This window comes from Patulibacter americanus DSM 16676 (genome assembly GCF_000420025.1).
Classification (GTDB): Bacteria; Actinomycetota; Thermoleophilia; order Solirubrobacterales; family Solirubrobacteraceae; genus Patulibacter; species Patulibacter americanus.
Genome location: NZ_ATUD01000001.1, coordinates 619180 through 733019 on the forward strand (window position 1 = coordinate 619180; position 113840 = coordinate 733019).

Annotated in this window: 99 protein-coding genes and 1 riboswitch (2 of these 100 only partly in view); of the genes, 44 read left to right on the plus strand and 55 right to left on the minus strand. The window is 73.9% G+C overall.

What is annotated here, in order from left to right:
* On the minus strand, positions 1-390 hold the beginning of the coding sequence (locus F593_RS22045) for an EamA family transporter (protein WP_022927285.1). 612 nt of this gene lie to the left of the window's left edge; the window shows 390 of its 1002 coding nt (coding positions 1-390); it begins with the start codon at positions 388-390; its stop codon lies off the left edge, out of view.
* 38 nt (positions 391-428) lie between these two features.
* Here F593_RS22045 and F593_RS0103030 point away from each other — a divergent pair, with 38 nt between their 5' ends.
* Complete coding sequence (locus tag F593_RS0103030) at positions 429-971, plus strand: CGNR zinc finger domain-containing protein (RefSeq protein WP_028721371.1); 543 nt, start codon at positions 429-431, stop codon at positions 969-971.
* A gap of 56 nt (positions 972-1027) precedes the next feature.
* On the plus strand, positions 1028-1507 hold the full coding sequence (locus F593_RS22050; protein ID WP_022927287.1) for a cupin domain-containing protein: 480 nt from the start codon (positions 1028-1030) through the stop codon (positions 1505-1507).
* Positions 1508-1579: 72 nt separating this feature from the next.
* Here F593_RS22050 and F593_RS22055 read toward each other — a convergent pair whose 3' ends face one another.
* The 4 genes from F593_RS22055 to F593_RS0103050 form a co-directional block, all read right to left on the minus strand.
* Positions 1580-2965 carry an aminotransferase class V-fold PLP-dependent enzyme gene (locus F593_RS22055; protein ID WP_033205743.1) on the minus strand — a complete coding sequence of 462 codons (1386 nt, stop codon included), beginning with the start codon at positions 2963-2965 and terminating at the stop codon, positions 1580-1582.
* A gap of 33 nt (positions 2966-2998) precedes the next feature.
* Positions 2999-3119: riboswitch (SAM riboswitch) on the minus strand.
* A 71-nt stretch (positions 3120-3190) separates the two neighbouring features.
* Positions 3191-3619: a hypothetical protein gene (locus F593_RS29690; protein ID WP_157251508.1), complete on the minus strand. Its 429-nt coding sequence runs from the start codon at positions 3617-3619 to the stop codon at positions 3191-3193.
* Between the two features lie 445 nt (positions 3620-4064).
* On the minus strand, positions 4065-7223 hold the full coding sequence (locus F593_RS0103045) for a M14 family zinc carboxypeptidase (protein ID WP_022927289.1): 3159 nt from the start codon (positions 7221-7223) through the stop codon (positions 4065-4067).
* The gene (locus F593_RS0103050) at positions 7223-9571 is read right to left on the minus strand and encodes an Ig-like domain-containing protein (RefSeq protein ID WP_157251510.1); all 2349 of its coding nucleotides are present in this window, start codon (positions 9569-9571) and stop codon (positions 7223-7225) included. The genes F593_RS0103045 and F593_RS0103050 overlap by 1 nt, the downstream gene beginning before the upstream one ends.
* A 437-nt stretch (positions 9572-10008) precedes the next feature.
* On the opposite strand from F593_RS0103050, the gene F593_RS0103055 reads away from it, so the two are divergent.
* From F593_RS0103055 to F593_RS22060, 4 genes are all read left to right on the plus strand, one after another.
* Positions 10009-11145, plus strand: a complete 1137-nt coding sequence (locus F593_RS0103055) for a hypothetical protein (RefSeq protein ID WP_022927291.1) — start codon at positions 10009-10011, stop codon at positions 11143-11145.
* Between the two features lie 292 nt (positions 11146-11437).
* Positions 11438-12901, plus strand: a complete 1464-nt coding sequence (gene zwf / locus F593_RS0103065) for a glucose-6-phosphate dehydrogenase (protein WP_022927293.1) — start codon at positions 11438-11440, stop codon at positions 12899-12901.
* On the plus strand, positions 12898-14838 hold the full coding sequence (locus F593_RS0103070; RefSeq protein ID WP_022927294.1) for a glycoside hydrolase family 15 protein: 1941 nt from the start codon (positions 12898-12900) through the stop codon (positions 14836-14838). The genes zwf and F593_RS0103070 overlap by 4 nt, the downstream gene beginning before the upstream one ends.
* Before the next feature lie 88 nt (positions 14839-14926).
* The gene (locus F593_RS22060) at positions 14927-16375 is read left to right on the plus strand and encodes a pyridoxal phosphate-dependent decarboxylase family protein (RefSeq protein ID WP_022927295.1); all 1449 of its coding nucleotides are present in this window, start codon (positions 14927-14929) and stop codon (positions 16373-16375) included.
* 87 nt (positions 16376-16462) lie between these two features.
* Here the strand turns inward: F593_RS22060 and F593_RS22065 are convergent, their stop codons facing one another.
* From F593_RS22065 to F593_RS0103090, 3 genes are all read right to left on the minus strand, one after another.
* Positions 16463-18727: a RecQ family ATP-dependent DNA helicase gene (locus F593_RS22065; RefSeq protein ID WP_022927296.1), complete on the minus strand. Its 2265-nt coding sequence runs from the start codon at positions 18725-18727 to the stop codon at positions 16463-16465.
* 154 nt (positions 18728-18881) lie between these two features.
* The gene (locus F593_RS22075; RefSeq protein WP_022927297.1) at positions 18882-21125 is read right to left on the minus strand and encodes a heavy metal translocating P-type ATPase; all 2244 of its coding nucleotides are present in this window, start codon (positions 21123-21125) and stop codon (positions 18882-18884) included.
* Positions 21122-21484, minus strand: a complete 363-nt coding sequence (locus F593_RS0103090) for an ArsR/SmtB family transcription factor (RefSeq protein WP_022927298.1) — start codon at positions 21482-21484, stop codon at positions 21122-21124. The genes F593_RS22075 and F593_RS0103090 overlap by 4 nt, the downstream gene beginning before the upstream one ends.
* Before the next feature lie 76 nt (positions 21485-21560).
* Here F593_RS0103090 and F593_RS0103095 point away from each other — a divergent pair, with 76 nt between their 5' ends.
* Positions 21561-22562, plus strand: a complete 1002-nt coding sequence (locus tag F593_RS0103095; RefSeq protein ID WP_022927299.1) for a CobW family GTP-binding protein — start codon at positions 21561-21563, stop codon at positions 22560-22562.
* Complete coding sequence (locus F593_RS22080; protein ID WP_022927300.1) at positions 22559-23560, plus strand: WD40 repeat domain-containing protein; 1002 nt, start codon at positions 22559-22561, stop codon at positions 23558-23560. The genes F593_RS0103095 and F593_RS22080 overlap by 4 nt, the downstream gene beginning before the upstream one ends.
* Positions 23561-23628: 68 nt before the next feature.
* On the opposite strand, the gene F593_RS0103105 is transcribed toward F593_RS22080, so the two are convergent.
* A complete protein-coding gene (locus F593_RS0103105; protein WP_022927301.1) occupies positions 23629-24588 on the minus strand; it encodes an SDR family NAD(P)-dependent oxidoreductase in 960 nt (319 codons plus the stop codon).
* A 46-nt stretch (positions 24589-24634) separates the two neighbouring features.
* On the opposite strand from F593_RS0103105, the gene F593_RS0103110 reads away from it, so the two are divergent.
* Positions 24635-25204: a TetR/AcrR family transcriptional regulator gene (locus tag F593_RS0103110; RefSeq protein ID WP_022927302.1), complete on the plus strand. Its 570-nt coding sequence runs from the start codon at positions 24635-24637 to the stop codon at positions 25202-25204.
* 17 nt (positions 25205-25221) lie between these two features.
* Here the strand turns inward: F593_RS0103110 and F593_RS0103115 are convergent, their stop codons facing one another.
* Positions 25222-26088 carry a formate/nitrite transporter family protein gene (locus F593_RS0103115; RefSeq protein WP_022927303.1) on the minus strand — a complete coding sequence of 289 codons (867 nt, stop codon included), beginning with the start codon at positions 26086-26088 and terminating at the stop codon, positions 25222-25224.
* 186 nt (positions 26089-26274) lie between these two features.
* Between F593_RS0103115 and F593_RS0103120 the strand changes: the two genes are divergently transcribed.
* Positions 26275-27258 (plus strand): aldo/keto reductase, encoded by a 984-nt coding sequence (locus F593_RS0103120; protein ID WP_022927304.1) that lies wholly within the window; start codon positions 26275-26277, stop codon positions 27256-27258.
* Positions 27259-27304: 46 nt separating this feature from the next.
* On the opposite strand, the gene F593_RS0103125 is transcribed toward F593_RS0103120, so the two are convergent.
* From F593_RS0103125 to F593_RS0103145, 5 genes are all read right to left on the minus strand, one after another.
* On the minus strand, positions 27305-27622 hold the full coding sequence (locus tag F593_RS0103125; protein WP_022927305.1) for a UBP-type zinc finger domain-containing protein: 318 nt from the start codon (positions 27620-27622) through the stop codon (positions 27305-27307).
* A 37-nt stretch (positions 27623-27659) separates the two neighbouring features.
* Entirely contained in the window at positions 27660-29324 is a 1665-nt protein-coding gene (locus tag F593_RS22085) for a sensor histidine kinase (RefSeq protein WP_022927306.1), read from the minus strand.
* A gap of 3 nt (positions 29325-29327) precedes the next feature.
* Complete coding sequence (locus F593_RS0103135; RefSeq protein ID WP_022927307.1) at positions 29328-31019, minus strand: NAD(P)/FAD-dependent oxidoreductase; 1692 nt, start codon at positions 31017-31019, stop codon at positions 29328-29330.
* Between the two features lie 145 nt (positions 31020-31164).
* Entirely contained in the window at positions 31165-31965 is an 801-nt protein-coding gene (locus F593_RS0103140; RefSeq protein WP_028721374.1) for an FAD-binding oxidoreductase, read from the minus strand.
* A 92-nt stretch (positions 31966-32057) separates the two neighbouring features.
* Positions 32058-32660: a sulfite oxidase-like oxidoreductase gene (locus F593_RS0103145; protein ID WP_022927309.1), complete on the minus strand. Its 603-nt coding sequence runs from the start codon at positions 32658-32660 to the stop codon at positions 32058-32060.
* Between the two features lie 152 nt (positions 32661-32812).
* On the opposite strand from F593_RS0103145, the gene nhaA reads away from it, so the two are divergent.
* A complete protein-coding gene (nhaA, locus tag F593_RS22090) occupies positions 32813-34747 on the plus strand; it encodes a Na+/H+ antiporter NhaA (RefSeq protein WP_022927310.1) in 1935 nt (644 codons plus the stop codon).
* Positions 34748-34816: 69 nt separating this feature from the next.
* Here nhaA and F593_RS0103155 read toward each other — a convergent pair whose 3' ends face one another.
* A complete protein-coding gene (locus F593_RS0103155; RefSeq protein WP_022927311.1) occupies positions 34817-35971 on the minus strand; it encodes an iron-containing alcohol dehydrogenase in 1155 nt (384 codons plus the stop codon).
* 122 nt (positions 35972-36093) lie between these two features.
* On the opposite strand from F593_RS0103155, the gene F593_RS0103160 reads away from it, so the two are divergent.
* Positions 36094-38496, plus strand: a complete 2403-nt coding sequence (locus tag F593_RS0103160) for a galactose oxidase early set domain-containing protein (RefSeq protein WP_157251512.1) — start codon at positions 36094-36096, stop codon at positions 38494-38496.
* An 81-nt stretch (positions 38497-38577) separates the two neighbouring features.
* On the opposite strand, the gene F593_RS0103165 is transcribed toward F593_RS0103160, so the two are convergent.
* Entirely contained in the window at positions 38578-39603 is a 1026-nt protein-coding gene (locus tag F593_RS0103165) for an MBL fold metallo-hydrolase (protein WP_022927313.1), read from the minus strand.
* A 213-nt stretch (positions 39604-39816) separates the two neighbouring features.
* Between F593_RS0103165 and F593_RS0103170 the strand changes: the two genes are divergently transcribed.
* On the plus strand, positions 39817-40020 hold the full coding sequence (locus tag F593_RS0103170; RefSeq protein WP_022927314.1) for a cold-shock protein: 204 nt from the start codon (positions 39817-39819) through the stop codon (positions 40018-40020).
* A gap of 159 nt (positions 40021-40179) precedes the next feature.
* Positions 40180-41103 carry an alpha/beta fold hydrolase gene (locus tag F593_RS0103175; RefSeq protein WP_022927315.1) on the plus strand — a complete coding sequence of 308 codons (924 nt, stop codon included), beginning with the start codon at positions 40180-40182 and terminating at the stop codon, positions 41101-41103.
* Between the two features lie 31 nt (positions 41104-41134).
* Here F593_RS0103175 and F593_RS30735 read toward each other — a convergent pair whose 3' ends face one another.
* Together F593_RS30735 and F593_RS22100 are read right to left on the minus strand one after the other, a co-directional pair.
* Entirely contained in the window at positions 41135-42373 is a 1239-nt protein-coding gene (locus F593_RS30735) for a response regulator transcription factor (protein ID WP_033205263.1), read from the minus strand.
* A 27-nt stretch (positions 42374-42400) separates the two neighbouring features.
* Complete coding sequence (locus tag F593_RS22100; RefSeq protein ID WP_033205266.1) at positions 42401-44239, minus strand: ATP-binding protein; 1839 nt, start codon at positions 44237-44239, stop codon at positions 42401-42403.
* Between the two features lie 441 nt (positions 44240-44680).
* On the opposite strand from F593_RS22100, the gene F593_RS0103185 reads away from it, so the two are divergent.
* From F593_RS0103185 to F593_RS0103200, 4 genes are read left to right on the plus strand one after another with little or no spacing between them, the layout of a single operon-like run.
* Positions 44681-45883, plus strand: a complete 1203-nt coding sequence (locus tag F593_RS0103185) for an ABC transporter ATP-binding protein (RefSeq protein WP_022927316.1) — start codon at positions 44681-44683, stop codon at positions 45881-45883.
* A complete protein-coding gene (locus tag F593_RS0103190) occupies positions 45880-47247 on the plus strand; it encodes an ABC transporter substrate-binding protein (protein ID WP_022927317.1) in 1368 nt (455 codons plus the stop codon). The genes F593_RS0103185 and F593_RS0103190 overlap by 4 nt, the downstream gene beginning before the upstream one ends.
* A 9-nt stretch (positions 47248-47256) precedes the next feature.
* The gene (locus F593_RS0103195) at positions 47257-48234 is read left to right on the plus strand and encodes a carbohydrate ABC transporter permease (RefSeq protein ID WP_022927318.1); all 978 of its coding nucleotides are present in this window, start codon (positions 47257-47259) and stop codon (positions 48232-48234) included.
* Positions 48231-49127 (plus strand): carbohydrate ABC transporter permease, encoded by an 897-nt coding sequence (locus F593_RS0103200; protein WP_022927319.1) that lies wholly within the window; start codon positions 48231-48233, stop codon positions 49125-49127. Before F593_RS0103195 ends, F593_RS0103200 begins: the two co-directional genes overlap by 4 nt.
* Positions 49128-49218: 91 nt before the next feature.
* On the opposite strand, the gene F593_RS0103205 is transcribed toward F593_RS0103200, so the two are convergent.
* A complete protein-coding gene (locus tag F593_RS0103205) occupies positions 49219-50511 on the minus strand; it encodes a M28 family peptidase (protein ID WP_022927320.1) in 1293 nt (430 codons plus the stop codon).
* Positions 50508-50924, minus strand: a complete 417-nt coding sequence (locus F593_RS0103210; protein WP_028721378.1) for an acyl-CoA thioesterase — start codon at positions 50922-50924, stop codon at positions 50508-50510. The genes F593_RS0103205 and F593_RS0103210 overlap by 4 nt, the downstream gene beginning before the upstream one ends.
* Before the next feature lie 130 nt (positions 50925-51054).
* Between F593_RS0103210 and F593_RS0103215 the strand changes: the two genes are divergently transcribed.
* The gene (locus F593_RS0103215; RefSeq protein WP_022927322.1) at positions 51055-52608 is read left to right on the plus strand and encodes an LCP family protein; all 1554 of its coding nucleotides are present in this window, start codon (positions 51055-51057) and stop codon (positions 52606-52608) included.
* A 33-nt stretch (positions 52609-52641) separates the two neighbouring features.
* Here the strand turns inward: F593_RS0103215 and F593_RS0103220 are convergent, their stop codons facing one another.
* From F593_RS0103220 to F593_RS0103250, 7 genes are all read right to left on the minus strand, one after another.
* Positions 52642-54060: an NAD(P)/FAD-dependent oxidoreductase gene (locus F593_RS0103220; RefSeq protein WP_033205269.1), complete on the minus strand. Its 1419-nt coding sequence runs from the start codon at positions 54058-54060 to the stop codon at positions 52642-52644.
* The gene (locus F593_RS22105; protein WP_022927324.1) at positions 54060-55196 is read right to left on the minus strand and encodes an ABC transporter ATP-binding protein; all 1137 of its coding nucleotides are present in this window, start codon (positions 55194-55196) and stop codon (positions 54060-54062) included. The genes F593_RS0103220 and F593_RS22105 overlap by 1 nt, the downstream gene beginning before the upstream one ends.
* Positions 55186-56043 carry an ABC transporter permease gene (locus F593_RS0103230; protein ID WP_022927325.1) on the minus strand — a complete coding sequence of 286 codons (858 nt, stop codon included), beginning with the start codon at positions 56041-56043 and terminating at the stop codon, positions 55186-55188. Before F593_RS0103230 ends, F593_RS22105 begins: the two co-directional genes overlap by 11 nt.
* A complete protein-coding gene (locus F593_RS0103235; RefSeq protein WP_022927326.1) occupies positions 56040-56930 on the minus strand; it encodes an ABC transporter permease in 891 nt (296 codons plus the stop codon). The genes F593_RS0103230 and F593_RS0103235 overlap by 4 nt, the downstream gene beginning before the upstream one ends.
* 15 nt (positions 56931-56945) lie before the next feature.
* Positions 56946-58070: an ABC transporter substrate-binding protein gene (locus F593_RS0103240; protein WP_022927327.1), complete on the minus strand. Its 1125-nt coding sequence runs from the start codon at positions 58068-58070 to the stop codon at positions 56946-56948.
* A 22-nt stretch (positions 58071-58092) separates the two neighbouring features.
* Entirely contained in the window at positions 58093-58725 is a 633-nt protein-coding gene (locus F593_RS22110) for a cupin domain-containing protein (protein WP_157251516.1), read from the minus strand.
* A 138-nt stretch (positions 58726-58863) separates the two neighbouring features.
* Positions 58864-59823 (minus strand): pyridoxal-phosphate dependent enzyme, encoded by a 960-nt coding sequence (locus tag F593_RS0103250; RefSeq protein WP_022927329.1) that lies wholly within the window; start codon positions 59821-59823, stop codon positions 58864-58866.
* Between the two features lie 140 nt (positions 59824-59963).
* Between F593_RS0103250 and F593_RS22115 the strand changes: the two genes are divergently transcribed.
* Positions 59964-60968, plus strand: coding sequence for a D-alanyl-D-alanine carboxypeptidase family protein (locus F593_RS22115; protein ID WP_169449143.1), 1005 nt, complete (start codon positions 59964-59966; stop codon positions 60966-60968).
* A 48-nt stretch (positions 60969-61016) separates the two neighbouring features.
* Here F593_RS22115 and F593_RS0103260 read toward each other — a convergent pair whose 3' ends face one another.
* The gene (locus tag F593_RS0103260) at positions 61017-61610 is read right to left on the minus strand and encodes a cysteine hydrolase family protein (protein ID WP_022927331.1); all 594 of its coding nucleotides are present in this window, start codon (positions 61608-61610) and stop codon (positions 61017-61019) included.
* A 143-nt stretch (positions 61611-61753) separates the two neighbouring features.
* Here F593_RS0103260 and F593_RS22120 point away from each other — a divergent pair, with 143 nt between their 5' ends.
* A complete protein-coding gene (locus F593_RS22120; RefSeq protein WP_245540766.1) occupies positions 61754-62392 on the plus strand; it encodes an MFS transporter in 639 nt (212 codons plus the stop codon).
* Positions 62393-62485: 93 nt separating this feature from the next.
* Positions 62486-62722 carry a hypothetical protein gene (locus F593_RS0103275; RefSeq protein ID WP_028721384.1) on the plus strand — a complete coding sequence of 79 codons (237 nt, stop codon included), beginning with the start codon at positions 62486-62488 and terminating at the stop codon, positions 62720-62722.
* A gap of 486 nt (positions 62723-63208) precedes the next feature.
* Here the strand turns inward: F593_RS0103275 and F593_RS27720 are convergent, their stop codons facing one another.
* Both F593_RS27720 and F593_RS0103285 read right to left on the minus strand, forming a co-directional pair.
* Positions 63209-64666, minus strand: a complete 1458-nt coding sequence (locus F593_RS27720) for a PLL family lectin (protein WP_157251521.1) — start codon at positions 64664-64666, stop codon at positions 63209-63211.
* Between the two features lie 207 nt (positions 64667-64873).
* Positions 64874-65089 carry a hypothetical protein gene (locus F593_RS0103285; RefSeq protein ID WP_022927333.1) on the minus strand — a complete coding sequence of 72 codons (216 nt, stop codon included), beginning with the start codon at positions 65087-65089 and terminating at the stop codon, positions 64874-64876.
* A gap of 1024 nt (positions 65090-66113) precedes the next feature.
* On the opposite strand from F593_RS0103285, the gene F593_RS0103295 reads away from it, so the two are divergent.
* The 5 genes from F593_RS0103295 (at position 66114) to F593_RS0103320 (ending at position 72417) form a co-directional block, all read left to right on the plus strand.
* On the plus strand, positions 66114-70094 hold the full coding sequence (locus F593_RS0103295; protein ID WP_245540774.1) for a DNRLRE domain-containing protein: 3981 nt from the start codon (positions 66114-66116) through the stop codon (positions 70092-70094).
* Positions 70095-70646: 552 nt separating this feature from the next.
* Positions 70647-70850, plus strand: a complete 204-nt coding sequence (locus F593_RS0103300) for a hypothetical protein (protein ID WP_022927336.1) — start codon at positions 70647-70649, stop codon at positions 70848-70850.
* 946 nt (positions 70851-71796) lie between these two features.
* Positions 71797-71970 carry a hypothetical protein gene (locus F593_RS29700; protein ID WP_022927338.1) on the plus strand — a complete coding sequence of 58 codons (174 nt, stop codon included), beginning with the start codon at positions 71797-71799 and terminating at the stop codon, positions 71968-71970.
* On the plus strand, positions 71967-72164 hold the full coding sequence (locus F593_RS0103315) for a hypothetical protein (RefSeq protein ID WP_022927339.1): 198 nt from the start codon (positions 71967-71969) through the stop codon (positions 72162-72164). Before F593_RS29700 ends, F593_RS0103315 begins: the two co-directional genes overlap by 4 nt.
* Before the next feature lie 49 nt (positions 72165-72213).
* Entirely contained in the window at positions 72214-72417 is a 204-nt protein-coding gene (locus tag F593_RS0103320) for a hypothetical protein (protein ID WP_157251523.1), read from the plus strand.
* 304 nt (positions 72418-72721) lie between these two features.
* Here F593_RS0103320 and F593_RS0103325 read toward each other — a convergent pair whose 3' ends face one another.
* The 4 genes from F593_RS0103325 to F593_RS22135 are packed head-to-tail and all read right to left on the minus strand — an operon-like array spanning position 72722 to position 77376.
* A complete protein-coding gene (locus F593_RS0103325) occupies positions 72722-73726 on the minus strand; it encodes an NAD-dependent epimerase/dehydratase family protein (protein ID WP_245540767.1) in 1005 nt (334 codons plus the stop codon).
* Positions 73719-74687, minus strand: coding sequence for an SDR family oxidoreductase (locus F593_RS22130; RefSeq protein ID WP_022927342.1), 969 nt, complete (start codon positions 74685-74687; stop codon positions 73719-73721). The genes F593_RS0103325 and F593_RS22130 overlap by 8 nt, the downstream gene beginning before the upstream one ends.
* A complete protein-coding gene (locus tag F593_RS27375) occupies positions 74684-76213 on the minus strand; it encodes an NAD(P)-binding domain-containing protein (RefSeq protein WP_022927343.1) in 1530 nt (509 codons plus the stop codon). Before F593_RS27375 ends, F593_RS22130 begins: the two co-directional genes overlap by 4 nt.
* Positions 76210-77376 carry a saccharopine dehydrogenase family protein gene (locus F593_RS22135; protein WP_033205779.1) on the minus strand — a complete coding sequence of 389 codons (1167 nt, stop codon included), beginning with the start codon at positions 77374-77376 and terminating at the stop codon, positions 76210-76212. Before F593_RS22135 ends, F593_RS27375 begins: the two co-directional genes overlap by 4 nt.
* Positions 77377-77670: 294 nt before the next feature.
* Between F593_RS22135 and F593_RS22140 the strand changes: the two genes are divergently transcribed.
* On the plus strand, positions 77671-79029 hold the full coding sequence (locus tag F593_RS22140; RefSeq protein ID WP_022927345.1) for a uracil-xanthine permease family protein: 1359 nt from the start codon (positions 77671-77673) through the stop codon (positions 79027-79029).
* 144 nt (positions 79030-79173) lie between these two features.
* On the opposite strand, the gene F593_RS0103350 is transcribed toward F593_RS22140, so the two are convergent.
* The 5 genes from F593_RS0103350 to F593_RS22145 form a co-directional block, all read right to left on the minus strand.
* Positions 79174-80523, minus strand: a complete 1350-nt coding sequence (locus F593_RS0103350; RefSeq protein WP_022927346.1) for a hypothetical protein — start codon at positions 80521-80523, stop codon at positions 79174-79176.
* 26 nt (positions 80524-80549) lie between these two features.
* Entirely contained in the window at positions 80550-81803 is a 1254-nt protein-coding gene (locus F593_RS0103355; RefSeq protein ID WP_022927347.1) for a hypothetical protein, read from the minus strand.
* Positions 81800-82360 (minus strand): RNA polymerase sigma factor, encoded by a 561-nt coding sequence (locus tag F593_RS0103360; protein ID WP_022927348.1) that lies wholly within the window; start codon positions 82358-82360, stop codon positions 81800-81802. The genes F593_RS0103355 and F593_RS0103360 overlap by 4 nt, the downstream gene beginning before the upstream one ends.
* Positions 82361-82428: 68 nt before the next feature.
* Entirely contained in the window at positions 82429-82677 is a 249-nt protein-coding gene (locus F593_RS30215; RefSeq protein ID WP_022927349.1) for a hypothetical protein, read from the minus strand.
* A gap of 233 nt (positions 82678-82910) precedes the next feature.
* Positions 82911-84560, minus strand: a complete 1650-nt coding sequence (locus F593_RS22145) for a YncE family protein (protein WP_211216143.1) — start codon at positions 84558-84560, stop codon at positions 82911-82913.
* Positions 84561-84832: 272 nt separating this feature from the next.
* Here F593_RS22145 and F593_RS22150 point away from each other — a divergent pair, with 272 nt between their 5' ends.
* Together F593_RS22150 and F593_RS0103380 are read left to right on the plus strand one after the other, a co-directional pair.
* A complete protein-coding gene (locus F593_RS22150; RefSeq protein WP_022927351.1) occupies positions 84833-85927 on the plus strand; it encodes a fatty acid desaturase in 1095 nt (364 codons plus the stop codon).
* Positions 85928-86112: 185 nt separating this feature from the next.
* The gene (locus tag F593_RS0103380) at positions 86113-86766 is read left to right on the plus strand and encodes a hypothetical protein (protein WP_022927352.1); all 654 of its coding nucleotides are present in this window, start codon (positions 86113-86115) and stop codon (positions 86764-86766) included.
* A 67-nt stretch (positions 86767-86833) separates the two neighbouring features.
* On the opposite strand, the gene F593_RS0103385 is transcribed toward F593_RS0103380, so the two are convergent.
* The 3 genes from F593_RS0103385 to F593_RS0103395 are packed head-to-tail and all read right to left on the minus strand — an operon-like array spanning position 86834 to position 89777.
* Positions 86834-87436 (minus strand): response regulator transcription factor, encoded by a 603-nt coding sequence (locus tag F593_RS0103385; RefSeq protein WP_022927353.1) that lies wholly within the window; start codon positions 87434-87436, stop codon positions 86834-86836.
* The gene (locus tag F593_RS22155) at positions 87433-88599 is read right to left on the minus strand and encodes a sensor histidine kinase (RefSeq protein ID WP_022927354.1); all 1167 of its coding nucleotides are present in this window, start codon (positions 88597-88599) and stop codon (positions 87433-87435) included. Before F593_RS22155 ends, F593_RS0103385 begins: the two co-directional genes overlap by 4 nt.
* 32 nt (positions 88600-88631) lie before the next feature.
* Complete coding sequence (locus F593_RS0103395) at positions 88632-89777, minus strand: SDR family oxidoreductase (protein ID WP_084629425.1); 1146 nt, start codon at positions 89775-89777, stop codon at positions 88632-88634.
* A gap of 96 nt (positions 89778-89873) precedes the next feature.
* Between F593_RS0103395 and F593_RS0103400 the strand changes: the two genes are divergently transcribed.
* The 3 genes from F593_RS0103400 to F593_RS0103410 all read left to right on the plus strand — a co-directional run bounded on the left by F593_RS0103400 (position 89874) and on the right by F593_RS0103410 (position 91460).
* Positions 89874-90209 carry an ArsR/SmtB family transcription factor gene (locus F593_RS0103400; protein WP_033205277.1) on the plus strand — a complete coding sequence of 112 codons (336 nt, stop codon included), beginning with the start codon at positions 89874-89876 and terminating at the stop codon, positions 90207-90209.
* Between the two features lie 145 nt (positions 90210-90354).
* Positions 90355-90861: a hypothetical protein gene (locus F593_RS0103405; RefSeq protein ID WP_022927357.1), complete on the plus strand. Its 507-nt coding sequence runs from the start codon at positions 90355-90357 to the stop codon at positions 90859-90861.
* Positions 90858-91460 (plus strand): hypothetical protein, encoded by a 603-nt coding sequence (locus F593_RS0103410; RefSeq protein WP_022927358.1) that lies wholly within the window; start codon positions 90858-90860, stop codon positions 91458-91460. The genes F593_RS0103405 and F593_RS0103410 overlap by 4 nt, the downstream gene beginning before the upstream one ends.
* A 44-nt stretch (positions 91461-91504) precedes the next feature.
* Here the strand turns inward: F593_RS0103410 and polX are convergent, their stop codons facing one another.
* From polX to F593_RS0103430, 4 genes are read right to left on the minus strand one after another with little or no spacing between them, the layout of a single operon-like run.
* Positions 91505-93256 carry a DNA polymerase/3'-5' exonuclease PolX gene (polX, locus tag F593_RS0103415; protein WP_022927359.1) on the minus strand — a complete coding sequence of 584 codons (1752 nt, stop codon included), beginning with the start codon at positions 93254-93256 and terminating at the stop codon, positions 91505-91507.
* 34 nt (positions 93257-93290) lie between these two features.
* Positions 93291-94277, minus strand: coding sequence for an iron-siderophore ABC transporter substrate-binding protein (locus tag F593_RS0103420; RefSeq protein ID WP_022927360.1), 987 nt, complete (start codon positions 94275-94277; stop codon positions 93291-93293).
* A 57-nt stretch (positions 94278-94334) separates the two neighbouring features.
* Positions 94335-95513 (minus strand): oxygenase MpaB family protein, encoded by a 1179-nt coding sequence (locus F593_RS22160; protein WP_022927361.1) that lies wholly within the window; start codon positions 95511-95513, stop codon positions 94335-94337.
* Between the two features lie 60 nt (positions 95514-95573).
* Positions 95574-96458 (minus strand): aldo/keto reductase, encoded by an 885-nt coding sequence (locus F593_RS0103430; protein WP_022927362.1) that lies wholly within the window; start codon positions 96456-96458, stop codon positions 95574-95576.
* A gap of 102 nt (positions 96459-96560) precedes the next feature.
* Between F593_RS0103430 and F593_RS0103435 the strand changes: the two genes are divergently transcribed.
* Positions 96561-97448, plus strand: coding sequence for a helix-turn-helix transcriptional regulator (locus F593_RS0103435; RefSeq protein WP_022927363.1), 888 nt, complete (start codon positions 96561-96563; stop codon positions 97446-97448).
* Positions 97449-97452: 4 nt separating this feature from the next.
* On the plus strand, positions 97453-98100 hold the full coding sequence (locus tag F593_RS0103440) for a TetR/AcrR family transcriptional regulator (RefSeq protein WP_022927364.1): 648 nt from the start codon (positions 97453-97455) through the stop codon (positions 98098-98100).
* 19 nt (positions 98101-98119) lie between these two features.
* Here the strand turns inward: F593_RS0103440 and F593_RS30220 are convergent, their stop codons facing one another.
* Positions 98120-98497: a Na-translocating system protein MpsC family protein gene (locus F593_RS30220; protein ID WP_022927365.1), complete on the minus strand. Its 378-nt coding sequence runs from the start codon at positions 98495-98497 to the stop codon at positions 98120-98122.
* 395 nt (positions 98498-98892) lie between these two features.
* Between F593_RS30220 and F593_RS0103450 the strand changes: the two genes are divergently transcribed.
* The 6 genes from F593_RS0103450 (at position 98893) to F593_RS22175 (ending at position 105696) form a co-directional block, all read left to right on the plus strand.
* On the plus strand, positions 98893-99870 hold the full coding sequence (locus F593_RS0103450) for a metal ABC transporter substrate-binding protein (protein WP_084629306.1): 978 nt from the start codon (positions 98893-98895) through the stop codon (positions 99868-99870).
* Positions 99867-100709 (plus strand): metal ABC transporter ATP-binding protein, encoded by an 843-nt coding sequence (locus tag F593_RS22165; protein ID WP_022927367.1) that lies wholly within the window; start codon positions 99867-99869, stop codon positions 100707-100709. The genes F593_RS0103450 and F593_RS22165 overlap by 4 nt, the downstream gene beginning before the upstream one ends.
* Positions 100706-101593: a metal ABC transporter permease gene (locus tag F593_RS22170; RefSeq protein WP_022927368.1), complete on the plus strand. Its 888-nt coding sequence runs from the start codon at positions 100706-100708 to the stop codon at positions 101591-101593. Before F593_RS22165 ends, F593_RS22170 begins: the two co-directional genes overlap by 4 nt.
* 264 nt (positions 101594-101857) lie before the next feature.
* Positions 101858-104347, plus strand: coding sequence for a choice-of-anchor A family protein (locus F593_RS0103465; protein ID WP_022927369.1), 2490 nt, complete (start codon positions 101858-101860; stop codon positions 104345-104347).
* A 99-nt stretch (positions 104348-104446) separates the two neighbouring features.
* The gene (locus F593_RS0103470) at positions 104447-105028 is read left to right on the plus strand and encodes an NADPH-dependent FMN reductase (RefSeq protein ID WP_022927370.1); all 582 of its coding nucleotides are present in this window, start codon (positions 104447-104449) and stop codon (positions 105026-105028) included.
* A complete protein-coding gene (locus F593_RS22175) occupies positions 105025-105696 on the plus strand; it encodes a 4'-phosphopantetheinyl transferase family protein (protein ID WP_169449144.1) in 672 nt (223 codons plus the stop codon). The genes F593_RS0103470 and F593_RS22175 overlap by 4 nt, the downstream gene beginning before the upstream one ends.
* 268 nt (positions 105697-105964) lie before the next feature.
* On the opposite strand, the gene F593_RS0103480 is transcribed toward F593_RS22175, so the two are convergent.
* The 5 genes from F593_RS0103480 to F593_RS30225 all read right to left on the minus strand — a co-directional run bounded on the left by F593_RS0103480 (position 105965) and on the right by F593_RS30225 (position 110608).
* A complete protein-coding gene (locus F593_RS0103480; RefSeq protein ID WP_157251527.1) occupies positions 105965-106492 on the minus strand; it encodes a hypothetical protein in 528 nt (175 codons plus the stop codon).
* Positions 106489-107781: a DUF7405 family protein gene (locus F593_RS22180; protein ID WP_022927373.1), complete on the minus strand. Its 1293-nt coding sequence runs from the start codon at positions 107779-107781 to the stop codon at positions 106489-106491. The genes F593_RS0103480 and F593_RS22180 overlap by 4 nt, the downstream gene beginning before the upstream one ends.
* Positions 107778-108449: an iron transporter gene (locus tag F593_RS0103490; protein WP_022927374.1), complete on the minus strand. Its 672-nt coding sequence runs from the start codon at positions 108447-108449 to the stop codon at positions 107778-107780. The genes F593_RS22180 and F593_RS0103490 overlap by 4 nt, the downstream gene beginning before the upstream one ends.
* Positions 108446-109933 carry a PepSY-associated TM helix domain-containing protein gene (locus F593_RS0103495; RefSeq protein WP_022927375.1) on the minus strand — a complete coding sequence of 496 codons (1488 nt, stop codon included), beginning with the start codon at positions 109931-109933 and terminating at the stop codon, positions 108446-108448. Before F593_RS0103495 ends, F593_RS0103490 begins: the two co-directional genes overlap by 4 nt.
* 354 nt (positions 109934-110287) lie before the next feature.
* Complete coding sequence (locus F593_RS30225; protein WP_022927376.1) at positions 110288-110608, minus strand: hypothetical protein; 321 nt, start codon at positions 110606-110608, stop codon at positions 110288-110290.
* 49 nt (positions 110609-110657) lie between these two features.
* On the opposite strand from F593_RS30225, the gene F593_RS0103505 reads away from it, so the two are divergent.
* Positions 110658-111821 carry a MalY/PatB family protein gene (locus F593_RS0103505; RefSeq protein ID WP_022927377.1) on the plus strand — a complete coding sequence of 388 codons (1164 nt, stop codon included), beginning with the start codon at positions 110658-110660 and terminating at the stop codon, positions 111819-111821.
* A gap of 7 nt (positions 111822-111828) precedes the next feature.
* On the opposite strand, the gene F593_RS0103510 is transcribed toward F593_RS0103505, so the two are convergent.
* Positions 111829-112317 carry an Lrp/AsnC family transcriptional regulator gene (locus F593_RS0103510; RefSeq protein WP_022927378.1) on the minus strand — a complete coding sequence of 163 codons (489 nt, stop codon included), beginning with the start codon at positions 112315-112317 and terminating at the stop codon, positions 111829-111831.
* Positions 112318-112431: 114 nt separating this feature from the next.
* On the opposite strand from F593_RS0103510, the gene F593_RS0103515 reads away from it, so the two are divergent.
* Entirely contained in the window at positions 112432-113052 is a 621-nt protein-coding gene (locus tag F593_RS0103515; RefSeq protein WP_022927379.1) for a LysE family translocator, read from the plus strand.
* 108 nt (positions 113053-113160) lie between these two features.
* Positions 113161-113505 (plus strand): hypothetical protein, encoded by a 345-nt coding sequence (locus tag F593_RS0103520; protein WP_022927380.1) that lies wholly within the window; start codon positions 113161-113163, stop codon positions 113503-113505.
* A 69-nt stretch (positions 113506-113574) separates the two neighbouring features.
* Here the strand turns inward: F593_RS0103520 and F593_RS22185 are convergent, their stop codons facing one another.
* Positions 113575-113840, minus strand: partial view of an isochorismatase family protein gene (locus tag F593_RS22185; protein ID WP_051160385.1) — the final stretch only. 418 nt of this gene lie beyond the right edge of the window; only the last 266 of its 684 coding nucleotides appear in the window; the start codon falls outside the window, past its right edge; it ends in the stop codon at positions 113575-113577.

Here is a 113840-nt window from a genome sequence, read left to right on the forward strand (position 1 = left end):
TCGCTCGCCGTGGCGCAGCCAGAGCCACGCGACCACCGCGGCCGGGGCGGTGTACTCGATGAGCAGGGCCGGACCGACGTCCATGCGCGCCACCGCGGAGAAGTAGGCGAACTGCGCGCCGGCCACGGCGAACGTGCCGTAGGCGAGGACGAGCGGCACGTTGGCGCGTAGCGCCCCCCACCGCCCACGCAGCGAACGCAGGGCGAACGGCGCGACGACCAGCGCGGCCAGTCCGATGCGCACGAGGACGACCGCCCCCGGGCTCCAGCCGGTGTCGAGCAGGCCGCGCGCCAGCGGTCCGGAGAGGCCGAAGGAGGCCGCCGAGACGACGGCCAGCGCCAGCCCCGTGAGCTGCGGGCGCACGCCCGTGTCATTCGCCATCCCCGTCATGGCCGATGACAGTAGACCGCGGGTTGTAAGGTGTCAACGTGACTTTGACCCATGACACCGTCTGCGGGCTGCGGGCGGCGGTCGCGCTCGTCAACAGCGCCGAGGAGCCCCAGACGCTCCGCACGGTGGAGGAGCTGGACGACTGGTACGCGGACCAGGGCTACACCGGCCGCCGCGACGGGGACCAGGCCGAGCTGCAGGCGCTCCACGCCCTGCGGCCCGTGCTCCGCGAGCTGCTGACGAGCGACCGCGACCGGGCGGCCGAGCTCGTCAACGGCCTGCTGGCCGAGGCGCGCGCGGTCCCCCAGCTCCGCCGCCACGACGGTCTGGACTGGCACATCCACGCCGTGCCGGCCGACGCGCCCTTGGACCGCCGCGTGGCCGTCGAGACGGCGATGGCCGTGATCGACCTGATCCGCGCGGACGAGCTCTCCCGTCTGTCCGTCTGCGCGGACGAGCGCTGCGAGGGCCTCGTCCTCGACCTCTCCCGCAACCGCTCGCGCCGGTACTGCTCGACGACGTGCGCGAACCGCAACGCCGTGGCGGCGTACCGCGCGCGGCGGAGCGGCGACGCCTCCTGACGCCGCGGGCCGGCGCGGCGCAGGGAGCGGTCCGGCCCGCCCGCCATGCTGCGGCCATGCGCCGCGTGAATCTGTCCGCCCCTCCGCTCGAGACTGATGCCGAGGACCCCGAGGGCTTTCGGGCCGCGATGTTCCGCTTCGGCGGGCAGCTCGGGGCGGAGCGCACCGGGATGACGCTCTACGAGCTGCCGCCGGGCCAGGCCGTGTGCCCGTACCACTACGAGTACGGCGAGGAGGAATGGGTGCTCGTACTCGACGGCCACCCCTCGGTCCGCACGCCCGAGGGCACGGAGCGCCTGGACCCGATGGACGTCGTCTTCTTCCCCACGGGCCCGGAGGGCGCGCACCAGGTGCGCAACGACTCCGACGCGCCCGCCCGGGTGCTGATGGTCTCGGAGCTCGTCACGCCGAGCGCGACCGCCTACCCGGACAGCGGCAAGGTGGGCATCAACCCCGGGGTCCCGGGGGAGGGCGTGATGGTGCACCGCTCCGCGTCCGTGGACTACTACGACGGCGAGCCTGGGGTCGACGCCTAGCCCGGCGACCGCGCCAGGACGCGGCACGCTCCCGCGCGGCCGTGGGCCCTGGGCGGCCCGCCCGCCCGCCGCTCAGCCCGCGCCGCAGGGCGTCGGCTTCGCCGCGCCGCCCAGGTCCAGCCCGGCCCACGCGGCCAGGTCACGTGTGTCGTGCTCGGGGACCCACCCGCTCTGCGACGCGCAGTAGGCGTGGTCCGGTCCGCGCTCCACGAGCTGCCGCAGCGCGGCGACGAGGCGGTCGGCGTCCTCGAGGCGCGAGCCGACGCCGAAGCTCGCGCGCAGCGCGCCCTCGGGGCGACCGAAGGCGGCCAGCAGGGGGTGCGCGCAGAAGCGGCCGTCGCGCACGCCGATGCCGTGCTCGGCGGAGAGGTAGGCACCGACGTGGCCGGGCGCGTAGCCGTCGACCGCGAAGGCGACCACGCCGATCGCGTCGTCGGCGTCGTCCCAGATCGAAAGGGGGTGGACGCCCGGCAGGTCGGCGATGCCGTCGAGGACCCGCTGACGCAGCGCGCGCTCGTGGGCGTGGCGCAGGTCGCTCCCGTCCTCGTCGGCCAGCGCGGCGAGCGCCTCGAACGCCGCGGCGATCGCGACGGCGCCGGCGAGGTTGGGCGTCCCGGCCTCGTGACGCGCCGGACCCGTCGCCCAGTCGACGGAGTCCGTCGTGACCTCGCGGACCGCGCCGCCCCCGGCGAGGTACGGCGGCGCGGCGTCGAGCCAGTCGCGGCGGCCGACGAGCACGCCGCTGCCGTAGGGCGCGTAGAGCTTGTGGCCCGACAGCGCGACGTAGTCGACGCCGAGGGCGGACAGCGCGATCGCCCGGTGCGGGGCGAGCTGCGCCGCGTCGACGAACAGCCGGGCGCCGTGGCGGTGCGCGAGGTCCGCGGCGCGCTGCAGCGGCAGGGTCTCCCCCGTCACGTTCGACGTGCCCGTGAGCGCCAGGAGCGCGGTCGGCCGGGCGGCCAGGGCGTCCTCGAGGCGCGAGAACGTCTCCTCGATCGTCGCGGCGTGCGCGACGCAGCGGTGGCCGCCCGCGGTGCGCTGCCACGGCAGCAGGTTGGCGTGGTGCTCGACGTCGAGCGTGACGACGTCGCCCGCCCCGGCGGGCACGGCGGAGGCCAGCAGGTTCGTCGCGTCCGTCGTGTTGCGGGTGAAGACGACGAGGTCGTCGGCGCGGGCGCCGACGGCACGAGCGACGCTCGCGCGGGCGGCCTCGTAGAGCGCGCTGGCGACCTGGGAGGGGACGCCCGCGCCGCGGTGCACGCTGCCCGCGAGCGGCAGCACGTGGTTCACGCGCTCGGCGACGGAGGCCAGCGCGGGCGCGGTGGCGGCGTAGTCGAGGTTGGCGTAGCGGACGCGGCGGCCGTCCAGCAGCGGCACGTGCAGGTCGCCGCCGAGGACGGCCAGCAGGGGCGCCTGCGCGCAGGAGGCGTCGCGGACGGGGGTCTCGATGGTGCTCATGGGGTCTCCGTTGTTCGGGACCCGCATGGGGCAGGTCCGCGCTTGCAGGCGCGACCCACCGTGGGCCGCGCGGCCTGGTCTTCACCCGGGGCACCCCACCGCGGAGGAGGGTTGCCGGCCAGCGAGCCGGGGCTTGTCGCTGGCGCTCTTGACCGTCACCCACCCTATCGGCAGCGGGCGCGAGAAATCAATCCTGATCGGCGATCCGGCTATTGGCTGGACCACTCACTCGAAAGGTGAGCGCTCCGCGAGTGAACCGACGTACGCGTCGCGGCGCTCCACCGTTCGGCCGGGGTCGCGGCGCCGGAGCGCCCGCGTGAAGAGCCATCGCCGGATCAAGATGGCGGCGGGTTTCGCCACCTGGTGGGGCTTTGTGGACTTGATCTCCCATGTTCCTCGGAGCTCGTACTCGCCCGCACCCAAAGCGGCCAGCAGGAGCGATGGCTGAGATGCCTTGGCCTGACCCCAGCGACCTTCTGCATTCGCGCCCGTCTTCCAGCCGGTTCGACGCATCGTCTTCTCGAAAGCGGAGAAGACAACCTCAGGATCGGCGGCCGTTTCGATCCATAGCGATTGCGTCGCTCGTCTGCCGGCCGTGTTCCGCAGCACGAGAACGCCTACGAGAAGAGCGGCGATTGCGATCGCGCCCGGCACGAGCCACCATGGCCGACCCCCGGGGATGGATGCAGATACGCGTACCCGCCCCTTCGACGTCCGGACAACATGAGTGTGGCGCCCCTCGCCGAGTCGGGCCTCCGCCGTCCGATACCACCGGCGCGCCACCCGCAACGCCCGCTTGCACGTGACGGTGCCGCTGGTGGCGACGACGAGCCGAACTCCCCCGATCTGCACCGTTGGGCACCTCCGACCCTTCGCCTCGGATGGTGTTGGGTGGACCCCCCAAGCCAGGCCGAGGATGAACAACAGGGCAATCGCACACAGACGCACGTCCATACCGTACAAGGCGTCCGTGCCGAGCCCCCGGATGAGCGCAGTTCCACCCTCGAAACGGGACCAACCGACGGTACGCCGCGCGCCCTCGGCCCCTCGCCAGCAATCCGTCGTCTCGGTCCCTCGCCGAGACGACGGATACCGTTCCCTAGAGCTGCCCGACCTTGAGCTTCACCCCCTGCTTCTTCACCTGGCGCATGAGCCGGTCGACCCAGTCGTGGCGGTCGTGGAAGTCGTCACCGCGCGCGTTCTTGATCGTGAACGTGACGAGCTTGTTCTTCTTGCCCGTCTGCTTGTAGGAGACCTTGGAGCGGAGGCTCTTGGGGAGCTTCGCCGCCTTCACGGCCTTCTTCAGCTTCGCGAGGTACTTCGGCGCGACGACGAGCTGGAAGTCGCGCGTCACGTCGTGCTGCTTCTTGCCACGGGACTGCTTCGGCTTCGGCAGTGCCGACTTCGGCACGTTCGGGGCCGCGGCCTGGACCGCCTGCTGCGTGACCGCGGCGGGCGCATCCTGCACCTCGGCCGCCGTGACCCGGCCGGCCGTCGCCGGCTCGGCCGGGAGCTCGGCCAGCGCCGACGGCGGGTAGAGCGCCGCGTTCAGCGCGAGCCGCTCGTCCTGGTCCTTCCAGGCCCGGAAGAACGGGTTGAACCCGAACACCGTGGAGTGGCCGGAGCCCAGCGTCGAGCTGACGACGGCGGGACGGCCGTCGAGCAGGCCTGGGCCCGTCGCGTTCACGGAGAGGCCGTACTTCTGGCCCTTCAGCGAGGCGTCGGAGTTGAGGTCGGTCGCGTAGGACACGGCCGCCTTCGACGCCGGGATGGTGCCGCCACTCGGCGTGGTGCCGCCGCCCGCGAGGGTCGCCGGGTCGAACAGCGGATCGCTGCTGGAGGAGCGGTAGATCCACCCGCCCTGGTCGAAGCCCCACGCCACCGGGTCGGTGGTGTCGAACGTGGCGTCGTACGTCGAGCCCGGCGTGCGCATCGTCGACGGGAGCGGGTTCGTGGCCAGCGACGTCAGGCCGGCGTTGCGCCCCGTGGTCGCCCCCGCCGCGCCGTAGCCGACGTAGTTGCCGCCGTCCGCGACGAACTGGCTGATGGCCTCGGCCGCGGGGCCGGAGATCGTCTGGCCCGCGTTGATGACCGCGGTGAAGCCCTGCGAGCGCAGCGCGCCGGCGGCGATCTCCGTCGACTTGATCGGGACGACCGTCGTCGCCGGCAGGTCGTCCTTCACCCGCAGGGTGAACAGCGCCTCGCAGAACGCCGACGAGCCCGCCTGGTTCGTCGTGGCGCAGTGCCCGTCGAGCGACGGGTTGCCGGTGTTGCCCCGGTAGAGCGGGTTCGGCGGGATGTCGGCGCCGCCGGTGTAGAGCCCGATCTTCGGGGCCGTCAACGGCTTGGACGCCACCGGGCGGTACGCGAGCGCCTGGACCGGGGTCTGCCGCTTCTTCGCCAGCGCGTTCAGGTCGACGCCCTTCGCCTGCAGCGACGCACCGTCGACGAGCGCCGCGCCCGTCTCGTAGTGCGTGCCGCCCGCGTCGAACGCGGAGGTGCCGCGCGAGACCGCGACGCCCTTGTCGAGCAGGTCGACGGTCAGCGCGAGCGCCTTGGCCGAGTCCGCGTCGAAGGCGTAGACCTTCGCGCCCGCCGCCGGGGCGCCGCCGAAGTCGGGCGTGCCGACCTGCGTCATGTCCGTCGGGACGGACGCCTGGTCCACGAGGAACCCGGAGCCCGCGAGACCGCGCTGCATGCCGTAGGACCAGGTCACGATGTCGTAGTAGAAGGGGTACGGGATGAACGGGTTCTCGCCCATCACGGCCTGGATCCAGTGCTTCATGCCCTGGGCCATCGGGATGTAGAGCGTGCCCGCCGGCAGGGTCGCGCTCCCTGCGTCCTTGCCGTACTCCTTGACGCCGCTGAGCGCCGTGTCCTTGTTGAGCCGGAAGACCTTGACGCCGACCTGCTGCATCTCGGTCAGGAGCTTCGCCACGTCACCGGCGTGCTCGCCGGGACGGAAGAAGTAGCCGCAGACGCGCTTGTCGGCCGGGATCGGCGTCAGCTCGTCGTGCAGCGGCGAGACGAGCTTGTTCGGCTGCAGCTCGCAGTTCTGGCCCTGTCGGACCGCGTCCTGCCACTGCTGCACCCACGCGCGGGTCGTGGAGATCTTGTCGTTGGCGATCGTGTTGATCGTCGTGTCGATCGCGAGGTAGTGGTCGTAGACCTGCTTGGAGTAGACCTCGGCGTTTCCCTTCTCGTAGGTCATGCCGGCCGCGCCCATGATCAGGGAGGGGACGGTGTCGCCGTACTCCGGCGAGAACATGTCGTACTGGCTGTAGTTCGCGTAGAGCGTCGAGGTGTCGTTGAACGCGCGCTGCAGCGACGGGCCGATCTTGTTCTGGATCGTGTCGAGCGAGAACTGCGAGATCTCGTGGTGGACCGGGTCCTCGTTCGGCGGGAAGAAGTACGACGAGCCGCCCTGCTGGTGGGCGTCGATGAAGTACAGCGCCGGGTACTCGTTCATCTTCGGGATGAACGCGCCGTTCTCGATGTAGTTCCGGGTGCCGAAGTCGCGGTTGGGGTCGAACGCGTAGGCCGTGGTGCGCGCGACCGCGTCGCGGCCGTCGGGGTTGCGGACGAGCTGGAGGAACAGGTCCATGTTCACCAGCCGCTTCACGTTGCCGCAGTCCGTGCGGGCCGCGAGCTCGTAGAGCTGGCGGGCGATGGACTCGCCGGCTGCGGACTCGTTGCCGTGCGGGGTGGCGGTGATCCAGCCGAAGGCCGGGCGCGTGATGGCGCCCTCGAGGCCCTCCTCCTCCGGGATGTCGCCCGCGCGCACGCCACGCCAGAAGGCTGCGTCTCCGCTGGGCCCGTCGAGGTTGCCGATGTTGATCGGCGTGCCGACGACGTAGAACGCGATGTCCTTGCCGAGCGAGCTCTTGCCGATCGGCTTCTTCACCACGCGCACCCGCGGGCTCGCCGCGGTCGCGCTCACGATGTAGTCCGCGTACTCGAGCAGGATGTCGCTCTTGTTGCGGCCGATGGGGTTGGCCGGGTCAGGCCCGACGCCGCCGGGGGTCGGGCCGCCGCCGGGCTGCCCGATCCCCTGGCCGAGCTTGCGCACGGCCTCCGGGTTGTGGTTGTCGGCGTAGTACTGGTCCCACGACTTGATGCCGGGGTCGTAGGTGACGCCGGCCGGGCAGCTCGGCGTCGTCTCGGCCGCAACGGACGTCGCGGGCAGCGCGGCCGCCCCCAGCACGGCGGTGGCGGCGAGCGCGAGGAGTCCCCGCGCGGCCTGGATGCGACGGGACATCAGGAGAACCTCCGGGAGCTGGATGCGGTCTTCAGCACGGCCGTGCCGCCGAAGCGGGCGCCGGCCGTGAACCGCTGCTTCGACCGCGAGGCGGTGACGGAGCGGGAGAACGTGCAGGCCTTCGAGACCTTGACCTGCTGGTTGAGGAGCGCCCGGCCGGAACGCTTGATGGTCACCGTGACGGTGCCACGGCAGCCCTGGGCCTTCGTGACGCCGGCCGGCAGCACGAGCGTGCCGCGGACCGTGCGCCGGACCTTGCCGCCCTTGACCGCCTTCCTCGCGACCGTGAGGCGGACCTTGGCCGCGAACTTCGCGACCGTGACCCTCGTGGACGCGACGGCCGTGGAGCCGTTCTGGTCGACGAGGGTCGCCGTGAGGGCCTGAGCGCCGACGTCGGCGCCGGTGGCCTTCACCGTGCAGACGAACGGTGCCTTCAGGTCGGCGCAGACGAGACGGTCGCCGAGGCGGACCTCGACGCGCCGCACGCCGGCGGGCGCATTGACGGCCAGGCGCACGGTGGCGGAGCCCTTGATCGTCACGGGCTTGGAGCTGAACGCGATCGTCGGCGCGACCGGAACCGGCGTGGTCGGGGGCGTCGGCGTGGTCGGGGTCGTCGGCGGCGCGCAGGCGACCGTCACGACGACCGCGTCGCTACGGGTGCTCTGGCCGAGCGAGTCGGTGGCGAGCGCCGAGAAGCTGCGCGTGCTGCCGCACTCGGCCGTGGCCGGGATCGCGACGGACTGCGCGTAGGCGGGCTTGGCGACGTCACCGAGGACGGTGCCGCCGTCGGAGAACCGCACGCGCTTGATGCCGAAGTCGTCCATGGCGGTGGCCGTCAGCTCGACGGTCCCGCCCGGGGCGACGGTCGACGAGCCGGCGGCGATCGTCACACCGGTCGGCGCCGCGTCGTCGATCGGCATGCCCGCGTCCGCGACGGCGAACTGGCCGCTGTCGGGATCGGACTGCACGCCGTTGCGGTACGGGAAGAAGTCGACGGCCGAGGAGGTCGTGCCCGCGCCGTCGGCGACGGCCGTGCCGTTGACCGGGTTCTCCGGCCAGATCGGGTTGTTCGTCGGCGAGACGAGCGGGCCCGGGTTGGCGTTGAGGTCGGACGGCGTCGCGATGCGCAGCCCCCACCAGTTGTTCTCGGCGCGGAAGACGTTGCCGACGCCCGTGTTGGCCGTCGTCCCGTCCGCGGCGACGTTGATCGCGCCGTAGGCGTTGTCGACGACGTTCGACCGGGTCAGCGACGTGTTGTACGTGCGCTCCAGGCCACTGGAGACCGGCGCCGTGGTCATGTACGCCCCGACGAGGCGGATGCCCGCACCGAGGGGGAGGTTCTGGTTGTTGGTGCCCGGCGTGGGCGATGCCCCGAGCGTCTCGCGCGTCGGGGCGCCGGTCCCGTTGACGAGGTTCTGCGAGATCTGGGAGTCCGCGATCTGGGCGCGGGCGCCGGCGGTCACGCGGATGCCGTCCTGACCGAACAGCGGCCCCGTCGTGACCGGCCCGACGACGGCGGCGGAGCAGTTGCCCGTGGCCGCGAAGTCGGCGCACTGCGTGCGGCCGACGACCTGCGAGGCGCTGATCTGGCCGCGGTTGATCGTGCCCGACGGCGTGAGCGGCGGGGCGTCGTTCGTCGCCCCGTCGATGAGGATGCCGTAGCGGTTGTACTTGTCGACGCGGGTGAGCTCGATCGCCAGGGTGCGCGTGCCGTCGCCCGGAGCGGTGCGCGCCGCCGAGGTCTGGACGATGCCCACGCCGGGCTGCGTGCCGCGGTAGCCGCCGGGCAGATCGAACGCCGACGCGCCCTCGGAGGTCACGGTGTTCGTCACGCGGCTGCGGGTGATGGAGCCCTTGCCGTCGAGGTAGACGATGCCGGCCTCGACCGCGACGGGCTTACGCTCCGGCGTGAAGCCGTCGACCGTGACGCCGCTGATGTCGACCGTGATCGGCCGGGTCGGCCCGCCGACGACCGCGACGATGTCGCCGACGCCGTTGCGCAGGTCGGGCGTGGCCTCCATGATCCGGCCGCCCACGGGCGACGAGGCCCTCGGCGAGATCGACACGAGGTCGGCCCCGGCGCCCTTCAGCGTCAGGCTCTTCGTGATCGTCAGCGCGTTCGTGCCGACCTGGCCCGTCCCCTCGGCGTAGGCGCCCGCGCAGACGGTGACCGTGTCGCCGGGGGCCGCGGCGTCGACCGCGGCCTGGATGGACGTGTAGGGGGCGGCGGGGCAGTCCGCGCCGTCGTCGTCGACCGCGAGCGTCGCCGCTCCCGCCGACGCCGTGAAGGCGAGGCTCCCCATGACCGCCACCAGTGCGACGCTGGGCCGCACGACGTGATTGCTCAAGGCGTGTTCCTGTCGAAGGACTTCGAGATGCCCGCACGAGCCGTGGCCCCCACGTCGGAGCCGCCGGGTCGCCCGGGGTGCTGCGGGTGCGTCGCGGGCAACGTGATCCGGCGCACAGCGAACCTAAACCGCAGATGAGCGCCCGTCCACCCCCCGGCCGTACAAGCCTTGCGGGTCCCCGAAGACCGTCTGTACAACCAGCCCTTCGGTGTACGCCGTCCGGGGCACCTGGGGGCGTCCCGCGTGCCCCGCGAGACGCCGCCGCGCGCGGGGGACCGCTCCCGGGTGCGACGGCCGGTGGACGGCCGCGGACCGCGTCCCCGACGCCGCCCGACCCGGGGGTTGTCGGGGCCCCGGGGCGGGAGTATCTTGGCCGGGGAACCCGCCCGGTCTGCGGCGTCCGCAGCGGCGCCGCCCTCTCCGCAAGGAGCCCCCGCATGACCCCGCCTTCACGGCCGACCCGCGCCCCCGGGTCGACGCCGCGCCCCCGTCCCCGCCGGTGGGGCCTGCCCGCCGCCCTGATCGTCGGCGTCGTCTGCGCGGCCCCGGCCCCGGCCGCCGCGGCACCGGCGGTGAAGGTGTCGATGACGCCGGTCGCGAAGCCCCTGTCGACGAGCCCCTCGAAGGCGACGGTCACGGTCCGCAACGCGACGAAGCGCCGGCTCACGGGCCTGACGCTGTCGGTGCGGCCCCCGAAGGGCGTGGTCGTGACCGTGGTCGGCGCCAAGCGCGGCACGACGACGCGCGCGATGAAGGCGCTGAAGGCCCGCGGGAGCGCGCGGGTCGCCGTGCGGCTGCGCCGGACGGCGACCGGCCCGACCGCCGGCCGGGTGACCGTAAAGGTCACCCGCAAGGGCAAGGCCGTGGGCACGGGCCGCCTCGCCTTCGGGCCGACGCCGAAGCCGACGCCCAAGCCCGTGCCCAAGCCGGCCCCGCCGCCCGCGCCGGCCCCGCCGCCGCTCACGGGGCGCCACTTCTGGACCGCGACCCTCGGTCCTGGCCTCACCACGGAGCGCCACAGCCTCTACTTCACTGGCCCCGACCTGGTGCACGTCGAGGCCACGGGGAGCGCCTGGCCCACGTGTACCCCGGCGGATCCGGCGTGCCGGGCCTACGCCTACGACCCCTCCGCGGGGAGGCTGGAGATCAACGGGATGCCCGCGACCCTCGAGGGTCGGGCGCTCGTGCTCGACGGCGTCACCCACCTCGAGCTCGGTGCCCCGCCAGCGGGCACGCGCTGGGACACGGAGGTCACCCACGCGAGCTCCACCGGCCTCTGCCCGTCGCTCTACTGCAACACCTACCGAGAAGACCTGACGTTCCGGCCCGACGGGACGTTCATCCGCGGCGCCGTCTCGTCCGGCACCGGCGGGGGTGGCGACTGGGCGGTGGTCCCGGACGACAGCAAGGGCACGTACGAGGTGCGTGCGGACCGCACTCTGCGCCTGGCGTTCGCCGACGGCACGGAGCGCATCGAGACCGTCGGGCAGTACATGAACGACGACGGCACCCTGCAGCCGGTCGGCGAGGGGCTGGTCCTCGGCGGCGACGGCTACTTCGACCTCCCGGACTGACGGCGTCGCGTCCGGGCCGCCCGGCCCGGACGCGACGCCCCCCTACGCCGGCAGCTCCGTCGGCAGGCCGAAGCGCGGGAACAGCGCCGGCGTGACGAGGCCCATGATCTCGACGATGCGGTCGCCGTCGAGCGTCAGGACCTGGAGCACCGAGCGCGCGCAGCGTCGCCTGCTGCCTGTGCTCCGGCCGCAGGCCGTCGAGCGCGCTCACGCCGCCACGCTCCCGGGAGCCCCGGCGGCCGTTCCCGGGCTCGCCGCTTCCCACACCCGCCGACCGGGCACAGGGGCACGCATGGCCCCCCAGGACCCGACCAGCCCGCCCGAGCGCCCGGAGGACCGCGTCATCGTGGTCTTCGGTGCCACGGGCGACCTCGCCAAGCGCAAGCTCTACCCCGGCTTCTTCCACCTGATGCTCGCGGGCCTGATGCCGGAGGACTTCCGCATCATCGGCTCCGGCCGCCACTCCCCCGGCTCGGACGACGAGTTCCGGGACAAGGTGAAGGAGGCGCTCCAGGAGTTCGGGCGCAAGGAGCTCGACGACGAGCACTGGGAGACGTTCTCCCAGCGCCTCTCCTTCGTCGTCTCCTCCGACGAGGACGGCGACGACCTGGCCGAGGCGGTGCGCCAGGCCGAGGACGAGATGAGCGCCGGCGGGCAGCGGCTGGTCTACCTCTCCGTCCCGCCGCAGGCGATGCAGCCGATGGTCGGCATGCTCGGGAAGACCGGGATCGCGGAGAACGCGGCCCTGGTCGTGGAGAAGCCGTTCGGCACCGACGTCGACACCGCGAAGGAGCTCAACGACGCGCTCCACGACGTCCTCGACGAGGAGCAGATCTTCCGCATCGACCACTTCCTCGGCAAGGAGGCGGCGCAGAACATCCTCGCGTTCCGGTTCGCCAACGGGTTGTTCGAGCCGATCTGGAACCGGGACCACATCGCCTACGTCCAGATCGACGTCCCGGAGGAGCTGACGATCGAGGGTCGCGCCGGCTTCTACGAGTCCACGGGCGCGTTCCGCGACATGATCGTCACCCACCTGCTGCAGCTGTTGGGCTTCGTGGCGCTCGAGCCGCCCGTCCGGCTCGAGGCCGACGCCCTGCACGCCGAGCGGGCGAAGCTCTTCGAGGCCGTCCGCCCCCTCGACCCGGAGCAGGTCGTCTTCGGCCAGTACGAGGGCTACCGCGACGAGGAGGACGTCGACGACGAGTCGAAGGTCGAGACGTTCGTGGCGCTCGAGGTCCACGTCGACACCTGGCGCTGGACCGGCGTCCCGTTCTACCTGCGCACCGGCAAGGCGATGGCGGCGACGGGCCGCAAGGTGACGATCGGGTTCCGCGAGCCGCCGCTGCGCATGTTCCCCCTGCACGACGACGGCGAGGGCTCGGCCGCCGAGCAGCGCCCGAACGAGATCGTCTTCGACCTCTCGGAGGACCCGAAGATCGCCATCGACCTGCTCGCGAAGGTCCCCGGCCCGGTGCTCGAGCTCGGCCGGGCGTCGCTGAACCTCGACATCGAGCAGGCGTTCGCGGGCGCGGACGGCCTCGAGGCGTACGAGCGGCTGCTCCACGACGTGATGCAGGGCGACCACACGCTGTTCACGCGCTCCGAGGAGATCGAGCGGCTGTGGGAGGTCTGCCAGCCGGTGCTCGAGGCGCCGCCCGAGGCCCAGCCGTACGCCCAGGGCACGTGGGGTCCCGACGCCGCGCTCGAGCTGCCCGGCCCGCGGGGCTGGCGTCTGCCGGAATCCGACGCGTGAGCCCGGCACCTGACGCCCCGGCCCGGGCCGAGGATCCGGCGAGCCACGAGGACCCCGTCCCGCACGAGGACCCCGACGGCCCCACCGCCCCGCCGCTGGAGATCGCCCAGCACGGGCTGATCGGCGACCTGCGCACCGCCGCGCTCGTCGGCACGGACGGCACGATCGACTGGTTCTGCGCGGGGCGGTTCGACGCGCCGAGCGTGTTCGGGGCGCTGCTGCACCCCGAGGACGGCGGGTCGTGGGCGCTCACGCCGACGTGCACGGTGTCGGGAACGAACCAGTTCTACTTCCCGGACTCCAACGTCCTGATCACCCGCTTCCTGACGGAGCACGGGGTCGTCGAGATCCAGGACTTCATGCCGCTGCACCGCTCGACGGGCGGCGGGGGATCGGCCGACGCGGACGACCTCGGGCACCGCGTCGAGCACCGCCAGCGGATCGTGCGGCGCGTCGTCTGCGTCCGCGGCTCGATGGACCTGGAGACCACGGTGGCGCCGCGCTTCGACTACGCGCGCGGCGAGCACGAGGTTCGCGAGGACGAGCACGGCGCGCGCTTCTGCGGCCCGGGGCTCGACCTCGCGCTGGGGTCGAGCGTGCCGCTGGAGCTCGGCGAGCGCGACGCCACCGGCACGTTCTCGCTGCAGGAGGGCGAGGAGGCGACGTTCGTCCTGCACGTCGTGCGGCCCGACGAGGAGTCCGACGCCCACCGTCCCGAGGGCGCGCAGCCCCTGTTCGCGCACACCGTGGACTACTGGCGCGACTGGCTCGCCAGCTCGACGTACACGGGGCGCTGGCGCGAGATGATCCACCGCTCGGCGCTGACGCTGAAGCTGCTGACCTACGAGCCGACGGGCGCGATCATCGCGGCCCCCACCACGAGCCTGCCCGAGGAGCTCGGCGGTGAGCGCAACTGGGACTACCGCTACGTGTGGATGCGCGACGCCGCGTTCACGATCTACGCGCTGATCCGCCTGGGGTTCACCGCGGAGGCCGACGCGTTCATGGGCTGGCTCACCGACCGCTTCCGCGCGTCGGACGAGGCCGACGACGACGCGGACTCCGGCCCGCTGCAGACGATGTACCGGATCGACGGCGACAAGGCGATGGCCGAGGAGTCCCTCGACCACCTCGCGGGCTACGCCGGCTCGCAGCCGGTCCGGATCGGCAACGGTGCGGCCACCCAGCTGCAGCTCGACGTCTACGGCGAGCTCATCGACTCCGTCTACCTGTTCGACAAGTACGGGACCCCCGTCTCGTGGGAGACGTGGCAGGACCTGACGCGCGTGGTCGAGTGGCTGTGCGAGCACTGGGACCAGCCCGACGAGGGCATCTGGGAGACCCGCGGCGGCCGTCAGGATCACGTGTTCTCCCGGCTCATGTGCTGGGTGGCGATCGAGCGGATGGTGCGGATGGCGCGCCGCCGCGGCCTGCCCGCCGACCTGACGCGCTGGACGTCGGTGCGCGACGACATCTACCGCCAGATCATGGAGCGCGGCTGGAGCGACGAGCGCGGGGCGTTCGTGCAGCACTACGCCGACGGGGTCCTCGACGCCTCGGTGCTGCTCATGCCGATGGTCAAGTTCTGCTCGCCGAAGGACCCGCGGTTCCTCTCGACGCTCGAGGCGATCGAGGAGCACCTCGTCTCGGACAGCCTCGTGCATCGCTACGACCCGGAGGCCTCGCCGGACGGCGCGCAGGGCGGCGAGGGCACGTTCTCGATCTGCTCCTTCTGGTACGTCGAGGCGCTCACGCGCGCCGGCCGCCTGGAGGACGCGCGCCTGGCGCTCGAGAAGATGTTCACGTACGCCAACCACCTCGGCCTGTACGCCGAGCAGATCAGCCTGACGGGCCAGCAGCTGGGCAACTTCCCCCAGGCGTTCACCCACTTCTCGCTGATCAGCGCGGCCTACAACCTGGACCGCGCGCTGGGGTAGGGCGGCGCCGCGGGGCCCGCCACGGGTGGCGCGCCGCGGCGCCGGCGCGGCCCCGACGACACGGTGCGGCGGCCCTAGGCTCGGGGGCATGCAGGGATCCCCCGACCTGAAGCCGCCCGCCCCCGTCCCGCCCGGCCACGTGCCGCCCGCCCTCGGGTTGAGCGGCGACGACGCCATCGCCCTCGGCCGGCTCTCGCAGGAGCTGGCGACGGCCTGGCGGGGGTTCCGGACCGCACGGCCCGACCAGCCGCCGATCGACGACGCGCTGCGGGGGCTGCTCGCCGAGGGGCTGCCGGCGCACGGCATGCCGCTGGCCACCGCGGTCGACGACGCGATGCACGTGCTGGACAGCAGCATCGCGCAGGCCCGCCCCCGGTACTTCGGGTTCGTCGGTGGGTCGGGGCTCGAGACCGGGGTGCTCGCCGACGCCCTCGTGTCGTCCTTCGACATCAACCTGGCGGCCTGGTCGGCGGCCGCGAGCGAGATCGAGCGGCAGACCGTCGCGTGGCTCGCGTCCTTCGTGGGGTTCCCCGCCGTCGACGGGCACTTCACCAGCGGCGGGACCGTCTCGAACCTGACCGCGCTCTCCGCCGCCCGCCAGCGGCTCCTGCCCGACGTGCGCACGTCGGGGCTCGCCGGCCGCCGGGTCGGCGTCTACTGCTCCGTCGAAACCCACGCCTCGGTGGTGCGTGCCGTCGAGCTGCTCGGGATCGGCAGCGACGCGGTGCGGGCGCTCCCCCTGCGGTCCGACCGCGGCGTCGACCCCGGGGCGGTGGCCGACGCGATCGACGCCGACCGGGCCGCGGGCGTTCTGCCGATGGCGGTCGTCGCCACCGCCGGCACGACGCTGACGGGCGCCGTCGACCCGCTCGACGCCCTCGCCGGCGTGTGCGCCGAGCGCGGGGTCTGGCTCCACGTGGACGGCGCGTACGGCGCGCCGGCCGCGGCGACCGCCACCGCGGCGCCGCTCTTCCGCGGGCTGGCACGGGCGGACTCGCTGTCGGTCGACGCCCACAAGTGGCTGTTCCTCCCCAAGGCGTGCGGCGCGGTGCTCGTGCGCGACCCGGACGTCCTGCGCGCCACCTTCGCCCACGACAAGTCGTACATGCTCGAGGAGGAGGAGCACCCCAACGCCGTGGACCGCACGCTGGAGTACTCCCGGCCGTTCCGGGCGCTGAAGCTGTGGCTCGCCCTGCGCGTGCACGGGGCCGACGCCTTCCGCGGGGCGATCGAGCGCAACCTCGCCCAGGCCCGCCTGCTGCACGGGCTCGTCGACGCCCACCCGCGGCTGCGCCCGCTCTGCGGTCCGCCCCCGCTCTCCGTCGTTCCGTTCCAGCACGTGCCGGACGACCCGACGACCGACATCGACGACCACAACGCGCGCATCGTGCGCCGCCTGCAGGAGGACGGCCGCGTCTGGGTCGCCTCGGCCGTGGTCGACGGCCGCACCGCCATCCGCCCGTGTTTCGTGAACTTCCGCACCACGGACGACGACGTGCGGGCGATCGTCGACGAGGTCTGCCGCGTCGCGGAGTGACGGGCGGGTGGCCGGGCGCGCGCGGCCCGTCTCACGTGGCCCGGCGCGCGTGGCTCCGCCCGGGTGCCAGCCGGCGTGCCTCGGCCCTCAGGCCCCGAGCAGCTCGAGCAGCGCGGGGCCGTGCTTCTCGACGAACGACGGCCCGATGCCCTTGATCGCCAACAGCTCGTCCGGGGTGGAGGGCTTGCGGCGGACGACCTCGCGGAGCGCCGCGTCGGTCGCGACGGTGTAGGCGGGCTTGCCGTCCGCGCGCTCGCGGCGCCACGCCTTCAGGGGCGCGAGCTCGTCGTCGGAGACGGGCGGGCCGTCCTCGACCGGGGCGGCACCCGAGCGGCGCGAGCGGCCCTTGACCTCGATGGGCGGCAGCCAGTCGATCGGGTCGTGCACGTCGCAGCAGCGGCCGAGGGGCGCGCCCTCCTCCGGGTCGCCGAAGTGGTCGAGCAGCTGGCGGCGGCGGCAGAGCTGGTTGTCGCCCGCCGCGTACTTCTCGATGGAGCGGTACGCCTGCCAGCGGCGGTCCGTCGCCGCCCGGCACATCTGGGCGACGCGCCCGTGGTCGAGCCGCCCCGGGAGCACGCGCACGCGCAGCCGGCCGCCCCCGCCCGGAGCCAGCGCCACGGCGCCGGCTCGCTCGGCGATGGCCAGGGCGATCCGGTCGTGGTCCTGCCCCGCGTCGGCCTCGACCTCGCCGTCCTGTCCCGCCTGCGCCTGCAGCCGGCCCACGAGGGCGCCTACCTGCTCCACGGTGACCTCGGCCTCGCGGATGAACCGCACCAGCCGTCCGAGGTCGGAGCGGGACGCAAGCAGCACCGCGCGGCTCAGCGCGCCGTCGCGGCCGGCGCGGCCGGCCTCCTGGTAGTAGGCCTCGAGCGAGCCGGGGAGCGCCCAGTGCCAGACGGAGCGCACGTCGGCCTTGTCGACGCCCATGCCGAACGCGTTCGTCGCCACGACGACGTCGGCGTCGCCGCGCATGAACGCGTCCTGGCGGCTCGCGCGCACGTCGGCGGACATGCCCGCGTGGTACCCGACGGCCGTGACGCCGGAGGCGACGAGGAGGTCCGTGACCTCCTCCGTGCTCTTGCGGGTGCCGCAGTAGACGACGGCGGGACGGTTCTCGGGGTCACCCAGGCCGGCGACGAGCGTGGCCCGCTTGCGGGCGACGGAGCCCTCGCCGTCGAAGGGCAGCACGTCGAAGGAGAGGTTGGGCCGGTCGAAACCGGAGCGCACGCGGGTGGCCTCGCGCAGCTCGAGGCGCGAGACGATCTCGTCGGCGACCTTCGGCGTCGCCGTCGCGGTGCAGGCCATGACCGGCGGGTGGCCGAGCTCGGCGATGACGGAGGAGAGCCGCAGGTAGTCCGGGCGGAAGTCGTGGCCCCACTCGCTCACGCAGTGCGCCTCGTCGACCACGAAGAGCGCGATCGCGCGGGTACGCAGCGCGGCGCGGAACGCGCCGGACGCGAACCGCTCCGGGGCCGCGAAGCAGACCTTCGCGGTGCCGTCCCGTATCTCGTCGAGCGCCTGACGGTTGCTCGCGCCGTCGCCCCCCGAAGCCAGCATGACCGCGGGATGGCCCAGGTCGGTGAGCCGCCCGCACTGGTCGCGCATGAGGGCGATGAGCGGCGAGACGACCACGGTCAGGTCGTCGCCCGCGAGCGCCGGCAGCTGGTAGCAGAGGCTCTTGCCGCCCCCCGTCGGCATGACGACCAGCGAGTCGCGCCCCTGCAGCGCCGCCTCGACGGCCTCGCGCTGGCCCGGGCGGAACGCCTCGAGACCGAGGAGGTGCAGCAGCGAGTCGGGATCGACGTCGTCGAGCGGCCGGCGCTCCGGGGCCGGCCCGGCCGGGGTCGCCGGGGCGTGCTCGGCCACCGGGTCGAACGTGCCGCCGCCCGACGGGCCGGCCCACTCCCCCGAGTCGCCGCCGTCGAAGCCCGAGCCAGAGGGATCGCCGGCGTCGCCCTCGAGCGACGCGAGGTAGGCGAGGTACTCGTCCTCCTCGCCCGGGGACGTCGTGCCGGCGTCGGGCGGGAACGCGTCGGCGACGGACGCGGACGGGGCGGCAGCGGCCGACGACGGTGCCGCCAGGGGCGGGGCCGGGGTCGCAGCCGGAGCCGGTGCCGGTGCGGCCGGGGCCGGGGCGTCGGCCGCCGCAGGCAGATCGAAGAGCGAGGGCCGGGCCGCGGCCTCGGCGGCCGCCACGCGCGCCGCCGCGAGCTTCGCCACCGGTGTCAGGGCCTCGCGCTCCTCGGGCAGGAGCGCCTTCCAGCCCGCCCGCACCGCGTCGAGCGCTGCTCGGGCTCCGGGGGCCCCGGGATCGGCGAGGACGGCGGCCAGCCGGAGGAGCGCGTCGTGCACCCCTGGAACGTAACCGGCCCGCCCGCGGGACCCGGCGCCGACGGCACAACGTCACGCCCCCGCGACGCGCTCGTCACCCTTCGACGCGGCCCCGGCACGCGTTCGGCGCGGGCCCGCGGGCACCGTTCCGCCCACGCAGGCCGGGGCCTCGGCCTCAGGCGGCGGTCACCGTGGGCCGCAGCGTCCCCACCCGCCGGGGCTCCTCGTCCGTCGTCGACCGCGGCCAGCGGGCGGCGCGCACGCCGTTGGCGATCACGAGCACCTCGGCGAGCTCGTGGATCGACACGACGGCGGCCAGGCCCAGGACCCCGGTCGCCGCGAGGGGCACGAGGATCACGAGGATCGCGCCCGAGAGCGCGAGGTTCTGGCGCATGATCCGGTTGGCCCGCCGGGCGTGCCCGATCGTGCGCGGGAGCGCGCGCAGGTCGTCGCCGAGGAGCGCGACGTCCGCGGTCTCGATCGCGACGTCGCTGCCCATGGCGCCCATCGCGATCCCGACGTCGGCGCTCGCCAGCGCCGGGGCGTCGTTGATGCCGTCGCCGACCATCGCGACCGTGCCGCGTCCCTCCCGGCGCAGCCGCTCGACGATCCGCGACTTGTCCTCGGGCCGCAGGTCCGCGTGGACGTCGGCGATGCCCGCGCCGTCGGCCATCGCGCGGGCCGTCCGGGCGTTGTCGCCGGTGAGCATCGCCACGCGCCGTACGCCGTGGGCTCCGAGCTGGGCGACCACCGCGGGCGACTCGTCGCGCAGCTCGTCACGGACGGCGATCGCCCCGACGACCTCCCCCGCGTGCTCGACGAGCACCACGGTCGCACCCCCCTCCTGGAGGGCCGCGACCTGCGGCGCCCAGGGCCCCGGGTCGACGAACCCGGGGCGTCCCAGCCGCACGGCCGCGCCCCGGACGGCGCCGACCAGCCCGTCGCCGGGGATCGCCTGCACGTCGTCGGCGGCCGCCGGGTCGGGCGACGCCGCCAGGATGGCCTGCGCCAGGGGGTGCTCGCTGCGGATCTCGAGCGCAGCGGCCAGCGACAGGACTTCGGCCCGGTCGTGGTGCTCGCCGTGGAGCACGTCGATCACGCAGGGCTCGTTGCGGGTGAGCGTGCCGGTCTTGTCGAGCGCGACCGTCCGGACGTCGCCGAGCGCCTCGAGCGCCGCACCCCCCTTGATGAGGACGCCCGCGCGGGTGGCGGCCCCGATCGCCGCGACGACGGTGACGGGGACGGCGATCGCGAACGCGCAGGGCGCCGCGGCCACGAGCACGACGAGCGCGCGTCCGATCCACTCCGCGGGGTCGCCGGAGACCGCGCTGCCCACGACGGCGATGAGGAACGCCACCACGAGGACCCCGGGCACCAGCGGCCGCGCCACGCGGGCCGCGAGCCGCTGCCCGGAGCCCTTGCGCTCCTGGGCCTGCTCGACGATCTGGACGATCCGGGCGAGGGAGTTGTCCTCCGCGGTCGCCGTCACCTCGACCTCGAGCGCGCCCCCGCCGTTGATCGCGCCGGCGAAGACCTCGTCGCCCGGCCCGAGCTCCACCGGCACCGACTCCCCGGTGATCGCCGCGAGGTCCAGCGCGGAGCGGCCACGGGCGATCGTCCCGTCCGTCGCCAGCCGCTCACCCGGGCGCACGACGAGCACGTCCCCGCGGCGCAGCTCGGCCGGCGCGACCTCGAACTCCAGGCCGCCACGCTGCACCCGGGCGCTGTCCGGGACGAGGTCCAGGAGCGCGCGGAGGCTGCGCTGCGTGCGCGTGACGGCGTAGCGCTCGAGCGCCTCGCTGATGGCGAAGAGGAACGCCAGCGTGGCCGCCTCGGCGACCTCGCCCAGCGCGATCGCCCCGGCGCCGGCGACCATCATCAGCGTCCCGACCGACAGCCGGCCGGCCAGGAGCCCCCGCAGTGCTCCCGGGACGAAGGTCGCCCCACCGGCGACGATGGCCACTCCCTGCAGGGCGAGCGACACGCCTCCCGGTGCCCCGAAGGCGCTCAGGAGCAGCGAGAGCGCCAACGCGACGCCCGCGACGGCGGCGAGCTGGATCTCGCGGACGTCGCGCAGCCGCGTCGAACCCTCGGGGTCGAGCGGCGGGATCTCGCACCCGCACGCGTCGTAGAGGACCGGACGCGAGGCCTTCGCGGCGCGGGCGCTGGGGACCTCGCGGGCGCCGGGGGCGCAGCACGTGTCGGGGACGGCCTGGGTCGGGGCGCAGCACACGTCGGCGACGGCGGGGGCGCAACACGCGGCGGCCGTGGCCGGGGTCGGCGCGCAGCACGCGTCGTCCGTGGCCGCCGCGCCGCAACCGCAGGCCGACGCCGAACCGGCCGGGCCGCAACCGCACCCGTCGGCTGGATCGATCGCGAGCGGCAGCTCGAACCGCGCGGACTCGCGCCCGGGGCTCATGCGGGCACCGCGACGTCCAGGGCGGTGAGGGCCGCGAGCAGGGACGTGCCGTCCGGCGTCAGGCGGTACATGACCATGCGGCCGTCGCGGCGGCTGGACACCAGACCCGCCGCGCGCAGCTTGCGGACGTGGTGGGAGACGGCCTTCTCCGGCCGCTCGACGACCCAGGAGAGGTCGCAGACGCAGAGCTCGGCGCCGTCGCGCAGCGCGAGCGCGATCACCAGGCGCGTCGGGTCGGCGAGCCCGGCCGCCCGCTCGGCACCGCGCTCGGCCACCTCGTCCGTCGGCCGCGCGCGGCGCAGCGCCTCGGCGCGCGGCAGGTCGAGGCAGAGGAGGTCGCACGCAGCGTCGTCGGCCATCCCGACAATCTAACGACCGTGCGGATGTTCGCAAGATGACGACGTTGGGACTCATTCCCGTATAGCCTCGGAGCCCATGACGACCCTTGAGCCCGAACTCGCGAAGGTCCCGGTGACGGTCCTCACCGGCTTCCTCGGCTCCGGCAAGACGACCCTGCTCAACCGGATCCTGACGGAGCAGCACGGTCTCAAGATCGCCGTGATCGAGAACGAGTACGGCGAGATCAGCATCGACCACGACCTCGTCGTCGAGACGGACGAGGAGGTCTTCGAGATGAACAACGGCTGCATCTGCTGCTCCGTCCGGGGCGACCTGATCCGGATCCTCGGGCAGATCCTGCGGCGCAAGCAGCGGTTCGACCACATCCTCATCGAGACGACCGGCCTCGCCGACCCGGGTCCGGTCATCCAGACGTTCTTCATGGACCAGGAGCTCGCCGGACAGCTCCAGCTCGACGGCGTCGTCACGGTCGTCGACGCCAAGCACGTCGGGCTGCACCTGGGCGAGGCACCCGAGGTGCAGGAGCAGATCGCGTTCGCCGACGTGATCGTCCTGAACAAGACCGACCTCGTCGACGAGGCCGACCTCGACGCCCTCGAGGGCCGCATCGGCGGGCTCAACGCCGTCGCGACGGTGCACCGCGCCCAGAACGCGGAGATCCCGATCGCGGAGGTCCTGGGCATCGGCGGCTACGACCTGCAGCGCCACGACGCCCTCGTCGACCGGCCGCTCGTGCCCGCGCCGACCGGCGAGCTCCCGATGGCCTCCCCCGCCCGCCACGACGACGCCGTCGGCTCCGTCGGGATCGCCACGGACGGCGAGCTCGACGCGGAGCGCTTCCACGAGTGGCTCTCGACCCTGCTGCAGGAGCAGGGGGAGGACATCTTCCGCTCGAAGGGCATCGTCAACCTGCAGGGCGAGGAGGACCCCTGGGTCTTCCAGGGCGTCCACATGCTCCTCAGCGGCGAGCACGGCCGGCCGTGGGGCGCCGCGCCGCCGACGAACCGCCTGGTGTTCATCGGCCGCAACCTCGACCGCGCGGGTCTCGAGGCCGGGTTCCGCACGTGCCTGGCGTGAGCGTGCAGCCCGACGAGGTGACGGTGCGCGCCGTCGCCTCCACCGACCTCGACGACTGGGTCGGCGCCGTGGCGTGGGATCCCACCGGGTCCGTCGTCGCGGGCGCGTGCGCGGACGGCCGGGTCGTGACCCTCGCCGCGGCCGACGGCGCCGTCCGCGAGGTCGGGCGGCACAGCGAGCCGGCCACGCACGTCGCGTGGTCGCCGGACGGCGTCCTCGCGTCGACCGGCCAGGACGGCGTGGTCCTCCTGGGCGACGCGGGACGGGTCGTGCTCGAGGGCCGGGGCTGGCCTCAGGCCCTCGCCTGGCGTCCCGACGGCCGGCGCCTGGCGGTCGCTCGCGGCCGCCAGGTGCACCTGCTCGACCAGGACGGCGCGACGGTCGGGACGTCGAAGCCGTTCCCGGCGACGGTCTCGTCGCTGGCGTGGAGCACCCGCGGCGGACGCCTGGCCGCCGGGACCTACGGGGGTGTCCGGATGCTGCAGGGCGACGGTCTGCGCACCGACCGCTGGCTGCGCTGGGAGGGCTCCGTCCTGGCGGTGGCCGTCAGCCCGGACGGCCGACGGCTGGCCCACGGCAACCAGGACGACTCCGTGCTCTTCTGGGACCTCGGCGGCCGCAACCAGCTCGAGATGCAGGGCTACGAGACGAAGGTGCAGGAGCTCTCGTGGCGCGCCGACGGCCGGCTCCTGGCCACGGGCGGTGGTCAGGCCGTCACGGTCTGGGACTTCGCCGGCCGCGGCCCGGCCGGATCGCGCCCGCTCGAGCTCGACCACCACGAGCAGCCCGTGAGCTGGGTGGGCTTCGCCCCGACCGGCGACCTGCTGGCCACCGTCGCCTTCGACGGCCGGCTGGTGCTGTGGCGCCCGCCGCACGACCGACCCGTGGCCGGGGTGGAGATCGAGGACGCCCTCACCTGCGGCGCGTGGTCGCCCGACGGCCGCCGGCTGGCGGTCGGCGGGACCGACGGCACGCTCGCGGTGGTCGAGCTGGCCTGACGGGCCGGGCGGCCCGGTGGGACGGGTGGACGCCCGTCCCCCGTGCAGTTCGGCCCCGACGCGCTGCGTCAGCCGGCGGCGCGGGCCTCGGCGAGCAGCTCCTCCGAGACGTCCCACAGGCGCCGGGCGTCGTCCGGGTCCAGCGCGTGGGGCATCACGCCGTGGACGCCGGCGATCCGCGCGACGACCGGGGCCTCGTTGCAGTCCTCGAAGTAGCGCCCGCCGACGCCCGCCACCAGCGGGGAGACCGCCAGGAAGACGGACGTCGCCGCGCCCTGCTCCGGGCTCTTCATGCGGAACATCCCGGCCTCCTCGGCGCCGCGCGCCTGCTCCTCGGCCGCGCGGCGCTTCTCCGGGCTCCAGTGGCGCTGGAGCGGCGTCCAGATCCCGCCCGGCATGAGCGCGTTGGCGGTGATGCCGTCGGCGGCCCACCGCCGCGTCGCCTCGACCGCGAAGAGGCTGTTGGCGGTCTTGGACTGGCCGTAGGCGAGGCCCGGGTCGTACGGGCGCCGCGCGAAGAAGAGGTCGTCGAAGACCACCGGAGACGACGCGTGACCGCTGGAGGAGACGGAGACGATGCGGGCGTCGCCGGCCTCCCTCAGCGCGTCGTGGAGGCCGACGGCGAGCGCGAAGTGGCCCATGTGGTTCGTGCCGAACTGGGTCTCCCAGCCCTGCTTCGTCGTCCCGTGGGGCGTGTCCATCACACCCGCGTTGTTCACGAGGATGTGGAGCGGCCCCGTCCATGCGGCGACGAACGCGTCGATCGTCGACAGGTCGGCGAGGTCGACCCGACCCACGGTGACGTCGTCCCGGCCGGTCGTCCGGGCGATGTCGGCCGCCGCGGCCTCCCCCGCCTCGAGGTTGCGGACGGCGATGGTCACCGCGGCCCCGGCGCACGCGAGGGCCCGGGCGGTCTCGATGCCGATGCCCGAGGCGCCGCCCGTGACGATCGCTCGCCGGCCGGCCAGGTCGACGCCCTGCACCACCTCGGCCGCGGTGGTCGTGTCGTCGTACGGGGTCTTGATCATGGGACCAGCCTAACAAACTAGATAGTTAGTCTCTAGTGTCGTCCGGGTGAGAGACGGGCAGCGCAGCAAGGAACGCCTCCTCGAGGCCGCGACGGCGGAGTTCGCCGCGCACGGGATCGCAGGCGCCCGCGTGGACCGGATCGCGGCGGCCGCCGGCGTCAACAAGGCGCAGATGTACGGCTGGTTCGGCTCGAAGGACGGGCTCTTCGACGCCGTCCTCGCCGGGCAGCTGCACCGCATCGTCGACATCGTCCCGTTCACCGCCGACGACCTGCCGGGCTACGCCGTGGCCCTGTACGACTCGTACCTGCGCGAGCCCGAGCTCGTGCGGCTGGCGAGCTGGTACCGGCTCGAGCGGGTCCCGTCGGGCACGCTGCTGGCCGCCCATCCGGGGCACGCCGACCCGAAGCACGAGGCGATCCGGGCCGCCCAGGCCGCGGGCCGCATCGTCGACGACATCCCCCCGGACGAGGTCTACGCGCTGGTCATCGCGATGGCCGGGACGTGGTCGCCGATCAGCGCGACGTTCGCCGCCACCGCGGGCGACGACCCCGCCGGCCACGAGCGCCGGCGCGCGGCGCTGCGCGGGGTCGTGCGGCGCGCGCTCGTGCCGTAGGAGACGGCGGCCGCCGCTCAGGCGCGGTCGCGGCTCGGCGAGGCCGGGGACGGCCCGCCCGCCTCGGCGCCCGCCTCGGGCTCGGCCTGCGCCGCCGGGTCGTGGCGGTCGCGACCGTAGAGGTACCAGTACGTCCCGGCCACGAAGACGGCGCCGCCGACGAGGTTGCCGAGCAGCGCGAAGACGAAGTTGTGCAGCGCGTCGCCCCAGCCGATGTCGGGCACGCCGGCGAAGATCGCGGCGGGGAGGAAGAACATGTTGGCCACGACGTGGTCGAAGCCCATGGCGACGAAGCCCATGATCGGGAAGAAGATCGCCAGGATCTTGCCCCCGACGTCCTCGGCGGCGAACGCCATCCAGATCGCCAGGCACACGAGCCAGTTGCAGCCCACGGCGCGCAGGAAGATCTGGGCCGAGTCCTCCGTCACCCCCTTGCCGGTGGCGATCGTCCCCAGCCTCGCCAGGGGGAGCTCCGCGGTGAGGATCCCCGTCTTCACGGAGAGGAAGTACGCGACGAAGATCGAGCCGAGGAAATTGCCGATCAGCACCATGCTGAAGTTCCGCGCCACCCCCGGCAGGCGGATCTTCCGCTCGTAGAGCGCGAGCGGGAGCAGCGCCATGTTGCCCGTGAGCAGCTCGGCGCCGGCGATCACGACGAGCACCAGGCCGAGGGTGAAGACGGTGCCGGTGAAGAACGTCGGCAGGGTGCCCCACGTCTGCGGGTCCAGGCCCGCCGAGACCGTGATCGCCAGGAGCCCGGCGAACGCGATGTAGGCGCCGCCGAGGAAGCCGGAGACGAGCGCCTTGTCCCACGGGAGCGCCGCCTTCTCCGTGCCGCGCGCGGCGGCGATCGCCGCGATCTCCTTCGGGGTCTTCGCCGCCATGGTCTCCGTGCGTACCCCGCCCATGGGGGCCGGAACCCCGGCGTCGCGTTGCTGGCGCCTCGCCGCCCGTGCCGCGGTGGCGCGCCGCGGCCCACCGTGCACCTGCACCGGCCCGGCACCCGCTGGCCGGCGCCGCCGGAGCGCCGCGACGCAAGGCCCCCAGGCCGACCGCGTACCGTGGGGCCCATGGAGAAGCGCACGCTGGGCCGCACGGGACGCGACGTCGGGGTGGTGGGCCTCGGGGCCTGGCAGCTCGGTGCGGACTGGGGCGACGTGGAGGAGTCCGACGCGATCGCCGTGCTCGAGACGGCGCTGGAGTCGGGCGTCACGTTCATCGACACCGCCGACGCGTACGGCGACGGCCGCTCCGAGCGGATCATCGGCCGGCTGCTGAAGGAGCACCCGGACGCCGGCGTCACGGTCGCGACGAAGATGGGCCGCCGCGTCGAGCAGGTCCCGGAGAACTACAGCCGCGAGAACTTCCGCGCCTGGACGGACCGCTCGCGCCGCAACCTCGGCGTCGACACGCTCGACCTCGTCCAGCTCCACTGCCCGCCCACCCCGGTCTACGAGCAGGACGACGTCTTCGACGCGCTCGACGGCCTGGTCGAGGACGGCCGCATCGCGGCCTACGGCGTGTCCGTCGAGACGGTCGCCGAGGCGCTGCGCGCGATCGAGCGGCCGAACGTCGCGACGGTGCAGATCATCGTGAACTGCTTCCGTCAGAAGCCGCTGGGGCAGGTGCTCCCGGCCGCGCGCAAGGCGGGCGTGGGCATCATCGCCCGTGTCCCCCTCGCCTCGGGGCTGCTCTCGGGCAAGTACGACGAGCACACGACCTTCGGCGAGGACGACCACCGCAACTACAACCGCACGGGAGGGGCGTTCGACGTCGGCGAGACGTTCGCCGGCGTGCCCTTCGAGGTCGGCCTGCAGGCCGTGGCCGAGCTGAAGGGCCTGCTGCGCCCGGACGAGGCGATGGCCGGCTTCGCGATCCGCTGGATCGTCGACCAGCCCGGCGTGAGCGTCGTCATCCCCGGCGCCCGCAACCCCGAGCAGGCACGCTCGAACGCCGCGGCGGCGACCGCACCCCCGCTCACGGACGAGCAGCTCGCCGGCGTGCGCGAGGTCTACGACCGCCTGGTGCGGCCGCACGTGCACGACCGCTGGTAGGGGGCGCGGCCGGACGCCGGTCGATCCCGACCGCGCGGCGGACCGGCTAGCCCCCGAGCGGGGAGCGCGGGATCCGCGTCTCGCCCGCCAGCCGGCCGATGCGCAGCCCGACCTGATCGACGAAGCACCAGGACCAGTCCTCGCCCGGCTCGATCGAGCGGATGATGGGGTGCTCCGTGGCGCGCCCGTGGGCGGTCGCGTGGCGCATCGGCGAGTCGTCGCAGCAGCCGACGTGCCCACACTCCAGGCACAGGCGCAGGTGCAGCCACGGGGTGCCCTCGCGCAGGCAGTCCTCGCAGCCGGCGACGGACTCGGGCAGGTGGTCGAGGTGGACGTGGTCCAGGTGGGTGCAGGCGGTGGACATGGGAGCTCCGGTTCTTGGGACAGGGGTGCGGGCCGGCTCAGTCGCCGTGGGGCAGGCTGAGCCGGACGACGAACGTGGTGCCCGTCGGTGGCTCGACGGAGGAGCGGACGGAGAGCGAGCCGCCGTGGCGGTCGGCGACGATCCGGCGGACGGTGGCCAGGCCGAGGCCGGTGCCCTCGCCGACCTCCTTCGTGGTGAAGAAGGCGTCGAAGATCCGGTCCCGGATCGCGGGCGGGATGCCCGGGCCGTCGTCCTCGATCTCGACCACGGCGCAGGAGTCCTCGCGGCGGGTGCGGACCGTGATCGTGCCGATCGACCCGCCGGCCTTCGCGGTCGAGGCGGCGACGGCGAGCGACGCCTTCAGCCCCTTCACGCCCTCGGCCTTCTCCTGCGCGTGCGCCTCGACCAGCGCCTGGATCGCGTTGTGCAGCAGGTTCGTCCAGACCTGGTTCATCTCCGATCCGTGGATCGTGAGGTGGGGCAGGGTGCGGTCGTAGTCGCGGACGACCGTGATGCCCTTGCCCTTGAGCTTGTGGGCGAGGACGGCGAGCGTCGTCTCGAGCCCCTCGTGGATGTCGACCTCGACGAGGTCACCCCGGTCGAGGTAGGCGTAGGACTTGACGGAGCCGACGAGGGACGACATCCGCCGCGTGGACTCCTGCAGCTCGGCCACCAGCCCGCGGGCCGACACGGACGCCGCGACCCAGCGCAGCGCCGCGTCCACGGCCGGGCCCGCCAGGTCGGCGACGCGGCGCACCCACGCCTCGTCGACGCCCGCGGAGGCCAGCTCCTCGGCCAGCGTCCACGCCTCGGCCACGCCCAGGTCGTCGAGCAGGTCCTGCAGCTCGTCGGCGGCGTCGGCGGCGTCGAGGCCCTGCAGCGCGGTGCGGCCCTCGGCCCGCTCGGTCGCCTCGCGGTGCAGCGCCACGAGGCCCGCGGCCTGCTCGCGCTCGACGCCGGAGTCGACGAACGCCGAGAACGTCGCCGTGATCGTGTCGAGCACGTCGGCGAGCTGCGCCGCGGTGCTCTGGGCGGCCGCCGCCGGATTGTTGAGCTCGTGGGCGAGCCCCGCGGCCATCGTGCCGAGCGAGGCCAGCCGCTCGCGGTCCTGCTCGATCTGGGTGATTCGCGCGGTCACCGGCATCACCTGCTGCATGACGCGCCGGTGGACCTCGGGGTGGCGGAACGCGAGCTTGAGGAACTTCTCGCCGTGGATCAGCGCGATCCGGCAGTCGCTGTCGGCGACCATCCGCACGCCGGAGGGCGCGTCGGAGAGCACGGCGATCGCGCCCATCCAGGTCGGCGCGCGGCTCCGGCCCACGGCCTCGGAGCGCTCGCCGTCGACGAGGAACGCCTGGGTGGTGCCGCGCAGCAGCAGCTGCACGCCGATCGGCACGCCCTCGGGCTCCGCGAGCCGCTCCCCGGCCGCGACGTGGCGGACCTTCGCCACCGCCAGGAACTCGCCGAGCTGCTCGTCGTCGAGGTCGTCGAAGAGGTCGATGCCGCGCAGCTCCTCGAGCGTCACCGGCGGCACCGGGCCGTTCGTGTCTCCCGGCATCGTCCACTTGGGCGCACTGGTGTCGGGCGCGGCGGGCTTGCCCGCGGGCACCGGGCCGTCACTCGCCCCGTCCGGCTCCGGAGGGGCGACCGGCTCGTCGGGGACCCGGATACGGCCCCCGTAGGCGGACATGCGCTCGACCATGGCTCAACCCTCCACGAGGTACTGGTGGACGAGGGACACCGACATGGAGCCCTCCCCGACGGCGCTCGCCACGCGCTTGATCGACCGCGCGCGGACGTCGCCGGCGACGAAGACGCCGGGCACGGTCGTCTCGAGCAGGTACGGATCGCGCGCCTGGGTCCAACCCGCGGTCTGCGCGTCGGCCCCGGCCAGGATGAATCCGCGCTCGTCGCGGGCGACCACCCCGTCGAGCCAGTCCGTCCGCGGCCGGGCCCCGATGAAGACGAAGCACGCGTCGACGTCCATCGTCTCCTGCGTGACGACCTTGCCGCCGGCGCCGTCGTCCCCCGTGACCTCGACGGTCATCGTCGACAGATGCCCGTCTGCCCCGGCGGCGGAGACGGCCACCGTGTTCGTCCGGACCTCGACGTTCGGCAGGTCCGCGAGCTGCTGGATGAGGTAGTGCGACATGGAGCGCTCCAGGTTCGGGCCGCGCACGAGCATCGTCACCTGGCGGGCGTACTCCGCGAAGTGCACGGCCGCCTGGCCCGCGGAGTTCGCGCCGCCGATGACCACGACGTGCTGGTCGGTGCAGGAACGCGCCTCGGTCAGCGCGGCGCCGTAGTACACGCCGGCGCCCGTGAGCTCCGGGAACCCCGGGCTCTCGAGCTGGCGGTACGAGACGCCGGAGGCGACGACGACGCAGGTGGCCGAGAGCGTGACGCCCGAGGCCAGCTCGACGAACCGCCCGGCGCCCTCGGCGCGCAGGCCGACGACGTCGGAGACGGTCAGCAGCTCGGCCCCGAGCCGGCGCGCCTGGTCCGTGCCGCGGCGCGCCAGATCGGAGCCCGAGAGCCCGGCGGGGAAGCCGAGGTAGTTCTCGATCCGGCTGGACTGCCCGGCCTGGCCGCCCGTGGCCTCGCGCTCGACCAGCACGGTCTTCAGCCCCTCGGACGCCCCGTAGACCGCGGCCGCGAGCCCGGCAGGACCGCCGCCGACGATCACGAGGTCGTAGTGGTCCTGGGTCGGGGTGCTCGACACGCCCAGGCGCTCGGCGAGCTCGAGGATCGTCGGGCGCTCGAGCACCGAGCCGTCCTCCATCAGCGCCACGGGCAGGCAGTCCGTCTCCACGCCGATCACGCCGAGCAGCTCACGCGCCTCGCCGTCGCGCTCCACGTCGAGCCAGCGCGCCGGCACGCGATTGCGGGCCAGGAAGTCGCGCAGGTCGTGCGAGTCCTTCGAGAAGCGGTGGCCGATGAGCCGCACGCCCCCCGCGTTCAGCGCGGCGCCGGACTCCCACGTCGTCAGGAGGTCCTCGACGACGGGGTAGAGCTGCTCCTCCGGCGGATCCCACGGCTTGAGCAGGTAGTAGTCCAGCGCGACGTCGTTGATCGCCGAGATCGCGGCCGAGGTGTCGGCGTAGGCCGTGAGCAGCACGCGCTTGGCGTCCGGGACGATCTTGCGCGCCTCGACGAGGTACTCCGTGCCCGACATGCCGGGCATCCGCTGGTCGGCCACGAGCAGCGCGACGGCGTCGCCGCGGGTGCGCAGCTGGGCGAGGATCTCGAGCGCCTCGGGGCCGGACCCGGCGCGCATGATCCGGTAGTGCTCGCCGAACCCGCGGCGCAGGTCGCGGGCGACGGCGGCCAGGACGGTGGGCTCGTCGTCGACGGCGAGGATGACGGGGCGGCGCTGGGGCGACTGCGGGGTGCTCATCGGACGGTGGTGCGTCTCTCGTGGGGGGGTGTGGGTGAGGCGGGGACGGCGGGGCGTCAGGGGCGGTCGCGCGTCAGGGACGGCGTCTCGGGGCGCTGGGGCCTGCGCCGGCCGTGGCGGCGCGGCGCGGGACGTCGAGGACGGGTCACGACGGCCCGAACCGCTCCGTGTGGATCCGGCCGGGGGCGTGGCCGCGCGCGACGAGCAGCGACGCCGCGGTCTCCACGAAGGGGGACGGTCCGCAGACGAAGATCCGCTCGGTCGAGCCGTTCCCCGCCGACAGGCCGTCGGCAGCCATGGCGGCCGCGGGGCCGGTGGCGTCGGCCGCGGGGGCCGGGCCGGCGAAGGCGTCGAGCATCGGGCCGTCCAGGCGCCGGGCGAAGCCCGTCCACTCCGGGGGCACCATGCGGGTGTACGTCCACGCGACCTGCAGCGACGCGGACCCGGGCGCGGCCGGATCGCCGCCGCTCAGGGCCAACAGCTCGCGGTGGAAGAGCGCCTCGCGGGGCGCCCGGACGGAGTGCAGGAGCCGTGCGGGGACGTCGGAGCCCTGCGCCGCGCGGTGGCGGAGCATCGCCATCAGGGGCACGACGCCGGAGCCGCCGGCCAGCAGCAGGAGCGGGCCACCGTCGTCCACGGACCACGTGAAGGGACCACCGATCGGGCCGCGCAGCTCGAGCTCGTCCCCGGGCAGCACGTCGTCGACGAGGAAGGGGGAGACCTCGCCGTCGTCGAGCCGGTCGACCGTGATCCGCAGCGCGGCATCCTCCGGCGCCGAGGCGATGGAGTACGAGCGCTGGGCCTGGTAGCCGTCCTCCGCCGTCAGGCGTACGTCGACGTGCTGGCCGGCGCGGTGGCCGGGCCAGCCCGGGACGTCGAGCACGATCGTCGTCGACCGCGGCGTCTCGCGGGACGTCTCGCGGACGGTGCCGATGCGCCAGTCCACGCTCGGGCGACGGCCGCCGGGGGCGACGGAGGGTGCGGGGGACCCGGTCGCCGCCGGGGCCGGCGGCGGAGTCCGGGGGTCGGAACCGGAGATCAGTCGCTCCAGTACCGCTGCTCGCGCCACGGGTCGCCGCGCCGGTGGTAGCCGTTCTGCTCCCAGAATCCCGGCTGCTCGTTCGGCGTGAACGTGAATCCGCGGACCCACTTGGCGCTCTTCCAGAAGTACAGGTGCGGCACGAGCAGCCGGGCGGGACCGCCGTGGCGAGCCTCGAGGGGCTCGCCGTCGAACGTGTGGACGACCCACGCCTTCCCGCCGGTCAGGTCGGCCAGGGGCAGGTTCGTCGTGTAGCCGCCGTAGGCGCGGATGGTGACCCACTCGGACCGCGGATCGACGTCCTTGAGCAGCTCGTCGACGGAGACGCCGGTCCAGCCCGTGTCGAGCTTGGTCCACGTCGTGACGCAGTGGATGTCGACCGTGAAGGTCTCCTGCGGGAGGGCCATCAGGTCCTCCCAGGTGAAGACCTGCTCGGCGCCGACGAGGCCGCCGACGTCGAACGTCCACGTCGCGGTGTCGACGGGCGGCGTCGGGCCGGCGGTGAGAACGGGGAAGCCTCGTTCGTGGTGCTGCCCGGGCGGGATCCGCGAGGGATCGACGTCGGGGCGGCGGCCACGGAAGCCACGGGTGATCGGGGGCACGGGTCAGGGCTCCTTGGTTGCGTCGCGGACTGTACGTCGTGGGGGCTGCGCGCGGCAACCGTCGAACGACGGTCCTCCCCCTCCCGGCCGGCCGGGATGGCGGTCGTCCGACCGTAGCGGAGCGGCCGGTCCGGCCCTCTAATCTCCGGCGCGTGCACGGCCTTCCCTTCGGCAACCGAGACGAGCGACCCGTCGCGAGGACCGCCTGGGCCCGCAACCTCGCCGCCCCGGTGCGGGCGTTCCTCAGCGCCGAGACGGGCGGCGCGGTCGTCCTCGTCGCCGCCGTGATCGCCGCGCTGCTGTGGGCCAACTCGCCGTGGCCGGCGTCCTACGAGGACGTGTGGCACACGGAGTTCGCGCTCACCCTCGGCGACCACGCGATCGCCACCGACCTGCGGGGCTGGGTCAACGAGGGGCTGATGACGCTCTTCTTCCTCGTGATCGGCCTGGAGGCCAAGCGGGAACTCGACCAGGGCGAGCTGCGGGAGCGCGCGCGGCTGACGGTGCCCGTGATGGCCGGCCTCGGGGGCATGGCCGTCACGGTCGGGGTCTACCTCGCCTTCAACGCCGGCGGGCCGGGCGCCGCGGGGTGGGGTGCGGCGATGTCGACCGACACCGCGCTGGCGCTGGGCTCGCTCGCGCTCGTCACGCCCGCCGCGGCGGTCCGCGTGCGGGTGTTCCTCCTGACGATGGTGGTCGTCGACGACCTCCTCGCCCTGGCGGTGATCGCCGTCTTCTACTCCGACGAGGTCAACGTCCTGGCGCTCGGCATCGCCGCCGCACTCTTCGGTGTCCTGCTCGCGCTGCGCTACGTGCGCCGGTTCCGCGCCCCGCTGGCCGTCGGCGTCGCCCTGGCGATGTGGCTGGCCATGTTCCGCTCGGGGGTGGACCCCGTCATCTCGGGCCTCCTCATCGGCCTGGTCACCAGCTCCTACCCGCCCAACCGCGACGACCTGGAGCGGGCGACGGAGCTCACGCGCTCCTTCCGCGAGCAGCCGACCCCCGAGCTCGCCACGGCCGCCCAGCGCAGCCTGGCGTCGGCGATCTCGCCGAACGACCGGCTCCAGCACAGCCTGCATCCGTGGACGACCTACGTGATCGTCCCGATCTTCGCGCTCGCCAACGCCGGGATCGTCCTGAACGGCGACGCGCTGGCGGCGGCGGCGGGCTCGTCCGTGACGCTGGGGATCCTCGTCGGCTACCTCGTGGGCAAGCCCGTCGGCATCGTCGGCGCCGCCTGGCTCGCGACCCGCAAGGTCTTCGGTGGCTCCCGGCCTGCGATCACCTGGCCCGTCCTGACGGGCGCGGGCGCCGCGTCCGGCGTCGGCTTCACCGTGTCGGTCCTCATCGCCAGCCGGGCCTTCGACGGCGCGCTCCTGGACCAGGCGAAGATCGGCATCCTCGCCTCCGCGCTCGTCTCCCCCGTGCTCGCGCTGCTCGTGTTCCAGATCACGAAGCGGCTGCCGGACAGCATGCGGGCCCGTCAGCTCGGCGCGGTGGCCGAGCAGCTCGTCGACCTGGCCGACGACGTCGACCCGGAGCGCGACCACGTGCGCGGCGACCCCGACGCGATCGTCACCGTCGTGGAGTACGCCGACTTCGAGTGCCCCTACTGCGGGCGCGCCGAGCCGACGATCCGCGAGCTCATGGCACGCGCCGGCGACGACCACCTGCGCTACGTCTTCCGGCACCTGCCGCTGGCCGACGTCCACCCGAACGCCCAGCTCGCCGCCGAGGCCTCCGAGGCGGCGGCCGAGCAGGGCCGGTTCTGGGAGATGCACGACCGGCTCTACGAGCACCAGGACGCCCTGAGTCCGAGGCAGCTCGTGGGCCACGCCCAGGCGGTCGGACTCGACGTCGAGCGCTTCACGGAGGACCTGCGTCAGCGCCGCTGGCTCTCCCGCATCCAGCGCGACGTGGACGGCGCGGACGAGAGCGGCGTCTCCGGCACCCCGACGTTCTTCATCAACGGTCGCCGCCACCACGGCGTCTACGACATCGACGCCCTGCGCGCGGCGGTGCGCACGGCGAAGCTCCGCGCCAAGTCGACGCGGCTGGCCGAGAGCGACCAGGCCGGGCGCGACTGAGACGGTCCGACCGAGGCGGTCGGCGACTAAGGCGGTCCCGCACGGCCGACCGCTCCGTGCGCCGCGGACCTACCAGGCCCGGCGGTAGAGCTCCTCGATCTCCTCCTGCGTCGGCACGACCGGGTTGCGGTCGGGGCTGCCGGAGTCCAGGGCGTCGGCGGCCATCTTCGGCAGCGCCGCGTCGAAGGTCTCCCGGTCCACGCCGCGGAGGTCGCGCAGGCGCGGCACCTCGAGCGCCGCGTTCAGGCGCTCGAGCGCGTCGAGCAGCGCCTGCCCGGCCGTCGCGGTGTCGTCGCCGTCCGTCGCGACGCCGAACGCCCGCGCCACCTCGGCGTAGCGCTCGGGCGCTCCGGGCAGCGAGAACGCGGTGACCGCGGGCAGCAGCACGGCGTTCGAGAGCCCGTGGGGCACGTGGAAGACCGCGCCGAGCGGGCGGCTCATCCCGTGCACGAGGCAGACGGAGCTGTTGGCGAACGCCGCCCCGCCCTCGTAGGCCGCGCGCGCCATCCCGGCGCGCGCCTCCAGGTCGGACCCGTCGCGCCAGGCCGCCTCGAGGTGCCGGCCGCAGAGCGCGACGCAGGAGCGGGCCAGCTCGTCCGTCTCCGGCGTCGCCTTCTGGGACACGTACGCCTCGATGCCGTGGGTCAGCGTGTCGACCCCCACGTGCGCGGTCAGGGGGCGCGGCATCGTCGCGCTGAGCTCCACGTCGACCAGCGCGACCTTCGGCACCAGGCGGTCGTCGAGCAGCATCATCTTCGTGTCCGTCGCGATGTCGGTGACCACGACGACCCGGGTGGCCTCGGAGCCGGTGCCCGCCGTCGTCGGGATCGCGATCACCGGCAGCCCCGCGCCGGCGAGCTGCCCGTAGCCCATGTACTGGCGCAGCGGCCCGGGGTTCGCGCCGCGGACGGCGATCGTCTTCGCGGCGTCGAGCACGCTCCCCCCGCCCACGGCGACGACGACGTCGGCCTCGTGGCGGACGAGCGCGGCGCGACCTTCGTCGATCGCGGCGTCCGTCGGGTCCGGCTCGATCTCGTCGAAGACGGCGACGGCGAACTCCGCCTCCTCGAGCAGCGCGACGATCTCGCCCGTCACCCCCCGCTCCGTCAGGAACGCGTCGGCGACGACCAGCGCGCGGGAGGTGTCGAGCGCTGCGGCCTCGTCCGCCACCCGCCGGCGGGCACCGGGCTCGATCCACACGGACGACGGCAGCACGAGGGCCATGGCGCGACGCTACCAGCGGCCCCCGGGCGAGCGGTCGCGGAGATGGGGGGAGGCGCGGCTCCCCTCCTCAACCGTCCGTCCGTCCGATGGCGCCGGGGGCCGGGGCGTGGTTGGCTCCAGGCGTGCGTGTACATGTTCCACGGCCTCTCCTGAGCCGGGCCGTCCTGGCGACCTCGGTCCTGGCCCTCATCGCCCCCGCGGCGGTGCTCCACGACGCGGCACCGGCCCACGCGCACGGGGCCGCGGGCCACTCCGCCGGCAGCCGGGCCGGAGAGCGCGCGCTGCAGCGCGAGGAGCGCCGCAGCATCGGTCCCCAGCACGCTGCGGAGCACGCGAGCCAGCGCGCCGCGCTGCGTCGGTGGCGGGCCCGGCCGGCGGCCGAGAAGGCCCGCGTCGCCGCGCGCGTCCGGCGGGCCGCCACGCGCGCCACGGCCGCCGCGGGCCCGGCCGACCAGGTCGGCCGGTGGTCCACGGAGCGCATCGGGATGCCCACGTGGGCCCTCAACGCCGCGATGCTGCCCACGGGCAAGGTCGCCTACTGGGGCCGCGGGGCGCTCGAGACGACCTGGCTGCGGACGAACGCCGCGCCGTTCTACCTCTGGGATCCGGACACGGGCGAGTCGAAGCGCATCGACCCGCCCCAGGAGACGATCGACTTCGACGGCGACGGGCAGGCCGACGACGTCGCCCCCGCCCCGCTCTTCTGCTCCGGCCAGTCCCTGCTGCCCAGCGGCGAGCTCTACGTGGCGGGCGGCAACGCGTTCTACCCCAGCTACGGCAACAACCGCCACGAGGAGTACGGCGGCTGGGGCGGCACGTACTCCTTCGACCCGTGGACGGAGACGTGGACGACCCAGCCCGACATGAACCACGGCCGCTGGTACCCGACCCAGGTCCTGCTCCCGGACGGGCGGATCGGCATCACCTCGGGGTACGACGAGGTCGGGAAGGGCGCGGACAACCAGGAGTTCGAGCTCTTCACCCCCGCCGCCGGGCGCGGGGGCGTCGGGACGATGACGTCGTCGCTGCCGGCGAAGCGCGAGACCTACGGCTTCTACCCTCACATGCAGATCCTCCCCGGTGGCCGGCTCGGGTTCGTCGGCCAGACCGAGGGCGACACGCGCTCGCTGGACCCCGCCGACCTGTCGCGCCCGGGCGCGGAGGGCAGCGCGTGGGACCAGGGCCCCCGGACGGCGTCGAGCGCGCGCGTGGGCGGCAGCGCGGCGCTGCTGCCGGGCACGAGCCGCATGATGTTCCTCGGCGGCTACGGCGCCGACTGGGCCACGGCGCCGAAGGAGCGCCCGCTCGACCCGGCGACGAACACTGTGGAGACCACGGACTTCGCGGCGGCGCAGCCCCGGTGGTCCTCCGGCGGCCCGGGCGACGTGCCGAACATGAACGTCGGCCGTTCCTACGGCACGCTCGTCACCCTGCCCGACGGCGGGTTCGCCTACATCGGCGGCTCGGCGGGCTTCGACCGGCAGGCCGGCCAGGACAACAACGCCTCGGGCGGCAAGCAGGAGCTCAAGAGCGTCGAGCTGTGGCAGCCCGGCCAGGACCGCTGGCGCGTCGGACCGGCGCAGGCGAAGTGGCGCGGCTACCACTCCACCGCGGTGCTGCTCCCGGACGGGCGCGTGCTCTCCGCGGGCGACGACTACTGGGGCATGGGCGACACGCCCGACCGCGGTCCCATGGACACGCCGAATCGCCCCGCCGACGCGCCGAAGGACCAGGGCGAGATCTACGAGCCCGCGTACCTCTTCGACGGGGCGGAGCGTGCCCCGCGCCCGACCATCACGAGCGGTCCCGCCGCCGTCCGCTGGGGCGCCGCCTTCGGGCTCGGCGTGGACGAGGTCCCGGGACGCAAGATCGTCCGCGCCACCCTGATCGCGCCGACCGCCGTCACCCACTCCGTCGACATGAACCGCGCGTTCGTCGACCTGCCCGTGATCGAGCGCGTGCCCGGGAAGGGCGTCAACCTCCGGGCCCCGTCCTGGTCCGACGTGGCGCCTCCCGGCTGGTACATGCTCTTCGCCTGGGACGAGACGGGCACGCCGTCCGTCGCGCGGTGGGTGCAGGTCCAGGGCGACGCGCCCAACGCGCCGCTGGTCGGCCCGGACTGGTCGCCGCCCCCGGGTCCCGGGGACGGCGCCACGGGCACGCGCGCACCGGCCACGCCGGCGCCCGGCCCGCGGGTCCGCGACACCGCCGGGCCCCGAGCGGCCCTGGCCCTGCGGCGGCCGGGCCGCCGCGCGACGGTGCTGCGGCTGCGGGTGGGCGCCGACGAGCCCGGGCGGATCACGGTCCGCTCGAAGATCGCCCGCGAGCGCGAGCGCTCCGCCACCGTCCGGCTCACGAAGTCGCGACTCAGCGGCGAGCTGCGACTGCGACTGTCGAAGAGCGCCCGCCGCACGCTGCGCGCCGGCCGGGTCCTCAAGGTCCGCCTGCGCTCCACCGCCCGCGACCCCTCCGGCAACGTCGCCCGGCGCACCGTGACGGTCCGACTGCGGCCCCGGGGACGCTGAAGGCGGCGGACGGCGGACGGCCGCCGGGCCCCGCGGGCCCGGCGGCCCCCGGCCGGGCTCGCAACGGCACCGGCGGTGCCCTCAACCGCGCTCGATCGTCCGCGCGACCGTGGCGACCTGATCGAAGAGCCGGATCCGGACCGGCGGCGTCTGCGCCAGGGGCCCGAGGCCGGAGAGTCCGCGGTGGATCGTCGTGACGTTGATGACGGCCCGCTCGGGGTGCAACCACGCGCGGTACGGGGCGAAGTCGGCGCTCCGCACGATCTGCAACGTCGCCTGCAGCGGCGAGCGGCCGGCGGCGTGGTGCTCGGCCACGGCCGCCGCGAGCCACACCCAGTAGTCGCGCAGCGCCCGCACCTCGGCGGGCCCGGAGAGCGGCCCGTGGCCGGGCACGATCGTCTCCGCGCCGAAGCCGAGGACGGTGTCGAGGGCGGCGATCCAGTTCTCCACCGGCCCCTCCCACATCACGGGGGTGACGCCGACGAAGAGGACGTCGGCGGCGAAGACCACGCCGACGTCGGGCAGGTGGACGACGAGGTCGCCGGGCGTGTGCGCCGGGCCGACCTCGACGAGCTCGAGCGCGCGTCCGCCGACGCGCTCCGTCGCCCGACCGGAGAACGCGTCGTCGGGGAACCGCAGGGTCACGTCGTCGAACGCGAACGGGGCCAGCATCGACCGGACGTAGCGGCCCATCGCCCCTGGGCGACCGGGGATCCGGGCCGTGAGCCCGGCCAGCCGCCGCAGACGCGAGAGGTCCGCCGGGGTGCCCTCGTGACGCATCGCGTCGAGGCTGCGCTGGGAGGTCACGATTCGCGCGCCGGCGGGCAGCCGGGCGTTGCCCCACCAGTGGTCCCCGTCGTGATGGGTGTTGACCGCCAGGGCGATCGGCGCGGCGGCCGTCGGCGCGCCCATGGCCGCGAGCATGGCCGCCGCGAGCCGCTCGTCCCACAGCGTGTCGATCACCGCGGAAGCGCCGTCGCCGACGACGAGGCCGGCGTTCGCCTCGCCCCATCCACCGTCCGGCTGGAGCCACGCCCACGTGCCCGGGGCGACGGGTCGCAGCCCGCCCTCGAAGCTCGCGGGTCGGCCACTCAAGGTTCCATCCATGCCGGGGACGGTATCCACCCTCCGGACGATCCCAGGGAGGGGGCTCGAAGCACATCGGAAAGAAGACCGTGGCGCGGAGCATCCGGGTGTGCCATGCTTCGGGGCGTAAGTGCTGGGCCATCCGGTCCGGCGAAGCAGTGCCAGCGTTCGCAGTCGTTGCATCAGCACCCTCCGCGCCGTTGCACAACACAATTCCCCACGGAGGGACATCACATGGCCACAGGCACCGTTAAGTGGTTCAACGAGGAGAAGGGCTTCGGGTTCATTACGCCCGACGAGGCCGGCAAGGATCTCTTCGTCCACCACTCGGCCATCAACGGCTCGGGCTTCAAGACCCTTGCCGAGGGCGCGAAGGTCTCCTTCGATGCTGAGACCGGCCCCAAGGGCCCCAACGCCACGAACGTCGACGTCATCTAAGACACCCGACTTCGTTCGTCCGGCGCTCGCGCCGGACGGCAGCAGGATCCGAAGGCCCCGCACTGCGGGGCCTTCGTCGTTCCCGGGGCCCATGAAGGCTGTACGCCCTGCGTGACCCATCGCAGCGGACCCGGGGGTACTGATGCGTAGGATCGGGGTATGGCCTGGCCCGTGCTCTCGGCCCTTCTTCCGCGTTCCGGCGCACCGTCGACGGACGCCCCGCCCTCCGTGCCCGAGCCGCCCGTGGCGCTTCCGCCCGGTCGGATCATCCACGTGCGCGGTCGCGGCGAGTTCTTCCTCCGTGACACCGGGGAGACCGATCGCCCCGCCGTGCTGCTCCTGCACGGCTGGATGTTCTCCTCCGACCTGAACTGGTTCACGACCTACGGGCCGCTGCAGGACGCGGGCTACCGCGTGCTGGCGCTCGACCACCGCGGCCACGGCCGCGGGCTGCGCACGACCGAACCGTTCCGCCTGCAGTCGTGTGCCGACGACGCCGCCGCGGTGCTCCGCGAGGTCGGCGCCGGCCCGACGATCGTGGTCGGCTATTCCATGGGCGGCGCGATCGCCCAGCTCGTCGCCCGCGACCACCCCGACGTCGTCCTGGGTCTCGTCCTCTCCGCGACCGCCACGGACTGGACCGAGCCGCGCATGAAGCTGCTCTGGCGCACGATGGGCGGCGTGCGGTTCGCGCTCGGCCTGGCCCCGAACTTCATCTGGCGGGGCGCGGTGCGCTCCATGGGCGGCAAGGACGACGCCGCGACGAGCTGGCACGCCGTCGAGCTGGGACGCGGCTCCGCCGTCGACCTCGCCGAGGCCGGTCGCGAGCTCGGCCGCTTCGACGCCCGCCCGTGGAACGGCGCCCTGACGGTGCCCGCGGCCGTCGTGATGACCCGCGACGACACCTCGGTGCCGCCCGCGAAGCAGCGCGAGCTGGCCGACTCCCTCGACGCCCCGCTGTTCGAGGCCCCCGGCACCCACGGCGCGGTGACGATGCGCGCGAAGACCTACAACCCCGAGCTGCTCCGGGCGCTGGCGTCGGTGACGGAGCGCGCGCAGCGGCCCGTCGCGGCGGTCGCGTAGGACGCCGCGCGAGTCGCCCCCGGCGGTCGCCCTAGCCCGCCGGCGTCGCCTCGCCGGCCAGCCCGAGCCGGTGGGCCACCGCCGCCGCCTCCGTACGGCTGCGGACGGCGAGCTTCGCGAGGATCCGCGACACGTGGACGCTCGCGGTCTTCTCCGCCATGAACAGCCGGGCGCCGACCTCGCGGTTCGTGGCGCCCTCCGCGACGAGCGCGAGCACCTGCCGCTCGCGAGGGGTGAGGCCGAAGGGGTCCTCGGCCGGCCTCGCGCCGTGCGCGGCGGCCACACCCGGGGGCGGCGGCATCCCCGCCGCCGTCGTCCCGTCGGCCTCCCCGGTGCCCGGGTCCGTCGCGCCGTCGGCGGCGTCGGATACTGCTCCGCCTCCGGCCCCAGAGGTCTTCGGCTCCTCGAGCCGCAGCCGCGCACGGGCCGCCAGGCCCGTCACGTCGTCGACGAGCCAGCGCGAGCCCAGCCGCCGGCCACCCGCCAGCGCGGCCCGGGCGTGCGTCGTCGCCGTCTCACGGTCGCCCAGCTCGATCTGCACCTCGGCGAGCCGGAGGTGGGTCGTCGCCACGGCGTAGGGGTACTCGAGCGCCTCCCAGGCCTCGAGCACGGCGCGCCAGGCGGCCGGGTCCGGTCGCCCGTGGGCGCAGGCCAGCTCCGCGCGGGCGACGAGGCAGCAGGCGCGCGCGATCGGCCCGCCCTCCGTGGCCGCGGCCTCCGCGCGCTCCGCCATCGCCTCGGCGCGCGCGATCGCCGGGGCGTCGTCCTCGTGCCGGTCCCGGGCCTGCTGCGCCTGCTGCGCCGCGACCCGCACGCCCCACCACGCCACGTGCGCGATCCGGCTGACGTCCTCCGTGCAGAACTCGATGCGTTGCAGCGCGGTCTCCGCCGCCCGCCACGCAGCGTCGAGGTCGCCGGCGCGCACCTCGAGCGCCGCGCGGGCGATGCCCAGCGGTCCGTGCCATTGCGGCTCCGCGGCGTCCTGCGCCCGCGGCTCGGCCTCGTCGAGCAGGGCCCGGGCGACCTCGTCGTCGCCACGCGCCAGCGCGAGCTCAGCCTGGCGCAGCACGACGTTGAGGCGTCCGCTGTCCCACGTCCGGCGGTCGAGCGGGACGAGCATCCGCTCCGCCAGGTCCCAGTCGCCGAACGCCAGGGCGTACTCGGAGATGGAGGTCTCCATCCAGACCCGGCTGAGCGTCCGCGGCTGCATCAGCGCCAGACCCTCGTGCGCGATGGCCAGTGCCTCGCGCGTGCGGCCCGCCACGTGCATGACGTCGGCGAGGTTGATGTAGGCGCTCTAGCGCCGCGCCTCACGCCCGCCGTGCTCGGCGACGGCGATCGCCCGGCGCAGCTCGCGGGCCCCGGCGTCCGGGTCGCCCGTGGCGACGAGCGCGACGCCCAGGGCGTTGCGGGCGGCGAACTCGGCGACGGGATCCTCGACCTCCTGGGCGAGCACGAGGGTCTCACGGGCGTCGTGGATGGCCTCGCGAAAGCGGCCCTGCAACATGCGGAACCTCGCCCAGTGACCCATGAGCCGCGCCCGCTCGACGCACCGATCGTGGGCGAGCAGGTCGAGGCCGCGGCGGGCCGCGGCGAGCGCGTCGTCCGAGCGCATCTGCGACCAACGCACGCGAGCGAGCGCCTCCAGGGCGGAGGCCGCGCGACGCGGCTCCGCCTCCTCGTCGACCTCCTCGAGCGCGGCGTCCAGCAGGGACTCCGAGCGCGCCGGGTCGCCGGCGCTCTCGTGCGCCCGTGCCGTCAGCAGCAGCACGTCGAACCGCGAGACGCCGGTCAGCGCCGCGGCGTCGGGCACCTGGCGCCACAGCCCGAGGGCGCGCTCGAGCAGCTCGGCCTCCTCGCCGTGCGCACGCACCCGCTCGGCCGCGGCCGCCGCGCGGACGGCGGCGCGCAGGGCCTGCGGTTGGTCGCCCGCGGCCTGGAAGTGGTGGGCGGCCGCGCTCGTCAGGCCGACGTCCTCGCCCACCGCCTCGACCCGCCGCTCCAGCGCGTTGGCGAGCCGCAGGTGCAGCTCGGCACGCTCCCCGGGGAGCAGGTCGTCGTCGACGACCTCGCGCAGCAGGGCGTGGCGGAACGCGTAGCGGCCCTCCTCGTCGACCACGAGGATGTGGTGGGCGATGGCCTCGCGCAGCGCCTCCCGCAGCAGGCGAGCGTCGGTCTCGCCGGCGTCCGCGAGCAGCTCGTGGCCGAGGCGCTGGCCGACGGCGAGCAGCCGCAGCAGCTCCTGGGCCTCGGCGGGCAACCGCTCGATCCGCAACATCAGCGCGTCGCGGAGCGTGGGCGGCAGGGCGCCGCGGCCGTCGAGGTCGGCCGCCAGGAGCTCCTCCGTGAACAGCGGGTTGCCCTCGGAGCGCGACCACAGGCGGTGCAGCAGATCGTCGTCGACCGGGCCGCCGAGGACGTCGACGAGCAGCTCGCGGAGCTCGTCGGGCACGAGCGGCCGCAGCTCGAGGCGACGGGAGCGGGCCTCGCGCTCGACCTCGGCCAGGAGTGGGCGGAGGGGGTGGCGGCGGTGCAGCTCGTCCGGCCGGTAGGTCGCCACCACCAGCAGCCGCTCCTGGCAGAGGCTGCGAGAGAGGAAGGAGAGGAACGCGCGCGTGGAGTGGTCCGCCCAGTGCAGGTCCTCGATGCTGAGCAGCAACGGGGCGTCCTCGGCCAGGGCGGCCAGGAGGGTGAGGAGCGCCTCGAACAGGCGGGCCTGGTCGGCATCGGGCCCGGACGGGGCGGGCGGGGCGAGCTCGGTCCCTGCGGGCAGCATCCCCGGGACGATGCGCGCGAGCTCGGCGCGGGTGGCGGCGGGCAGCGCGTCGAGGACGGGGTCGCCGCGGCGGGCCAGCGGCCGCAGCGCCGCGGCGAGCGGGGCGTAGGGGAACTCCCCGGTCCCCAGCTGGACGCAGTCGCCGACGAGCACGCGCCCCACCGGCGTCGCGTCGACGCTTGCGGGTTCCCGGACGTGGCGCTCGAACTCCGTCAGCAGGCGGGTCTTGCCGACGCCGCTCTCACCCGCGACGAACGCCAGCGACGGGTGCCCGGCCACCGCGTCGTGCCACGCGGCGCGCAGCTCGGCGAGCTCCGCCGTGCGCCCCACGAACCGGGCGCTCGTGACGCGGGAGACCATGCCGGGAGTATGCCGCCCCGGCGACGAGGTGCCGGGCCGTCGCGACCCAGCCGGTCCGGCCGGCGGCGTGGCGGTCGACGTCGACCCGGGCCGCGCGTGCGGCGGCACGGTCGAGGTCGGCGTGGCGGGCGTGGACGAGCTGCTGGGTGAGGAGGGTGGACACGATGCGCTCCCATCGGTCGGGGTGGTCACGTCATCGATCCTGGGCCACGGCGCCCCGCGCCACATCGGGCGGATGGTGCGGATGCGGAGGGCGCACCCCTTACGCGCGCGCCGCCGGTCCGGTCGAGGCCTTACGGCGGCGCCGCGCGCCGTCGGACGGCGTGCGCGGATCGCAGCCCACCCACCCGACCGGCGTACGCCTAAGAGCTTTGTGTGCTCTTCGGCACGTGCGGAGTAAGGTGGCCGCAGGCACCCCCGACGGCCCAGGAGAGGGACACAGTGGCGCGCATCGAGCTCCGAGGAATCCACAAGCGGTACGCGGACGGGTTCCACGCGGTGAAGGACCTCAATCTCGACATCCCCGACGGCGAGTTCATGATCTTCGTCGGGCCGTCGGGCTGCGGGAAGTCGACGGCGCTGCGGATGATCGCGGGCCTCGAAGGGATCTCGGAGGGCGAGCTGCTGCTCGACGGCGAGGTCGTCAACGAGCTCGAGCCGAAGGACCGCGACATCTCGATGGTCTTCCAGAGCTACGCGCTCTACCCGCACATGACGGTGCGCCAGAACCTCGCGTTCCCGCTGCGCATCGCGGGCCGGCCGAAGGACGAGATCGAGACGCGGGTCAACGAGGCGGCGGCGGTCCTGCAGCTCTCGGACCACCTCGACCGCAAGCCGGCCAACCTCTCCGGCGGTCAGCGCCAGCGCGTCGCGATGGGCCGCGCGATCGTGCGCTCCCCGCGGGCGTTCCTCATGGACGAGCCGCTGTCGAACCTCGACGCGAAGCTGCGCGTGCAGACCCGCACGGAGCTCGCCCGCCTGCAGCGCCGGCTCGGCACGACCACCGTCTACGTCACGCACGACCAGACGGAGGCGATGACGCTCGGCGACCGCGTCGCGGTGCTCAACGCCGGGGAGCTTCAGCAGGTCGGCACGCCGCGCGACCTCTACGCCCACCCGCGCAACATCTTCGTCGCCGGCTTCATCGGGTCGCCCGCCATGAACTTCATCGCGGCCGAGCTGCAGGGAGGGGAGATCCGCACCGCGCGCGGCGACCTGCCCGTGAACGACTGGTGGCGCGAGCGGCTGACCGGCGCGTCGCCGAACCAGTCCGTGATCCTCGGCATCCGGCCCGAGGGCTTCTCCGACGCCGCGCTCGAGGAGGGCACCGGCCCCGAGTTCGACGTCGAGATCGAGGTCGTCGAGTCCATGGGCTCCGACCTCTTCGCGTACTTCTCCCCCGAGAGCACGGGCGCCCGCTCGCAGTCCCTCGACGATCTGGCGCAGCAGTCGGGTCTGGGCGACGCCACGGCGTCGCGTCCCGGCGAGCAGCTCGTCGCCCGGCTCGACCCCATGAGCCGCGTGGCCGTCGGCCAGCACGCGCGGCTGCGCATCGACACGTCGCACATCGCGCTGTTCGACCCCGAGACCGGCCTGTCGCTCGCCGACCACGAGTCGACCGCCCCGACGCTCACCAGCGCATGACCACGTCCTCCCGCGTCCCCCGGCGCACCGTCCTCCAGGAGCACCCCGTGAAGCAGCACCTCAGGTACACCGTCCCCGCCCTCGCCAGCGCCTGCGCGCTCGCCCTCTCCGCCTGCGGCGGGGACGACGGCGGCGAGTCCTCCGGCGCGGCCGGAGGCGGTTCCGGGTCCGGCGGCAGCAAGGCCCAGGGGATCGACCCGGCGTCGATCGAGACCGCGAAGGGCAACGTCACCCTCTGCGCCCCGGCGCTCACCATCGAGGCGGCGAAGGCGGCCGTGAAGCAGGCCGCCACCGAGGCCAGCGGCCTGAAGGTCGACGTCATCACGCTGCCCGACGCCGCCGACGAGCAGAACGCGCAGTTCGTCCGCCGCCAGCGCGCGAAGTCCGGCGAGTGCGACGTGTTCGAGTCCGATGTCGTGTGGACCGCGCAGTTCGCCGCCCAGGACTGGCTGCTGAACGTCACGGACTACGTGAACGCCCGCAAGGCGGAGTTCATCCCGTCAACGCTCGAGACCGCGACCTACGAGAAGAGCTACTTCGGCGTGCCGGAGAAGACGGACGCCGGGCTCCTCTACTACCGCAAGGACCGCACCGCGACGCCGCCCGACACGTGGCAGGCGCTCTACTCGCAGGCGAAGGACGCGGGCGGGCTCGTCTACCAGGGCAAGGCCTACGAGGGCCTGACGGTGCACTTCCTCGAGGTCGCCTACGGCGCGGGCGGCAAGGTGCTCTCGGACGACGGCACGAAGTCCGAGATCAACTCGCCCGAGAACCTCGCGGCGCTCAAGCTCATGGCCGACGGCGTGAAGAACGGCGCGGTGCCGAAGGCCGTCCTGACCTACCAGGAGGGCGAGAGCCAGCAGGCGTTCGACTCCGGCAAGCCCGGGTTCATGCGCAACTGGCCCTACGCCTACTCGCTCGAGAAGGAGTCGAAGACGGAGGCCGTGAAGAAGAACTTCGACGTCGCCCCGCTGCCGACGTTCGAGGGCGGCCAGGCGGCCGGCGTGCTCGGCGGCTCCAACCTCGTGATCTCGAAGTTCTCGAAGAACCCGAGCGCGGCGCTCAAGCTCGTCGACGTCATGACGAACGCCGACGCCATGCGCCTGCGCGCCACGGAGTACTCCTTGGCCCCGGTCCTGAACGAGAGCTACGACGACGCGGAGATCAAGAAGGCACTGCCCTTCTCGGACGCGCTGAAGACGGCGGTCGAGCAGGCCCAGGCCCGCCCGGTCTCGCCCGCCTACACCCAGGTCTCGACGGCGATCTCGAGCAACGTCGCCAAGGCGCTGTCGGGTCGGACGACGCCGGAGGCCGCGCTGGAGGCCGCGGACAAGGCCATCTCCTCCGCGCTGACCACCTTCTAGGCCCCCACCATGGCCACGACCAGCCTGCGCGGGCGCCCGCCGCGCAGGCGGCGTTCCCTCTACACCGGGGAGCGCCGCCTCGCCGCGGCGATGATCACGCCGACGCTCGCCCTGATGGCGGTCGTCGCGGCGTACCCCATCGGGTACGCGATCTGGCTCTCGCTCCACCAGTACTCCCGCACCACCGCCGGCGCCTCGCGCTGGGTCGGGTTCGAGAACTACACCGCGGCCCTGTTCGGCGACACGTCCGGCTTCGCGGCCGCCGCGGGCATCGCGTCCGGCGACTTCTGGTCCGCGTTCCTGCACACCGTGGTCTTCGCGGTGATCTCGGTGAGCGCCGAGCTGACGCTCGGGCTCGTGATGGCGCTGATCATGCACCAGGCCTTCAAGGGCCGCGGGCTCCTGCGGGCGACGATCCTCGTCCCGTACGCCGTGCTGACGATCGTCTCGGCGATCGTGTGGCAGACGGTGACGGCGCCGGACTCGGGCTTCGTCCCCCAGGTCCTCAGCGCGTTCGGCCTGCCGGGCGCAGACCGCGTGCGGCTGGCGTCGACGCCGGACGCCATGGCGGTCGTGATCATCGCCGACATCTGGAAGACCGCGCCGTTCATGGCGCTCATGCTGCTCGCCGGGCTGCAGGTGATCCCGGGCGACCTCTACGAGGCCGCCCGGGTCGACGGGGCGACGAAGTGGCAGCAGTTCCGGCGCATCACGCTTCCGCTGCTGCGGCCCGCGATCGCCGTGGCCCTCATCTTCCGCACGCTCGACGCCCTGCGGGTGTTCGACCTGCCGTGGGTGCTGACGGGCGGCCAGTACGGCACGAGCACCCTCTCCACGGAGGCCTACAGCACGTTCTCCGGCGACCAGCTCATCGGCTCCGGTGCCGCGCTGTCGGTGATCACCTTCGTCGTCGTCATGGCGGTCTCGCTGATCTACATCCGCTTCGTCGGCGGCAACCTCCGCGACGCGACCTCGGAGAACACATGAGCACCGTCGCCCCCGCCCGCCCCGCGAGCCCCGAGGTCGCCGAGCGGTCCCCGAAGAAGCGCAAGGGGCAGGGGACCTCGCCGGTCCTGTGGATCGGCGTCGTCTTCGTCGTCCTCTTCTGCCTCTTCCCGTTCTACTGGCTCGTCCAGATCTCGCTGCGGACGAGCCAGGACATCGGCGTGGCCGCGCTCTACCCGCCGAACCCGACGCTCTCGAACTACAGCGACGTGTTCCAGAACGACGACTTCGTGGCGGGCCTGCGCAACAGCGCGATCGTCGCCACGGTCACGACGTTGCTCTCCGTGCTCGTCGGATCCTTCGCGGCCTACGCGCTCGCGCGGCTGCGGTTCCGCGGCAAGTTCACGATCCTGGCGCTGATCCTGTCGGTGACGACGTTCCCGCCCATCGCGATCGCGCTGCCGATCTTCCAGCTGTGGACGGACCTCGGGCTGAACAACACCCTGATCGGCCTGATCATCCCGTACCTCACGTTCGCGCTGCCGCTCACGACCTACATCCTCACCTCCTTCTTCCGCGAGATCCCGCGGGACCTGGAGGAGGCGGCGCTCGTCGACGGGGCCACGCGGTTCCAGGCGTTCCGCAAGGTCGTCGTGCCCCTCGCCGCGCCCGGGATGGCGACGGCCGGGATCCTGACGTTCATCTTCGCCTGGAACGAGTACCTCCTGGCGATCACGCTGACGACGTCGAAGGCGGCGCGGACGGTCCCGGCGGCGATCGGCAACTTCAACGACACCGCCGGAGGCGGCTACGCCCAGCCCGTCGGCCTGATCGCGGCCGCGAGCGTGCTGATCTCGATCCCGCTGATCATCCTCGTGCTCGCGTTCCAGAAGCGGATCGTGGCCGGGCTGACGGCGGGGGCGGTCAAGGGGTAGGCGCGCCGCGGCGGGGCGGGGCGGGGAGCCGGCAGGTTCCCCGCCCCGCTGCGCCTCCAAGCCCCGCGGCGCGCAACACCCCGCGGCGCCCCTACGTCCCGCTGTTGACCCCGCTGGCGGCGGCGTCGCCCGCGAGCTCGCGGGCGACCGCCTCCGTCAGCACCACGGCGCGCGCGATCGTCGCGTAGTCGAGGCCGTTCGGGGTGTCCGTCGGCAGGTGGTAGTTCGACATCGCCTTCGCGCGGTCGAAGGACACGAGGCACGCCGTCGGGTAGCCGGCGCGGGAGGGGATCACCGCGTCGGTGCTCGAGCGGGCGCGCATGCCGCGGCGCAGCGGCAGGCCCTCCCGCCACGCCACCCGGTGCACCAGGTCGCGGAAGGACCGCCAGTGGTAGTCCTCCATCACCACGGGTCCCTCCCCCTCGATCGACACCAGCTCGGGCGAGCCGATCGTGTCGAGGTTGAGGAACCACGTCGTCTCGCGGTCGAGCTTGGGGAACCACTCCTGGGCGAACGAGTAGATGCCGCCCTGGATGACCTCCTCCGCACCGCACGAGACGAGCAGCACGCGCACGCCGACGCCGTCGCCGGCGTCCTGCGCCGCGCGCAGCCGCTCCGCCAGCGCGACGAGCGCCGCGACGGCGGAGAGGTTGTCGTTCGCGCCCTGCACCACGTCGGCGCGCGCGATGTTCGCCATCGCGGCGGTCGAGCCGGCGCTGAGGCCCGCGCCGAGCAGGCCCAGGCGAGGGCGGCGCAGCGCGGCCCCGAGGGCCGAGAGCGCGGGGCCGCCGACGACGGGCCACCACACGGGGAGTGCGGTGTCGATGCGCTCGAACAGGCCCGGCGCGACGTCGAGCATCTTGCGTTGCAGCGTCTGGTCGAAGATCGCGCCTGTCGGCGCGGCGTCGTGGTGCGCCATGACCACGAGCGTGCGCTCGGCCTGCGGATCGCCGGCCTCGGCCACGACGTTCCACGTGCGCTGCGGCTTCTGCGTCGCACGGCGGGCGACGCGCGGGCCGTTCGAGACGTCGTCGGCGATCGCCGCGGCCGCCGCGACGCCGAGCGCCATGCCCAGGCCGCGGCCGCGCCTGCTCAGGCCGACGATGCCCGCGGCGGCGCCGGCCACGCTCAGCGCCCCGACGAGCCGGGCGTAGCCGCCGAGGAACGTCGCGTCCTCCACGTGGGCGGGCGCGCCCGCGCGGGTCAGGCGCTCGGCGATCCACTCCGCGGCGCGGTGCTCGTCCTCCGAGCCGGCGCGGCGCACGAGCGGGGCGAGCGTCTCGACGACCTCACGCAGCACGGCGCGGTCGACGCCCGCGACGCCGCCCGTCGGGCGGGCCGCCACGTCGCCCCGGCCCGCGTCCGTCCCGCCCGGCGTGCTCATGCCGTCGCCGCCTCCGCGGCGCTCAGGGCGGCCCGCTCGTCGTCGTTGAGGGGGCGGGCGCCGCGCTTCTCCGGGTCCCAGCCGACGAGGACGGTGATCGCCTCGGCCGCGACGGTGCCGTCGGGCTTCGCGATCCGCGACGCCAGGCGGATGCTCGAGTTCCCGACGCGGTCGAGCCACGTGTCGATGACGACCTCGCGGTCGCCCAGGCGCACCTCGTGCCGGTAGTCGATCTCGACGCGGCCGAGCACGAACGCGCCCAGCTGCTTCTCCAGGACGTCGAGGATGAACGCGACGCGCGCCTCCTCCAGCATCACGTGGTAGACGGACTGGTTGAGGTGCCCCAGCGTGTCGAGGTCGCGGTAGCGCAGCGGGATGGTCACGCGCGTGACGTGGCCGCGTTCGGTGGTCATGCTCCCGACGCTAGCGCTCCGGACCCGCACGGGGCGGCGACCGGGTGCGCTACCTTCGTGGACGGCTCCGCGCGGCGCGCGGGCGCCTTTCGGCGGGCCGCCGTCCCCACCCCGGCCCGTCCCGTCCGCCATGAGCTCGCCGCACGCCCACCGTCCGCCGCGTCCCGGCATCGCCTTCGCCCTCCGCTTCCTGCTCGCAGGGGTCCTCGTCCTCGTCGTCGTCGGCACCGCGGTTGCGACGACGATCCGTCGCGAGGCCGACCAGATCGTCCAGAACTTCGCGGAGCCGACGCAGGCGACCCAGCAGGCCAAGGAGGCGCTCTCCGACGTCGAGCCGGGCAAGCCGCAGACGATGCTGCTCGTCGGCGACGACGCCCGCAAGGGCGAGAAGAGCGGCCAGCGCTCGGACACGATGATCCTCGTGCGCCTCGACGGCGACGCGAAGGTCACGTCGATGCTCTCCCTCCCCCGCGACCTGATCGTGCAGGGCGGCTCGTCCGCTCGCCTGAACGCCTCCTTCGCGAACGGGCCGAAGGGCCTGATCGAGCAGCTCAAGCGCATCCTGTCGACGCCGCAGGAGCGCTTCGACATCCACCACTACGTGTCGATCCGCTTCTCCGCGTTCTCGGCGGCCGTGAAGGAGTTCGGCTGCTTTTACGTCGACGTGGACCGCAAGTACTTCAACGACAACAACCCGCCCGCGGGCGGCGGCTCCGAGGGCTACGCCACCATCGACGTGCCCGCCGGCTACCAGCGCCTGTGCGGCGAGGACTCCCTGGACTACGTCCGGTTCCGGCACCTCGACAACGACGTCGTCCGCGAGGCGCGCCAGGCGCACTACCTCGCGGAGGCGCGCGGCCAGATCGCCACCTCGTCGCTCATCACGCAGCAGGACAAGCTGACGAAGGCGATCTTCAAGTTCGTCGACACCGACATCCGCTCCGGCAAGGGCCTGCTCGGCGTGGTCAAGCTCGGCCTCGACGTCGTCGGCAAGCCGACGCGCCGCGTCACGCTCGAGACGACGGACACGGAGGAGGGTGCGCTCCAGACCACGCCCGCCGGCCTGGCGAAGGCCGCGAAGGAGTTCCTGCATCCCGGCTCGTCCCCCGGCGGCGGCTCGACGTCGATCGGATCCTCCCCGGATGCCGATGGCGGCTCCGGCACCACGACGAAGCCGAAGAAGAAGAAGGTCCGGCGCGCGAAGGCCCGCACGCCGAAGACCCTCACCGCCGCCCCGGCCGCGGCGAAGGCGGTGGTCCAGCAGTCCGGCATCGCTCGCGACTTCCGCGACGCGCCGATCTACATCCCGCGGCTCATGGAGTACGAGGCGCGCTACCGCGAGAACTACTCCCGCGGCTACGACATCCAGTCCCGGGGCGGCCGGGCGTTCCCGTGGCAGGGCTACCGCATCGTGGTCGACCTGGCCGGCGGCAAGGACGGCTCGGGCCAGTACTACGGGATCCAGGGCACCTCCTGGAAGGACCCGCCCGTCCTGGCGCTCGCGACGGACTCCGTCCGCCTGGGCGGCCGCACGTTCCGGATCGAGTACGACGGCAAGCGCATCCGCCGCCTGCTGTGGCAGACGCCGAGCGGCACCTACTGGGTCAACAACTCCCTGAAGAACAGCCTGACGAACAACGAGATGCGCGCCATCGCGCGCTCCCTCGTCCGCTACGACGGCTGAGGCCGGCCGCGCCCTCGCGGCGCGGCCGGGCGCTCAGCGGCCGGCGATGCGGTCCGCCAGGAGGCCCAGGCGGCTCGTGCGGTCCAGGCCGCCCATCTCGCGACGGTCGGCCGTGCGGTACAGCCGGTAGATCGCGTGCACGCCCAGGTAGCGCAACGGCTCGGGCTCCCAGCGGCGGACGCCGTCGCGCACCCACGGCAGCGCGGTCAGCTCCGTGTCGTCCCCGACGATGAGGTCGCGCAGGGTCCGGCCCGCGAGGTTCGTGGTCGCCAGGCCGCTGCCCACGTAGCCGCCGGCCCAGCCCAGCCCGGTCTCGCGGTCCAGGTGCACGGAGGGCGACCAGTCGCGCGGCACGCCGAGGACGCCGCACCACGCGTGGTCGATCGGCACGTCGGCGGTGGCCGGGAACATGTCGTGCAGCAGGGCGACGAGGCCCTCGACCGTCTGGCGCTGCGTGCGACCGTTCTCGTCCGTGCGCGAGCCGAACCGGTACGGCACGCCGCGGCCGCCCAGGGCGATCCGGCCGTCGGCCGTCCGTTGGGCGTACATGTAGGCGTGGGCGTTGTCGCCGAGCGTGGCGGGCGAGTCCCAGCCGATCTGGTCCCAGACCGCCTCCGGCAGGGGCGCCGTGGCGACGATCGCGCTGTTCATCGGCAGCCACGTGCGCCGGTGGCCCTTCAGGCCCGGGGTGAAGCCCTCGAGGCAGCGCAGGACGTAGCGCGCGCTGACGGTGCCGTGGTCGGTGATCGCGCGGCCCGGCTGCACCTCGGAGACGGTGGTGCCCTCGTAGATCGGCACCCCGAGCCGCTCGACCGCGGCGGCGACGCCCTGCACGAGCTTGGCGGGCTGCACGCGCGCGCAGTGCGGGCTCCACGTGCCGCCGATCGCGCCGGTCACGCGGACGCGGTCGGCCAGCTCCGCCGCGCCGAGCTCGGCGACGTCGTCCTCGCCCAGCCCGAACGCCCGGTCCTCCTCCAGGTGCGCGCGGAGCCGGTGCAGCTGCGCGGGGTTGCGGGCCACGTGCAGCAGCCCCGCCTTCGCGACGTCGGCGTCGACGCCCTCGTGCTCGAGGACGGCGATGACCTCGTCGACGGTCTCCTGCATCGCCCGCTGGAGCGCGACGACGCGCTCGTGGCCGACCCGCTCGGCCACCCGGGCGCGCGGGGCGACGAACTCCGAGGACAGCCAGCCACCGTTGCGACCAGACGCCCCGAAGCCGGCGAACTCTCGCTCGAGCAGCGCGATCGACAGCTCGGGTCGGGCCTGCTTGAGGTAGTAGGCCGTCCACAGCCCCGTGAGGCCGGCGCCGACGATGCAGACGTCGACGGTCCGGTCGCCAGGCAGCGGCGGGCGACGACCCGGCAGGTGGGTGTCGGCGTACCAGAAGGACGGCCCGCCGTTGCGGCGGGCGAGGGTGTCGGTACCACCGTCGCGCAGGGCGAGGCCGCGCATCAGGCGGCCGCCCCGGCGGCGACGGGCGCGGTCGGCGCGCTCGCGCCGTCGTCCGGGAGCACGACGGCGTCGTCGGCCGAGAACGTGAGCCACACCTCGTCCCCGGAGCGGCAGGCCGAGCGTGCCGCGGCGGTCTCGCGGACCGTCCCCGCGGAGCCGTCGGGCAGCTCGATCTGCAGCTTGCGGCCGTTGCCGAGGTAGACGTCCTCCGTCACCCGGCCGCGGACGGCGTTGCCGGCGGGGGCGTCGTCCGTCGCGGGGACGAGCGTGATCCGTTCGGGGCGGACGACCACGGCCGCGGCGCCCGCGGAGTGGTGCCCGCGCCCGGCGTGGACCCGCACCCCCGGCCCCTCGACGAGGGTCGCTCCGCCGTCGGGCCGGGCCGTCCCCTGCAACAGCGTCGACTCGCCGAGGAACTGCGCGCAGAAGACGGTCTCGGGGGCGTCGTAGAGCTCCTCCGCCGTGCCGACCTGCTCGATCCGCCCCGCGTTGAAGACGGCGATGCGGTCCGAGAGCGCGAGCGCCTCCTCCTGGTCGTGGGTCACGTAGACGAACGTGGTCCCCAGCTCGGCGTGGATGCGCTTGATCTCGAGCTGCAGGGTGTCGCGGAGCTTGCGGTCCAGCGCGCCGAGCGGCTCGTCCATCAGGAGCACCTGCGGCGAGTAGACGATCGCGCGGGCCAGGGCGACGCGCTGCTGCTGGCCGCCGGAGAGCTCGGACGGGCGCCGCGCGTCGTAGCCGTCGAGGCCGACAGCCGCGAGGGCCGCGGTGACGAGCCGGCCGCGCTCCCCCTTCTCCACCTTGCGCTGCTTGAGCGGGTAGGCCACGTTCTCCGCGACGGTCATGTGGGGGAACAGCGCGTACTGCTGGAACACCATGCCGATGTCGCGCTTGTGCGGCGGCAGGGAGTGCACGGCCTGGCCGTCGATGAGGAGCTCGCCCGCCGTGACGTCGATGAAGCCGGCGATCATGTTGAGCGTCGTCGTCTTCCCCGAGCCGCTGGGGCCGAGGAAGGTGAGGAACTCCCCGGGACGGGCCTCGAGGTCGATCCCGGCCACCGCGACCGCGTCGCCGTAGTGCTTGGTGAGGCCGCGGAGCGTGATGGACGCCCCGCCGGACTGCAGGTCAGCGGGCATGCTTGATCCTCCTGAGGGCCACGGCGGACGCGACGACGACGAGGCTCGTCGTGATGACGAGGATCATGGTCGCGGCGGCGGCGATGGTGGGGTCGGTGTCGCGGGTGATGGAGCCGTACATCTGCACGGGCAGGGTGCGCAGGTACGGGCTCTGGATGAACAGGGAGATGACGACTTCGTCGAAGCTCGTCACGAAGGCGAAGAGCGCGCCGGAGAGGATCCCGGGGGCGACGAGGGGCAGCGTGATCTGGCGCAGGACGGCCCAGCGATTCGCGCCGCAGATCGCAGCCGCGTCCTGCAGCCGCCGGTCCAGCCCGGCGAGGCTCGCGCTCACGGGGATGATCACGAACGGGAGCGCCAGCACGGTGTGCGCGGCGACGAATCCGGGGAGCGTCCCCAGCAGCCGGAAGCGCAGGAACAGCGCGTAGGTGCCGACCGCCACGACGATCACCGGGACGATGATCGGCGCCATCAGCGCGCCGCGGGCAAGGGTCTGACCGCGCGGTCCGAGGCGGGCCAGGCCCAGGGCGGCCGCCGTGCCGACGACGGTCGCCACGACCGTCGTGAGCAGGCCGACCTGGATGCTCGACCAGAGCGAGGCCGCCCAGGTGGGGTCGGAGAAGAAGTTCTCGTACCACCGGGTCGACCAGCCCGTGGGCGGGAACGCCAGGGACTGCTTGTCGGTGAAGCTCAGCGGGATCACCACGAGCGCGGGGGCGACGAGCCAGAACGCGACGAGGGCGGAGAAGGCCCAGAGCAGGCCGCGGCCGACGCGGCGCTTCGGCTTGCGCGGCGCCGCCGGGACGGAGGCGCGCGTAGCGCCGTCCGTGACCGTCGGGGCGCTCATGCCCGTCCCTCCGGCCGCTGGCCGCCGAGGAGCCGCAGGGCCCCCGCGGAGACCGCGAGCAGGACGAGGGTCATCACGAGGACGATCACGCCCATCGCACCACCCCGGCCCCACTCGAGCAGCCCGTTGACCTGGGTGAAGATCTGCTGCGAGACCAGCGCGGTGTCGGGCGAGCCGAGCAGCGCGGGCGTCACGTAGAAGCCGAGGCTCGAGATGAAGACCATCAGCGCGCCGGCGGCCAGGCCCGGCAGAGACAGCGGCAGCCACACCTTGACGAAGGTGGTCAGCGGCTTGGCCCCCAGCCCGCTCGAGGCCTGCAGGAGCCTGCGGTCGATGCCGCGCATCACCGCGTAGAGCGGCATGACCATGAACGGCAGCAGGATCTGGCTCATGCCGATGACCACGCCCGTCGTGGTGCGGATGAGCTGCACGGGTCCGAGCCCGAAGAACCCGAGGACGTCGTTCACGACGCCGGTGTCCTGGAGCAGGATGACCCAGGCGAAGGTGCGGACCATGAGGCTCGTCCAGAACGGCACGAGGACGAGCAGCGTTAGGACGGCCAGGCCCAACGGGCCGACGACCGTCATGAGGTACGCGTAGGGGTACGCCAACAGCGCGCAGACCACGGTGACGATGAGCGCCGTGCGGAACGTGCGGATCAGGACGTCGACCTGGACGGCGTCGCCGAAGAACCAGCTGAAGTTCTGCAACCCCGTCTGCGGGTCGGTGAACGCGCGGACGACCATGACGGCCAGCGGCGCGAGGAAGAACGCGGCCAGCAGCACGGCGGCGGGCAGGAACAGGGAGCCGTTGCGGAGCCCGCGACGGGTCCGGCCGGGCGGCGGGGCCGCGGCGGCCGGCAGGGGTGGGGATGCGGAGACGGACACGATCGTTCCTCGGGGTCAGCCGGCCAACCAGGCCGTGAACTTCTCGATCACCGCGGGCTGGTTCTCCGCCCACCACGCGCTGTCGACCTTGATGGCCTGCCGCTGGCGCTCCGGCGTCGTGGTGACGTAGGACTGCAGGAGGCGGTCGACCTTGGGGCGGGCGTCCACGTGGATCGGGCTGTAGGAGGTCAGCTCGGTGAGCTTCTCCTGCTGCTCGCGGCCCAGGTAGTAGTTGATGAGCGCCATGGACGCCTTCGGGCTGCGCACGCCCTTCGGGACCACGAGCGCCTCACGGCGCGGCACGAACTGGTTCCACACCGGCTCGAACTTCGCGCCGTTCTTCACCGCGGCGTAGGCGCGTCCGGACCACACGGTGGCCATGACGACCTCGCCGGACTCGAGCATCTGCTGCGAGCGGGCCCCCGTCTCCCAGAACACGAGGTGCTTCCGGATCGTGTCGAGCTTGCGCAGGGCGCGGTCGACGTCGAGGGGATAGAGGTCCTCCGGCGCCACGCCGTCGGCGATGAGCGCGCCCTCGAGGTCGCCCGGGGCCGCGTCGCCGGCGCCGCCGAACATGGCCCGCTTGCCGGGGAACCGCTGCACGTCGTAGAAGTCCTTCCACCCCTGCGGGGTGCGGCCGCCGAACTTCGTCTTGTCGTACGTGAGGACGGTGGCGTAGTTCATCGCCGGTACGGAGCACCGGGTCGCCTGGCCCTCGGGGACCTTGCTCGCGTCGATGATCGAGTAGTCCAGCGGCATCAGGAGCTTGCCGCACTGCCCGTCGGACCAGACCGCGTCGGTGTCGACGACGTCCCAGGTGACGAAGTCCGCCTCGACCTGCGCGCGGATCTTGGCGTACTCCGTCGGGCCGTCCTCGAGGATGCGCGCGCCGGAGAGCTTGCCGAACGGCTTGACGATGCCCTGCATCTGGCCCGTCTGGAACGCGCCGCCGTAGGACGTGAACGTCATCGCGACGTCCTTCAGCGCGTCGGGCTTGACCGTGCCGGCGCGGGCCGGGCCGGCACCGAGGTCGATGTTCGGCGGCGGGCCCTGGCCGGCACAGCCGCCGAGGGCGAGCGCGCCGGCGGCGAGCGCCGCGAGGCCGAGGCGCCGCCGGATGGTCGAGGGGAGTCTGCTCATGAGGGGATCACCGGGCTGGGGGCTAGGTCGTCGGGGGCGAGATGAGCCAGAGGACCTCGGCCAGCTCGTCGCTCGTGTTCACCACGCGGTGGGGCACCGTGGTCGAGTACTCGATGCTGTCTCCGGCCTGCAGGTCGTGGCCCGCCCCGTCGAGCTCGACCCGCACGGACCCGGAGATCACGAGGAACAGCTCCTGCGCGTCGCCGTGCACGTAGGCCTCGTCGCCCGTGGTGGCGCCGGGGTCGAACTCGCCGGCGTAGGCCTCGAAGTGGCGCAGCGGCCGCTGCGAGAGCAGGTACTTGCGCGAGCCGCCGGCGGCCGGGATCTCCGGCCGGGCGTCGCGGCGCACGACCGTCGGCTCGACGGGGCGGTCCTCGCTGAAGAGGTCCGCGACCGCGAGGCCGAGGGCGTCGGCGATCCGGCGCAGCGTGCCGATGCTCGCGTTGGCACGCCCCCGCTCGAGCTCGCTGAGGAACCCCGGCGAGATCCCGGCCAGGCCGGCCGTCGCCCGCAGCGACGTGCGCCGCATCTGACGGAACCCGCGGAGACGTTCGCCGAGGGCCTCGCGGCCCGCCTGCTCCTCGGCCTCCGTCGGCCCGCCCTCCGCTCGCCGAACAGGCTCGTCGCCTGGAGCGATCACATCGTTCGCTGACACAGAACGCAACGTACAGTGACGGAGAGCACACGACAACCCCCCGATGGCGGGTTGCTGGCGAGGCGTGGCACCCCACGTGAGGAGAGCGCGCCGGCGACGCGGCCCGGGGCCAGCGACGCGGCCCCGGGGGCGGGCGGCTCAGCCCAGCGTCGCGGCGAGCTCGGCCGCGACGGGGTGCCCGAACAGGCCGGGCAGGCCGCCCGTGTGCACGAACACCGTCCGGTCGCCCGGCACGATCGCGCCGTCGCGCACCCCGGCGAGCAGGCCCGCGAACGCCGTCGCGGTGTAGACGGGGTCGAGGACGATTCCCGCGTGGCGGCCGGCCAGGATCATCGCCTCGCGGCCGGCGGCGGAGAGCACGCCGTAGCCCTCACCCGCGACGTCCTCGCGGACGCGGACCTCGTCCTCACGCACCGTGCGGCCGGTGGCGGTGGCGGCCACGAGGCGGGCCACCCGGGCGACGGGGTCGGGGACGGCCCCCGTGTCGACGCCGAGCACGCGCTCGGGGCCGAGCCCGGTCACGAGGCCCGCCATCGTGCCGCCGGAGCCCACGGCGACGACGACGTGGCGCGCGTCGGGCACCTGCTCGGCGAGCTCCGCGGCGCACTCGACGTAGCCGCGAGCGCCCACGCCGTCCGAACCGCCGAACGGGATCACGGACACCGTCGCCCCGCCGCGCTCGCGCTCGGCGGCCACCTCGCCCGCCCGGGCGGCGAGCACCTCGTCGCCGCCCGCCCCCGCCCACACGACCTCGGCGCCGAACAGCGCGTCGAGGGCGAGGTTGCCGGTGGCCTCGCCCGGCCCGTCCCCGTGCAGCACGAGCACGACGTCGAGGCCGAGCCGCCGGGCCGCGGCGGCCGTCAGCCGCGCGTGGTTGCTCTGGGCCGCGCCCGTCGTGACGACGGTGTCCGCGCCGTCGGCCACCGCGACGCCGAGCAGGTGCGCGAGCTTGCGCAGCTTGTTGCCGCCCCCGCCGTGCCCGAGCCAGTCGTCGCGCTTGACCCACAGGTCGTCCGGATCGAGCCCGACGGCGGCGGAGAGCCGGGGCACGGGCTCGACCGGGGTCCGCCAGAGGCCGAGGTCCACGGTGCGCGCCATGCGGAGGAGCCTATCCGTGGCCCGCCGGAACCCCACCGAGCGGTCGTCGCCGTGGGCCCGCTCGGCTCGACCAGGCGCCGTTCCCGGGTGCCGTGCTGCACGTGCGGCCGGCCGGCGCGCGATGCGGCATGCTGTGCCGCGTGAGGCGTGTGGCCCTCCTCCTCGCCGCGCTTGTCCTGAGCGCGGTCCTCTCCGCCTGCGGCGGCGGCGTCGCGACGGGCGGGTCGGCGTCGGGCGACGCCGGCGCGGCGCAGATCTCGGCCGCGGCCCGCACGCCCCTGCAGGGCTACAACGGCACGCAGGCCCCCGCCGCCATCCAGATCCCGCTGCGGCTCAAGCCCACACCGGAGGCCGCCCGCGCGTTCCGCGATCCCCTGACGAAGCACCCGCGGGCCGGGCTCGTGGCCGACCTCGACACGGGCGCCGTGCTGTGGGCCAAGAGCGCCAACCGCGACCTGCCGATCGCGAGCGTCACGAAGCTCATGACGGCGCTGATCGTCGACGTGCGCACGAAGCCCACGGACCGCGTGCGCATCAGCCGGCGCGCCGTGGCGGCGCAGGGGTCGCGCGTCGGCCTGCTGCCGCTCTACAAGCGGGTCCCGCTCAGCGCGCTCCAGTACGCCCTGCTGCTGCCGTCGGGCAACGACGCCGCGGTCGCGCTGGCGGAGCACGTCGGAGGCAGCGTCGAGGGCTTCGTCGACCTGATGAACGCGCAGGCCAAGGCGATGGGGATGACGTGCACGCGGTTCGGCTCGCCCAGCGGGTTCGAGGAGGTGGAGCGTCAGCGCGACGCGAAGAACCGGTCCTGCGCGTCCGACCTCGCGATCCTGGCCCGCGTCGTCCTGGACCGCCCGCGCCTGGCGAAAATCGCCGCCACCCGCGACGTCGTCCGGTCCTTTCCCATCAAGGGCCGCAAGCTCTTCCTCCACAACCACAACCCGCTGCTGCGCGACGGCTACCCGGGCACCTTGGGCCTGAAGACGGGCTACACCGACGCCGCCGGCCGCACGTTCGTGGGCGCCGCGCAGCGCGGCGGCCACCGGCTCGTCGTGGTGCTGCTGCGCACCCCGGACATCGGCCGGCAGTCCGAGGCGCTGCTCGACGCCGGGTTCCGCGCGCTCGGCGTGCCCACCCGGGCGCGCTGAGCCCCCGGGCGTCCACCGCGGCGGACAGGCGACGCGCCCGGCCCCCGCTCAGTCCTCGCCGCGCAGGTCCGCGTCGGCGGCGTCCATGATCTCGGCGCGCATGTTGCTCTCCATCATCCGCAGCGACGCCTTCGCCAGGTCGGCGTCGATGTGCGCCACCGCGTCGCGGGGCACCACGATCTGGAAGTGGCGGATGTAGGCGTCGAGCGCGGAATAGAGGATGCACTGCTCCGTCACCTGGCCCGTGAGGACCAGCCGGCCGATGCCCTCGGACTCGAGCAGGTACTCCAGCGGCGAGCCGTAGAAGATCGAGTGGCGTGCCTTGAACACGAACGGGGCGTCGTCGCGCGGGAGCATCGGGTCGATGAGGTGGTCCTGACCCGGCCGGCGCGCGTCCTCGATCAGCTCGTCCCGCCGCGACCCCCACAGCCCGTGGTTGTCGTTGACGTGGATGACGGGCACGTCCTCGGCGTACGCCCGCTCGATCAGCCCGGAGACCACCGGCACGACCGATTCCGCCGACTCACGCAGCGGCTCGCCGTCGGGGTGGTCGTAGTTGTTGATCATGTCGACGACGAGCAGCGCGCTGCGCTCGCCGCGGCCCAGGGCGCTGCGGTTGTCGTCTTCGGGTCGGCTGCTCACCCTGGGTGACTTCCCCCTCGGGGCGACGCGCAATCGGGATGCCACGGACGGCCGTCCCCGCAGGGCCGGGGACCGCCGCCGGCCGCCGCCCGGGCCGCCGCGGTCTCCGGCGACAGAAGGTCGGACCCTGCAACCATTGACGGGTGACGAGTCCCGCCGCACCAGCTCCCCGCATGGACCGCCGCCTCGTGGTCCTGCTCGCGGTCACGTGCGGCGTCGCGGTGTCGAGCCTCTACGTCGCCCAGCCGCTGCTCGACACGATCGGCAACGCGTTCCGCGTCAGCGACGGCACCGCCGGCCTGCTCGTGACCGCCAGCCAGCTCGGCTACGTCGTCGGGCTCGCGCTGCTCGTGCCGCTGGGTGACCTGCTCGAGCGCCGCCGGCTGATCGTCGGCCTGCTCGTCCTTGCCGCCCTCGGCCAGGTCGTGAGCGCCCTCGCGCCCGGGTTCGCCGTGCTGGCGGCTTCGCTCGCCCTCGTCGGCGTCACGTCGGCGGTCGCGCAGATCGTCGTCCCGCTCGCCGCGTCGCTGGCGGCGGAGGACGAGCGCGGCCAGGTCGTCGGCACCGTCATGAGCGGCCTCCTGGTCGGCATCCTGCTGGCCCGCACGCTCAGCGGCCTGCTGGCCGAGGTCGGCGGCTGGCGCCTCGTGTTCGCCGCCGTCGCCGCCGCGCTGCTCGTGCTCGCCGCCGTGCTGTGGCGGTTCCCCCCGTCGCACACGTCCCCGCCGAGGTGCGGGCGCCGGGTCGGCCGCAGATCGTGTTCGCGCACCACGACGGCGTGACGATCGCGCCGGGGGTCGTCGCCAACGTGCTCTGCAAGCAGGTGGGCCTGGACACCGAGACCGCCCTGGCCCTACTCTGAGATGAGGCATCCGATGGACACCGTTCGCACCCTTCACACCCATGAGGCCGGGTTCGGCTGGTTCTTCACGTCGCCCGACGTAGAGGGCCTCACGGGCAGCGCGCCGACGTACGACGAGGCGCACACCGAGGCGGAGAAGGTCGTGCGCTGGCACTTGGCGGGCGAGGCCAAGGAGCGTGGCGAGGCGGCGCCGGAAGTCGAGTTCGTGCACTTCGTGCCGGACACCGCCGCCGCGGCGCTGGCGGCGTAGCCCGGACGCCGCGCCGCGTCTCCTGCTCGGCACGGGCCGTGCGGGGGCTGGGGGCGGAGCTCCCAGTGCTGTCCTGGCGTGCCGGAGGTGCGCGCCCCATGGCCCTGGCCGGTCGCGTACGGGGTGAGCCCGGGATCCGCTTCCGCCCCTCCCCCACCCTCTCCTCGATGTGGGCGGTAATCGCCACGCGCGCTGCGGGCCCGCGGCCCGACGCAGCTGCTAGCTACTTGCCTACCATCCCTGCCGCGACTGGCGCGGCCATCAGGCGAGTCCCACCGCCTTGGACGTGCAGTCCTGGCGTACGGCAGGGGGCAGGCCTGCTCCCCGCGGAGGCCGAGCAGCGCGGCGACCCCTCTCGGAGCTCAGTGCCCCCTGTCCGATCACCGGCGGTCTACCTGCCACCGTCCCGCACGTGGTGGGCAGAGCATCCGCCCTGCCCACCACGTTGTCCTCAGTGCGCCGCGGGCGCCCTGCGTGGAGTCCGGCTCAGCCGCCGTTCCAGGGAGACCACGCTCCGTTCTCGAAGATCGACATGCGCGCCTTACGAGTGCGGAGACCCGCGCACCCCAACGGTGTCGGGATTCCGAAGTGGGTGTCTACACCGATCACCCGTTCGCGGTCGGAGACGCGATCATCCTTCAAGATGACCCTGTTGATGCAATAGGTCGCCATAGCCCAACTTTCGTCACGCGCGCCACCGTCGCCGACGATCTTGCCGTTCCGGCTGCACCAGCCCGAGGTCGCAACCTGGGCGTAGTAGATCCAAACCCTCTTCTTCGACCTCGGGAGCCTGTACGACTTGCCCCTGCGGACCGGCGGCACCGTGGACCAGCACACCGAACCATCCGCTCGAGGAGCCGCTGGGCCGCGCCCCGGGGCAACGTCCTCGTCGGTGTCTTCCGCGCGCTGGAGAAGGGCCTCTGCGACGCCCGGCCTCGTCCTCGCAAGTCCGCCCGGAGCCGTGAGGTTTTCGACCGCTTCGTCGCCCATCGCGAACGCGGAATCGACCACTCCGAAGTCATCTGCGGTGGCCACGGGCGGGTTGGCCGGTGACGGCGACGGCGGGGCAGGGACGTTGGGGTCGTCGGGGGAACCAAAGTCCTGGAACCCGGACCACGCATTCAGGCCGTTCCACTGGTTGTAGTACACCCGGGACCCGCCGCGAACGTACAGCGTCACGGACTTCCCGTTCGCGATCGCGGCCGGCGCCGATGTCGCGCCCGCTTCATGGCGGAGCCAGTCAGACCACCCGGTGCCGCTCCAGCTGCGCTGGTAGATGCTGCCGTCACAAGCGGTGTAGAACACATCCACGGCACCGTTTGCGGGCGACTCAGCGGCAGGCGCGCTGCAGGCGCCGCCGCCGAAGGGTGACCAGTTGGACCAGGTCGACCAATTGTTGTTGCGGAGGATCTTGGCGTAGATCTGGTTGTCGCTGCCGCGGTAGAAGATGTCGACGCCGCCGTCGACGGTCGAGACGATCGTCGGCGCGTCCTGGGACCAGCCGCCGAGGTCGGCCCAGTCGCTCCACCCCGTCGAGGGGGTCCACTCCTTCCAGTAGATGTTGCCGCCGCCGCCGCGGACGACCACATCGATGTTGTTGGTGCCCTTACGAACGACCGCCGACGGCGCAGACGTCAGCCCGCCGCCGAGATAGTTCCAGTCGGCCCAGGACCCGTCGGGCCGCCGGAACTTATGGTAAAGCGCGTTATCGCCGCCGCGCACGAAGTAGTCGGTGGTCCCGTCCGGACGCATGCTGACCGACGGCCCCGATGAGGAGAAGCCCCCGATCGACTGCCACGGGCTCCAGCCCCACGTGGCGTTCGACCAAGACTTGACCATCGTCTCGCCGTTCGACGCTCGGGCCGCGACGTACGTCTGGCCGGAGCCGGTGGCGGCGGCGGGCTTGTCGTCGACGACATCGGCGCTCGCCGACTGGGCTCCCATGCAAAGGGATGCCACGGTGGCGGCGAGCGCAAGGCCTCGCCGCATCCTGCTGAGTTGCATTTCTGTTCCTGGTATCAGCCGGCGCGGGATGCGCCGACCGCGGCAATCTAAAGGGCGGCGAAAGGAAATGCGAAGAACCGATGTATGTCCACCCCTTCGGGTGGGTACAGCGCGCGGGGCGAGCTAGAGGCGCCCACCTACGCCCGCTCAGTCCATCGGCACTTCGACGGGCACCGGCACCTGGACGGGAACGCGGTCGATCGCGACGTCAACGCCGGTGCCTCGCGGATCCACCCGAGGTAGACGGCGAGCCCGAGCGGGGGTGAGCTTCCCTTCGCGGGTGACCCAGTCGCGGTCATGCAAGGCGATGACGCTGCGCACCTCGTCGGGCAGGTCGTCGTCTTTCCGGGCCCACCAGACCACCGCAGCGTGTTCATCACGGACAGATTGCTGCCCTCGTTCTCGACCTCCTCCACGCGCTCGGCCGCGGATTAACGAAGGCAGGAGGCTCACAAATGACCGTTATCGACCCGTGCGCGTATCGGAGGGGGCTCTGCACCGGTGACTCACAGACGGGCGTTTTAGCGACGGATTCGAAACCGCCTCAGAAAAGTCCGTCTGTGACGCCTCCTCGGTCTGGAGTGCACAAAGGGACGGGTTCTAGACCGCCCGCAAGGTGCGTCACAGGCCGGCCCCCGCCGCCGTGATGGCGCCTCGAGTAGGAACGCTGGGACGTCGCACATGTGCCGAGGGGGGGGCCGTGAATGACGTCGACGAATACTCCAGTCACAGCCGCGACGGCTGTGCGAACGCGCGCTTATTTCGTGCTCCGCGACGACTTGGTGGCGACACCTAGTAGCCGGGAGCGGAAGGAGAACCCGGGACCTCGAGGCGGTTCCCCTGTGTACGCCGCCCATGTAGGTTCGCCGTGCGCCGGGCCCTTCTGCCCCTTCCCCGGCCAGCAGGAGTGCGTGTGTCCCGTCGTGTCCCCGACGCCCCAGGCGTCGGCGTGTTGTCCCGTGTTCGCTCACTGACCCTCGGGTCCGTGCTTGCGCTCTCCGCCATCGCCGTCCTCCCGACGGCCGGCAGCGCCGCTACCACCCCGCCGCCAGGCGTGACGGGTGAAGAGGTCCCCGAACTCGCGACGGCCAAGAGCCGCGCCTTCCGCCAGTCGGACGGATCCGTCGTCGAACGGATCTACGGCGCGCCGGTCAACTTCCGAGACGCCAAGGGGACGTGGCGACACATCGACACGACGCTCCAGCGCGATGGCGCAGCCCTGAAGCCGGCCGCGGGCCCCGTGTCCACGGAACTGCCGACCAAGCTGCAAGACAGCGCCGCGTCGGTGACGGACGGAGCGTTGACCGCCACGCTGCGGCCCCTCAAGCTCGAAGGCACCGCCACCGTCAGAGGGTCGGAGGCGTCATTCGCGGACGCTGCGCCAGGGATGGACTTTGAGCTCGAAGCGCTCGGTCGCGGGCTTCGGCACACGACCGTGCTGGAGGGTCCGAACGCGACGTCCGGGCTTGAGTTCGACCTCCGTGTCTCCGCTGGCGCCACGGTGAAGTCTCACGACAACGGCGGTGCCACGGTCACCTCGGCCGACGGTAAGCGCAGCATCGAACTGTCCCCGAGCTTCGGCTGGGTCGGCGGCGACCTGAGAAATGCGAAGGCCGTTCGCAGCACCGTCCGTCGCACTGGCGACGGCTGGCGGGTGCGGACGGACCTCGGCGCCCCCTGGATCAGGACCGCGTTGCGCGACGGCAAGACGGTCACCGTCGACCCGACGCTGACGGTGCCGACGGCAAGTCACAATGCGGCACTCCTATCCACGGGCCCCGATGGCACCGGCTTTGCCGCTGCAACAGGAATTCTTCCAGTGTACAAGGGCGCTTCGGGCGACTTTCGGGCTGCCCTGAAGTTCGATCTGTCTGCGATCCCGGCGGACGCCCGCGTACTCGATGCCAAGGTCGCGATCCACGCAAATCAGGAGTACGCGTCGGAACCCGCGATGTCGACGCCACACACACTCACGATGCACGAGGCCACAGCTCCATGGGATCCGGTCGGCGCGTCGTGGAACGCCCGGGCTTCGAACCAACCCTGGACCACGCCCGGCGGCGACTTCGTGCCAGGCGCCTCAGCAACCGCGAGCGACGTACGACAAATGGACGGTTGGTCGTACTGGCGGCCCACGCAGCTCGTTCAACGCTGGGTTAGCGGCGCGTCGGACAATCATGGCGTCATGGTCCGACAGACCAACGACACTCCCTACGCCATCAACCTCGACGGAATCGACGCGGGCGGGTCGATGTTCGCCAACAAGATCCCGTACCTCCAAGTCCGGTACGTCCCCTCCGCCGGCCAGCGCCGCGACGACACCTACCTCACCGAGTCGCTGAACGACCGCGCCACCATGGGCGTCGGGGTCGGCTCGGGCAACCTGCTGCTCTCGTCGCAGGACATCTCGATCGCCGGCGTCGGCCAGCCACTCTCCCTGGCGCGCTCCTACAACACCGCGCTGGCGGACTACCAGACCGGCAGCTTCGGCAACGGCGGCACCTCCGGCCTGTCCGGCGACGTGCGCCTGACGACGCTGGCGAACGGGTCGATGTCGCTGCAGCTCGGCGACGGCTCCGTCTACCGCTACAACAAGAACTCCGGCGGCGGCTTCGATCCGGCCGCGCGCCTCGAGGCCGATCTCGTGCGCAACCCGGACGGCAGCTACCTCCTGACGTACCGGCGGTCGCAGTCGAAGTGGCACTTCCGCACGGACGGCAAGCTCGACCAGCTCAAGGACAAGAACAACAACACGATCAACCTGACCTACACCGGGACGGGCGTGCTGTCGAAGCTGACCGACACGCAAGGTCGCGAGCTGCCGGTCACGGTCAACACCAACGGGCAGATCACGAAGGTCGTCGACCCGTCCGGCCGGTCCTGGAACTACACCTACGGCGGCACCGCCGGCAACCGCCTGACGGTCTTCACCGACCCCGAGGGCAAGCAGACGAAGTACGCCTACGACACCGCCAGCCGGCTGAAGAAGATCACCACGCCCGGTGGCCGCGTCACGCAGATCAGCTACGACGACGACAACCGCGTCACCGAGTACGTCCGCATCACGAACGCGGACGAGGAGTCCGGCCCGACGACCCGCCTGCGCTACGAGCAGGAGGACCCGCGGTGCGCCGAGGCCGACGACGCGCCGAAGTCGACGGTCGTGACGGACCCGCGCGGCAACGCGACGACCTACTGCATCGACAAGCAGGGGCGGGCGGTCTTGACGATCGACCCCAAGGGCCACCAGCAGGTCACGAAGTACACCCCTCAGGGCCAGGTCGAGAAGTTCACTGACGGCACCGGTAGTGGCTCGGCGATCAACGAGGCCACCTACACCGGCCTGACGAACAACCTCGAGTCCACGCGCGGCGCGATGGGCGAGACGACCACGTTCGGCTACAAGCCGCCTACGCCGACCTCGTCGCTGACGGACAAGTACCAGCCGGAGTCGCAGACCAACCCCGACGGCCAGCAGCAGTTCTTCGGCTACGACGCCCAGGGCAACGTCAACGCCGTCCGCGACGCGGCCACCGACGCCGCGTCGCAGATGAAGGCGACGATGACCTACAACGGCGACGGCACGATCGCCACCGCCAAGGACGGCGAGAACCGCCAGAGCACCTACACCTACTGGCTGGCAACCGACGGCGGGTTCCGCAAGGGCCTTCTAAAGACGTTCGCCCCGCCCGCCGCACGCGCGGCAACGTCCTTGAACTACGACACTCTCGGCCGCGTCACGTCCGCGACGGACGGCAACAACAAGACGACGACCTACACCTACGACAAGCTCGATCGCGTCAAGACGACGACGTTCCCGGACGCCAAGACGCTCACCTACACGTACGACCCCGACGGCAACAAGACCGCCGCCGCGGACACGTACATGGGCACCGAGACCTACGCCTACGACGCGCTGAACCGTCGCACCAGCGAGACGCTCACCGCCGACCGCACCACGGCCTACGTCTACGACGGCTCCGGAAACCTGACGCAGGTCGCCGACGGCTTCGAGATCACCGGCTACGGCTACGACGAGCTCAACCGCCCCTGCTACGTCGCCCCGACCGACGCGGGCGGCGGCTCGTGCCTGACCCCGCCCGCCGGCGCGACGACGTTCAAGTACGACGCCGCCGGCAAGCGCACCAAGACCTCGTACCCCAACGGCGTCAACGTCGACGAGGCGCCGGACCTCTCCGGCAAGCCGACGACGATCACGACCGGCACCGGCACCAACGCGGTCAGCCGCAACTACACCTACGCGAACCTCGGGAACGCCAAGACCGGCGCGCTCGTGCAGACGATGCAGGTCAACAGCGGCGCCACGACGAGCTACACCTACGACAGCTCCTCGCGGCTGAAGACCCTGAGGATCGGCGCCACCCCCGGCGTCGATGAGGTGACCTACAACTACGACAAGGCCGGCAACCGCACGAGCTTCGGCGTCGCCGCCAACGCCGCGAACACGATCGCCCCCTACACCGCGACCTCGACGTACAACGGCGCCAACCAGCTCACCGCCCAGACCCGCAACACGAAGACCGACGGCGCCAGCAGCCAGACGTTCACCTACGACGCCCAGGGCAACGACGCCGCCTACACCTGGAACGTCCGCAACCAGCTGAAGTTCGGCCCGACCTCCGGCTTCAACTACCAGGGCCCGAACATGGCCGACCTGCGCGACGACGGCGACCACTCCGTCGAAAGCAACCTGCTCGGCAAGAGCCGCCGCTACGCACCGCCGAACGACGCCCCCACGTCGTACCTGCGCGCCCCCGACGGCGAGCTCCTCGGCCGTAAGGACCCCGCCGGCAACTGGAGCTACTACGTCAAGGACGCCCTCGGCTCGATCATCGGCATCTACAACGCCTCCGGCACCCTGACGAAAAAGTACGACTACGACCCCGACGGCAACACCTGGCGCGACAGCTCCGGCAAGCCCGAAGACTTCGGCTACACCGGCGCCTACACCCGCCTCGGCAGCCAGACGCTCTACCACAACGGGCTTCGGTGGTACGACCCCAAGACCGCCCGCTGGACCTCCGCGGACGCGCTGGATCAGCCCGGCGATCTTCAGGACGCCAACCCGTACCTGTACGTCGGGAGTGACCCCATCAACTACATCGACCCGCTGGGCACGTGGAGCATGAACTGGAAGGAGGGCTTCCAGAACCCGATCAAGACGATCAAGCGAGGATTCGGCCGAATCGGGCGAGCCGTGACTTCGAAGACGGGGCGGGCTATCGCTTGCGGAGCAGTCGGTGGAGCAGTTAGCGGCGCAGTCGGATTTCTCGCCGGCGGAGCCGGCGCCGCGGTGGCAGGCGGTGCAGGGGCGGGAGCCGCCGGAGCCGCATGCGCTTCACTATGAGTGGCTTGATGCCTCGCTTCGTCGCCTTTTTCCTCAGTGCCTTGATTGCTGCCGTCGTGGTCACGGTAGCCATTGGTGGACTGGATGCAGCCCCGAAGGGCGTGGGCATTGGGCTCATCGCCGGAGTCGTGGGAGGCCTCACCTTCTGGACACTCGCTAGACACCGACAGTCGTGATTGTCGGGCCACGTCATTGGCGTCGAAAATGACGTGGCCCCGGGTTCCCTATCGCCCAACACTCAACGGCAAGGGCGGGGCGGTCACAAACGACCGTCTGAGCGCCGCGCGAACGGGCCGGTCACAAACGGTCGTTAGCGACCCGATCGCCCATCGGACGGGGTACCGCACCGGTGGCTCACAGACGGGCGTTTGAGAGACGGATTCGAAACCGTCCCAGAAAGGTCCCTTTGTGACGCTTCGTCGAGGTCGTAGTGTCACAAAGGGATGGGTTTTGGGCCCGCAGTGGCGCTTGTCCGTTAATAGCCTTCAACGGGCGTGGCGCGGCCTGCCCGTGCTGGTAGCTGGCGCTGAGGACTCGCAGTAGGGTCGACTCGTGTCCACCGTCATCGGCGTCGTCATCGTGCTCGTGGGGCTCGCGCTCGTGTTCAATGTCGGCGGACTCGCGGTCTGGGGCTCAAAGAGCGAGAACAACGCCCGAGACGCCTCCGGCCACGTGAAGCAAGTGCAGCCGGTTTGGATAAGCCGAGTGATCGGCGTCGTCGCGATCATCGCGGGCATCGTCGCGATCGTCGGCTAGGCGCTCACGACTCGGGCCCACAGCGGCTCGGGCCTCGGACCCTGGTCGCGTGACCACGGCGCCCGCCCGAGCTGGCCGGTCAACGGAGACGCGGGTTTGAGCAGCCCGTGATCGTGGCCGCCGTGCCGTGTCTACCGGGAGGTTTTCCCCCTGCGATCCACCGCAGACGGCAACTGGCCGGCCACGGCCGCTTCACCACGGGCGCCAGTTCCGTGCGTCCCAGCCGCCCTCGAGCGGGGCCCAAACCTCGGGGATTAGCGCACAAACGGTCGTTAGCGACCCGACCGCCCATCGGACGGAGTGCCACGCCGGCGGCGCACAGACGGCCGCGCAGGCCGCTACGTCAGGAGGTATTTGAGCAGTCCGAGCACGAGGACGATGCCGAGCAACGACCAAGCCCAACGGCCGAACAACGCCTTATCGATTATTCGTGCCCAGCGTTCGCTCTTCGTTTCCCGTTCCATCGCGAGGACAGTACGGGACTCGTAAATCAGCCCTGCAGTGTTGTGCCCGAAACGCCCTGAAAGACGCCCCTTTCCACCAAGGCTCGAGCGCGACGCCGTCGTGTCGCAAAGGGGACCGGTCGTGACTCCCGGCACTATCCGTAGATGATGCCTGCCGGCGTGTACGTTGAGCCCGTGCTCATCCTTATCGGCCTTCTGCTCCTCGTCGTTGGCACCAGCCTCATGTTCAACTACCGGGGATTCGCTGATTGGGCGAGCCGGGGGCAGTGGTCGCGAAAGCCAGGCGCCCAACCGCAGTGGGTCGCGCGCTTCGCGGGAGCAGTCACCTTCGCCGGCGGGGTCGTAGCCCTTGCGCCCGAGATCTTCTGACGCAGCAACTCATCACACGAGGCCAGCATCACAACGGACCCTGATCTCGGTAGCGGTGTACGCTGCCGCTGCTTCGCCTGTGCGAGCGACCGTCCCTGCATCTCCGGAGCACCATGCCCATCGCTGTCACCGTCACCGGCGCTCCCGCGCTGATCATCATCGTCGTGATCCTCGCGCTCCTGATCACCGGAGTCGTCGTCGTCGTTCGGGCCGGCGGGCGCGGCGTCAAGAAGGGCGTTGACCACCTGCGCGACGAGCGGGCAGACGACCCGGGAACCCAACGGTGAGCACGGTCGTCGGCGTCGCACTGATCATTCTGGGCCTCTTCGTCATCAGCCCCGTCGGAGCGGCCCGGTCAGCCAGGAACAACCGGGACCACAAGCCCAGCGGCGTGGGCGGATTCCGCCCGACGAGCGTTCGCGGCAACCAGCTCGCCGGGATCTTCACCCTGCTCATCGGCGTCGCGTTCGTCGTCACTTAGGGACTCGACGCGGCTCTAAGACCAGTCCACCGAACAGTCGGAGATCAAGATGGGTTTTGTAATGGGTGCATTGTTCCTCGCGATGGGCTTGTTCGCGATCACCCCCCAGGGGGGCGAAACCGTCGCCCGGAAAAACAGGAAGACCGGTGGCACCGGTCAGGGGTACGCCCCGAAGTCGGCGGCGGCAGCTCGTGTCACCGGTGTCGTCTTGGCAGCGGCCGGCGTCCTCTTCATCGTGCTCTCCGCAACCTGACGGACCGCCGACCTACATGGGCCTCGGACGGCGACCGTGCCTCTAGAGAGGCGCCCTCCGGCGAGCGGCTCGGCATAGCCACATCACGCCGCACGCGACCGCCGCCCCCGCGCGGAGGCTCACAAACGGTCGTTTCTCACACGAACCGGTGGACGGCCCATCGGACGCGGACGCTACGGCCGGTCGACAGACGCAGAACCCGTGCCCACAATCAACGGCTCATCCACGGTGCCGTCCGCGGGTTTTGACACGAGGTGACCGCGACCGAGCGCCCCGGCATGCCGCCCGCGGCGCGCTCGGACCCTCAGCCCGGCAGGGACCCCTCGGCCCGCAGCCACGCCTCGACCCCGCGCATCCCCTCGTCGAGCTCGACCGCCGGGGCGTACCCGAGCACCCGGCGGGCCTTCGCGATGGAGTAGGTGCCGGTGCGGGCGAGGTAGCGCATCGAGATCGCGTTGACCTCGTTGCGGCGGCCGCGGGCGCGGTTGGCGCGGTCGGCCGCCGCGGCGAGGGCGATCGCGGCGGGGGTCGGCAGGACGAGGGGGCGACCGTGGCGGCCGAGCATGCGGTGCAGGCGGCCGAAGTAGTCGTCGCAGCGCACGCCGCACGGACCCGCGAGCGTGAAGACCTCGCCGGCGGCCTCCCGGTGGCGGAGCGCGAGCAGGACGCCCGCGACGAGGTCGTCGACGTGGACCGGGCTGTGGATCCCGCGGCCCATCGCCGGCAGGAGGAACTGGCGGGCCTTCATCGCCTCGAGCGGCAGCAGCACCCAAGGGCGCGAACCGGGACCGTAGACGTCGCCGGGGCGCACGACCACGGACTCGACCTCACCCGCGGCGTGCGCCTGCAGCGCCACGTGCTCGCTGGCGATCTTCGTGTCGACGTAGGGGTTGCCGTCGGGACGGACGGGGTGGTCCTCGGTCACGCCGTCGGGGAAGTCGACGTCGGAGAACGCCCGGATCGAGGAGAGGTGCACGACGCGACGCACCCCCGCGTCGCGGGCGGTCTCGATCACGCGCCGGGTGCCGAGCACGTTGATCCGCCACTGCTCGTCAGCGTCCACCGCGTTCGAGACGACCGCCGCGGTGTGGACGATCGCGTCGCAGCCTTGCGCGTGCAGGGCCCAGCCCGCGGGATCCGTGGTGTCGCCCGCGACGACCCCGAGCTCCGGCACCGCGAGCCGGTCGACGCCCCGCACGTCGACCCCCTCGGCCCGCAAGCGGTCGCCGACGGCGCGGCCGATGAACCCGAGGGCACCGGTGATGAGGACGCGGCCGACCGGGTCGGTCTCCCCGCGCTGGTCAGCCACGGTCGTCGCCATGGGACGTGTCGCCCGTGGGGATGGCCGGGGGTGCGTCGCCCGCGGAGCCGCCGCCCGTGGAGCCGGCCGCCGGCCCGCCCGCCGGCCGCGCCGCGCCCGCGTGCTTCTTCCCCCACGCCCGCTGCCGGCGGCGCGCCATCCGCACGATGAACGGGAGCCCCCGCGCGGAGAGGTCGGGGGTGGCCGCGTAGAAGCGGGCCGCCAGGCCGCGTCGGCCCGGGATCGCCCGCACCGCTCGCGGCCGGTCCAGCAGCGCGACGGCGGCCGCGGCCACCTGCGCCGGCTGGAGCATCGTGCCGGACCACGACGGCCACGCCTCCGGGTCGTCGATGCGGTCGAAGAGCATCGGGGTCCAGATGCCGTCGGGGCAGAGCGCGCTGATCTTGACCTCGCGCTCGCCGCGGGCGACGAGGTCGAGCTGGGTGCCGACGGAGAACCCGAGCGCCGCGTGCTTCGTGGCGCCGTAGACCGTCTCGCCCGGCGCGGGCACGAGGCCCGCGAGCGAGACGACGTTGACGACGTGCCCGGACCGCCGCGGTCGGAAGACCTCGAGCGCGGCCGTCGTGCCGTTCATGAGCCCGTGGACGTTGACGTCGAAGAGCCGGCGGCGGGTCGCCTCGTCCATCGCCCACCCGGGGCCCGTCGAAAGGACGCCCGCGTTGTTCACCCACACGGCCAGGTCGTCGTGCTCGGCCGCCAGGTCGCGGCAGGCCTGCAGGTCGGCGACGTCGAGCGCGCGCGCCACGCCGCCGATCCGCGCCGCGGTGCGCTCGGCCGCCGCGACGTCGATGTCGGCGGCGACGACCCGCAGGCCGCGCCGCGCCAGCAGGCCCGCGATCTCGGCCCCCAGCCCGTTGCCGGCGCCCGTGACGACCGCCGTGCCCGCGGTCGGCGGCCCGTAGCGGCCGCTCCCCCGTCCCCGCGGGGCGAAGGGGTCCGGGGCGCTCACGAGGCGCCGCCGCCGACGAGCTCGCGCACCCGGCCGACGAGCCCGCCGCGCCTGCGCGCGACGACCGGATCGCCCTCCGTGCGCCGCCGTTCGCGCCGCAGCAGCCGCAGGTAGTCGTGGAAGTCGACCTGGATCGTGTGGCGCTTCGACGCGACGTAGCGGCGGCGCATCTCGCCCTCCTCCTCCGCGATCGCCGCGCGCATCGCGTCGGGGGGCGGCAGGACCGTCTCGCCGTTGAGCAGGTCGGCGATCCACTCGGACTGCGCCTCGGCCAGCGGCATCACCGCGCCGAGCGGCTGGACGAGCCCGACGAAGAACAGGCCCGGCAGGTCCGGCGGCACCACGCGGCGGTAGAGGGGGACGTGGTTGTCGGCGGTCGGGACGAGGTCCTCCGCGAGGAACGGGAACCGGATCCGGTAGCCCGTGCAGTACACGACGAGGTCGATCTCCTCCTCGCTGCCGTCCGAGAACCGCACCGTGCGACCCCCCGTGAACGCCTCGATGTTCGGCTTGATCGCGATGTCGCCGTGGCCGATCCGCCCGAGCAGCTCGGACGAGATCGTGGGGTGCGCCGAGAGCAGCCGGTGGTCGGGCTCCGGCAGGCCGTAGTCCGTCATCCGGCCCGTGCTCAGGCGCAGCATGGCCGCGGCGCTCGTGCGCTGGATCGGCAGCGGGACGGGGATCCTGCCGGCGATACGCGCCTGGACCTCGTCGAGCGGCTTGCCGAACACGTACTTCGGGATGACGTAGGCGCCGCGCCGCATCGCGAGGAACGTGGCGTCGGCGATGCGCGAGGCCTCGACCGCGATGTCCGTCGCGGAGTTGCCGATCCCCAGCACGAGCACGCGCTTGCCCTCGAGCACGTCGGGGGTGTCGTAGGCGTGGGCATGCATCCGCTCGCCCGCGAACGCGTCCTCACCCGGAAACCCCGGCTCGGGCCAGCGGGGGTCCCAGTGGTGCCCGTTGGCGACGATCACCGCGCGGTAGCGGTGCGTCATGAGCTCGCCCTCGTCGCCCATGTCGGCGTCGCGCACCGTGACCTCCCACGCGCCGTCCTCCCCCGGGACGACCCGCAGGACCTCGGTGCGGAAGCGGATGCGGTCGCGGAACCCGAAGTGCTCCACGAAGTCGTCGAAGTACTGCGCGATCTGGAAGTGGGACGGGAAGTCGGGCAACGACTCCGGCATGGGGTACGCCGCGAACTCCATCAGCCGTCGCGACGTGTTGATGTGCAGCGACCGGTAGGCGGCCGACTGGCCGTTGTCGTTGCGATAGCGCCAGTTCCCGCCGACCTGCGAGCCCTTCTCGAAGCAGTCGTACTCGAGGCCCTGGGCGCCGAGGACCTGACAGGCCGCGATGCCGGAGGAGCCGGCGCCGATGACGCAGACGCGGTCGGGGATCGTGGGGTCCGCCGGCGAGGCGGCGACCGGCCGCGTGCCGGTGCCGGGGCGCGCTCCCGTCCCCGATCCGGTGGCGGTCCCCGGGCGTGCGTCGGCGCCGGGCGTCGCCTCGTCGCGCGCGCTCATCGGCCCGCCTCCGTCCTGGTCGCGGCCGATCGGGCGCCGCTCCCGCCGCGGGGCGGATCGACGGTGTAGGTCACGCCGAAGTCCGCGAGGCCGTCCAGGGTCGATGCGGGGTCGAACGCCTGGGCCGGCGCGAGCGCGCCCCGGCCGGCGAAGGACGGGTCGGCCAGCGCGAGGGCGCCGTCGGCGATCAGCCGCGCCGTGAGCCCGTAGATGTCGGGCCCGCGAACGACGCCGCTGGCGGTACGCCCGTCGACGGCCTCGGCGGTGACCGCGACGGTCCAGCGCGCGGCGCGGCGCTCGTCCTCCGGCGGGCCCTCGGGCAGGCGGTCGATCGCCCGGTCCAGGAGACCCTTGACGGGCGTGCGGAGGATCCGCTCGAGCAGCGGCTGCAGCGCGGGGAGTGCCCGCGCGGCGACGGGCGGGACGACCGAGACGGTGGAGATCCGCGCGTCGACCCGGCGGGTCTCCACGTGGCGGGGCACCATCACGACCTCACCCGCGGGGTAGCGCGCGACGGTCTGCCGGCCCACAGGCGCGGGGAAGACGACGCTCGCCCGCCGCGGCCGGTCGCCGCCCGACGCCCAGCGCCCCTCCTCGTAGGCGACGTCGCGGCCGTCGAGCATCTCGAGCGCGGAGCGCTGCGTGCCGCGTGTCATCCCGAAGCCGACCACGTGGTAGGCGACGCTCAGGCGCTCCAGGGGCGCGAGGGGCGCGCCGACGAGGTGGGCGAGCAGGTCGCCGGGCAGGTAGTCGAAGGCGGCTCCCGCCACCGCGGCGACGCCCGCGCCGCGCAGCGCGGTGTCGTGCACCTCGAACGTGCGGCGGATCCAGTCCTGCTCGCCCGTCGTGTCGAGGTAGTGGACGCGCGCGGCGATCGCCGCGCGCAGGACGGGGTCGCCCGTGCGGACGAACGGTCCCGCACAGTTCGCGACGACCTGCCCGCGGCGGACCGCACCCAGGAGCGCGGCGTCGTCGTCCAGCGACGCGACGGCGACCTCGGCCGCCCCGGTCGGGAGCCCGTCCGCCACGATCCGCAGCCGTTCTGCGTTGCGCCCCGCGAGGACGACGGGCACGCCGCGGCCCACGAGCTCCGCCGCGACGAGGCGTCCGGTGTAGCCCGTGGCGCCGTAGACCACGACCGTCGGCGTGGTGGTCGAGGTCATCGGTCCGTCCCGGCGCACATGGCGGCCAGCCTACGTTCGGCCCGTACGCCCGCATTGTGGAAGTCCCACAGGCCGGAAGGATCGAAGTGGACCCGATCCACCGACCCTGGACGGTCGGGGGGCCCGCCCCTCCGCACCGCCGGACGACGGGACCGGCGCGGCGCGCGTGACGCTCCGCGCTTCTCGTCGGTCCTCCGCCCGGCGCACACGGCGCGGGGCGGCGCCGCGCACCTCGCTCCGTCGCCCCCGTCCGTCACCATGCCCCCGAATCCAAACGAAGCACGGGGAGCACGCATGGCCGGGTCGTTCATCAGCAGGACGTGGAAGCTGCACGGGGACGGTCGCTCCGTCGCCCGCGGCGAGGTCGTTCGACCAGACGAGCGGCTCCACACGCCCAACATGCTCGGGCTGGGCTTGCAGCACGTGCTGGCGATGTTCGGCTCGACCGCGCTCGTGCCCGTCCTGACCGGGTTCCCCGTCTCGACGACGATCTTCTTCTCGGGCATCGGGACGCTGCTGTTCATCCTGCTGACCCGCAACCGCGTGCCCTCCTACACGGGCTCGAGCTTCGCGTTCATCGCCCCGGTCATCGCCGCGAAGGCCGACGGCGGCCTGCCCGTCGCGCTCGGCGGCATCTTCGTCGCGGGCGTCGTGGTCTTCCTCATCGGCCTGCTCGTCGATCGCGTCGGGACGAAGCCGCTTGAGTGGCTGCTGCCCCCGGTCGTGACGGGCGCGATCGTCGCGCTCATCGGCCTGAACCTCGCCCCCGTGGCGAAGGACCAGTTCAGCCAGCAGGCCGGGATCGCCCTGGTCACCCTCGTCGCGATCGTCCTGATCGGCGTGGCGTTCCGCGGGTTCGTGTCGAGCCTCTCCGTGTTCCTCGGCGTCGTCGTCGGCTACGTGTTCGCCGCGGTCCTCGGCAAGGTCGACTGGTCCGGCGTGCACGACGCCGCCTGGTTCGGGTTCCCCGACTTCGCCACCCCCGAGTTCCAGTGGCGCGCGATCCTCCTGATCGTCCCCGCCGTGGTGCTCGTGCTGCTCGCGGAGAACGCGGGCCACGTCAAGACCGTCGGCGCGATGACGGAGCAGGACATGGACGGCGACATCGGCCGCTCCTTCATGGGCGACGGTGCCGCGACCATGGTCTCGGGCTTCTTCGGCGGTTCGGCGACCACGACGTACGGCGAGAACATCGGCGTGATGGGCCTGACGCGCGTGTACTCCACGCTGGCCTACGTCATCGCGGGCCTCGCCGCGATCGCCCTGGGCCTGCTGCCGAAGTTCGGCGCGGTCATCGCCGCGATCCCGGTCGGCGTCCTCGGCGGCGCGGTCACCGTGCTCTTCGGCCTGATCGCCGTCCTCGGCGCCCGCGTCTGGATCGACGCCCAGGTCGACTTCCGCGACCCGGTCAACCTCATCACCGCCGCGGTGGCGATCATCGTCGGCGCCGGCAACTACACCCTGAACTGGGGCGACTACTCCTTCGCGGGCATCGCCCTGGGCACCGTCGCCGCGATCGTCACCTACCGCGTGCTGAAGACGGTCCAGCACGACGACAGCATCCCGCCCGCCCGCGGCCTGCCGCCGGTGGCCCCGGCGGACTCGGCGGGGCCCGGGACGGTCATCCGGGACGGGGCCGGCGAGCGGGGCTGACCCCTGGCGCGCGCCGCGGAGCGGGCGAGCGGGGCCGACCCACGGCGCGCCCGCATCGCGGCACCTTTGCCACCGCAGCGGTGGCGAAGGTGCCGCGAGCCGGTGGGACACGGTCCGCCGCGTCGCCGGCCACGCCCGCGCCCGTCAGTAGACCCCGAGGAAGAGCGGCCGGCGGACCTTCCGGCCGTCGGCCAGCCCGAGGACCATCTCGCTGCGGCCCGACGGGAACTGCCCGTCGTAGACGACGAGGAACGCGTTGCCGACCGCGCTCGGGGCGAGCGTTCGCACGTCGCGGGGCGTGCGGAAGGTGATCGACCGGACGCCGGCGCCGACCTGGCCGGCCGTCCACGTCAACCCGGGCGCGGAACGCCGGGCCGTGCCCTCGGCCCGCGGGGCGCCCTCGAGGTAGATCGGGTCGTCCCCGAGGTCCTCCCCGCCGCTCATCTGGTCGGGCAGCAGCGGATCGCGGCCGGCTCGTCCGCCGCACCCCTGGGGCGGAAACTGCCGGAAGGTGCCGAACCGGTAGTCGATCGTGCCGACGCGGCCGTCCGCGACCCGCCCGACGCGGCCCATGCACCACCGCCCGTTCGAGCGGGATGCCGAGAGCCCGTAGGCGGGGCCGCCGCGCGGGTCGGCGGTGCGCACGGCGAGGACCGCCCCGGTGCCCCCGCCGGCCTTGGCGCTCCTCGTCCCCCGCTTCGGGTACGTCGCCTGCACCTCGGCGCGCGGGACGGCTCCGTCCGCGGCACGCACGTCGAGCACCACGCCGTCGGCAGCGGCAGCGGCGGCCGGGCCGCCGCCCACGGTGAGCCGCACGTCGCGCGCCGCGGACCCCACCCGCCCCCAGGCGACGGTCGCCGCGAGGTGCGGGGTGGCGCCGGAGGTGCCCGTGAGGGTCTGCAGCGCATCGAGGTACGGGCGGCCGCCCAGGTCGGCGCGGCGCGAGCCGCAGCTGGCCGGGGACGCGAACAGGCTCGGACGCACCGGCCGGAACGTACCCTCGCCGTCGAGCCACCCGAAGCGGCCCTGGTGGATCCGCCCGAGCTGCACGCAGGTGTTGCGGCCGATGGTGTGCAGCCGGTTCCCGTCGCGGGGGTCGTGGAACGTCCGATCGGCGCGGAACACGCGCACCGCCCAGTCGGGTCCGCCCGCCGGGTCCGGCCGGCGTACGACGACCCGCATCGGGCCCCGCAGCCGCAGCAGGACGGCGCCCGGGTTCTTCGGCTGCGGTCGCGCGGCGGCCACGCGACGGACCTTCCCGGCGCCACCGACGGCGGGCCGCACGGCCGGCGGCGCGGCCGGCACCGCGGATGCCGGCGCCGCACCGGTCGACGGCGCCGAGCCGGCGCGGGCCGCTCCGCTCGTCGGGGCGCCGTCGCCACGACGCACCGCCGCGTTCGCCGTCCCGTCCTGCCGCTCGTCGGGGAGGGTGAGCGCCGCGACACCTCCGCCCAGCAGGCCGACGCCGATCCCCACCCCGGCGACCCACGCCACCGCACGTCGTCCGTTCGTCGTTCGTCTCAAGGCTTCGGCTCCCCGGATGGCGTCGCCGGCACGGGCCGGGCGACGAGGTTGGTGTCTCCCCGGACGGTCCGCGTGCGGCCGTCCTTCGTCGTGATGCGGATCCGCAGCGCGTCGGGCCGCACCTCGGGGGGCAGCACCGCGAGCAGCGTGCCGCCGCGGGCGAGCGACAGACGACGCGGACCCTCCGAGAGCCCCAAGATCGTCACCGCACGGACGTCGTCGCCGGCCTGGCCCCAAAGCGCCGTCCGTGCCGGCCGCCGGTACCAGCGGCCGCCGGCCGGATACTCCGAGTCGCTGATGGGCGCCAAGGTGTCGCCCGCGAGCCGGCGCACCGCGAAGAACACGCCGCGTCGGCGGACCTTCGACCCTTCCGTGACGGACAGCAGCCCGCAGGCTGCCGGGGCCCGCGGCGCTCGCGGCTGCCGACGGACCCACGTGAACGTCACGCAGCTCCGGGCGTCGCCCGAACCCATCCAGCCCTGGGCCCGCCACGCGGGGCCACCTTCTGGATCCAACACGAGCGACGGATCGCGGCCGAAGTCCTCGCGCTGCCGGTGGCCGCCCGCGAAGGTCAGGATCACCCGCAGCCCGACGTCCTCCGGGTAGCCGCGCAGGACCGCGACGAACGCCCCATCCTCGGCGACGTCCGCGGACCGCGAGCCGGAGGCCGTCCGAAGCTCGACGCGTCGCAGGCTCGGACCGCCGACACCGTTGACCACGGTCCGGACGTCCTCCGGGTGCCGCCCGGCGAGCACCTTCGCCCCGACGAGGCTCGCCTGGCCGCGCTGCTCGTGGCCGCACGCGTCGGCGTTGCCGGCGGCGAGCTCGCGGAACCGCCCGTCGAGCCCGACGAGCCCGAACGTCCCATCGCGGACCTGTCCCACGGTGCTGCACAGGTAACCCGTGCTCGAGCGGGCGATCCGCACCGTCCACGGCAGGACGCCCGCCTGGGGATCCGCGACCCGCAGCGCACTCACCCGACCCGTCGACGGCACCGGCGTCTGCTCCCGCGGCACGTCCTGCGCCGCCGGCGCGGGGATGACGCTCCCGCGCAGCACCGCGATCGTCGTCGCGGCCGTGGCGGTGGCGACGCCCGACCCGAGCACCGCGGCCACCAGCAGCGTGCGCCCCGACCAGCGCCAGCGGCGGCCGTCGCCGCGCGGGCGGACCGGACGCGGGGCCTCGCCCGCCGCCTGCCGGCGGGCGGCCGCGACGAGGTCCTGCTCGAGCCCCTCGATGAAGTCGGTCATCGCCGCGCCTCCCCCAGCTGGCCGCGCAGGGTCGCCAGGCCGCGGCTCACGCGCTTGCGGACCACCGCCTCGGAGACCGCCAGCGACCGCGCGATCTCGGTGTAGTCCCGGTCCTGCAGCACCCGCGCCCGCACCGCGTCGCGCTGCTCCTCCGGCAGGCCGGCCAGCAGCGGGTCGACGTCGTCGTGCTCGATCAGGGCGTCGATGGACGCCAGGTCGTCGTCGGTCAGCGCGCGCGGCTCGATGCCGAGACGCTGGCGGGCGCGGTCCTCGACCTGCCCGCGGCGCACCGCGTCGATCAGCTGGTGGCTCGCGATGGAGAACAGCCAGCCGCGGGCGACGCCGCGCTCCGGGTCGAACGCGTCGAGCCGCTCCAGGACGGTCGCGAAGGTCTCGGCGCATACGTCCGCCGCGATCTCCGGTCGCCCGGTGCGCCGCACGAGGTACGCCAGGAGCGCCTCGACGTGCCGCCGGTAGAAGGCGCCGAACGCCTCCGGCTCCGTCTCGGCGGCCGCGAGCAGCTGCTCGTCGCTCCGGCGCTCGTCTCCACTCCACACGCCTCTACTACGGATGGCGGTGCGCGGTTGTGACCGGCGATCTCGAGCCGCCCGCGTCAGGCGGCCGCTCAGTCCCCCGCAGCCTGCGCCGCCTCGGCCTCGCGCGAGCCGTCGGAGAGCGCCTCGCCGCCCGCGATGTGGGCGACGACCCGGTCGACCCACGGGTCGTGAGGGTCGAACCCGGTCGCGGCGACGACGACGGTGCGCAGCTCGCCCCACGCCGTCCAGCCCCCGCCGTCGGTACGGGCCGCGTAGGTGTGCAGGCCGCCGACGCGGTCGACCTGAAGAACCCGGTCGTCCGGCGTGTGGAGACGCACGGCTAGCGCTCCACCTGCCGGACGACCGGGGTCATCGGGAGGGACGGGACCGGGGACGGTCGGACGGGACACACACCCTGTAGTTGTCGGGAGCGGCCGATTCGTGACGCGATTCCCCCGCAACGGGGCGAGATAGCGTCGTTCACCCCACCCGCCGCCCGTCGGGTGCACCGTCCGACGCCCGCCCCCGGCCGCGCGGGGGCCCCGAGGTGTCCGTCCGCCCCTGAGTCGCCTCAGCCCAGCCGCGCCCGCGCCACGCCCGAGCGGCCCGGGAGCAGCAGGGCGTTGCCGCCGAACCGGGCCTGCAGCGTCAGGCGGGCGGTCCGGCCCCCGCGCAGCGCCGTCCGTCCGACCTTCACCGTGCCGGCGTAGACGCAGGCGTTGCCCCTGCGGCGCAGGCGCAGGTTCGCGCGGCCGACGCGGACGGTGCCGCGGCGCGCCTCGACGCGCACCGTGCCGACGCAGGTGGCGGTCGTGGTGCTCGCCATCCGGCCCGAGACCCGCAGGCGGAAGGGTGCGCGGCGGTCGCGTCGGGTGACGGCGCGCAGGGTCAGGCGACCGGGCCGGGCGCGGACGGCGGCGGAGCCCGGTGCCGCCGGGACGCTCGCGGCCGGTGCGCCGGGGACCGTCGCCGGCTCACCAGGCGCGGGCTCGTCGATCTTCAGCCGCCCCACGCGGATCCGCTGCGGGTGGTCGCCGACGGGGATGCTCGCGATCTCGCGCTCCTCGTCGTAGGAGAGGACGGCGACGCGGTCCGCGCCGCTGACGGAGACGTAGCAGTGGCGGCCGTCCGCGCTGTTCGTCGACCAGTACGGCTTCTCGCCGACGGGGATCACCCGTGCGGTGAAGTCGCTGCGGCGCACGATCGCGGCGTAGTCCGACATCGTGCCGGCGGCGCAGAGCTTGGTGCCCTCGGGGTTGATCGCCAGGCCGTGGTGGGCGGAGTCGAGCACGTACTCGTCGCGGCGCAGACGACGCGAGGCCTCGGTCAACGGCAGGTCGACCACGCGGGTCACGCGGTCCTCGATCAGGTCGTACTCGACGAACCCGTGGAGGAACGAGATCTGCAGGTACACGTAGCGCTCGCCCGGGGCGACCGCCATCGGGCGCACCGCGGAGCTCATGCCGGGATAGCCGGCGTCGGCCAGCTTCTTGCCGATGTCGATCCGGCGGATGACCTCGTACGTCTTCGCGTCGACGATCTGGAAGACCCGGTCGCCCTTCGCCGCGTCGAAGATCGGGTCGTCCAGCGGCGTGAAGACCGTGCCGATGCTCGCGTGGAAGATCTTCGAGCCGTCCTCGGAGTAGTTGCTCTCGTGCGGCTGGTCGCCCGACGGGATGTCCGCGACGATCTCGCCCGTCGCGGTGTCGATGGCGTGCACCACGCCGCCGGTCGAGGCCGACACGAGCAGCCGCGCGCCGTCGGGCGAGATCGCCATGTGGTCCGAGCGGTTGCCCGCCACCGGCCGCCGCCACAGGATCTCGTGGGTCCGCAGGTCGAAGGCCACGACGTCCGCGAGGCTCGGGCGCGAGACGTAGAGGACGCGGCCGTCCGGCGACGGGAAGAGGTCGTCGACGAGCTGGTCGTGCCCCATGCCGATCTGCGAGCGGATGAGGTAGAAGAACGCGAGCCGCACGGGGTCGCGGTGGATCTCGGCCAGCCGCTCGGGCAGGTCGGGGACGATGTTCATGCGGAACAGCCGCGAGAACGTGACGGGATCGACGACGTCGGCCGTCCCGGCGTGGTTGTTGCCGACGACGAGGATCGGCCTCGTGCCCGGGACGGGACCGGGTGCCGCGCCGGCGGACGCGGTCGCCGGCGCCGCCAGCCCGAGCGCCGCCACGGCGCCGAGGGCGAGTCGTCGAACGGATGGACGGTGCACGTGCTGCTCCCTTGCCTCGCTCCGCCCGCCGGGGTGGTACGGCGGACCCCGGCGCGTACCGAGGGGTGCAGCATAGGTGGCGCGCAGGCGCTCGGTCAACACCCGTTCGCCGAGTGCGCCAGCGTCGTCTCGGGCCACCCGGGGGCATGCCCCCGCACGGTCCGGGGGAACCCGACCTCGACACGACGGGGTCCGGACGGTCACACTGCGCGCAGCCCTGTTCGGTCTCCCTCACGCGGGGGGGCCGAGACCCGACACCCCGGCGGTACGCCATGAACACCATCACCGCAGCACCGGAGCAGGGCATCGCGCCCCCGTCCGCGTCGCGTTCGCAGAACGCCAAGAACACCTGGAAGAGCGATCTGGCTCCATACGCTCGGGCCGACGTCCGCAAGAGCGTGATCGACGTGCTCACGTCCGTCGTGCCCTACATGGCGCTCTTCTACGTCATGTACCTGTCGCTCGACGTCTCGTACTGGCTGACGCTGGCGCTGTCGATCCCGGCCTCCGGGTTCCTCCTGCGCACCTACATCGTCTTCCACGACTGCGCCCACGGGAACTTCCTGCCGAGCAAGCGGGGCAACCACATCCTCGGCGTCTTCACGGCGCTGCTCGTCTACACGCCCTTCTCCGCGTGGCGCCACAGCCACGCGATGCACCACGCGAGCGCGGGTGACCTCGACCGCCGCGGCGACGGCGACGTCCCGACGATGACGGTCGAGGAGTACCAGAACGCCTCCCGCGGCGAGCGCATCGTCTACCGCCTGACGCGCAACGCGTTCGTGCTGCTGACGCTTGGCCCGATCGTCTCGCTCGTGATCCAGCCGCGCCTGTGGAAGGGGACGGACCGCCCGCGCATCAAGCGCTCCATCATCGGCACGAACATCGCGCTCGTCGCGCTCGTCGCCCTCATGTGCGTCCTGATGGGCCCGCTGAACTTCTTCCTCGTGCAGTTCCCGATGGTGATGCTCGCCGGCGGCGCCGGCGTGTGGCTCTTCTTCGTGCAGCACCAGTTCGAGGACGCCTACTGGGAGAACTCCGAGACCTGGAGCTACGCCGAGGCCGCACTGCAGGGCTCCTCGTACCTGCGCCTCCCGAAGGTCCTGCAGTACTTCTCGGGCAACATCGGCCTGCACCACGTGCACCACCTGTCGGCGAAGGTCCCGAACTACCACCTGCAGGCCGCGCACGACGCGACGCCGATCTTCCAGAAGGTCCCCGTCCTGACGCTCCGCGCCGCCGTCAAGTCGACGCGCCTGAAGCTCTGGTGCCCCGACCGTGGCCGCCTCGTCACCTGGCGCGAAGCCGCGGAGCCGCCGCCCTCCACGCCCGCCGCCGCGGGCACCCCGGCGGCCTCGGCCGCCTAGCACCCGCCCGCGAGGGCATCCGTCCCGGGCCTTGCAGGAGGAGGCCCGGGACCCGGGAGCGATCATCGTCACGGCTCGCCGAAGAAGTTCTCGGCCGCCGGCGCATCGATCGGCCCGAACCCCTGTTTCGGAGGTACACGTCCCCGCGCCGCGTGTGGCGCGACCGTCCCGAACCAGGAGGCGACATGCGTCGCTCGTCCCACCCGATCACCATCGCCGCCGTGCTCGTCGCACTGACGGCGGGAGCCCCGGCCGTCGCCTCGGCCACGTCCCCGGCCGTCCAGAGCATCTACGAGGACTGCGAGGACGGCACCCTCGACAAGCGGTACTCGGACGCCCAGCTGTCCGCCGCGATGCGCGACATCGAGGCCAACACGGGCGAGTACTCCGAGTGTTCCGACGCGATCTACGCCGCCCAGCTCGGGCTCACGGGCGCGGCCGGGAAGGCTGCGAAGGCCGCCCGCGACGCCGCGGGTGGGACGCCCGGCAAGGGCGGCGACACCGCGAAGGACGGCGCTACGACGGACGGCGGCGCGGCGGGCGACCCGGCAGGTGCCGGCGCGGCCGCACCGGCGGCGGATCCGACGGACGGGCGCGGGGCGTCCGACGCGGAGAAGGCCGCGGCGGCCGCCGCCGCGACAGCCGCCGCCGATGCGCCCGCCTCCCGCGGGGCGGCCACGCTGCTGGGCGCGGCGGTCCCGGCCGCGGCCGTCGAGATGGGCGCGACCCGGATCGCGATGCCCCTCCCGGCCGTGATCGCCGTGGGCGTGTGCGCCCTGCTGGGCGTGCTCGCCGGCGTCGCGACCCTCGTCACGCGGCTGACACGTCCCCGGCTGTAGGGCGCGTCCGCGGCCGTAGGCCCGCCCGCGGCCGTAGGCCCGTCCGCGGCCGTAGGCCCGCCCGCGGCTAGATCCAGCCCTCCTCCCACGCCACGCGCGCCGCCTCGGCGCGCGTGGGGGCGCCGAGCTTGGCCATCGCCGCGGAGAGGTAGTTGCGCACCGTGCCGGGGGCGAGGTGCGCCGTGGTGGCGATCGCCCCGGCGCTCAGGCCGTCGCGGACGAGCCGCAAGACCTCGAGCTCGCGGTCGCTGAGCGGGCACGCACCCTCCGTGAGTGCGGTCGCGGCGATCTCGGAGTCGACGTAGCGCCCGCCGCCGTGGACGTCGCGGAGGATGCGGGCCAGGCGATCCGCCGGGGTCGTCTTCGGCACGAACCCCCGGACGCCGCCGGCCAGCGCGCGCCGCAGGACCCCGGGGCGCGCGTGACGGGTCACGAGCACCACCGGCACGGCCCGGTGGGCGAGGATCCGCCGGGCGGCCTCCACGCCGTCGAGCTTCGGCATCTCGAGGTCCAGGAGGACGAGGTCCGGCTCGAGCTCGGCCGCGAGCGCCACCGCGCGCTCGCCGTCCCCGGCCTGCGCCACGACCGTCATGTCGGGCTCGAGATCGAGCAGCGACGCCAGCGCGTTGCGCAGCAGGTCCTCGTCGTCGGCCAGCAGCAGGCGGATCATCGCGGCGCCCTTCCCGTCAGCGCGAATCCGCGGCCCGGCAGCGGCTCCGCGTCGACCCGCCCGCCGACCGCCGCGAACCGCTCGCGCAGCGCGACGACGCCGGTGCCGGGTTCGTCGTCCGGCGTGGCCGGCGCACGAGCCGTCCCGTCGTCCTGCACCCGGAGCACGACCTCGCCGTCGTCGACGGCGACCGACAGCGTGCAGCGCTCCGCGACCGTGTGGCGCAGCAGGTTCGTCGCGCCCTCCCGCACGAGCGAGCCGAAGAGCGGCTGGAGCGGCTCGGGCACCTGCTCCGGCGTACCCGTCACGGACGCCTCGACGCCCGCGGCGCGCAGGATCGCCACCGCGTTCTCCAGCTCGGTGACGAGCCCGACGCGCCGGTACCCGCGGACGAGCGCACGGGTGTCGGCCAGCGCGGCGAGGGTCAGCTCCTGGACCTCGCCCGCGTTCCGCCGCGCGCCGTCGTCGTCGACGCCGACGAGCCGTCGGGCCAGCTCGGCCTTGAGCGCGATCGCCTGCAGGTGGTGGCCCTGGACGTCGTGGAGGTCGGCCGCGAAGCGCAGGCGCTCCCGCAGGACGGCCAGCTCGCCCGCGGTCGCGCGCGCCTCGTCGAGCCGGAGCGTCACGTTCCACACCCACAGCTGGAGGACGTCCGCGAAGACGATCGCCGCGACCACCATCACGGGGGCGACCACGGCAGTGAGGACGACCCCGTCCCCCAGCAGCGCCGCCACGGCGCCCACGGCCGCGGCCAGCGCCGCGCCGGCCGCCACGAGCCACACGCGCCGGGGCCCGGGCGCCCAGACGGCCGCGGCGCCGACGAGCCCCGCGAACGGCAGCGACCACGACCCGAGGCCCGTCGCGTCGGGGTCCGCCGCCGCGACGGCCAGCAGCCCGAGCGCGACGGCGCCGGCGGCGAGCACGCGGGGCTGCAGCAGCGCCCGAGCGTCGACCTCGCCCATCGCGCCGAGCAGCAGCCGGAGCTGCTCGAGACCCACGAGCAACAGCAGCACCAGCAGCACGACCCGGGCCGCCGGGGTCTCGTCCCCGCCCACGAGGTCCGCGGCCGGCGCCACCACCGTCCCGGCGCCCAGGACGACGAGCGACCAGCGGGTGTACGACCGGACGCGGGCCAGATCGTCGGGGCGCGCGGCGCGGGGCATCGCGGCCAACATAGCGGCGTCCCGTCCGGCACCTACGGGATCACGCGCCGCCTCCGGAGGTCGGCGAAGATCTCGAGGAACATGGCCTCGGTGTCGACGTGCTCGTGGAACCCGTGCCGGCGGGCCTTCGAGCCGTCCGCGAAGAAGTCGTAGTCCCAGGAGAAGACGGCGTCGCCGAACGCCCAGGAGGAGACGTCGGCGTAGGCGTTGGGCGCCAGGCCGTGGCGCTCCACCATCGCGTCCCAGACCGGCTCCTTGTCCGCCATGACCGCGTCGAGCTGCAGCGGCAGCGGCGGGGCGACCTCGAGCCCGAACGCGCCGGCGATCGCCGGCCACATGCGGTTCCAGCGGAAGAGGTCGCCGTTGGCGATGTTGAACGCCCCGTCCGCGCAGCGCTCGTCCGTCCCGGCCCAGACGACCGCGCGGGCGAGCAGCCCGGCGTCCGTCATCTCCATGAGCGTGTCGTAGGCCCCCTGGGTCCCGGGGAAGCGCAGCGGCAGCCCGAGCTCCTTGCTGATCGACGCGTAGACCGCGATGACCATCGCGAGGTTCATCGGGTTGCCGAGCGCGTACCCGGCGACGACGGACGGGCGAATCGCGGACCACGTCCACGCCGCCCCGGCGCGCCGCTCCTCGAGCAGCGCCTGCTGGTCGACGTTGAACTCCGGCGGCATGTGCCCCGGCTCATCCTCGCGCGCCGGGGTCGTGAACGGCCCGAGGTGCGCGCCGTAGACCTTGTAGCCCTGCATCAGGCTCACGTGCCGCAGGCCCGGGGCCACCGGCTCGATCGCGTCGAGGACGTTGCGCAGCATCGCGACGTTCGGCGCCACGAGCTCCGACGGCGTCGGGCGGTCCTGGAACGCGGCGTAGAAGACGTGCGTCACGTCCGTGAGGCCCGCGAGCCGCTCCCGCGAGGCGGCCGGGTCCAGCAGGTCGACGGCGACGTGGCGCAGGCGCGGTGCCGTCTCGCCGCCGCGCCGCGACAGCCCGACGACGTCCCAGTCGCCGCGGCGGAGCAGCTCGTCGACGATGCCGCGACCGATCACCCCCTGGGCGCCGACGACGAGCGCCACCTGGCGCGCGGCGTCGTCGGGGGCGGCCGTGCGCGAGGCGGCGGTCGCAGGGACGTCGGGCGTGGAGCTGTCGGGCGTGGAGCTGTCGGGCGTGGAGCTGCTCATCGTGGGATCCATCCTTGGGAGGCATATCGATAGATCGCTTTTTCACGATCTTTCGAACCGAGGGCGGAGTTCTACCACGAACATCGGCAATTCGCGATGGGACGGTACGATGATGGGGTGACGCCGGACGACGACGAGCTGCTGCAGGGCCTGAAGGCACTCTCGAACCCGACGCGCCTGCGGATCATGGGATGGCTGAAGGATCCGGCGGCGAACTTCCCCCCGCAGGACCACCCGCCGGAGGAGTTCGGCGTCTGCCTGAAGCACATCCAGGCCAAGGCCGAGGTCTCGCAGTCGACCGCCTCCCAGTTCATGGCGACCCTCGGACGCGCCGGGCTCGTCACGAGCCGCCGCATGGGGCAGTGGACGCACTACCGGCGTGACGAGGAGCGGATCGCCCGGCTCGCGGAGCTGCTGCGCGCGGAGATCTGACCGGAGTGGTCGGCGGCCCACCCCGACCGCCGGCACCGGCCGGCCCTCGACTCCGGCACCCGCCGTTTGCGACCGCGGGTCGCAACCGGAGCCACCGCACACGAAACCGCTGTGTACGCCCGTCGCGTTCGGGTAGGGGACCGGCGTGACCCAAGACGAAGAGCAGAGCACGACGGGCGGGCTCGTCGGCAAGCTCGCCGGTAAGGCCAAGCAGGCCGCCGGCGGCCTCGTCGGCGACGACACGCTGCAGCGCGAGGGCCGACTGCAGGAGGCCACCGCCGACCAGCAGGCCGCGGCGAACGAGGAGGCCGCCGAGGCCCGCCGCGCCGAGGGCGTGGCCGAGACCGAGGAGGAGCGGGCCGAGATCCAGCGTCGCCGCGAGGAGCTCGAGGCCGAGGTCGAGGCGAAGCGCCGCGAGGAGCGGATCGAGGCCGAGGCGAAGACCGCGGAGCAGCGCGCCGCCGAGGATGCCGCCGCCGAGGAGCAGGCCGCGGCCGCCGAGCGTCGTCAGGGCGCCGCGCAGGCCGGCGTCGCCGAGCGCGAGGCCGCCCAGGCCCGCGCGGAGGGCGAGACGGAGGCCCAGCGCCTGGAGCGCGAGGCCGCAGAGGCCGAGCGCCGAGCGGCGCAGCTCGACCCGGAGGCGGGACGATGAAGCTGTTCGGCATCCCCGGGTTCGCGGTGCGGACCGGCGTGAAGGTGGCGCGCGTCCCCCTCGACACCGCGCTCAAGCTCGCCGGCCGCGGCGGCTCGACCGTCGTCGACCGCGCCGACGGCCAGGTGAAGGAGACCGTCGGGGCCGTGCTCGGCGACGAGGAGCTGCGCGCCGAGGGCCGGCGCCGCAGCACCGCCGCCGACGAGCGGGACCAGGCCCAGGACCTGCGCGCCCAGGCCGAGGCGGCGAAGCAGGGGGCCGACGCTGAGGCCGAGCGCAAGCAGCAGGAGGCGGAGAAGAAGCGGCAGCAGGCCGCCCGCCGCGCTGAGGCCCGCAAGAAGAAGGCCGCCGCCGAGAAGGCGGAGCGCGAGGCGAAGGCCGAGGAGGTCGCGGCGGAGCGCAAGCGTGCGTCGGACAAGGCCGAGGCCGACCGCAAGACGGCCGCCGAGGACAAGGCGCGCGAGGACGAGCTCAAGCGCCTGAAGACCGAGGAGGAGGCGCTGGCCAAGAAGGAGGAGGCCCTCGCCGCCTCCGACGAGGCCCAGCGTCTGAAGGACGCCGCCGACCGCGCGAAGGCCGAGCGCAAGTCCGACGGCTGAGGGACCGGCCCGGGCGGCGGTGCTGACCCCGCCCGGCCGCGGTCCTAGCGCCCGCCCTTGCGGAGCTTCCGCAGCTCTGCCCACGGGCGGGTGTTGGCGACGTCGTCCTTCGCGAGCCACGCCCGCCGCGCGGTCGCGATGCCCCAGCGGGTGTTCGGCAGCGTGTCGGGGCCGTGGGCGTCGGAGTCGATGGTCAGCAGCACCCCGGCGTCGCGGGCCGCGCGGGCGTGGACGTCGTGCAGGTCTCGGCGGGCCGGCGAGGCGTTGATCTCGAGGAACGTCCCCGTGCGCGCGGCGGCCGCGATGACCGCGTCGACGTCGAGGTCGTAGGCGGTGCGCCGCTCGATCAGGCGACCCGTCGGGTGGCCGATCACGTCGACGTACGGGTGTTCGCAGGCGGCGAGGATCCGCTTCGTCGGGTCGCTCCCAAACGCGGTGTGGACGGACGCGACGACCCAGTCGAGCTCGGCCAGGACGTCGTCGGCGTAGTCCAGGGTGCCGTCCGTCCCGATGTTGACCTCGGAGCCCGCGAGGACGGTGATGCCGTCGAGCTCCGCGTCGACCGCGCGGACCTCGGCGATGATCTCGCGCAGCTCGTCGGGCTGGACGTCGTTGCCGAACCCGTGCGAGGCCGAGTGGTCCGTGATGCACAGGTACTCCAGCCCCAGGTCGCGGGCGGCGAGCGCCATGTCGCGCACCGACGCGCGACCGTCGGAGTGGGTCGTGTGCATGTGGAGGTCGCCGCGCAGGTCGCCCTGCTCGATGAGCGGCGGGATCTCCGTGAGCGCCAGCTCGCCGCGGTTCTCGCGCAGCTCCGGCGGGATCCACGGCAGGCCGAGGCGCGCGTAGACCTCCTCCTCCGTGGCGAACCGCTCCGTCTCGCCCGTCTCGTCGTCGAGGATCCCGTACTCCGACACGTGCAGCCCGCGTTTGACCGCGGCCTCGCGGATCGCGACGTTGTGGGCCTTGGAGCCCGTGAAGTGCTGCAGCAGGTTGCCGAACTGGTCCGGCGCGACGACGCGCAGGTCGACCGCCATCCCGGAGTGCAGCACCCCGTGGGCGCCGTTCTGGCCGGAGGAGGCGACCTCGGCGACCAGCTCCGAGGCGCGGAAGACGTCGACGAGGGCCTGCGGATCGTCGGCCGTGGCGATGATGTCGAGGTCGTGGACGGAGTCGGCCTGGCGACGGGCCGAGCCGGCGACCTCGACGCGATGGACGCCGGCGTCCTTGCCCCGCTCGCGCAGCTCGGCGACGAGCGACTCGGCCAGGGGCAGCGCGTGGGAGAGCAGGTCGCGCTTGGGGCGGCCGACCTCGTCGCCGGCCGCGTCGAGGAGGGCCAGCAGCTTGGCCTCGGTCTTCGCACCGAAGCCCTGCAGCGCGGCGACCTTGTGCTGCTCGATCGCCGTGCGCAACGCGGCGGGGCCGTCCACGCCGAGCTCCTCGTGGAGCTTGCGGGCGCGCTTGGGGCCCAGGCCGGGGAGGCGGGTGATGACGAGCAGGCCCTCGGGGATCTTGGCCCGCAGCTTCTCGAGCGCCGGGATCTCGCCCGTCTCGACCAGGGCAACGAGCTTCTCCTCGAGCGTCTTGCCGATCCCGGGCAGCTCGGTGACGGTGCCCGCGCGCGTCATCGCGGCGACGGAGCGGGGCGCGTCGCGCGTGGCCTTCGCCGCGTTGCGGTAGGCGAGTACGCGGTGGACGACGGCCCCGTCGAGCTCGTACCGGTCGGCGAGCTCCTCGAAGAGCTCGGCGATCTGGCTGTTGCTCGGGTCCTTGGGCGCTGCGGCGTCGGCGGCCATGGGCCGACCCTACGGGGTCGGCCCACCGGTCCGCCTACTTCGCGGCGGGGACCTTCGTGGCCGGGTCGCCGTCGACGGCGGCCGCGAGCTGCGGCACGACCTGCTCGAGCAGGAACGGGCGGCTGAGCGGGCTGTTGTAGCCCAGGGCACCGGCGAAGTCGCTGTCGGCGGTGACCTCGATCACGCGGCCCTCCTTCGCGACGTCGAGGCGCTGGAAGAGCTCGTCGTCGGAGAGCTTGCGGGTGCCGTCCGTGATCAGGACGAGGACGTCCTGGTCGAGCACGTCGAGGCGCTCGGCGCTGATGTCGGTCTCGCCGGCCTCCTTCGGCGTCTCGAAGCCGAGGTCGGTGAAGAACCGCTGGCGCAGGTCGTCGTCGGTGAGCGAGAAGACCGTCTTGCCGCTCTCGAACGCGACCGTCAGCTTCTTGCCCTGGAACTCCGGGTGCGCGTCCTTCTGCGCGGCGAACTTGGCGTTCACGTCGGCGACGATCTTCTTCGCCTGGTCCTCGCGGCCGAGCGCGCGGCCCGTGATCATCATCTGCTGGTCCCACGGGGCGCCGCCGGCGCCCGCGTCCTTGGGCTGGACGACCGTCGGGGCGATCTTCGCCAGCTTGCCGTACGTCGCCGCGTCCGCGAAGGAGTAGACGCCGAGGATGACGTCGGGCCGCGCCGCGGCGAGCTTCTCGAACGAGATCTCGGGGCCGCCCACGAGGGCGGGCTTCGGGTCGTTGGCGCCCGGGGCCCACTTGCGGTTGAGGTAGTCGAACGCGCCGAGGGTCTCGCGGATCGCGACCGGCTTGATGCCGAGCGCCATCACGAAGTCCTGCTCGTTGAAGCCGACGGCCGCCACGCGCTCGGGCTGCTTCTCGATCGTCGCGGAGCCGAAGGCGTCCTCGATCGTGACGGGGAAGGCGCCTGACGCAGCAGCGGTGGTGCTCGTCGTGGCCTTCTCGTCGTCGGAGCCGCACGAGGCGAGCACCAGGGTCGTCGCGAGCGCCGCGCACAGGGTCCGAATTCGCATGAGGGGACCCTAAACGATCGGCACGGAGGGCACCCTAACCGTGCCTCCCCACCCGGGCTACGCGCGCGACGCGTGGAGCGCCGGCCCCTGGGACGCCGCCGGCGAGACGGGGGCGGCGGGGTCGCCGGCCGCGTCGAGCAGCCGCCGCAGCGCACCGATCTGCGCCCGCGCGACCCGCCCCTCGTCCCCCAGGAGCCCCGTCGCGAGCACCGCCGCCTGCGCCCGCGACACCGGCCGGACCAGCGGGATCAGCCGGCCCAGCGGCGAGCGGGGCACGCCGAGGACGTCCGCCGTCCCCGGGTCCATCCACCGGCGCACGACCGCCGCCAGCACGGGCGCGCCGAGCGCCCGCGCCGGCCCCACGGCGCGGCGGGGCAGCATGCCCTCCAGCGGCAGGCCGTGGCGGAGCAGGGCGTGCATGAGCCGGGTGCCGTCGGCGTCCGGCCCGTCGAGCACCTCGGGGATCGCGTCGGCGAGGGCGACCGCGGCGGCGTGGTCCTCGGGCAGCAGACCCTCCGGCACGCCCATGACGTGCGCCACCCAGCGCCACAGCGCACTGCGGGCCTCGCGCTCGGCGGCCGTCGTCCGCAGGCCCAGGTCGGCCATCGCGCGGGCCGGGAAGACGTCGAACCCGGCGATCGCGGTCGCCGCCGCGCCGGCCGCGCTGATCGGCACGCCCCAGGCCGGCTCGTCCCAGGTGCCCGAGCGCCGCAGGCGGTCGCGGACCAGCGCGTGCACGACCCGCACCCGCACGCTCAGGATCCAGCCGGACGCGCCCGGGCGCATCCCCCCGGGGGTCGTGACCGCCAGCAGCCACCGGCTCGTCTCGCCCAGGCGGCGCGACGCCATCCGCTCCAGCCGCCCCGTCGCGGCGAGCGGTCGGGACAGGTCGGCGTACTGGTACCCGTAGGCGAGCGCCCCGTAGGTCAGGGACAACACGAGCGCGGGCGCCCCGGCTCGCCAGAAGCTCGTCGCCCCCGCGTCCGCGAGCGCCGGGTCGTGCCACGCGGGTGTCCGCGAGGCGTCGTCGAGCAGCGCCCGGAGCGCGGCCGGAGCGCCCGGGACGGCGTCGATGCCCTCCGCCAGCGCGCGGTCCAGCAGCGCCGCGCCCTCGCCGCCCGGGAGCCCGCGGAACGCGGCGACGAGGTCGTCGGCGAGCGGGTCGCCGACGTGGCGGGCGGCCCGCAGACGAGTGCGGGCCTCGTCGTGGTCGGCGGGGCAGCGGGATCTGATCATGGGCGTTTCCCGATGCTACCCGATGCAGCAACGCCGGTTGTCACATCGTCTTCGTACCCCTCAGCCCATGGGGTTCCCGAGCTGCTTCGCCCCGTCGAGCGTGGCCAGGTCCTGATCGTCCAGCGCGACGTGGCCGGCCGCGAGGTTGTCCTCGAGGTGCGCGATGGAGCTCGTGCCCGGGATGAGCAGCATGCGGTCGTAGCGCGCGAGCAGCCACGCGAGGGCGACCTGCGCCGCGGAGACGCCGTGCTTCGCCGCGACGGACGCGATCGCCGGGTCGGCCGCGAGGACCTGCGGCCCGCCGACGTACGCCGAGCCGAGCGGGAAGTACGGGACGTACGCGATCCCCTGCGCGCGGCAGAGGTCCAGCACGGGCTGATCAGCGCGGTTGACGACGCTGAACGCGTTCTGCACCGCGGCGATCGGGGTGATCTCGAGCGCCGCGCGCACGTCGTCGGCAGAGACGGTCGACAGGCCGATCAGCGCGAGCTTGCCCTCGTCGCGTAGCGCGGTGAGGGCGCCGAGCTGCTCGGCGAGGGGGACGCGCTCGCCGTCGGGCATCAGCCGCAGGTTCACGAGCCCGAGCCGCTCCACGCGCAGCCCGCGCAGGTTCGCCTCGACGTCCGCGCGCAGCCGCTCCGGGCGGGCGGCGCCGATCCACCCGCCCCCGTCGTCGCGACGGCCGCCGACCTTCGTGGCGATCACGAGCTCGTCGGGGTACGGACGCAGGGCTTCGGCGATCAGGTCGTTGACGACGTCCGGGCCGTAGATCTGGGCGGTGTCGACGTGGTTCACGCCGAGGTCGAGCGCGCGGCGCAGGACGGCGCGGGCGGCGTCCGGGTCCCGCGGGGGACCCCAGGCGTTGGGCCCGGCGAGCTGCATCGCACCAAAGCCGACGCGGCGCACGGTGCGGTCGCCGAGGAGAGCGGTGTGGGTCGTGGTCATGCGTCCACCATGCGGCCCCGGTGCCGCCCGCACCAGGGACGGCGGCGACCTCGGACGCAGCGTCCTACCCTCGTCCTGCGGGGCGGGGTCTACAGTCGGACCATGGCCAAGAACGCCGAGCTGCGGGAGTTCCTGCGGACCCGCCGGGCCCGGGTGCAGCCCGAGGACGTCGGCATCGAGACGGACGGCCGGCGGCGCGTCCCGGGCCTGCGGCGCGAGGAGGTCTCGATGCTCGCCGGCGTGAGCCTCGACTACTTCGCCCGCCTGGAGCAGGGCCGCGACCTGCAGCCCTCCGACGGGGTCCTCGACGCGATCGCCCGGGCGATGCGGCTGACCGAGGTCGAGCGGCTGCACCTGCACAACCTCGTCCGCTCGACGGTCGCCGCCCCCGCCGCCGGGGACGTGACGTTGCCGCCCCTGGACGCCGGGTCGCGGCTGCTGCTCGACCGGCTCGAGATCCCGGGTCTGATCGTGGACTTCCGCGGCGAGGTCGGCGCGATGAACCGGCTGGGCCGGGCGATGATGGTCGGGCTCGAGCCTGCGCCGTCCCCGGCGAGCAACCACACGCGCTGGCTGTTCCTCGAGCCGTCGGTGCGCGAGCTCCTCGTGGACTGGGAGATGGTCGCCCGCGCCACCGTCTCCATCCTGCGCGAGTCGGCCGGGCGCCACCCCCGCGACACGGGGCTGCACGCCCTGATCGGCGAGCTCTCCGTCGCCAGCCCGGAGTTCGCCGCGTGGTGGGCCGAGCACGACGTCGACGGCCGGTGCCGCGGCCCCAAGCGCTTCCGCCACCCCGTCGTCGGCGAGTTCGTCGTGCACATCGAGACGCTGGGGCTGCACGACGGCGAGCGCTGGCTCTACGCCTACGCCGCCGAGCCCGGCTCGCGGGCGGAGGAGGCGCTGCGGCTGCTCGGCACCTGGGCCGCGACGCAGGACGCGGAGGACGCCCGCCTCGGCACGCCGGAGCGGGCGGCGGGCCTGCGAGAGTAGGTCCGTGTCCTCGTCCCGCGTCTACGCCGGTCAGAGCGCGGAGCACCGCGTCGAGGCCCGGCGGCGGGCGCTCCTCGACGCCGGGCTGGAGCTGCTCGGCACGCGCGGCTGGTCCGCGACCACCGTGCGCGGGATCTGCACGGAGGCGGGGCTGACGGCGCGGTTCTTCTACGAGAGCTTCGCGGGACTCGACGAGCTGGCGGTCGCGGTCTTCGACGAGATCGCGACGGACGCGACGCTCGCCGTCACGACCGCGGTCGCCGCCGCCGACGGCGGCCGGCGCGCCCGGGCGCTGGCCGCGATCGACGCGGGCGTCCGCGCGCTCACCGACGATCCGCGGCGCGCGCGGGTCGTCTTCGTCGAGGCGCTGGGCAGCGAGCCGCTCATGCGGCGCCGGATGCGCACCATGACCGCCCTCTCCGAGGTCATCGCCGGCTACGGCCGCGAGGACTACGCCCCGCCCGCCGCCGCCGAGCCGCTGCTGCGTGTGACCGCCGGGCTGCTGGCGGGCGGCATGGCCGAGCTGCTCATCGCCTGGATCGACGGGGCGCTCGACGTCACCCGCGAAGAGCTCGTCGCGGACTGCGCCGACCTCTTCGTCGGGGTGGGCGACGCGGCGCGCACGATTGCGGAGCGCCGCGGGCACCTCTGAGGACGGGGGTGCTCCGGGCTCAGGTGCCCGGCAGCTCGGTCGCCTCGTCCTCGGGCTCGAGCAGGAACGTCTCGACGGAGACGTCGTCGGCGACGTTGACGCCGCTGACCATGGTGCGGATCCGGCGACCGGTGATCTCGGCGACGATCGCGCACAGCTCGTCCTGGTGCGCGGCCTGCAGGGCTGAACGCGCCTCGTGGACGAGGTCGTCGCGGCCGACCTGCATGAGCTTCGCCTGTGCGGGGCTCTTGCTGTCCTCGAGCACGCACGTGACCACGTCCGGGCCGGCGAAGCGGGTCAGGATCACGGTCGGCCCGCGACCGTAGTGCTGCTTGTAGGCGTTCGCGATGGCCGTGGATATGCGCTCGGCCTGGGAGTTGCGGCGTTCTTCGGGCACGGTGTCGGTCGTCGTCCGTCGTGGGTCACGGGGGAAGCGGACGTGGTTACCCGTCCCCGCGCACGGGAAACCTACCGGCCGCGCATCCGGCCATCGACCGGTCTCGGCGATCGGCGGAGCGACGAACGGCGGGAGACGGCCGGCCCGGGCCACGGGCCGGCCGCCGATCGCGCCTTCGCGGATGACAGAGGGCGGGCCGGAGATTCCGACCGCCTCGCCGGCCCGACGGCTACCCCGGGTCGCAATCGCCATGCGGGCCACGACGACGCACCCGCCGTCCGGCGCCCGCCGTCCCCGGAAGCGCGGCCGCACGGTGGACGGCCCAGGGTGGGCCCTGCAGAGCGCATCGGGCCCGTCGCGTCGGGGCTTTGGCACCATTGTGCTTAAATCTTGGCATGCCTCAATCTGTATCTGGCCGAGGCCGAACCACGGTCCTACGACGACGCAGTCGTGGCGTCGCCGCCGCGCTGACCGTGGCGGTTCTCGCCCTCGCCCTGAGCGGCTGCGCGAGCACCGGGACGACGCGCCCCGCCGACGCGCCACCGCTCGTCCTCACGACGTTCACCGTCATCGCCGACATGGCGCGCGAGGTCGGCGGCGACCGCGTCGAGGTCGCGTCGATCACCAAGCCGGGCGCCGAGATCCACGGCTACGAGCCGACGCCGAGCGACCTGAAGAAGGCCGCCCACGCGGATCTGGTGCTCGAGAACGGGCTGGGCCTCGAGCGCTGGTTCGAGCAGTTCGTCGACCTGGCCGACGCGCCGTCGGCCACGCTCACCGACGGCGTGCAGCCCGTGCCGATCGGCGGCGGCTCGGAGTACGCCGGCAAGCCGAACCCGCACGCGTGGATGTCGACCGACAACGCCCAGATCTACGTGGAGAACATCCGGCGGGCGCTCACGAAGCTCGACCCCGCCGGGGCCGCCGAGTTCCGCCGCCGCGCGGACGCCTACGCCGCGCGGCTGCGGGCCGTCGGCGACGGGGTGCGGCGCCGGCTGCAGGGCGTGCCCGCCGAGCGTCGTGTGCTCGTCTCGTGCGAGGGCGCCTTCTCCTACCTCGCCCGCGACCTCGGCCTGCGCGAGGCGTACCTCTGGCCCGTCAACGCGGAGCAGGAGGGCACGCCGCAGCAGATCGCCGCGGCCGTCGAGGTCGTCCGCCGACGCGCGGTGCCCGGCGTCTTCTGCGAGTCGACGGTGAACCCCAAGTCGATGGAGCAGGTGGCCGACGAGGCCGGATCCCGCTTCGCCGGCACGCTCTACGTCGACTCGCTCTCCGCCGCCGACGGTCCCGTCCCCACCTACCTCGACCTGCTGCGCCGCGACGCCGAAACGATCGCGCGCGGGCTGGCCCCCGCCGCCCAGGAGACCCGATGAGCACGACCTCGCGCCCCACCCCCGACCCGGCCGCGACCGCCGGCCGCCCCTCCCCCGGCGACCGGACCGGGGCCGCCGCCGCGACGGGCGACGTCGTCGCCGTCTCGGGTCTCGCCGTCCGCTACGGCTCCACCCTCGCGCTCGACGGCGTCGACCTGCGGGTGCGCTCCGGGCTCGTGCAGGGACTGATCGGCATGAACGGCTCGGGCAAGTCGACCCTGTTCAAGGCGCTCATGGGTCTCGTCCGGCCGGATCGCGGCACCGTCCTGCTGTTCGGCGCGGACCCGCACGACGCCCGCCGCGCCGGGCGCGTGGCCTACGCCCCGCAGGACGAGGACGTCGACCCGCAGTTCCCCGTCTCCGTCCGCGACGTCGTGGCGATGGGCCGCTACGGCCGTCTCGGCCCGCGCCGGCGCCTGCGGCCGGAGGACCACGAGGCCGTCGACGCCGCGCTCGAGCGCACGGAGCTGACCGACCTCGCCGGCCGGCAGATCGGCGCGCTCTCGGGCGGCCAGCGCAAGCGCGCGTTCGTCGCCCGCGGCCTGGCCCAAGGCGCCGACCTGCTGCTGCTCGACGAGCCGTTCGCGGGCGTCGACAAGCGCTCCGAGGCGACCATCACCGAGCTGCTGCGCGGCCTCGCGGCCGAGGGGCGGACCATCCTCGTCTCGACCCACGACCTCGTCGCCGTGCCCGCGCTCTGCGACGAGGTGGCGCTCATCAACCGCCGGATCGTCGCCCAGGGCACGCCGGAGGAGACGCTGCGACCGGGGCCGCTCGGCGAGGCGTTCGGGGGGTTCGTGCCCGTCGAGGCGCTGCGCGCCACGGGGGTCGCCGCATGAGCCCGATCGAGTGGTTCACCGAGCCCCTGGGGTTCGAGTTCATGCAGCGCGCGCTGCTCGTCGCGCTCGTCTGCGCGGTGGCCTGCGCCGTCCTCTCCTGCTGGCTCACCCTCCTCGGGTGGTCGCTGATGGGCGACGCGGTCTCCCACGCCGTGCTGCCCGGCGTCGTCCTCTCCTACGTGATCGGGATCCCGTTCGCGATCGGCGCGTTCGTCTTCGGCTCGGCCGCCGTCGGGCTCGTCGGGGCGCTCAACCGGACCTCGCGGGTGAAGGAGGACGCCGCCATCGGCATCGTCTTCACGGGGCTGTTCGCGCTCGGGCTCGTGCTGGTGAGCGCGATCCCGTCCCAGATCGACCTCTTCCACATCCTCTTCGGCAACGTCCTGGGCGTGAGCGACGGCGACATCGTGCAGGTCGTCATCATCGGCACGGTCGTTACCGCGGCGCTGCTCTACAAGCGCCGCGACCTCGTGCTCTACGCGTTCGACCCGACGCACGCCCACGCGATCGGGATCTCGCCGAAGCGGCTGGAGACCCTGCTGCTCGGCGCGCTCGCGCTGACCGTGATCGTCGCTCTGCAGGCCGTCGGCATCGTGCTCGTCGTCGCGATGCTCATCACCCCGGGCGCGACGGCCTACCTGATCACGGACCGGTTCTCGCGCATGCTCGGCTGGGCGATCGGCTGCTCCGTCTCCGCCTGCCTGCTCGGCACGTACCTGAGCTACCACCTCGACTGGTCGACCGGCGGGGCGATCGTGTGCGTGCTCTCCCTGCAGTTCGTCGCCGCCTACGTGCTGGCCCCTCACGGGGTCCTGGCGCAACGCCGCGGCGCCCGGCGGGTCGAGCCGCCCGCGGCGGCCGGCGGGGCCGTGGCGGCGGACTGAGGGCCGCGCATGGCGGCCGGGACAGCGGCCGGGGTCGAGGACGCGCGGGCTGAGCGACGCGGGCGCGCGGGCGCGGGCGCGGGCGACCCATCGTCGTAGGCCGTCCGCGCCGCCGGCCGTAGTCCCCCCGGGGGCCGGCGGCACGAACGTCTTGCCACACCACACGATCGGCCGGGCTCGGCCGAACCGAAGGGCGGGGGGACGGATGGCCCCACCACCCGGAACGGGGGTTGACTCTCCCCCCGCCCGGCGTAGCGTGCCCACATGCGTGCCCTGGCCCTCGCCCTCGTCGCCGGTGCGCTGCTCGCCGCCGCCCTTCTCGGCACGGGCCCACGGGAGGCCCGGGCGCAGGCCCCGAGCGATTGCGTCGCCCTCGGCACGCCGGGCGACTACGGCGTCTTCGTGCACGACGACTACGCGTCGAGCAACACCCAGGTCGACGGCCGGGTCTTCGCCGGGGGCGACGCGACCGTCAGCGGGTGGGCGGTCGGGGTGCGCGGCACGCCGGACGCCGAGCGCATCGATCTGCTCGTCGGGGGCGACCTGACCGCGAACGGCACCCAGGCCCCGAACGGCAGCGTCCGCTACGCCGGCACGTTCACGGGGCAGATGGCCACGCCCAACGGGACCCTCGCGCAGGCCCCGCTGCCGTTCTCGACGGACGCCGAGTTCGCGGCGCTCGACGCGCTCGCCGACCGGCTCGGCGGCCTGGAGGCCACGGGCACGGTGTCGGCACCGAACGCTGCGGGCGCCATCACGCTGGAGGGCACGAACCAGGCGCGCAACGGGTTCGAGCTCACCTCGGCCCAGCTCGGCGACGCCCGGGAGGTGCTCATCCGCGTGCCGGCGGGCTCGACCACGATCATCACGGTGCTCGGCGACGACGTGTCGACGGCGGCCCCCAACGCCCTGACGCAGGTCGCCTACTGGAACGGCTCGTCGTACCAGCAGCTCGGGGACGCGCCACCCGCCGAGCTCGCCGCCCTGCGCGACGCCACCCTCTGGAACATCCCGCAGGCGTCGCGGGTGCAGATCGGCCCCGGGATCGCGTTCCCCGGATCGGTCCTCGCGCCGCGCGCCGCCGTCGAGTTCACGGGCAACGCGCAGCTCTACGGCCAGCTCTGGGGCGCGTCGCTCCGCGGCCAGAGCACCTCGCGGCACGGCACGTTCCGGGGCTGCCTGCCGCTGCCCGACGCCCCGGGCCCCGACGTCGCGCTCGACCCGACCTGCCGCGACGCGGTGGCCGACACGAGCACGATGCGCCTGCGCAACCGCGACGACGAGGCGGTCGACGTGACGTGGCGCGACGAGGAGAGCGCCCAGACGGGCCGCCTGCGCGTGGGGGCCCGGCGCGACGCGTACTTCACCGTGGCCGACGCCCGCAGCCCCCACGTCATCGTGGCCCGGGCCGGCAGCACGACCGTGCGGGCCACCGCCAGCAGAGAGGCGTGCCGCGGCCGCGTGCTGGTGCGGAAGCTCGTCTCCGGGCCCTCCCCTGGCGGGACGTGGGACATCGTGCTGCGGGGCGAGAACGGCCGGCGGCGGCAGATCGCGCTCGCCGCCGGACAGGCCCGCACGGTCGTGCTGCCGACGCGCGTCGCGGCCGGCGAGGTGCCGATCGGCCAGGTGCCCGGCGGGGTGCGCTACGCCGTCTCCGAGCCTGATCCCCGCGGCGCCGCCACGGTCGCGGTCGACCGTCCCGTCGTCACGATCGCTCCCGGCTCCCGGCTGTCGGCGACCGTCCAGAACACGTACGCCCCGGCCCCCGAACCTGATCCCGACCCCGACCCCGGCCCCGAGCCGGATCCCGCCCCCGCCCCCGAGCCCGACCCGGGCGCGGGAACGACCGGCACCCCGGACCCGACGGACCCGTTCGCGCCCGCCGACGAGCGTCCGGGGAACGGGCCGCGGCTGCCCGTCGGCACGCCCTCCCCGCCCCCGGGCGCGCCCCTCGTCGCCGGTGCCGGAGCGGACCTGGCGGTGCGCGAGACCATCACCCCGGCCGTCGCGCCCGTCGGGAGTCAGGCGACGGTGCGGGTCGAGGTCCGCAACCGCGGACCGGAGCCCGCCGTCGACGCCGTCGTCCGCGAGCTCCCCAAGGTCGATCCGGCGAACCTCAACCGCCGCGCCCGGGCGTTGGTCGAGGTCGTCTCGAGCACCGATCCCGCCTTCGACCCGTCGGCCGCGTCGTGCACCGCTCGCCGCCCGATCCGCTGCACGCTCGGCACGCTGCGCCCGGGCGCCCGCGTGGTCGTCCGCATCCGGGGCCGACTGCTGGAGCGCGGGACGCTCGAGAACGTCACGGTCGCGACCGCCAGGACCCCGGACCCGAACACGACCAACAACGTGTCCGCGGCCGGCATCCGCGTCGTCGACGCCCGCCCCGCGCTGGGCGTGGCGATCGACGCGCCGCGGACCGTGCGAATCGGCGAGCGCTTCTCGTACCGCGTGACGGTGCGGGGCGGCGCGCCTGCCGGGGCGCGGGCGGTGCGCGTCTGCCACAGCCCGGCGGCCGACCTGCTCGTGACGCCCCACCCCGGCGCGGTGCGGCGCGACGGGGCCCTGTGCCGCGACGTCGCCCGCCTGGGACGCGGCGCCCGCTCGAGCTTCACCGTCCGGGCGATCCCCCGCCGCTCGACCGCGGGCGTCCTGCGGCGTCTGCGGGCGACGGCCGACGCGGTGCGCCTGCCCGCCCCCGTGCGGGCCTCCGCCGTCGTGCGGGTCCTGGGCGACCCGCCGACCGGCCGGGGGTGAGTGGTCGAGTAAGGCGGCCCTAACTCCAATGGGCTAGGCTGCGCGGGCCGCGGCGGCCTGGCCGCCGCGGCGTCGTCTTCCCCCGACCGATCGCCGCCCATGCTCCGCATCCAGGTCCTCCTCGCCAGCACCCGCAGCAAGCGCTTCGGCGAGCGCGCAGCGGCGTGGGCGATGGACCGCCTCGATCGGCGCGACGACCTGCGGGCCGAGCTCGTCGACCTGCGCGAGCACCCGCTGCCCCTCTACGACCTGGCCGTCGCCCCCGCCCACGCGGGGCGCACCTACCCCGACGACGCCACCGCGGCGTGGGCCGGGCTCGTCGACGGGGCCGACGGGTACGTCGTCGTCACCCCGGAGTACAACCACGGCTACCCCGCGGCGCTGAAGAACGCGCTGGACCACGTCTCCGTCGAGCTGCAGCGCAAGCCCGTGGCGTTCGTCGGGTACGGCGGCGTGGGTGGCGCGCGGGCCGTGGAGCAGCTGCGGCAGGTGGCCGTCGAGCTCGAGATGGCCCCGCTGCGCCACGCCGTGCACGTGCTGCCCGACCTGCTCGTGCCCGCCCTGAAGGCCGCGGCGTTCGACGTCGAGATGCTCGCGCCGCTGGACCCGAAGCTCGACCGGCTCGCCGCCGACCTCGTGTGGTGGGCGTCGGCGCTGCAGACCGCGCGCGCGGGGACGTGAGCGCCCCGGGCGGTCCCGGGCTGCCGCCCGGCGTGGCCGTCCACCGCGCGCTGGCCACCGAGCCCGACGAGGCGGTGCTCGCGCTCCTGGACGAGGCGGAGCGCGAGCGGCTGGCGCGGCTGCGGCGGCCGGCCGACCGGGCGCGCTTCGCCACGGGGCGCCGGCTGGCCCGGACGGCGCTGGGCGCGCTGCTCGGGGTGGCCCCGGCGGAGGTGCCGCTGACGGTCGGTCCTGCCGGGCGGCCGCGGGTCGCGGACGCCGCCGCGCTCGACCTCTCCGTCGCGCACGCGGGCGCGCACGTGTTCGTCGCGGTGGCGGACGGGGGCCGGCGCGTCGGCGTCGACGTGGAGGGCGGCTCCGGCGCGCCGCTCCCCGACGCCGGACTGCTCGGCGTGGTCTGCACCCCGTCGGAGCGCGCCGCCCTCGCGGGCCTGGAGCCCGGCCCGCGCCACGACGCGTTCCTCGCGCTCTGGACGCGCAAGGAGGCGGTGCTCAAGGCCGACGGCCGCGGCCTGCTCGTGGACCCCACGACGCTCGAGCTGGCGCTGGAGGACCCGCCGCGCGTGCTGGTCGCCCCCGCCGGCGTGCCCGGGCCGGACCGCCTGACGCTGCGGGACCTGGACGCCGCGCGCGGCTACCGGGCGGCGCTCGCGGTGGTCGCACCCTAGGGGCGCGGCGGCGGGACGGCGAGGCGTCGCGTCGCGTGCCTGCCCGCCCGCGGATCCCGCCGGTCGACGACGCCGACGGTCTGCCGGTCGCCGCTCGCTCAGCGCCCCGCCTCCCCTCGGCTGATGGCACGCCGCCGGCCTCCCGGGACCCGCGGCGCACGCAGGACGCATTCCCGGTCTGCGGCGAGGCATGCACGGCGGCCCGCGGAGCCGACGGATGAGGCGCCGCGGTGAACCACGCGTCACGGTCGCCGGCGACGGGCCCGAACTAGGACGCCGGCGCGTCGGCCTCGCGCCGCGCGCGCGTGCGCCGCACCCGCACCACCCACGCCCCGAGCAGCAGGAGGAGCACCCCGCTCCCCGCCAGCAGCCCCGTCGGCGGCCCACCGTCCTCCGGAACCGGGTCGACGGTCACCTGCCCCGTCCCCCGCGGGCCCGCGATGTCGACCACGACTCGCTGACGGCCCACGGTGTAGGCGTCGCCCACGGGCACGATGGCCTCGTAGCCGCCCCCGATCCGACGCACGGGCGGACGCAGCGTGCGCCCGTCGACGGTGACCGCGGTGCGGACCGTCGCGTCGGTGATCGGCGTGTTCGTCTCGACGCCCGACAGGTAGACGGTCACGTCGATCGCGGGCCGCTCCCCCGGACGGACGAGGGGCGCCGCCATCACCTGCGTGCGGTAGGGCCCCGCCACGGCGCTGCCGAGGAGGATCCCGCCGTGGGCCACCGCGCCGGCCGGGACGGCGACGAGAAGCGCCAGCGCGACGAGGGGCGGCCCCGACCGGCGCCTCACGCCGACCACCCCGCCAGGCCCGGGCAGATCCGCTGCGGCCGCGGCGGCAGCAGGTAGTTGCCCCGTGCGGTGACGGTGATCCACTCGTTGATGCCGTTGTTGACCTGCGCGCCGACGCCCGCGCCCTCGTTCGTCACGCGGGCGGCGTTCATCGCCTCGCGCGTGGCCTCGAAGTCGGCGATCGACCGCCCCAGCGCCACGAAGTGCACCTGGGCGGCGTCGCCGTCGGCGCTGTCGAAGTCGCGTCGCAGGATCCGCGGGCGGCCGTTCCGGCGGACGCCGGCCATCGACTCCGCGTGGCCGACCACCCCGTGGCGACGGGCGACGGCAGCGAGGTCGCGCGCCGGGTTGTCGAGGCCCCGCGGGTGGCGGTCGACGTCGGCGGGCGTGCGGTCGGCGGCGAACATCCGGCGCACCCGTCCTGCCTCGTCGACGCCGTGGTACCAGGTGTCCAGGGTCAGGTCCATCGCCGAGACGTGCATCGTCGTCCCGCCCGCCCACGGACCGTCGGCGATCGTCACGTCGTCCTCTGTCGCCTGGTTGCGCCGCAGCCCGGAGCGGAACCCCATGTAGAGCGGGGCCTCGCGCGCGATGGGGCGGTCCGTCGGCAGGCCGACGGTGCCCGGCTGGTGACGCCGCGGCAGGCCCGCACCGACGAACCCCGTCCGCCGAGCCTGCACGCGGAGCAGCCCGGAGAGGGAGACGTCGCCCGCACCGGGCAGCGTGGCGCCGGCGAACAGCGCCCGCTCCACGCGGTCCAGCAGCGCCTCGTCGTCCGCGGCCAGGTGGACGACGACGTGGTCGTCGAGCCGGGGTGCCTCGGTCGGGGCCAGCGCACGGGGTGCCGGGACCGGCGAGGCGACCCCGATGCGACGGAACCACGCAGGCCCCCAGCCCACCGTCACGAGCACGCCGTCCGGCCCGCGGGGGACCGCGCGCTCGAGGCGGCGGAGGGCCGCCTCGGCCGCGTGGGCACGCGCGGGTGTCGGCTCGGCCGCCAGGTCGCAGAGCACGAGGCGATGGAACCGCGGGGCGAGCACGTTGCCGTCGGCGTCGCGGCGCAGGACGGCGTCCCACGCGTGCTGGCGCACGTCGGAGGTCACGGCCGGAGGCAGCGGGGCGAGGGGGCGACCGTCCGCTCCTCCGCGGCCGTGAGCCCCGCCGACGGCCGGGTCGCCATCGGCCGCCCCGCCCCCGTCCGTCCCGCCGCCCGCCGCGACGGCTGCCCCGACGCCCGCGGCGCCGGCGGTCAGGCCGCCGAGGAGCAGCCGGCGTCGGGTGATCCTCATCGCGCCGCGTCCTCCCACGTGAACGGGATCTCGGCGCGGACGGTCGTGGTCCATCGCTGCGCGACGTCGCCGTGGCGCCCGATCATCGGCGGCCCGACGACGAGCTGCGCGACGTACCTCCCGGCCTTCGGGATCGTCACGTTGTCGCCGTAGTGCATCCCCATCCCCATGCCGAACATGGGGTACTGCGGACCGGACGAGACGACCTTGCCCGCCGCGTCGACGACCCGCAGGGTGATCGTGGCGTCCGGCAGCCGCTCGCCCGTCTCGACGTCGGAGAGCATCAGCATGAGATGCGCGTTCTCGCCCTTTCGCGGCCGGTGGGTGACGAACCGCCCGCCCTCGGGGACGGTGAACGTCGTCGCGTCGGAGGCGTCGAGCTCGATCTTGCGATCCCCCGCCGTCGCGGAGCCGAGGCGCCGCATCTGCATCGTGGCGGCGTGCGCCTGCTGGTCGGCCTTCGACGGAGCGGCGGCCGCGGGCTCGCCGGTCGCGCCGTGGTCGGCGTGCCCGTCGCCGTGCGCCGTGGCCGTGGTGCCGGAGGCCGACACGCGGGCGTCGTCCTCGCCCCCGCCGCAGCCGGCCAGGACGCCGGCGAGGGCGAGGGTCGCCGCGGCGGCCAGGGCGGTGGCGCGGGAGCCGGAGGAGGTGCGGGTGCGGGGGGTCATCGGGGGTCCTTCGTGTCGGAGGGGGAGGTGGCGACGGCGGGCCGGGCGCGGCGGCGCCACAGGCCGATCAGGCCGTCGAGGAAGAGGAACGCGGCCAGGGTCACGCCGAGGGGCGGGATCGCCCAGCCGACGGCGACGGTCACCAGCGCGAGGGGGACGAGGGTCGGCCACGGCAGGTGGCGCCACGCCCCGCGGGGCATGGGCCGGCCGACCGACAGGCGCGATCCGCGCTTGGGCCGGCGCTGCCACCACATGCGGTAGCCCAGGAACACCAGGGCGAGCAGCCCGACCGCCAGGGCCGCGAGCACGAGCTGGTTGGCCAGGCCGAAGAGCAGGCCCATGTGGGCGTCGACGCCCCACTCCGTCAGCTTGGCCCCGATCGGCCAGTCCTGAAAGCGCGAGACGTCCGTCGTGCGCACGCCGGTCGCGTTCACGGCGACGGCGTCCTGGCGCACGGGCCAGCGGCGGTGGACCTCCTGGACCGTCCAGCCCGCGCCGTCCTGGGCGGGCGGGGTCACCTCGAGCGGCGCCACGAGCCCGGAGCGTCCGGCGGTGCGCACGGCGTCGTCGATCGCGGAGAGGCGCTCGGGCTCGCCCGCGCTCGTGGCGCCGGAGTCCCCACCGCCGTGGCCCGCGTGTCCGGCGTGCTCGTCGACCGGGGCGCCCGCGTCGACCCGCGGCGTCTGCCAGGACACGGCGTCGCGCAGGGCGCTCACGCGCTCACCCGTGTGCTTCGACCACGTCAGCCCGGTCGCCGAGAGGCCGACGAGCCCCACCGCGGCGACGATCCCCACGAGCGCGTGGCGGCTGACGGTGCGCCGGCGCGTGCCCTTCGGCGCGGGCGCGGCGGGCCCGGCGCGCCGGCGGGCGTCACGCCTGCGGCGCGCCCAGAGCAGCACCCCGCCCAGCACGACGACCCACAGCCACGCCGCCGCGGTCTCACTGTAGAGCCGGCCGGTCTCGCCCAGGTGGAGGTGGCGGTGCAGGCCGTCGATCCACGCGCGGACCGGCAGCCACTCGCCGAAGGTCTGCAGCGCGCCGCGCACCTCGCCGCGGTAGGGGTCGACGAAGACCGTGCGCTGATAGCCGTCGGGCAGGCCCGCCACGTCGAGGGTCACGCGCGTGGTGGCGTCGGGCTTCGGTGCCGGGCGCACGCTCGCGACGGTGCCCTCGGGGTGCGCGGCCCGGGCGATCCGGACCTGGTCGATCAGGGGCAGGGTCCGGGCACCCGGCGGCGCGTCGACGTGCAGCTCGTGGCGGTGCACGAGCGGTTCGATCTGCGGGGTCGCGGTGTAGAGCAGCCCCGTCACGCTCGCGATCACGAGCAGCGGCGCGACGAGGACGCCCGCGTAGAAGTGGATCCGCAGCACCAGGGGGCGCAACGAGGTCCGCCGGGGGTGGGCCCGTCGGGCGGCCGGCGGCGGGTCGGGGTCGGCGGGGACGGGGCCCGCGGATGGGACGGGGAAGGTGGTGTCGGTGGTCATGCTCTGGCGGGTCTCGGTGGACGGACGAGGACGCGGCGGATCCACGGGCCGACCGGGCACGCAGCGATGCGACCGGTAACGCGGGCTCGACGCCCGCGACCGTCGCGGCCCACCCCGCGGGATCGCGGAGGGGCGCGGACGGACGCGGAGCGCCCTCGGGGAGGTGACGGGCGCCCGCCGACCCGGGCCGCCGGGAAGGGCGGATCGGGACGACCCCGGCCACCGTCGTGGGACGGACCGGGTGCGGGCGGGCACGGGCGCACCCGTCCGTCACGGGGTCGGACGCGTCAGCGGGCGGACGCGGCGGGGCCGCGCGCCCACGGGCACGCCCGGACCGTCACCGGACCGGCAGCGTCAGCGTGCGAGGGCGACCGCGGGCGGCGGCCGCATGGCGAGCGCGAAGGCCCGCGAGATGCCCGAGGGGCGTGCGACGTCGGGCAGCGCGGGGCGCGGTGCGCGTCCCGGGGCCCGGACGCGTCGGGCACGCCACCGCCGGTCGCGGGCGCGGGCCAGCGCCTCCTCGCCGGGGAACACCCCGACGACGAGCACGAGCAGCAGGAGCAGCGCCGGCCCGAGGACGAGCGCCGTCTCCGGCGCGGTGAGGACCGCGACCCCGAACGCGCAGAGGACCGCGACCGCGGCGCACCAGCGCGAGAGGAGGGATCCGGACGACACCGCGGGCGACTCTAGCCGACGGTGTGGCGGTCGCGCTAGCGTCGTCCGGGTGCCTTTCCCCGCCGTCGACCTGTCCGTCCCCGGCCTCGAGGAGCTCGGCCGGCGACGCAGCGCCAAGTGGGCGGGGGTCGCGCCCGGGGTGCTCTCGTCGACCATCGCCGAGACGGACTTCCCGATCCCGGAGCCCGTCGCCGAGGCGCTGCACGCGGCGATCCGCGAGGACGACCTGGGCTACGTGCCGTCCCGGCCCGCAGGGCTCGGCGAGGCGTTCGCGGGATTCGCGCAGCGGCGTTGGGACTGGGAGGTCGACCCGGGTCACGTGCGGGTGCTGCCCGACGTGATGGACGGCCTGATCGAGCTCCGCCGCCTGCTCGCCGGGTCCGGCGGCCTGGTGGGGTTCGCGGACCCGGCGTACCCACCGTTCCACCGCGTGCTGCCGCAGGCGGGGGTCGCGGTGCGGCCGCTGCCGCTGGCGGGTGAGAGCACAGAGGATCCGTGGGCGCTCGACCTCGACGCGCTTGACGCCGCCCTGGCCGACGGGCTGCGGGTGCTCGTCCTCGCCAACCCGCACAACCCGACGGGACGCGCTCTGCCCGTCGCCGAGCTCGCGGCGATCGCCGAGCGCTGCGCTGCCGCGGGCGCGTGGGTGCTGGCGGACGAGATCCACGGCCCGCTCGTGCTCCCGGGCGCCACGCACGTCCCCTGGCTGACGGTCTCGGACGCCGCCCGGGAGTGCGGGGTCGTCCTGACCTCGGCGTCGAAAGCGTTCAACCTGGCCGGCCTGAAGGCGGCGCTGATGGTCACCGCGCCGGGGGCGGCGCGCGACGCGGTCGCCGCGCTGCCTGACCGGGCCAACCGCGCCGGGCTGCTCGGCGTCGTCGGGGCCCGAGCCGCGTTCGAACACGGCGACGCGTACCTCGACGCCCTCCTCGCGCAGCTCGACCACAACCGCACGCTCCTGGGCGAGCGGCTCGCGGCCGAGGTGCCGGCGGCACGCTGGACCCCGCCGGACGCGACGTACCTCGCGTGGCTCGACCTGCGGGATCTGGGGCTGGGCGACCACCCCGCCGCCGTGCTGCACCGCCGGGGCCGGGTCGCCCTGAGCCCCGGGCGCCACTACGGCGCGCCGGGGGCCGGATGGGCGCGGCTCAACTTCGGCACGAGCCCCGATCTGGTGGAGGAGACGGTGCGACGGATGGCGGCGGCGCTCTGACGGTCCCCTACCGCGCCCCGCGGACCGGCACCCCCGCCGTCGGCCCCGTCTCGGACGGCCGCTCGTGCTTGACGACCTTCATCGTCAAGTGCGAGTCGACCTTCGCGATGCCCGGGATCGCCGTCAGCTTGTCCGTGGCGAAGCGCTCGTAGGCGTCGAGGTCGGCCGTGCCGACGCGCATCACGTAGTCGGGCAGGCCGAACATCTTGCGCAGCTCGAGGACCTCGGGGAACGCGCTGGCGCTGCGCTCGAACGCCGTCGCCGAGTCGCGGTCCTTGCGCTCGAGCTCCACGGAGACCATGACCTCGAACCCCCGCCCGGTCGCCCGCGGGTCGATGTGCGCGTGGTAGCCGGCAATGACGCCGTCGCCCTCGAGCCGGCGCACGCGACGCAGGCACGGGGCCGGGGTCAGCCCCACGCGGGCGGCCAGCTCGACGTTCGAGAGCCGGCCGTCGCGGCGCAGCTCCTCGACTATTGCCCAATCGGTCGCGTCCACGCCCGAATTGTTGCGCACCAGGGTGGTTCTAGACGCCGAAGCGGCAACCATGTGGCTCGGGAACCTCCCTACCGTTGCTGTATGCCCGCCGTCGCGCCACCCAACCGCTGAACGATGGGCGACGGCGCCTCGATCTGGGTCCTCATCGGCACGATGCTCGCGCTCGTGCTCACGCCCGGGGCCGACACGGTCTACGTCGTGACGCGCGGCATCGGCGAGGGCCGACGGATCGCGCTCATCGGCAGCGTCGGCCTGTGCAGCGGCTACGTCGTCCACGCCGTGCTCGCGGCCGTCGGCGTCTCGGCCGTGATCGCGTCCTCCCACGTGGCGTTCACGACGTTGCGCTGGGTCGGCGTCGCCTACCTCGTGTACCTGGGCGTGAAGGTGCTGCGCGACCGGGAGGGGTTCGACTTCTCCGTCCCTCGGCAGCCGACGAGCGCGCGGCAGGCCGTCCGCCAGGGGATGCTGACCAGCCTGCTGAACCCCAAGGGGCTGCTGTTCTTCCTGTCGATCCTGCCCCAGTTCGTCGGCACCCACAGCGGCGTGGGCACCGTGCTCGGCCTGGGCCTGCTGCTGCCCGCGATGTGCCTGCTCGTCTACAGCGGCTGGGCGATCGCCGCGGGCACGCTCGGCGACCGCCTGGGCGACGACCCCCGCTTCGGTCGCATCCTGCGCTACGGCTGCGGGTCGATCCTCGTCGCGCTCGGCGGCGGGCTCGCGGCCGGCCACGGCTGAGCGTCGCCCGCGCGCTCCGCCCCGCCTGCCCCGCTCCGCCCCGCCTGCCCCGCACCGCCGTCCCCGTACTACGGTCCGGGGACCGTCCCCACCACCAGGAAGGCCCCGATGTTCACCTTCGACCGCACCCTCCGCTACGGACTGCCCGGGCTCATGCTCGTGGTCTGCGTCGTGGTGCTGATCATCAGCCCGGACATCATCGGGCTGGAGATCGTCGGCATCGTCTTCGGTGGCGCGGCGGGCGTCGCGCTCGTCAACCACATCCAGCGCAAGGGCTTCGCGGGCGACGTCGACCGCAGCAAGGAGTCGCAGGCGCGCGACTTCTTCAACGAGTACGGGATGTGGCCCGACCAGGCGCCCCGCGAGCTCGTCGAGGAGGCCAAGGAGAACGGCATGCTGAGCAGCGGCACGTTCAAGACGCGCTCCGCCAGCGGGACCTCGCGCTACGACTGAGTGGTCTGCCGGCGGGGGGACGAGGCGTCCCCCGCTCCCGGCCTGCTCCGTCGGTGCGCGGGCGCGCCGCTACGCCCCGACGCGCACGGCCCGGCCCGCGGCGACGGGGTCCCGGCGCGCCCCGGCCCCCAGCTGCGCGGTCACCCGCTCCGCCGTCGTCGTGACCGCGCACCGCTGCGCGGCCCAGCGCAGCGCCAAGCGGTGTTCCTCGGGCGAGAGGTCAGCCATCGCGTCGCCGACGAAGAACGACTGGACGTCCTGCATGAACGCTTCGCACGCGGTCATGAGGCAGCCGATGTTGGCGTAGATGCCCGTGATGATCAGCTGGTCGCGGC

Bases quoted from the DNA above. Each gene is read 5' to 3' on its own strand.
- F593_RS22050 (WP_022927287.1), top strand. From the start codon at position 1,028: ATGCGCCGCGTGAATCTGTCCGCCCCTCCGCTCGAGACTGATGCCGAG.
- F593_RS22055 (WP_033205743.1), bottom strand. From the start codon at position 2,965: ATGAGCACCATCGAGACCCCCGTCCGCGACGCCTCCTGCGCGCAGGCG.
- F593_RS0103045 (WP_022927289.1), bottom strand. From the start codon at position 7,223: ATGTCCCGTCGCATCCAGGCCGCGCGGGGACTCCTCGCGCTCGCCGCC.
- F593_RS0103055 (WP_022927291.1), top strand. From the start codon at position 10,009: ATGACCCCGCCTTCACGGCCGACCCGCGCCCCCGGGTCGACGCCGCGC.
- zwf (WP_022927293.1), top strand. From the start codon at position 11,438: ATGGCCCCCCAGGACCCGACCAGCCCGCCCGAGCGCCCGGAGGACCGC.
- F593_RS22060 (WP_022927295.1), top strand. From the start codon at position 14,927: ATGCAGGGATCCCCCGACCTGAAGCCGCCCGCCCCCGTCCCGCCCGGC.
- F593_RS22075 (WP_022927297.1), bottom strand. From the start codon at position 21,125: ATGAGCCCCGGGCGCGAGTCCGCGCGGTTCGAGCTGCCGCTCGCGATC.
- F593_RS0103090 (WP_022927298.1), bottom strand. From the start codon at position 21,484: ATGGCCGACGACGCTGCGTGCGACCTCCTCTGCCTCGACCTGCCGCGC.
- F593_RS0103095 (WP_022927299.1), top strand. From the start codon at position 21,561: ATGACGACCCTTGAGCCCGAACTCGCGAAGGTCCCGGTGACGGTCCTC.
- F593_RS0103105 (WP_022927301.1), bottom strand. From the start codon at position 24,588: ATGATCAAGACCCCGTACGACGACACGACCACCGCGGCCGAGGTGGTG.
- F593_RS0103115 (WP_022927303.1), bottom strand. From the start codon at position 26,088: ATGGCGGCGAAGACCCCGAAGGAGATCGCGGCGATCGCCGCCGCGCGC.
- F593_RS0103120 (WP_022927304.1), top strand. From the start codon at position 26,275: ATGGAGAAGCGCACGCTGGGCCGCACGGGACGCGACGTCGGGGTGGTG.
- F593_RS0103125 (WP_022927305.1), bottom strand. From the start codon at position 27,622: ATGTCCACCGCCTGCACCCACCTGGACCACGTCCACCTCGACCACCTG.
- F593_RS22085 (WP_022927306.1), bottom strand. From the start codon at position 29,324: ATGGTCGAGCGCATGTCCGCCTACGGGGGCCGTATCCGGGTCCCCGAC.
- F593_RS0103135 (WP_022927307.1), bottom strand. From the start codon at position 31,019: ATGAGCACCCCGCAGTCGCCCCAGCGCCGCCCCGTCATCCTCGCCGTC.
- F593_RS0103155 (WP_022927311.1), bottom strand. From the start codon at position 35,971: ATGGCCCTCGTGCTGCCGTCGTCCGTGTGGATCGAGCCCGGTGCCCGC.
- F593_RS0103165 (WP_022927313.1), bottom strand. From the start codon at position 39,603: ATGGATGGAACCTTGAGTGGCCGACCCGCGAGCTTCGAGGGCGGGCTG.
- F593_RS0103170 (WP_022927314.1), top strand. From the start codon at position 39,817: ATGGCCACAGGCACCGTTAAGTGGTTCAACGAGGAGAAGGGCTTCGGG.
- F593_RS0103175 (WP_022927315.1), top strand. From the start codon at position 40,180: ATGGCCTGGCCCGTGCTCTCGGCCCTTCTTCCGCGTTCCGGCGCACCG.
- F593_RS30735 (WP_033205263.1), bottom strand. From the start codon at position 42,373: ATGCACGTGGCGGGCCGCACGCGCGAGGCACTGGCCATCGCGCACGAG.
- F593_RS22100 (WP_033205266.1), bottom strand. From the start codon at position 44,239: ATGGTCTCCCGCGTCACGAGCGCCCGGTTCGTGGGGCGCACGGCGGAG.
- F593_RS0103190 (WP_022927317.1), top strand. From the start codon at position 45,880: ATGACCACGTCCTCCCGCGTCCCCCGGCGCACCGTCCTCCAGGAGCAC.
- F593_RS0103195 (WP_022927318.1), top strand. From the start codon at position 47,257: ATGGCCACGACCAGCCTGCGCGGGCGCCCGCCGCGCAGGCGGCGTTCC.
- F593_RS0103200 (WP_022927319.1), top strand. From the start codon at position 48,231: ATGAGCACCGTCGCCCCCGCCCGCCCCGCGAGCCCCGAGGTCGCCGAG.
- F593_RS0103205 (WP_022927320.1), bottom strand. From the start codon at position 50,511: ATGAGCACGCCGGGCGGGACGGACGCGGGCCGGGGCGACGTGGCGGCC.
- F593_RS0103210 (WP_028721378.1), bottom strand. From the start codon at position 50,924: ATGACCACCGAACGCGGCCACGTCACGCGCGTGACCATCCCGCTGCGC.
- F593_RS0103215 (WP_022927322.1), top strand. From the start codon at position 51,055: ATGAGCTCGCCGCACGCCCACCGTCCGCCGCGTCCCGGCATCGCCTTC.
- F593_RS0103220 (WP_033205269.1), bottom strand. From the start codon at position 54,060: ATGCGCGGCCTCGCCCTGCGCGACGGTGGTACCGACACCCTCGCCCGC.
- F593_RS22105 (WP_022927324.1), bottom strand. From the start codon at position 55,196: ATGCCCGCTGACCTGCAGTCCGGCGGGGCGTCCATCACGCTCCGCGGC.
- F593_RS0103230 (WP_022927325.1), bottom strand. From the start codon at position 56,043: ATGAGCGCCCCGACGGTCACGGACGGCGCTACGCGCGCCTCCGTCCCG.
- F593_RS0103240 (WP_022927327.1), bottom strand. From the start codon at position 58,070: ATGAGCAGACTCCCCTCGACCATCCGGCGGCGCCTCGGCCTCGCGGCG.
- F593_RS0103250 (WP_022927329.1), bottom strand. From the start codon at position 59,823: ATGGCGCGCACCGTGGACCTCGGCCTCTGGCGGACCCCGGTCGAGCCC.
- F593_RS0103275 (WP_028721384.1), top strand. From the start codon at position 62,486: ATGGACACCGTTCGCACCCTTCACACCCATGAGGCCGGGTTCGGCTGG.
- F593_RS27720 (WP_157251521.1), bottom strand. From the start codon at position 64,666: ATGGGAGCCCAGTCGGCGAGCGCCGATGTCGTCGACGACAAGCCCGCC.
- F593_RS0103295 (WP_245540774.1), top strand. From the start codon at position 66,114: ATGGACTTTGAGCTCGAAGCGCTCGGTCGCGGGCTTCGGCACACGACC.
- F593_RS29700 (WP_022927338.1), top strand. From the start codon at position 71,797: ATGCCCATCGCTGTCACCGTCACCGGCGCTCCCGCGCTGATCATCATC.
- F593_RS0103320 (WP_157251523.1), top strand. From the start codon at position 72,214: ATGGGTTTTGTAATGGGTGCATTGTTCCTCGCGATGGGCTTGTTCGCG.
- F593_RS27375 (WP_022927343.1), bottom strand. From the start codon at position 76,213: ATGAGCGCGCGCGACGAGGCGACGCCCGGCGCCGACGCACGCCCGGGG.
- F593_RS22135 (WP_033205779.1), bottom strand. From the start codon at position 77,376: ATGACCTCGACCACCACGCCGACGGTCGTGGTCTACGGCGCCACGGGC.
- F593_RS22140 (WP_022927345.1), top strand. From the start codon at position 77,671: ATGGCCGGGTCGTTCATCAGCAGGACGTGGAAGCTGCACGGGGACGGT.
- F593_RS0103355 (WP_022927347.1), bottom strand. From the start codon at position 81,803: ATGACCGACTTCATCGAGGGGCTCGAGCAGGACCTCGTCGCGGCCGCC.
- F593_RS22150 (WP_022927351.1), top strand. From the start codon at position 84,833: ATGAACACCATCACCGCAGCACCGGAGCAGGGCATCGCGCCCCCGTCC.
- F593_RS0103380 (WP_022927352.1), top strand. From the start codon at position 86,113: ATGCGTCGCTCGTCCCACCCGATCACCATCGCCGCCGTGCTCGTCGCA.
- F593_RS0103385 (WP_022927353.1), bottom strand. From the start codon at position 87,436: ATGATCCGCCTGCTGCTGGCCGACGACGAGGACCTGCTGCGCAACGCG.
- F593_RS22155 (WP_022927354.1), bottom strand. From the start codon at position 88,599: ATGCCCCGCGCCGCGCGCCCCGACGATCTGGCCCGCGTCCGGTCGTAC.
- F593_RS0103395 (WP_084629425.1), bottom strand. From the start codon at position 89,777: ATGAGCAGCTCCACGCCCGACAGCTCCACGCCCGACAGCTCCACGCCC.
- F593_RS0103400 (WP_033205277.1), top strand. From the start codon at position 89,874: ATGGGACGGTACGATGATGGGGTGACGCCGGACGACGACGAGCTGCTG.
- F593_RS0103410 (WP_022927358.1), top strand. From the start codon at position 90,858: ATGAAGCTGTTCGGCATCCCCGGGTTCGCGGTGCGGACCGGCGTGAAG.
- polX (WP_022927359.1), bottom strand. From the start codon at position 93,256: ATGGCCGCCGACGCCGCAGCGCCCAAGGACCCGAGCAACAGCCAGATC.
- F593_RS0103420 (WP_022927360.1), bottom strand. From the start codon at position 94,277: ATGCGAATTCGGACCCTGTGCGCGGCGCTCGCGACGACCCTGGTGCTC.
- F593_RS22160 (WP_022927361.1), bottom strand. From the start codon at position 95,513: ATGATCAGATCCCGCTGCCCCGCCGACCACGACGAGGCCCGCACTCGT.
- F593_RS0103430 (WP_022927362.1), bottom strand. From the start codon at position 96,458: ATGACCACGACCCACACCGCTCTCCTCGGCGACCGCACCGTGCGCCGC.
- F593_RS0103435 (WP_022927363.1), top strand. From the start codon at position 96,561: ATGGCCAAGAACGCCGAGCTGCGGGAGTTCCTGCGGACCCGCCGGGCC.
- F593_RS0103450 (WP_084629306.1), top strand. From the start codon at position 98,893: ATGCCTCAATCTGTATCTGGCCGAGGCCGAACCACGGTCCTACGACGA.
- F593_RS22165 (WP_022927367.1), top strand. From the start codon at position 99,867: ATGAGCACGACCTCGCGCCCCACCCCCGACCCGGCCGCGACCGCCGGC.
- F593_RS22170 (WP_022927368.1), top strand. From the start codon at position 100,706: ATGAGCCCGATCGAGTGGTTCACCGAGCCCCTGGGGTTCGAGTTCATG.
- F593_RS0103465 (WP_022927369.1), top strand. From the start codon at position 101,858: ATGCGTGCCCTGGCCCTCGCCCTCGTCGCCGGTGCGCTGCTCGCCGCC.
- F593_RS0103470 (WP_022927370.1), top strand. From the start codon at position 104,447: ATGCTCCGCATCCAGGTCCTCCTCGCCAGCACCCGCAGCAAGCGCTTC.
- F593_RS22180 (WP_022927373.1), bottom strand. From the start codon at position 107,781: ATGAGGATCACCCGACGCCGGCTGCTCCTCGGCGGCCTGACCGCCGGC.
- F593_RS0103490 (WP_022927374.1), bottom strand. From the start codon at position 108,449: ATGACCCCCCGCACCCGCACCTCCTCCGGCTCCCGCGCCACCGCCCTG.
- F593_RS0103495 (WP_022927375.1), bottom strand. From the start codon at position 109,933: ATGACCACCGACACCACCTTCCCCGTCCCATCCGCGGGCCCCGTCCCC.
- F593_RS0103515 (WP_022927379.1), top strand. From the start codon at position 112,432: ATGGGCGACGGCGCCTCGATCTGGGTCCTCATCGGCACGATGCTCGCG.
- F593_RS0103520 (WP_022927380.1), top strand. From the start codon at position 113,161: ATGTTCACCTTCGACCGCACCCTCCGCTACGGACTGCCCGGGCTCATG.